The 113,796-nt window shown below is 63.0% G+C and carries 102 protein-coding genes, 1 tRNA gene and 8 pseudogenes (1 of these 111 only partly in view); 66 read left to right on the top strand and 45 right to left on the bottom strand.

Translation table 11 applies throughout. The annotated features are described in order from the left end of the window. Positions 1 to 67: 67 nt before the first annotated feature. From ACUCV3_RS20275 to ACUCV3_RS20305, 7 genes and pseudogenes are all read right to left on the bottom strand, one after another. Entirely contained in the window at positions 68 to 1,864 is a 1,797-nt protein-coding gene (locus tag ACUCV3_RS20275) for a ParB/RepB/Spo0J family partition protein (RefSeq protein ID WP_482241031.1), read from the bottom strand. 108 nt (positions 1,865 to 1,972) lie between these two features. Further along, entirely contained in the window at positions 1,973 to 2,401 is a 429-nt protein-coding gene (locus ACUCV3_RS20280; RefSeq protein ID WP_482241032.1) for a DUF2958 domain-containing protein, read from the bottom strand. Beyond that, positions 2,398 to 3,375, bottom strand: coding sequence for an ArdC family protein (locus ACUCV3_RS20285; protein WP_482241033.1), 978 nt, complete (start codon positions 3,373 to 3,375; stop codon positions 2,398 to 2,400). The genes ACUCV3_RS20280 and ACUCV3_RS20285 overlap by 4 nt, the downstream gene beginning before the upstream one ends. A gap of 522 nt (positions 3,376 to 3,897) precedes the next feature. After that, entirely contained in the window at positions 3,898 to 4,413 is a 516-nt protein-coding gene (locus ACUCV3_RS20290; protein WP_482241034.1) for a DNA -binding domain-containing protein, read from the bottom strand. Between the two features lie 37 nt (positions 4,414 to 4,450). Then, positions 4,451 to 4,645, bottom strand: a pseudogene (locus ACUCV3_RS20295) (transcriptional regulator domain-containing protein); the annotation flags it as partial. A gap of 577 nt (positions 4,646 to 5,222) precedes the next feature. Beyond that, positions 5,223 to 5,864: pseudogene (locus ACUCV3_RS20300) on the bottom strand (replication initiator protein A). 83 nt (positions 5,865 to 5,947) lie between these two features. Continuing rightward, the gene (locus tag ACUCV3_RS20305; RefSeq protein WP_482241035.1) at positions 5,948 to 6,202 is read right to left on the bottom strand and encodes a type II toxin-antitoxin system ParD family antitoxin; all 255 of its coding nucleotides are present in this window, start codon (positions 6,200 to 6,202) and stop codon (positions 5,948 to 5,950) included. A gap of 120 nt (positions 6,203 to 6,322) precedes the next feature. On the opposite strand from ACUCV3_RS20305, the gene ACUCV3_RS20310 reads away from it, so the two are divergent. Then, complete coding sequence (locus ACUCV3_RS20310) at positions 6,323 to 7,186, top strand: phosphotransferase enzyme family protein (RefSeq protein ID WP_482241036.1); 864 nt, start codon at positions 6,323 to 6,325, stop codon at positions 7,184 to 7,186. A gap of 34 nt (positions 7,187 to 7,220) precedes the next feature. On the opposite strand, the gene ACUCV3_RS20315 is transcribed toward ACUCV3_RS20310, so the two are convergent. Further along, complete coding sequence (locus tag ACUCV3_RS20315; protein ID WP_482241037.1) at positions 7,221 to 8,387, bottom strand: nucleotide sugar dehydrogenase; 1,167 nt, start codon at positions 8,385 to 8,387, stop codon at positions 7,221 to 7,223. Positions 8,388 to 8,614: 227 nt separating this feature from the next. Between ACUCV3_RS20315 and ACUCV3_RS20320 the strand changes: the two genes are divergently transcribed. From ACUCV3_RS20320 to ACUCV3_RS20330, 3 genes are all read left to right on the top strand, one after another. Then, positions 8,615 to 8,881 (top strand): hypothetical protein, encoded by a 267-nt coding sequence (locus tag ACUCV3_RS20320; RefSeq protein ID WP_482241038.1) that lies wholly within the window; start codon positions 8,615 to 8,617, stop codon positions 8,879 to 8,881. A 248-nt stretch (positions 8,882 to 9,129) separates the two neighbouring features. Continuing rightward, positions 9,130 to 10,215 (top strand): mannose-1-phosphate guanylyltransferase/mannose-6-phosphate isomerase, encoded by a 1,086-nt coding sequence (locus ACUCV3_RS20325; protein ID WP_482241039.1) that lies wholly within the window; start codon positions 9,130 to 9,132, stop codon positions 10,213 to 10,215. Positions 10,216 to 10,258: 43 nt separating this feature from the next. Then, positions 10,259 to 11,752 (top strand): phosphomannomutase, encoded by a 1,494-nt coding sequence (locus tag ACUCV3_RS20330; protein WP_482241040.1) that lies wholly within the window; start codon positions 10,259 to 10,261, stop codon positions 11,750 to 11,752. An 86-nt stretch (positions 11,753 to 11,838) separates the two neighbouring features. Here ACUCV3_RS20330 and ACUCV3_RS20335 read toward each other — a convergent pair. After that, positions 11,839 to 12,075: pseudogene (locus ACUCV3_RS20335) on the bottom strand (integrase core domain-containing protein); the annotation flags it as partial. 196 nt (positions 12,076 to 12,271) lie between these two features. On the opposite strand from ACUCV3_RS20335, the gene ACUCV3_RS20340 reads away from it, so the two are divergent. After that, a protein-coding gene (locus ACUCV3_RS20340; RefSeq protein WP_482241041.1) for an IS630 family transposase occupies positions 12,272 to 13,335 on the top strand; the annotation gives its coding sequence in 2 pieces (ribosomal slippage) (positions 12,272 to 12,763 and positions 12,766 to 13,335; 1,062 coding nt in all). Positions 13,336 to 13,476: 141 nt separating this feature from the next. Here ACUCV3_RS20340 and ACUCV3_RS20345 read toward each other — a convergent pair. From ACUCV3_RS20345 to ACUCV3_RS20370, 6 genes and pseudogenes are all read right to left on the bottom strand, one after another. Further along, positions 13,477 to 14,292, bottom strand: coding sequence for a class I mannose-6-phosphate isomerase (locus tag ACUCV3_RS20345; protein ID WP_482241042.1), 816 nt, complete (start codon positions 14,290 to 14,292; stop codon positions 13,477 to 13,479). Between the two features lie 36 nt (positions 14,293 to 14,328). Beyond that, a pseudogene (rfbA, locus tag ACUCV3_RS20350) lies at positions 14,329 to 15,213 on the bottom strand (glucose-1-phosphate thymidylyltransferase RfbA). 13 nt (positions 15,214 to 15,226) lie between these two features. Further along, a pseudogene (gene rfbD / locus ACUCV3_RS20355) lies at positions 15,227 to 16,110 on the bottom strand (dTDP-4-dehydrorhamnose reductase). Beyond that, positions 16,107 to 17,157, bottom strand: a pseudogene (gene rfbB, locus ACUCV3_RS20360) (dTDP-glucose 4,6-dehydratase). The pseudogenes rfbD and rfbB overlap by 4 nt, the downstream one beginning before the upstream one ends. 251 nt (positions 17,158 to 17,408) lie before the next feature. Beyond that, the gene (locus ACUCV3_RS20365; protein ID WP_482241043.1) at positions 17,409 to 17,666 is read right to left on the bottom strand and encodes a dTDP-4-dehydrorhamnose 3,5-epimerase family protein; all 258 of its coding nucleotides are present in this window, start codon (positions 17,664 to 17,666) and stop codon (positions 17,409 to 17,411) included. Between the two features lie 86 nt (positions 17,667 to 17,752). Then, positions 17,753 to 18,895, bottom strand: a complete 1,143-nt coding sequence (locus tag ACUCV3_RS20370; protein ID WP_482241044.1) for a polysaccharide biosynthesis/export family protein — start codon at positions 18,893 to 18,895, stop codon at positions 17,753 to 17,755. Positions 18,896 to 19,070: 175 nt separating this feature from the next. Here ACUCV3_RS20370 and ACUCV3_RS20375 point away from each other — a divergent pair, with 175 nt between their 5' ends. The 3 genes from ACUCV3_RS20375 to ACUCV3_RS20385 are packed head-to-tail and all read left to right on the top strand — an operon-like array spanning position 19,071 to position 21,681. After that, a complete protein-coding gene (locus ACUCV3_RS20375; RefSeq protein ID WP_482241045.1) occupies positions 19,071 to 20,237 on the top strand; it encodes a KpsE/RkpR family capsule polysaccharide export protein in 1,167 nt (388 codons plus the stop codon). Positions 20,238 to 20,239: 2 nt separating this feature from the next. Beyond that, positions 20,240 to 21,037 carry an ABC transporter permease gene (locus ACUCV3_RS20380; RefSeq protein WP_482241046.1) on the top strand — a complete coding sequence of 266 codons (798 nt, stop codon included), beginning with the start codon at positions 20,240 to 20,242 and terminating at the stop codon, positions 21,035 to 21,037. Then, a complete protein-coding gene (locus ACUCV3_RS20385) occupies positions 21,034 to 21,681 on the top strand; it encodes an ABC transporter ATP-binding protein (RefSeq protein WP_482241047.1) in 648 nt (215 codons plus the stop codon). Before ACUCV3_RS20380 ends, ACUCV3_RS20385 begins: the two co-directional genes overlap by 4 nt. A gap of 75 nt (positions 21,682 to 21,756) precedes the next feature. Here ACUCV3_RS20385 and ACUCV3_RS20390 read toward each other — a convergent pair. Then, positions 21,757 to 22,873: pseudogene (locus ACUCV3_RS20390) on the bottom strand (IS3 family transposase). A gap of 239 nt (positions 22,874 to 23,112) precedes the next feature. Here ACUCV3_RS20390 and ACUCV3_RS20395 point away from each other — a divergent pair. The 11 genes from ACUCV3_RS20395 (at position 23,113) to ACUCV3_RS20445 (ending at position 35,533) form a co-directional block, all read left to right on the top strand. After that, positions 23,113 to 24,327, top strand: coding sequence for a glycosyltransferase family 4 protein (locus ACUCV3_RS20395; RefSeq protein ID WP_482241048.1), 1,215 nt, complete (start codon positions 23,113 to 23,115; stop codon positions 24,325 to 24,327). Between the two features lie 19 nt (positions 24,328 to 24,346). Continuing rightward, entirely contained in the window at positions 24,347 to 25,381 is a 1,035-nt protein-coding gene (gene gmd / locus ACUCV3_RS20400) for a GDP-mannose 4,6-dehydratase (RefSeq protein ID WP_482241049.1), read from the top strand. A gap of 59 nt (positions 25,382 to 25,440) precedes the next feature. Continuing rightward, entirely contained in the window at positions 25,441 to 28,509 is a 3,069-nt protein-coding gene (locus ACUCV3_RS20405) for a glycosyltransferase (RefSeq protein WP_482241050.1), read from the top strand. Then, positions 28,509 to 29,408: an NAD-dependent epimerase/dehydratase family protein gene (locus ACUCV3_RS20410; protein ID WP_482241051.1), complete on the top strand. Its 900-nt coding sequence runs from the start codon at positions 28,509 to 28,511 to the stop codon at positions 29,406 to 29,408. Before ACUCV3_RS20405 ends, ACUCV3_RS20410 begins: the two co-directional genes overlap by 1 nt. A gap of 45 nt (positions 29,409 to 29,453) precedes the next feature. After that, positions 29,454 to 30,560 carry a glycosyltransferase family 4 protein gene (locus tag ACUCV3_RS20415; RefSeq protein ID WP_482241052.1) on the top strand — a complete coding sequence of 369 codons (1,107 nt, stop codon included), beginning with the start codon at positions 29,454 to 29,456 and terminating at the stop codon, positions 30,558 to 30,560. Between the two features lie 177 nt (positions 30,561 to 30,737). Next, a protein-coding gene (locus ACUCV3_RS20420; protein WP_482241053.1) for an IS3 family transposase occupies positions 30,738 to 31,888 on the top strand; the annotation gives its coding sequence in 2 pieces (ribosomal slippage) (positions 30,738 to 30,990 and positions 30,990 to 31,888; 1,152 coding nt in all). 35 nt (positions 31,889 to 31,923) lie between these two features. Then, on the top strand, positions 31,924 to 32,304 hold the full coding sequence (locus tag ACUCV3_RS20425; protein ID WP_482241054.1) for a hypothetical protein: 381 nt from the start codon (positions 31,924 to 31,926) through the stop codon (positions 32,302 to 32,304). After that, positions 32,301 to 32,480 (top strand): hypothetical protein, encoded by a 180-nt coding sequence (locus ACUCV3_RS20430; RefSeq protein ID WP_482241055.1) that lies wholly within the window; start codon positions 32,301 to 32,303, stop codon positions 32,478 to 32,480. The genes ACUCV3_RS20425 and ACUCV3_RS20430 overlap by 4 nt, the downstream gene beginning before the upstream one ends. 112 nt (positions 32,481 to 32,592) lie before the next feature. Continuing rightward, on the top strand, positions 32,593 to 33,234 hold the full coding sequence (locus ACUCV3_RS20435; protein ID WP_482241056.1) for a DUF1796 family putative cysteine peptidase: 642 nt from the start codon (positions 32,593 to 32,595) through the stop codon (positions 33,232 to 33,234). 712 nt (positions 33,235 to 33,946) lie between these two features. Further along, positions 33,947 to 34,882 (top strand): IS5 family transposase, encoded by a 936-nt coding sequence (locus ACUCV3_RS20440; protein ID WP_482241057.1) that lies wholly within the window; start codon positions 33,947 to 33,949, stop codon positions 34,880 to 34,882. Positions 34,883 to 35,188: 306 nt separating this feature from the next. Beyond that, positions 35,189 to 35,533, top strand: coding sequence for a hypothetical protein (locus tag ACUCV3_RS20445; protein WP_482241058.1), 345 nt, complete (start codon positions 35,189 to 35,191; stop codon positions 35,531 to 35,533). A 40-nt stretch (positions 35,534 to 35,573) separates the two neighbouring features. Here ACUCV3_RS20445 and ACUCV3_RS20450 read toward each other — a convergent pair whose 3' ends face one another. After that, the gene (locus ACUCV3_RS20450; RefSeq protein ID WP_482241059.1) at positions 35,574 to 35,855 is read right to left on the bottom strand and encodes a transposase; all 282 of its coding nucleotides are present in this window, start codon (positions 35,853 to 35,855) and stop codon (positions 35,574 to 35,576) included. 1,091 nt (positions 35,856 to 36,946) lie between these two features. Between ACUCV3_RS20450 and ACUCV3_RS20455 the strand changes: the two genes are divergently transcribed. Then, entirely contained in the window at positions 36,947 to 37,420 is a 474-nt protein-coding gene (locus ACUCV3_RS20455) for a sigma factor-like helix-turn-helix DNA-binding protein (RefSeq protein WP_482241060.1), read from the top strand. On the opposite strand, the gene ACUCV3_RS20460 is transcribed toward ACUCV3_RS20455, so the two are convergent. Next, the gene (locus tag ACUCV3_RS20460) at positions 37,407 to 37,787 is read right to left on the bottom strand and encodes a hypothetical protein (protein WP_482241061.1); all 381 of its coding nucleotides are present in this window, start codon (positions 37,785 to 37,787) and stop codon (positions 37,407 to 37,409) included. The genes ACUCV3_RS20455 and ACUCV3_RS20460 overlap by 14 nt on opposite strands. A gap of 13 nt (positions 37,788 to 37,800) precedes the next feature. On the opposite strand from ACUCV3_RS20460, the gene ACUCV3_RS20465 reads away from it, so the two are divergent. The 6 genes from ACUCV3_RS20465 to ACUCV3_RS20490 all read left to right on the top strand — a co-directional run bounded on the left by ACUCV3_RS20465 (position 37,801) and on the right by ACUCV3_RS20490 (position 42,532). Beyond that, entirely contained in the window at positions 37,801 to 38,250 is a 450-nt protein-coding gene (locus ACUCV3_RS20465; RefSeq protein ID WP_482241062.1) for a hypothetical protein, read from the top strand. A 193-nt stretch (positions 38,251 to 38,443) separates the two neighbouring features. Then, on the top strand, positions 38,444 to 38,875 hold the full coding sequence (locus ACUCV3_RS20470; protein ID WP_482241063.1) for a MarR family transcriptional regulator: 432 nt from the start codon (positions 38,444 to 38,446) through the stop codon (positions 38,873 to 38,875). Positions 38,876 to 39,091: 216 nt separating this feature from the next. After that, positions 39,092 to 39,709 carry a GntR family transcriptional regulator gene (locus ACUCV3_RS20475; protein WP_482241064.1) on the top strand — a complete coding sequence of 206 codons (618 nt, stop codon included), beginning with the start codon at positions 39,092 to 39,094 and terminating at the stop codon, positions 39,707 to 39,709. Positions 39,710 to 39,886: 177 nt separating this feature from the next. Continuing rightward, positions 39,887 to 40,021, top strand: a complete 135-nt coding sequence (locus tag ACUCV3_RS20480) for a benenodin family lasso peptide (protein ID WP_017502572.1) — start codon at positions 39,887 to 39,889, stop codon at positions 40,019 to 40,021. Positions 40,022 to 40,127: 106 nt separating this feature from the next. Next, positions 40,128 to 40,790: a lasso peptide biosynthesis B2 protein gene (locus tag ACUCV3_RS20485; protein ID WP_482241065.1), complete on the top strand. Its 663-nt coding sequence runs from the start codon at positions 40,128 to 40,130 to the stop codon at positions 40,788 to 40,790. Continuing rightward, positions 40,763 to 42,532 (top strand): asparagine synthase-related protein, encoded by a 1,770-nt coding sequence (locus ACUCV3_RS20490; RefSeq protein WP_482241066.1) that lies wholly within the window; start codon positions 40,763 to 40,765, stop codon positions 42,530 to 42,532. The genes ACUCV3_RS20485 and ACUCV3_RS20490 overlap by 28 nt, the downstream gene beginning before the upstream one ends. Positions 42,533 to 42,544: 12 nt before the next feature. On the opposite strand, the gene ACUCV3_RS20495 is transcribed toward ACUCV3_RS20490, so the two are convergent. The 5 genes from ACUCV3_RS20495 to ACUCV3_RS20515 form a co-directional block, all read right to left on the bottom strand. Continuing rightward, positions 42,545 to 44,557, bottom strand: a complete 2,013-nt coding sequence (locus ACUCV3_RS20495) for an Atxe2 family lasso peptide isopeptidase (RefSeq protein ID WP_482241105.1) — start codon at positions 44,555 to 44,557, stop codon at positions 42,545 to 42,547. Between the two features lie 129 nt (positions 44,558 to 44,686). Beyond that, complete coding sequence (locus tag ACUCV3_RS20500; protein WP_482241067.1) at positions 44,687 to 47,239, bottom strand: TonB-dependent receptor domain-containing protein; 2,553 nt, start codon at positions 47,237 to 47,239, stop codon at positions 44,687 to 44,689. A 59-nt stretch (positions 47,240 to 47,298) separates the two neighbouring features. Beyond that, positions 47,299 to 48,381: a FecR family protein gene (locus ACUCV3_RS20505; protein ID WP_482241068.1), complete on the bottom strand. Its 1,083-nt coding sequence runs from the start codon at positions 48,379 to 48,381 to the stop codon at positions 47,299 to 47,301. Further along, positions 48,378 to 48,968: an RNA polymerase sigma factor gene (locus tag ACUCV3_RS20510; protein WP_482241069.1), complete on the bottom strand. Its 591-nt coding sequence runs from the start codon at positions 48,966 to 48,968 to the stop codon at positions 48,378 to 48,380. The genes ACUCV3_RS20505 and ACUCV3_RS20510 overlap by 4 nt, the downstream gene beginning before the upstream one ends. Before the next feature lie 225 nt (positions 48,969 to 49,193). Continuing rightward, positions 49,194 to 50,120 (bottom strand): HEPN domain-containing protein, encoded by a 927-nt coding sequence (locus ACUCV3_RS20515; protein ID WP_482241070.1) that lies wholly within the window; start codon positions 50,118 to 50,120, stop codon positions 49,194 to 49,196. Between the two features lie 612 nt (positions 50,121 to 50,732). Between ACUCV3_RS20515 and ACUCV3_RS20520 the strand changes: the two genes are divergently transcribed. The 17 genes and pseudogenes from ACUCV3_RS20520 to ACUCV3_RS20600 form a co-directional block, all read left to right on the top strand. After that, a complete protein-coding gene (locus ACUCV3_RS20520) occupies positions 50,733 to 52,775 on the top strand; it encodes a conjugal transfer protein TraG (protein WP_482241071.1) in 2,043 nt (680 codons plus the stop codon). Positions 52,776 to 52,777: 2 nt separating this feature from the next. Further along, entirely contained in the window at positions 52,778 to 53,179 is a 402-nt protein-coding gene (locus ACUCV3_RS20525; RefSeq protein ID WP_278393273.1) for a ribbon-helix-helix domain-containing protein, read from the top strand. After that, complete coding sequence (gene trbB, locus ACUCV3_RS20530; protein ID WP_482241072.1) at positions 53,176 to 54,210, top strand: P-type conjugative transfer ATPase TrbB; 1,035 nt, start codon at positions 53,176 to 53,178, stop codon at positions 54,208 to 54,210. Before ACUCV3_RS20525 ends, trbB begins: the two co-directional genes overlap by 4 nt. A gap of 3 nt (positions 54,211 to 54,213) precedes the next feature. Beyond that, positions 54,214 to 54,555 (top strand): TrbC/VirB2 family type IV secretion system protein, encoded by a 342-nt coding sequence (locus tag ACUCV3_RS20535; protein WP_482241073.1) that lies wholly within the window; start codon positions 54,214 to 54,216, stop codon positions 54,553 to 54,555. Positions 54,556 to 54,563: 8 nt separating this feature from the next. Beyond that, a complete protein-coding gene (locus ACUCV3_RS20540) occupies positions 54,564 to 54,836 on the top strand; it encodes a VirB3 family type IV secretion system protein (protein WP_048939123.1) in 273 nt (90 codons plus the stop codon). Positions 54,837 to 54,846: 10 nt separating this feature from the next. Further along, positions 54,847 to 57,306 (top strand): conjugal transfer protein TrbE, encoded by a 2,460-nt coding sequence (gene trbE, locus ACUCV3_RS20545; RefSeq protein WP_482241074.1) that lies wholly within the window; start codon positions 54,847 to 54,849, stop codon positions 57,304 to 57,306. Beyond that, on the top strand, positions 57,306 to 58,061 hold the full coding sequence (gene trbJ / locus ACUCV3_RS20550) for a P-type conjugative transfer protein TrbJ (protein ID WP_482241075.1): 756 nt from the start codon (positions 57,306 to 57,308) through the stop codon (positions 58,059 to 58,061). Before trbE ends, trbJ begins: the two co-directional genes overlap by 1 nt. 137 nt (positions 58,062 to 58,198) lie before the next feature. Continuing rightward, positions 58,199 to 59,512 carry a P-type conjugative transfer protein TrbL gene (gene trbL / locus ACUCV3_RS20555; protein ID WP_482241076.1) on the top strand — a complete coding sequence of 438 codons (1,314 nt, stop codon included), beginning with the start codon at positions 58,199 to 58,201 and terminating at the stop codon, positions 59,510 to 59,512. A 3-nt stretch (positions 59,513 to 59,515) separates the two neighbouring features. Next, positions 59,516 to 60,343, top strand: coding sequence for a conjugal transfer protein TrbF (gene trbF, locus ACUCV3_RS20560; protein WP_482241077.1), 828 nt, complete (start codon positions 59,516 to 59,518; stop codon positions 60,341 to 60,343). Continuing rightward, positions 60,340 to 61,179, top strand: coding sequence for a P-type conjugative transfer protein TrbG (gene trbG / locus ACUCV3_RS20565; protein WP_482241078.1), 840 nt, complete (start codon positions 60,340 to 60,342; stop codon positions 61,177 to 61,179). The genes trbF and trbG overlap by 4 nt, the downstream gene beginning before the upstream one ends. Beyond that, positions 61,176 to 62,360: a TraB/TrbI/VirB10 family type IV secretion system protein gene (locus ACUCV3_RS20570; protein WP_482241079.1), complete on the top strand. Its 1,185-nt coding sequence runs from the start codon at positions 61,176 to 61,178 to the stop codon at positions 62,358 to 62,360. Before trbG ends, ACUCV3_RS20570 begins: the two co-directional genes overlap by 4 nt. A 1-nt stretch (position 62,361) precedes the next feature. Then, on the top strand, positions 62,362 to 62,592 hold the full coding sequence (locus tag ACUCV3_RS20575; RefSeq protein WP_099232118.1) for a DUF2274 domain-containing protein: 231 nt from the start codon (positions 62,362 to 62,364) through the stop codon (positions 62,590 to 62,592). Further along, positions 62,589 to 62,804 carry a DNA-binding protein gene (locus tag ACUCV3_RS20580; RefSeq protein ID WP_482241080.1) on the top strand — a complete coding sequence of 72 codons (216 nt, stop codon included), beginning with the start codon at positions 62,589 to 62,591 and terminating at the stop codon, positions 62,802 to 62,804. The genes ACUCV3_RS20575 and ACUCV3_RS20580 overlap by 4 nt, the downstream gene beginning before the upstream one ends. A gap of 52 nt (positions 62,805 to 62,856) precedes the next feature. Beyond that, positions 62,857 to 63,153 (top strand): hypothetical protein, encoded by a 297-nt coding sequence (locus tag ACUCV3_RS20585; RefSeq protein WP_482241106.1) that lies wholly within the window; start codon positions 62,857 to 62,859, stop codon positions 63,151 to 63,153. A gap of 45 nt (positions 63,154 to 63,198) precedes the next feature. Continuing rightward, positions 63,199 to 63,453, top strand: coding sequence for a hypothetical protein (locus ACUCV3_RS20590; RefSeq protein ID WP_482241081.1), 255 nt, complete (start codon positions 63,199 to 63,201; stop codon positions 63,451 to 63,453). Between the two features lie 246 nt (positions 63,454 to 63,699). Beyond that, positions 63,700 to 64,707: a KpsF/GutQ family sugar-phosphate isomerase gene (locus ACUCV3_RS20595; RefSeq protein ID WP_482241082.1), complete on the top strand. Its 1,008-nt coding sequence runs from the start codon at positions 63,700 to 63,702 to the stop codon at positions 64,705 to 64,707. Positions 64,708 to 64,715: 8 nt separating this feature from the next. Beyond that, positions 64,716 to 65,081: pseudogene (locus ACUCV3_RS20600) on the top strand (cytidylyltransferase domain-containing protein); the annotation flags it as partial. A gap of 123 nt (positions 65,082 to 65,204) precedes the next feature. Here the strand turns inward: ACUCV3_RS20600 and ACUCV3_RS20605 are convergent. Both ACUCV3_RS20605 and ACUCV3_RS20610 read right to left on the bottom strand, forming a co-directional pair. Next, positions 65,205 to 66,434, bottom strand: coding sequence for a tyrosine-type recombinase/integrase (locus tag ACUCV3_RS20605; RefSeq protein ID WP_482241083.1), 1,230 nt, complete (start codon positions 66,432 to 66,434; stop codon positions 65,205 to 65,207). Positions 66,435 to 66,610: 176 nt separating this feature from the next. Then, a tRNA-Leu gene (locus ACUCV3_RS20610) sits at positions 66,611 to 66,697 on the bottom strand. 158 nt (positions 66,698 to 66,855) lie between these two features. On the opposite strand from ACUCV3_RS20610, the gene ACUCV3_RS20615 reads away from it, so the two are divergent. The 3 genes from ACUCV3_RS20615 (at position 66,856) to ACUCV3_RS20625 (ending at position 68,836) form a co-directional block, all read left to right on the top strand. Beyond that, entirely contained in the window at positions 66,856 to 67,608 is a 753-nt protein-coding gene (locus ACUCV3_RS20615) for an alpha/beta fold hydrolase (protein ID WP_482241084.1), read from the top strand. Continuing rightward, positions 67,608 to 68,507 carry a tetratricopeptide repeat protein gene (locus ACUCV3_RS20620; protein WP_279728982.1) on the top strand — a complete coding sequence of 300 codons (900 nt, stop codon included), beginning with the start codon at positions 67,608 to 67,610 and terminating at the stop codon, positions 68,505 to 68,507. The genes ACUCV3_RS20615 and ACUCV3_RS20620 overlap by 1 nt, the downstream gene beginning before the upstream one ends. Before the next feature lie 86 nt (positions 68,508 to 68,593). Further along, on the top strand, positions 68,594 to 68,836 hold the full coding sequence (locus ACUCV3_RS20625; protein ID WP_010337538.1) for a YMGG-like glycine zipper-containing protein: 243 nt from the start codon (positions 68,594 to 68,596) through the stop codon (positions 68,834 to 68,836). A gap of 2 nt (positions 68,837 to 68,838) precedes the next feature. On the opposite strand, the gene ACUCV3_RS20630 is transcribed toward ACUCV3_RS20625, so the two are convergent. Next, a complete protein-coding gene (locus ACUCV3_RS20630) occupies positions 68,839 to 69,546 on the bottom strand; it encodes an SIMPL domain-containing protein (protein ID WP_279728981.1) in 708 nt (235 codons plus the stop codon). 102 nt (positions 69,547 to 69,648) lie between these two features. Here ACUCV3_RS20630 and ACUCV3_RS20635 point away from each other — a divergent pair, with 102 nt between their 5' ends. The 3 genes from ACUCV3_RS20635 (at position 69,649) to ACUCV3_RS20645 (ending at position 71,280) form a co-directional block, all read left to right on the top strand. Continuing rightward, positions 69,649 to 70,083, top strand: coding sequence for a VOC family protein (locus ACUCV3_RS20635; protein ID WP_004209278.1), 435 nt, complete (start codon positions 69,649 to 69,651; stop codon positions 70,081 to 70,083). 4 nt (positions 70,084 to 70,087) lie between these two features. Further along, positions 70,088 to 70,810 (top strand): hydroxyacylglutathione hydrolase, encoded by a 723-nt coding sequence (gene gloB, locus ACUCV3_RS20640; protein WP_279728980.1) that lies wholly within the window; start codon positions 70,088 to 70,090, stop codon positions 70,808 to 70,810. 68 nt (positions 70,811 to 70,878) lie between these two features. Continuing rightward, positions 70,879 to 71,280 (top strand): hypothetical protein, encoded by a 402-nt coding sequence (locus ACUCV3_RS20645; protein WP_037513228.1) that lies wholly within the window; start codon positions 70,879 to 70,881, stop codon positions 71,278 to 71,280. 16 nt (positions 71,281 to 71,296) lie between these two features. Here ACUCV3_RS20645 and ACUCV3_RS20650 read toward each other — a convergent pair whose 3' ends face one another. The 3 genes from ACUCV3_RS20650 to ruvA form a co-directional block, all read right to left on the bottom strand. Beyond that, positions 71,297 to 73,075 (bottom strand): AMP-dependent synthetase/ligase, encoded by a 1,779-nt coding sequence (locus ACUCV3_RS20650; protein ID WP_081331814.1) that lies wholly within the window; start codon positions 73,073 to 73,075, stop codon positions 71,297 to 71,299. Positions 73,076 to 73,220: 145 nt separating this feature from the next. Further along, positions 73,221 to 74,243, bottom strand: a complete 1,023-nt coding sequence (gene ruvB, locus ACUCV3_RS20655; protein WP_037519314.1) for a Holliday junction branch migration DNA helicase RuvB — start codon at positions 74,241 to 74,243, stop codon at positions 73,221 to 73,223. Then, entirely contained in the window at positions 74,240 to 74,845 is a 606-nt protein-coding gene (ruvA, locus tag ACUCV3_RS20660; protein ID WP_037513240.1) for a Holliday junction branch migration protein RuvA, read from the bottom strand. The genes ruvB and ruvA overlap by 4 nt, the downstream gene beginning before the upstream one ends. Before the next feature lie 141 nt (positions 74,846 to 74,986). Between ruvA and ACUCV3_RS20665 the strand changes: the two genes are divergently transcribed. Genes ACUCV3_RS20665 through ACUCV3_RS20675 form a run of 3 tightly spaced genes read left to right on the top strand, consistent with a single transcriptional unit; the run spans position 74,987 to position 77,588 of the window. Then, positions 74,987 to 75,562: a hypothetical protein gene (locus ACUCV3_RS20665; protein WP_004209285.1), complete on the top strand. Its 576-nt coding sequence runs from the start codon at positions 74,987 to 74,989 to the stop codon at positions 75,560 to 75,562. 38 nt (positions 75,563 to 75,600) lie between these two features. After that, positions 75,601 to 76,236: a DUF1345 domain-containing protein gene (locus tag ACUCV3_RS20670; RefSeq protein ID WP_097384962.1), complete on the top strand. Its 636-nt coding sequence runs from the start codon at positions 75,601 to 75,603 to the stop codon at positions 76,234 to 76,236. A 50-nt stretch (positions 76,237 to 76,286) separates the two neighbouring features. Further along, a complete protein-coding gene (locus ACUCV3_RS20675; RefSeq protein WP_279728977.1) occupies positions 76,287 to 77,588 on the top strand; it encodes a methyltransferase family protein in 1,302 nt (433 codons plus the stop codon). A gap of 18 nt (positions 77,589 to 77,606) precedes the next feature. Here ACUCV3_RS20675 and ACUCV3_RS20680 read toward each other — a convergent pair whose 3' ends face one another. Both ACUCV3_RS20680 and ACUCV3_RS20685 read right to left on the bottom strand, forming a co-directional pair. Beyond that, positions 77,607 to 78,980: a glutamate--cysteine ligase gene (locus tag ACUCV3_RS20680; RefSeq protein WP_010337529.1), complete on the bottom strand. Its 1,374-nt coding sequence runs from the start codon at positions 78,978 to 78,980 to the stop codon at positions 77,607 to 77,609. A gap of 101 nt (positions 78,981 to 79,081) precedes the next feature. Then, positions 79,082 to 79,828, bottom strand: a complete 747-nt coding sequence (locus ACUCV3_RS20685) for a 16S rRNA (uracil(1498)-N(3))-methyltransferase (protein ID WP_169862306.1) — start codon at positions 79,826 to 79,828, stop codon at positions 79,082 to 79,084. Positions 79,829 to 79,923: 95 nt separating this feature from the next. Here ACUCV3_RS20685 and ubiA point away from each other — a divergent pair, with 95 nt between their 5' ends. Together ubiA and ACUCV3_RS20695 are read left to right on the top strand one after the other, a co-directional pair. After that, a complete protein-coding gene (gene ubiA / locus ACUCV3_RS20690; protein WP_010337527.1) occupies positions 79,924 to 80,832 on the top strand; it encodes a 4-hydroxybenzoate octaprenyltransferase in 909 nt (302 codons plus the stop codon). After that, positions 80,829 to 82,295, top strand: a complete 1,467-nt coding sequence (locus tag ACUCV3_RS20695; protein WP_279728976.1) for a phospholipase D-like domain-containing protein — start codon at positions 80,829 to 80,831, stop codon at positions 82,293 to 82,295. The genes ubiA and ACUCV3_RS20695 overlap by 4 nt, the downstream gene beginning before the upstream one ends. On the opposite strand, the gene ACUCV3_RS20700 is transcribed toward ACUCV3_RS20695, so the two are convergent. From ACUCV3_RS20700 to ACUCV3_RS20730, 7 genes are all read right to left on the bottom strand, one after another. Further along, the gene (locus ACUCV3_RS20700) at positions 82,292 to 83,398 is read right to left on the bottom strand and encodes a pyridoxal phosphate-dependent aminotransferase (protein WP_482241085.1); all 1,107 of its coding nucleotides are present in this window, start codon (positions 83,396 to 83,398) and stop codon (positions 82,292 to 82,294) included. The genes ACUCV3_RS20695 and ACUCV3_RS20700 overlap by 4 nt on opposite strands. A gap of 77 nt (positions 83,399 to 83,475) precedes the next feature. Beyond that, a complete protein-coding gene (locus tag ACUCV3_RS20705; RefSeq protein WP_279728974.1) occupies positions 83,476 to 83,736 on the bottom strand; it encodes a BrnA antitoxin family protein in 261 nt (86 codons plus the stop codon). Then, a complete protein-coding gene (locus ACUCV3_RS20710) occupies positions 83,708 to 83,992 on the bottom strand; it encodes a BrnT family toxin (protein ID WP_234415691.1) in 285 nt (94 codons plus the stop codon). Before ACUCV3_RS20710 ends, ACUCV3_RS20705 begins: the two co-directional genes overlap by 29 nt. 106 nt (positions 83,993 to 84,098) lie before the next feature. Further along, complete coding sequence (gene smc, locus ACUCV3_RS20715; RefSeq protein WP_482241086.1) at positions 84,099 to 87,542, bottom strand: chromosome segregation protein SMC; 3,444 nt, start codon at positions 87,540 to 87,542, stop codon at positions 84,099 to 84,101. A gap of 77 nt (positions 87,543 to 87,619) precedes the next feature. Beyond that, positions 87,620 to 88,354: a thioredoxin domain-containing protein gene (locus ACUCV3_RS20720; RefSeq protein ID WP_017501742.1), complete on the bottom strand. Its 735-nt coding sequence runs from the start codon at positions 88,352 to 88,354 to the stop codon at positions 87,620 to 87,622. Positions 88,355 to 88,398: 44 nt separating this feature from the next. Next, positions 88,399 to 89,067: a thioredoxin domain-containing protein gene (locus ACUCV3_RS20725; protein ID WP_004209297.1), complete on the bottom strand. Its 669-nt coding sequence runs from the start codon at positions 89,065 to 89,067 to the stop codon at positions 88,399 to 88,401. A gap of 41 nt (positions 89,068 to 89,108) precedes the next feature. Further along, complete coding sequence (locus ACUCV3_RS20730; RefSeq protein ID WP_037519322.1) at positions 89,109 to 89,651, bottom strand: DUF721 domain-containing protein; 543 nt, start codon at positions 89,649 to 89,651, stop codon at positions 89,109 to 89,111. 26 nt (positions 89,652 to 89,677) lie between these two features. On the opposite strand from ACUCV3_RS20730, the gene ACUCV3_RS20735 reads away from it, so the two are divergent. From ACUCV3_RS20735 to ACUCV3_RS20750, 4 genes are read left to right on the top strand one after another with little or no spacing between them, the layout of a single operon-like run. Continuing rightward, positions 89,678 to 90,748 (top strand): A/G-specific adenine glycosylase, encoded by a 1,071-nt coding sequence (locus tag ACUCV3_RS20735; protein WP_279776273.1) that lies wholly within the window; start codon positions 89,678 to 89,680, stop codon positions 90,746 to 90,748. After that, on the top strand, positions 90,735 to 91,655 hold the full coding sequence (gene nudC, locus ACUCV3_RS20740; protein WP_482241087.1) for an NAD(+) diphosphatase: 921 nt from the start codon (positions 90,735 to 90,737) through the stop codon (positions 91,653 to 91,655). Before ACUCV3_RS20735 ends, nudC begins: the two co-directional genes overlap by 14 nt. A gap of 39 nt (positions 91,656 to 91,694) precedes the next feature. After that, positions 91,695 to 93,041 carry a TldD/PmbA family protein gene (locus tag ACUCV3_RS20745; protein ID WP_482241088.1) on the top strand — a complete coding sequence of 449 codons (1,347 nt, stop codon included), beginning with the start codon at positions 91,695 to 91,697 and terminating at the stop codon, positions 93,039 to 93,041. After that, positions 93,028 to 93,825, top strand: a complete 798-nt coding sequence (locus tag ACUCV3_RS20750) for a 3'(2'),5'-bisphosphate nucleotidase CysQ (protein WP_026109305.1) — start codon at positions 93,028 to 93,030, stop codon at positions 93,823 to 93,825. The genes ACUCV3_RS20745 and ACUCV3_RS20750 overlap by 14 nt, the downstream gene beginning before the upstream one ends. Here ACUCV3_RS20750 and ACUCV3_RS20755 read toward each other — a convergent pair whose 3' ends face one another. Next, complete coding sequence (locus tag ACUCV3_RS20755; protein WP_482241089.1) at positions 93,826 to 94,503, bottom strand: GDSL-type esterase/lipase family protein; 678 nt, start codon at positions 94,501 to 94,503, stop codon at positions 93,826 to 93,828. A 171-nt stretch (positions 94,504 to 94,674) separates the two neighbouring features. Between ACUCV3_RS20755 and ACUCV3_RS20760 the strand changes: the two genes are divergently transcribed. Then, a complete protein-coding gene (locus tag ACUCV3_RS20760; protein WP_482241090.1) occupies positions 94,675 to 95,637 on the top strand; it encodes an acyltransferase family protein in 963 nt (320 codons plus the stop codon). Here ACUCV3_RS20760 and ACUCV3_RS20765 read toward each other — a convergent pair. Beyond that, positions 95,634 to 96,197 (bottom strand): hypothetical protein, encoded by a 564-nt coding sequence (locus ACUCV3_RS20765; RefSeq protein WP_482241091.1) that lies wholly within the window; start codon positions 96,195 to 96,197, stop codon positions 95,634 to 95,636. The two genes, ACUCV3_RS20760 and ACUCV3_RS20765, sit on opposite strands and share 4 nt — an antisense overlap. 98 nt (positions 96,198 to 96,295) lie before the next feature. After that, on the bottom strand, positions 96,296 to 97,573 hold the full coding sequence (gene purD / locus ACUCV3_RS20770; RefSeq protein WP_482241092.1) for a phosphoribosylamine--glycine ligase: 1,278 nt from the start codon (positions 97,571 to 97,573) through the stop codon (positions 96,296 to 96,298). Positions 97,574 to 97,580: 7 nt separating this feature from the next. On the opposite strand from purD, the gene xseA reads away from it, so the two are divergent. From xseA to ACUCV3_RS20785, 3 genes are read left to right on the top strand one after another with little or no spacing between them, the layout of a single operon-like run. Beyond that, positions 97,581 to 99,074 carry an exodeoxyribonuclease VII large subunit gene (xseA, locus tag ACUCV3_RS20775; protein ID WP_482241093.1) on the top strand — a complete coding sequence of 498 codons (1,494 nt, stop codon included), beginning with the start codon at positions 97,581 to 97,583 and terminating at the stop codon, positions 99,072 to 99,074. 23 nt (positions 99,075 to 99,097) lie between these two features. Then, positions 99,098 to 99,310, top strand: a complete 213-nt coding sequence (locus ACUCV3_RS20780) for a DUF2093 domain-containing protein (protein WP_048936833.1) — start codon at positions 99,098 to 99,100, stop codon at positions 99,308 to 99,310. Further along, positions 99,307 to 100,161, top strand: a complete 855-nt coding sequence (locus ACUCV3_RS20785; protein WP_482241094.1) for a M23 family metallopeptidase — start codon at positions 99,307 to 99,309, stop codon at positions 100,159 to 100,161. Before ACUCV3_RS20780 ends, ACUCV3_RS20785 begins: the two co-directional genes overlap by 4 nt. Before the next feature lie 3 nt (positions 100,162 to 100,164). Here the strand turns inward: ACUCV3_RS20785 and ACUCV3_RS20790 are convergent, their stop codons facing one another. Then, entirely contained in the window at positions 100,165 to 100,710 is a 546-nt protein-coding gene (locus ACUCV3_RS20790) for a hypothetical protein (protein WP_048936832.1), read from the bottom strand. A 348-nt stretch (positions 100,711 to 101,058) separates the two neighbouring features. On the opposite strand from ACUCV3_RS20790, the gene ACUCV3_RS20795 reads away from it, so the two are divergent. Beyond that, on the top strand, positions 101,059 to 104,160 hold the full coding sequence (locus ACUCV3_RS20795) for a TonB-dependent receptor plug domain-containing protein (RefSeq protein ID WP_234893053.1): 3,102 nt from the start codon (positions 101,059 to 101,061) through the stop codon (positions 104,158 to 104,160). A gap of 164 nt (positions 104,161 to 104,324) precedes the next feature. Here the strand turns inward: ACUCV3_RS20795 and ACUCV3_RS20800 are convergent, their stop codons facing one another. Further along, positions 104,325 to 105,359 (bottom strand): hypothetical protein, encoded by a 1,035-nt coding sequence (locus ACUCV3_RS20800; RefSeq protein ID WP_048936830.1) that lies wholly within the window; start codon positions 105,357 to 105,359, stop codon positions 104,325 to 104,327. A gap of 88 nt (positions 105,360 to 105,447) precedes the next feature. Between ACUCV3_RS20800 and ACUCV3_RS20805 the strand changes: the two genes are divergently transcribed. The 3 genes from ACUCV3_RS20805 to ACUCV3_RS20815 all read left to right on the top strand — a co-directional run bounded on the left by ACUCV3_RS20805 (position 105,448) and on the right by ACUCV3_RS20815 (position 110,503). Next, complete coding sequence (locus tag ACUCV3_RS20805; RefSeq protein WP_482241095.1) at positions 105,448 to 106,731, top strand: aspartyl/asparaginyl beta-hydroxylase domain-containing protein; 1,284 nt, start codon at positions 105,448 to 105,450, stop codon at positions 106,729 to 106,731. Between the two features lie 80 nt (positions 106,732 to 106,811). Beyond that, positions 106,812 to 107,045: a hypothetical protein gene (locus tag ACUCV3_RS20810; RefSeq protein WP_080727224.1), complete on the top strand. Its 234-nt coding sequence runs from the start codon at positions 106,812 to 106,814 to the stop codon at positions 107,043 to 107,045. A 482-nt stretch (positions 107,046 to 107,527) separates the two neighbouring features. Next, positions 107,528 to 110,503 carry a TonB-dependent receptor plug domain-containing protein gene (locus tag ACUCV3_RS20815; RefSeq protein WP_037519341.1) on the top strand — a complete coding sequence of 992 codons (2,976 nt, stop codon included), beginning with the start codon at positions 107,528 to 107,530 and terminating at the stop codon, positions 110,501 to 110,503. Between the two features lie 115 nt (positions 110,504 to 110,618). Here the strand turns inward: ACUCV3_RS20815 and ACUCV3_RS20820 are convergent, their stop codons facing one another. Together ACUCV3_RS20820 and clpB are read right to left on the bottom strand one after the other, a co-directional pair. Then, on the bottom strand, positions 110,619 to 111,350 hold the full coding sequence (locus ACUCV3_RS20820) for a 2OG-Fe(II) oxygenase family protein (protein WP_107917527.1): 732 nt from the start codon (positions 111,348 to 111,350) through the stop codon (positions 110,619 to 110,621). Beyond that, positions 111,347 to 113,796: the 3' portion of an ATP-dependent chaperone ClpB gene (clpB, locus tag ACUCV3_RS20825; RefSeq protein ID WP_482241096.1), read on the bottom strand. It continues 130 nt past the right edge of the window; the window shows 2,450 of its 2,580 coding nt (coding positions 131-2,580); its start codon lies off the right edge, out of view — the gene reads right to left on this strand; its stop codon occupies positions 111,347 to 111,349. The genes ACUCV3_RS20820 and clpB overlap by 4 nt, the downstream gene beginning before the upstream one ends.

Raw genomic sequence — 113,796 nt, forward strand, 5'->3', positions numbered from 1 at the left:
GGGCGCCCGCGGGGCGCGATTTCCCCGAATGTGGCGGGGGGGCGCGATCGCGCCCGCCCGCCTTCGTTCATGCCGCCCGGGGTAACGGCGTCTCCCTCTCTTCCTCTGCTTCCGCCGGGCAATCCCCGGCGCTCATTTGGCGCGCGGCGATGACCTTGGCATGGGCGTCAACCGTGCCAACGCCACCTCTTTGCGTGTAGGCAGACGGTGGGAACTGCATCCAGCGCGGCACCCAGCGGTCGACCTTGTCCCGGCCTTCCGCGCCGTCGAGATGATCGGCGATGATCCGCTTCAAGGTCTTTGCCTTCTCGCCCGCATTGGCGCTGGCGACCGTTTCCCCCGCGACTTCCGCCGTCATCCGGCCCAGCACCTCGCGGTCGCGCAGCAAGGAAAAGAGTACTGCGTCGGCCTGCCACCAGTCGGCCATGGCGACGCCGACCTCCTCGCCGACTGCCTCCACCGCTGCCGAGCCCGCCATCAAGGTCTCGCCCATGACGACGGCAAGGACGCGCATCACTGCCTCGTCAGGCAGCGCGACAAGACGCAGGAACAGCCCGGCCACGCCATAGTCATCGCCGTTCCCGCCCGTCACGTTGGGTTCCTCGCTGCCGAAGCCGAGGCAATCCAGGACAATGCGCCGTTCCGTGTCGAAAACCGCCTCGCCCCGGCATGTCTTGATGCTCTCGCGAACCTCGTCGCTGCGCGTCACCTGCGGTTCGGGACGTACGGTCCATAGAGGCGAGCCGACGATGGCGTGCGCCACCATGAGCCGGAGGGCAAGCGCGGGATGGCCGACCAGTGCGGCGCGCACGGCTGCATGGCGGTGCAGGTCGACATAGGTCTGGAGCGTGGACGTTAGCTCGGGCCGCTGGGCCTTGGGCGGCGCGGCGGCTTCGCCGCGCTCGATCCGGCGCGCCTCGGCGCGCGTGACATAGCCTTCGTGAAACAGGACCTCGCCGGTTCCGCGCACATCGACATAGACGCGCCCGCCCTTGCGCTTTGGGGCCTTTTCATATTCCCACGCATGGAAATGCTCGGCAGGCGGGACCATGACGACATCGGCCCAGCCCTGTGCGAAATAGGCCGCGCGCGATGCGTCGATCGCTGCGTTCTGCGCCGTCCAGAAGGCGTCAGGATCGGCGAAATAGCGATCCTCGCCGAACAGGTCGGCGACGGTCGCGCCGCTATAGCCCTCGATGTCGAAGAGGGCGAAGCGGGCCGGGATCGACTGCCCTCCAAAGAGCCATGCCTTCAACTGATGGCCGGTGGGGACATAGGCGTCGGGGTCGTCGAACAGGGCCAGCCAGGCCTTTTGCTGGCTCTTGCTCGCCAGTGTCAGGTGCCGGACGGTGACACGGTCGATCCGTTCGGCGCGATAGAGTTCGCGGATGCGCGGCAGCAGGTTGCCGAGCGCAAGGACGCGCCGGATGGAGAGTTCGGGCAGGCCGAAGGTCATGGCGATCTCCTCGACCCCTCGCCCTTCCCGCACCAGCCGGGTGAAGCTCTCCCACTGGCGCACTTCGTCGGCGTCAAGCCGGGCCATGTTCTCGATCATCGAGGCTTCGATGGCGGCGGCATCGTCGCCATCCTCCATGATCGCGCAAGGCAGGAGCAGCGCGTCGGGATCGATATCGCCCGCGTCCCGCCGTTCGTCGGCGACGATGCGGCTTGCGTGGAAGCGGCGGCTTCCAGCGATGATGCCGAAGCGGCCTTCGGTATCGGGGGGACGGACGAGAAGCGACTGTATGACGCCGCGCGCGCGGATGGTCGGGAGGATGTCGGCGACGTCCGGCGCCTTGCGGCCAAAGCGCATGTTGGTCTTGTCGACATAGAGCCTGTCGAGCGGGATATGGTCGAGTTTCATGGGTCATTTGCCTTTCGTCAAAAGGTGCCGGTCGCGCTGTTTGCGATGCTCAGGACGTGACCGGCACTGAGGGTGGCGGCATGACGCGCCGCCTTGCGTCATCCGCCGTCAGGACGGTGGAAGATCAGGGTCCGCAGCCGTCTCGCCCGAAGCCGGGCCATGGCGGCGGAGCATCGCCTGCGCCCAGAGGCTCGAGCCGGACCGGCGCGACCATGTGGCCCAGACGGAAAGCGGATGAGCCGTCTCGAAAGCGAGATCGCGCTCGATGGCCATGCCATAAGGCAGCGGGATGGCAGCGATTTCCAAGAGGCTGAACGTGCCGAGTTCCGGGCAACCGAAGCCAAGATCGGCAACGCCGAACAGCGTATCGCCATCCTCGGCGAGTTCGCTCGCCAGCCATGTCGCCGCGCCCAGCGGGTTGAACAGCTTGAGAAGGGGCACGAAGTCCGGTTCGGCAAGGCCGCCGCGCAGGGCGATGCCGTGGCGAATGGCGTTCGCGCGCAGTGCCTTGCGCAGGTCATCGGGAAGCAGGATCATGCTGCGATCCTTTCCTCGGCGCGGGCGCTCTCGACCTCGCGATGGCGGGACAGCAACCAGTCGGCGGCCTTGGAGGCAGCGCTGGCGGCGCGAAAGATGGCGCGGTTGTCCTCGCGCAGGACATCGAGCCACGCGCCGAGATAATCGGCGTGACGAACGGTCGGGACGATGCCGAGCGCGGCGCACAGGAAGGCCGAGCCCATTTCCGCGATAAGTTCCTCGCGGGCATAGTCCTTGCTGCCGAAGGGATTGGTCATATCCCGGTTCAGCCGCTTCGCATGGCCGGTCGCGTGACATAATTCGTGAAAAGCCGTCCTGTGCCAGTTCACCGGATCGAAGAAGGCGGCCTGCGGCGGGACGGCGACGAAGTCGGCACCGGGCGCATAAAAGGCCTTGTCCCCGCCCACGCGAAACTCGACGCCCGAGGCAGCGATCACTTGCCGGGCGACCGGCTCGATCTCGCTCTCGTCCAATGGCACCGGATCGCCGCCAAGGTCTAAGGGCAGCCCATCACATTGGGCGACGTTGAAGAGGGTAAAGCGTTTGAGGAAGGGAACGGCGCGGGCCTCGTCACCATCGCGCGCCGCCCGCTCGGCCTCGCCCCTGGGGGTGAAGCGATCGGCATAGACCACGCTTACGCCGTGCTCGCCCTTACGGACGCATCCTCCCGCCTCGCGAGCCTGCCGAAAGGTCAGCCAGCCTTGCGAAGGCCAGCTGTTTTCGATGACGGCGCACCACAGGATCAGGATGTTGACGCCAGAGTAAGGCCGGGCCGTCACCGCGTTGCGCGGAAGGCCGGGCGCGGCGTTGACGCCCAGCCCTTCGACCTTTCCCCATGGCTGGACCCACGGGAAGCGCCCCGCCTCCAGTTCCGAGACGATGCGCGTGGTCACCTCGTCATAGAGGCTCGCACGTTCGCCGTCCCTGTCCTTTCCGACCTCACGGGCAGCACTGCGGCTTGACGATTTCGGCATGGCCTGTCCTTTCCACCACCCTAAAAAAAGGCACAAAGCCTCCCCGCAAAGGCGGGGGTGGGCGGCGACATGCGACCAAGAGGCCCGGCTCCAGCGGGCAAGGACACCGCAAGGGCGGAACGGATGTGGAGCACCCCGCAGGAGCGCAGCGGGCGGGGTTGTCCTTGGCCGCGACGGGCCTAGCCGGGAGCGCCGGCCACACCCGCCACGCCGGGAGAGGCAAACAGGAAACGCCGCCGCGCGAACCGGGCGGCGACCATCATCCTGCGCAAGCGATCGTCACCGAAGGCCGAGACCCGCAAGGGGCTCGGGGGCGAGGGCAGCGAGCCCTAGAGCGCGGTCGTGGCCCCTACGCGATGCGCCCCTCGAACCTTCCACGGAAGCCTCCGCTGCCCCGTCATCCCTCCGGGCAGGAGATTTAGGACAGAAAGGCAATGCGCCAGCGCAGAACCAGATGCAGACATGTACCCCCCGTCAATCGAAGCGGAAGATGGACAACACCCTTCGACCATTCCCGTCGGGTCAGGATTGCAGGATTGCGGCAGGTCCCTTCTGGCATAGCAGGGTGCCTGTCGCCACGAGGCGGCGGACCAGCGACTTGCGGTGCTCGCCATCCCCGGGCCAGCTGCCTGGCCCCAGGACAAGCTCGGCGACGTCCCGCAGGTTTGCCCCTGCGGCGCGTGCATCTGCGGCGAGAAGCGACAGATGCTGGCGCCGCAGCCGATTCGCCTGCCCGCCCGCCCCGGTATGGAAATAGATTCGCTGGAGCGCGGCCAACTGCGAGCCAAGCCGCTCGTCGGCGATGATTTCGAAGCTCAGCAGCACTGGTTCGGCGGGCAACCTCTCCCCGACAAGATCGATCCGCGCCACCTCCCCCAGGCAGTCGAAGGCGATATGCTCGCCGTTTGTCCCCGGGATGCTGCGCGCCCGGCGGGCCGGCGCATCGAAGCGACAGGACGCATTCGCCTCCCCGGATGCGATCCGGGCGCGCAGGACGCACGGATCGAGGACGGCAGACCAGACCGGCACCACCTGCATAGAATCCTCCCCTGGATCTTCGGCAAAAGTGCAACCCCCATTGGCGCGCCAGGGCAGCCTTGCGCGAGACCAACGGGCGGTCGTCTCGCCCGGATGAGAGATTGTCAGCGGCGACCGCGCGCTCCCAGTCGGCGCGATAGGCGGGGTCGCGCCGCGTGACCTCCCAGGCCAGGCCGGCGCGGCCGCGACGCACCATTGCCTCGATACGGCGAGCCAGCGGCCCGGCTATCATCGCCAGGCGGCGGGCGGCGGAGGCGCCAGCATGACGGGATGGGCCCGGCGCGGGCGCCGAGGCGATGAGAAAGGGAATCGCACATTCGACGAGCCGAAGCGGTGCTCACCAGACCTGTGCATATGCCCCCTTTCCGCGAGGGCAGCCGATCTCGATGCCCCAGGCGATGGCGGTGCCCGGGCCGGGCAACGACAGCGCATCCTTTGGTCATCGCGGCCTTCACGCGCGGCGGTCACCCCCCGAAGATCGTGGCGGGGATTTCCATCGGGCAAACCGGATGAGCAATGAGAGGACATCGCCTGCGCGACGGTGCGGCGTGTATGGGGGACGGAGATGATGGAAATCCAAGGCTCGAGCCGCGGAGCAGTCCCAAGCCCACAGCATGACACCGTCGGGACCAGCATAGTCGCAGCAAAAATCCTACATCGGAAGGCCTGACGGTTCGTGCTTTCGAGTAGGAATAGCGGAGTGCGGACGAATCAGCGGCCTATTGAGATGACGCGACCGAGTGGTCGCGACACTCGATCAGTGGTCGGGCAGGGGGGAGGCAGGAGCCGGGCTGGGAACGGGCGGCAGATCAGCCGACGGGCGCCGCTTCCAGTGCCGATGCAGCGCGACGGGTGATGGTCACTCGCGCCGGAGTCGGCCGACGCCCGGCCTTGCGCGGGGCATCCTCCGTTTTGGACAGGCTTGTCACTGACGAATCATCGATCGTTTGAATATCGTAATCGGGTATGGCGTTGGCCGCGGCGATCTGGCGCATCGCAATGCGGAAATTGGACAGCGGGTTCTGGAAACCGTTCTGGAGCTTCAGTAAGGACAGGTCGATGTCGAGCGGCTCGCCATCGGCGGAGGAGGAGTGGGCAACTTCGAAGATGAGCAGCTCTATCGGTCCAAGCTGGAAATAAGTTGAGGCATAATCAAGGCCTTGTCTGTCACTCAGGATGGCGCGGAACAGCCAGTCGCACAGACGCACCTTGACCGCCCTCAGCCGTTTCTCGCCGCTGCCGGAGCGCGCGAATTGCAGCCGTGCTTGCGACAACTAGGACAAGAATCCTTCCTCGCCTTCGCCGCCAGCCTCGATATTGGTGCGGATCTGCGTCCCCTGGAGCCGCTCCAGCGCGTCGGCCAGGCGGGAGTAGGAACGGCCACTGTGATTGGCGCCCGCGACGCTGAACAGGTCGTGCGCGGTGAAGGTAAAGTCCTGCGAAATGCTCATACCCCCTCCATCTTCGCCGCCATGAGGCTGTCAATATAGAGGACGACCCTGTCGACACGTCAGTCGCCATGTCATACCGCCGTTCATACCCCAGATGAGGGAGAAATGTCAGACGCTGCCGGTTGTGCACCGCCCTGTTGCACAGCCGCATCGAAGAGCAGGGGGGTGTCCGCTACCGTAGTATCGCCCATCGCACGGACGCGTTCTTCACACTCTTCCAACAGGCGTAGTCCGGAGCGCACGACGTCGCTGGTCGAGCCATAACGGCCCGATCTCACCTGTTCGCCGACGAACTGGCTGAAATGATAGCCGATAACGATCGAGGTATTGCGCGCCATGATCATCTCTGGACGGCGGATGATGGTCGGAAACTATACCAATAGATAACATAGGGTAATGGTATCTTTAGGATACCATCCAGTATCATTTGCGGAAAAGCTACTGGCCAGTGGTATATCATGCGATTTGCCGCCAAAGATGGAACCATGGATCGCCCCATTGATAAGCAGCCATCGCCCTCCGAAACGTTACCCTTCATCGCAAAAGGCGCGAGCGCGGAACTGTTCGACTTGGGTGAGGGGCAGGCGCTCAAGCTGTTCCGAGACAGCGTGTCGGACGAGATGATCGCGCGCGAGGTTGACGCGTCCGTCCATGCCGGGGCGTGCGGCGTGCCGACGGCAGCTGCGATCGGGCGGCAGAGCTGGAACGGGCGGCGAGGTATCGTCTATCCCCGGCTTGAAGGCATGACGTTGATGAACTGGATCCGTCGCAATCCGATGCGGGCGGGATGGGCATTGAACCAGATGGGAAAAATTCATGCAGCCATGCATGTGGCAGATGGAGAAAATTTGCGGTCGCTGAAACAGGTTCTGGCGACCGATATTGCCTATGGTCCCGCGCCCGATGCGCTGCAACGCGCAGCGATCGCCTATCTGGAGACGCTGCCTGATAGCGACGCCCTGACCCATGGTGATTTTCATCTGGGCAATGTCATGATGACGCCGCAGGGCATGATGGTGATCGACTGGTCGAAGGCTGCGGCCGGGCATCCGGCGGCCGATGTCGTGCGATCCGAAATGCTCATGCGTTTTGGCATTGGACCGAGCGACTGGGTGACGAACCTGTGGCGCGACTGGGCGGCGCAGCGACTGCGGAAAAGCTATATGTCAGCATCGGGTGTGACTGCTAATGACATCGATAAGTGGCGGCCCGTTGTCGCACTGGCTTGGCTGCGCGCGCGAGATGCCACCGGGCGGGCTCCGGCATTCAAGCGCTATCTAGATGGAGCACTGCGCAAGTGGGGGATCGGCCGCGTCGCCTGAACCATGCAGGCGACGCGCCATGATGTGTTTCAAATCAATCCGATCCGAACAGATCGCGTGTGAAGACCTTTTCCCGGACATCGTCAATATCCGCCGTCATCCGATTGGCGATGATGATGTCACATTCCTGCTTGAACGCCGCCAGATCGCGAACCACGGTAGAACCGAAGAACGCATCCTCTTGCATAGCGGGTTCGTAGATTACGACCTCGATACCCTTGGCCTTGATCCGCTTCATGATTCCCTGAATGGAAGACTGGCGGAAATTATCGGAATTAGCCTTCATCACCAGGCGAAAGATTCCGACTTTCTTGGGAGCTTTTGCAATAATCTGTTCGGCCAGGAAATCCTTGCGGGTATGATTGGCATCGACGATGGCGCGGATAAGATTTTGCGGCACTTCGGAATAGTTGGCTAGTAGCTGCTTGGTATCCTTAGGCAGGCAATAGCCGCCATAGCCGAAGCTGGGATTGTTATAATGTGACCCGATGCGCGGGTCGAGACCGACACCCGTGATGATCTGGCGGGAATCCATGCCATGCGCGATGGCATAGCTGTCCAGTTCGTTGAAGAAGGCGACCCGCATGGCAAGATAGGTGTTGGCGAACAGTTTGATCGCCTCCGCCTCGCTGGGGTCGGTGAAGAGGATCTCGACGTCCTTCTTGGCCGCGCCTTCCAGTAGCAGTTCCGCGAAGATGCGAGCGCGTTCCGACCTTTCACCGACAATAATGCGCGACGGGTGGAGATTGTCCTGAAGCGCTTTGCCTTCTCGCAGGAATTCGGGAGAAAAAATAACCTGATCGGTACCAAGCCGATGCCGCACATCCTCCACGAAGCCGACTGGGACCGTCGATTTGACGACGATGGTTGCGGCGGGATTGGTCGCCCTGGCTGTTTCGATTACTGCCTCAACAGAAGAGGTGTCAAACTTGTTGGTGCCGACATCATAGTTGGTCGGCGTAGCGATGATCACATAATCCGCGCCAGCAAGGGCCTGCTGTGGGTCAAGCGTGGCGGTAAGGTTAAGCGGACCGGTGGAGAGGAAGTCTTCCAGCTCGGCGTCGACGATTGGCGATTTGCGCGCATTGAGCATCTCCACGCGTGTTGCCGTGATATCGACTGCTACCACTTCATGATGTTGCGCCAGCAGGACGGCGTTGGAAAGTCCGACATAGCCCAGCCCAAAAACTGCAATCTTCATTCTTCGTCACTCCTCCCGTCATGCGATATTCGAGGGAGATCGAAAAAAGGCAATTAGCCTGATTTAAGCACTATTGCACCTTCTCAATCTATATTCACTTGCCCTGCAACGGATAGGCATGACTTACAACCATGCAACGAAAGATACTCGAGCACAATTTATTCTTCCATTATTTATATATGTGATAGAGGACATTATCACATGTAATTACATTCTGTCCGTTTTTCATGCGTCTGTCGACCATATCGCCCTCGCTCACCCTACCACCGATCATCGCGCAGGCGCCGCCGCGTGTGCACATGCACTTTCTGGAATTTTTCTCCGCCAACATCCGCAAACCCCATATGCGGCGTGCCTATGCGAAGGCGGCCCGGGATTTCCTCACATGGTGCTTTGACTATGGCGTGCGCAGGTTGGATGAGATTGTCGATGCGCAAACCGGGAGCGACGATCATCGCGAAAGCGTGATGGGTGGAGTGCGGTTGCGGTTTTAATGAAGGGATGGTCCGTCCGGTGGCCCCTTGGATAGCCTCGCATATCCCATGATAAAACAGGCGACCATGGGATATGCGGGGCTATCATTGGAAAACCGGTTTATTTGGACGAAACTTCTTCGTTCCGATAGAGAAATATAAATGCCTCTTTAAGGACTTGGCAAGCTCTCGCTTTACGCCCATGAAGCGCGAAGCGATTGCGGGGTCGCACCGCAAAAACCAATTTATTTACTAAATTCAGGCGAGACATGATTAGCGATCCCATGAATATCGTTCCCGTTATCCTGTCGGGTGGTTCCGGCACCCGACTTTGGCCCGTATCCAGACCCGAACGCCCCAAGCAGCTGTTGCCCCTTACGGCTGACGAAACCATGTTGCAGCTGACCGCTGTGCGAACCCAGGGCTTTGAAGGCGCATCGGTAGGCAGTCCGATCCTGGTATCGAACGCTGTCCATGCCGACATCATCGACGAACAGCTGCGCCAGAGCGGCATCAGCGATTATCAGGTCATCCTGGAACCAATCGGCCGCAATACAGCGCCCGCCATCGCACTGGCTGCGCTGGTAGCGCAGGCCGACGACGCGTTGCTGGTGATGCCGAGCGACCATGTCATCGCCGATCTGCCAGCTTTCCACGAAGCCATTGCCCGCGCGTTGCCGCTGGTGGCGAAAGGGTGGCTGGTAACGTTCGGCATCACGCCCGATGGGCCGGAAACCGGCTATGGTTATATCCAGACGGGCAAGCTGTGCGGCGATCGCGTGCATGAGGTCCTGCGCTTCGTCGAAAAGCCCGATGTGGCCAATGCGGAGCGGATGCTGGCGGAAGGCAGTCACGCCTGGAATGCAGGCATATTCCTGTTCCGTGCCGATGCCTATCTGAACGCGATGGAAAAGCATCAGTCCGACATGATGGCTGTGGTGCAATCGGCTATGGCTGACGCAAAGCGGGACGGCGCCCATATTTTCCCCGACGCCATGGCCTTTCATGCCTGTCCATCGGACTCCGTGGATTATGCGATCATGGAGCGGGAAACGCAGGTCGCCTGCGTGCCGGTCAGCATGGGCTGGTCCGATGTCGGCAGCTGGGATTCCCTCCATGCGGTCAGCACCCGTTGCACCGATGAGAATGCCGTACGCGGCGACGCGCTGCTCCTGGGCGCGCGCAATTGCCTGGTCCATAGCGACGGACCGCGGGTGACGTTGGTCGATGTCGACGACCTGATCGTCGTTGTGTCGCAGGGCGAGATCATGATCCTGAAGCGCGGTGAATCCCAGAAGGTGCGCAAGGTGACCGAAGCGATCAAGGCCATTGCGGCGGCGACCGCGAGCAACTGATTTTCCGGCACGGCCACGCATGTCTGCGGGCATGGAGAGATATATGACGCAATCCGTTTCCATCGCCGACCTGATGGCGCAATCCGGCGTCGCGTTCGGGACCAGTGGCGCGCGCGGGCTGGTGAGCGCGATGACGGACCGGGTCTGTTTCGCCTATACTGCTGCGTTCCTGCAACATCTGGCCAATGTCGGGCAGTTTCCGCCCGGCACCGCTGTCGCCATCGCAGGCGACCTGCGGCCGTCCAGTCCGCGTATCATGGCGGCCTGCGCGGCGGCGGTACGTCATATGGGCGGGACGGTCGATGATTGCGGGTTCGTGCCGTCGCCAGCGGTGGCGGCCTATGGGTTCGCGCGCGGCATCCCGTCGCTGATGGTGACGGGCAGCCATATCCCCGACGATCGAAACGGCATCAAGTTCAACCGCACCGACGGTGAGGTGCTGAAGCCCGACGAGATGGCTATAAGGGCGCAGAGCGTGGCGTTGCCCGACCTGTTCGACGATGCAGGGATGTTGAAGGACGCAGCCCCCGCACCGCCGGTGGTGGATGCCGCCACGCCCTATATCGCGCGTTATGTCGATGCCTTTGGCGCGCAGGCGCTTGCGGGCATGAAACTGGGCGTCTATGAACATTCGGCGGTCGGGCGCGACCTATTGGTCGCGCTGGTCGAGGCGCTGGACGGCACGGCCGTGTCGCTGGGCCGGTCCGATCGCTTCATCCCGGTGGATACCGAGGCGGTGCGGCCTGAGGATCAGGTGCTGGCGCGGCAATGGGCGGCGGAATATGGGCTGGACGCGATCCTGTCGACCGATGGGGATAGCGACCGACCGCTGCTGGCCGACGAGCATGGCGTCTGGATGCGTGGCGACGTGCTGGGCATATTGAGCGCGCGGGCGTTGGGCATATCGGCGATCGCGACGCCAGTCAGTTGCAACAGTGCGGTCGAACTGTCGGGGCTGTTTGCCGCCGTGGAGCGGACGCGGATCGGGTCGCCCTTCGTCATCGAGGCGATGAATGGGCTGGTGGCCGATGGTCAGGCGAGCGTGTGCGGCTATGAGGCCAATGGCGGTTTCCTGCTGGCGACGCCGGTGATGTTGGACGAGCGGACTCTAGGTGCGCTGCCGACACGGGACGCGGTGCTGCCAATCCTGTCGGTGCTGGTCGATGCAAAGCGGCGCGGCGTGAAGCTGTCGGCGCTTCAGGCGCAATTGCCCAGACGCTATACGTTCAGTGAGCGGTTGCAGAGTTACCCAACCGCACAGAGCCAAGCGCTGATCGCTCATCTGGAGCAGGGCGATGAGGCTGCGATACTGGTCCGACTGACCGCGATGTTCTGGGAACTGGTGGGCGAGGCGAACGGGATCGACCGGACCGACGGACTGCGTATCCACTTCGCAAACGGCGACATCATCCATCTGCGGCCGAGCGGCAATGCCCCGGAACTGCGCTGCTACACCGAAAGCGACAGCGTGGAGCGGGCGGCAGCGCTGAATGCGCAGGCGCTGGCGCTGGTGCGGGATTATAGCGTGCCGGCCTGATGGCGTGTCCGGGCCTCACTGATAATGAAACAGGGAATGATGAGATCTGGGTGCGGGTCGTGACCTGCCCCCCGGCAGTCCCTCGATCATGACGAGCGTTTTGGGGTTGAATATGATGGCCCGGACGCCTGCACAAGCGCGCCGGGCATGATGGTCTCATCCTGCAGGAAGGCTCGACGCGCTTGTGCAGGCGTCCGGTTTCCCAAAGATGAGCGGGGCCGGACATTGTTGTAGTCGTAGCGCCAGATCGCCAGCTTCTGGCGGGTATCGGTTAGGCTGTCGAACAGCTCCTCATCGAGCAGCTCATCGCGCAGCGAACCGTTCGAGCACCCATCATCAGCCTGTCTCCCAACGACAGCTCCAGTGGATCAGGACTTTACCATTACTGCAAAGCTGAGTTTTTCAACACTATCGGCCAGAAGCGGACGTAATACCGACCTCCAGTGATGCTGACTCACGAGGGGGATTCCCAAGGCGCTGAATTTCTGAATCTATGGCTTCCCGTTGGAGGGCATGGCTATGGGTGCAGCGATCGGATTGCGGGACGACTTTGACGCGGTGGGCTTGAGGCGACTGGCGCGTGCGACCAGGAGCGCGAACCAGGGACGGCGGCTGCTGGCCTTGGCGGAAATTTATGATGGTGGGAGCCGCAGCGATGCCGCGCGGATTGGCGGCGTGACGTTGCAGATCGTGCGCGACTGGGTGGTGCGCTTCAATGCCCGGGGGCCGGACGGACTCCTCGACGGGAAGGCGCCGGGCAAGTCCCTGTTGTTGAACGATGCCCAGCGTCGGGCTCTTGCGGAGATCGTTGAAAGCGGCCCGATCCCGGCGATCCATGGAGTTGTTCGCTGGCGGCTGATTGATCTGGTGCGGTGGCTCCATGGCGATTTTGGTGTGTCCCTGACGGAAACGACTGTGGGGCGGGAGCTGAAGAAGCTGGGCTATGTCAAACTGACGGCACGCCCGCGTCACCATGCCCAGAACGAATATGCGATGGAGGACTTTAAAAAGGGGGCTTTGCAGCCGAGCTGGCAAAGATCAAAGCCGCCCTCCCGGGTGGCACGCCGATAGAGGTCTGGTTCCAGGACGAGGCCCGGATCGGCCAGAAAAACAAGATCACCCGGCGCTGGGCCAGGCGTGGCACCCGGCCGTCGGCACCCAAGGACCAGAGGACGAAATCGGACTACATCTTCGGTGCCATCTGCCCCGAACTCGGCAAGGGGGCGGGCCTGATCCTCCCGTTCTGCAACACCCAGACCATGTCGCTGCACCTGACGGAGATATCGCTCGCTATCGAGCCAGGTGCCCACGGTATTGTGTTGATGGATCAAGCCGGGTGGCACATGACCGGAAAGCTGGAAGTGCCAGAGAATATCAGCATCATTCCGCTGCCCCCGAAATGCCCCGAACTCAACCCGGTCGAAAATATCTGGCAGTTCATGCGGGATAACTGGCTGTCCAACCGGATCTTCATATCCCACGACAACATCATCGACCTTTGCTGCGAAGCCTGGAACAAGCTGGTCGATCAGCCGTGGCGCATCATGACTATCGGACGCCGTAAATGGGCGCGTGGGTCGTGATCAATGCATCTTGGTATAAGAATCCAGTACATGCTCCTGCGAAAGCAGGAACACGGATTGAATGGGCATCTAATCCGTCCACTCCCACCCATCCCGGCCCCTGCATCACCCGACGTAAGGGCAGCGGGTCAGGCCTCCCGATCAGCGCGGGACGGCAAGCAGGGCCGACACCAGTCCTGCCGTCACGGTGAAGGCGCAGTCGCCCTCCAGCAGCAAGCAGTCGCCCTTTTCCCAGGATAGGCCATTAACCGTGCCCGCGCCGCTCAGGGGGGTGAACCAGAGTTGCTTGCCTGCAGGGACGGCGACATTCTGGTCGCTGTTCCAATGCACGAGGTCGAGCGAGAAGGGGGCTTCATCGTCACCGATCAGCCGGGTTTCGCTGCCAAGCGGCGCTTCGTCCGGCGCACGGTCATAGGGAGTGAGGCAGCTGACCGCGACGCCGTCGTCCAGATGCAGTTCGCGCGGGCGGCCATAATCATAGAGGCGATAGGTAACGTCAGCATTCTGCTGAATTTCAGCCAGCGTGATGCCCGCACCAATCGCATGGACGGTGCCTGCTGGGATGAAATAGCAGTCACCCGGCTTGACCGGCTTCCAATCGATCCATTGTTCCAGCGATCCGTCCTGCGCGGCGGCGCGGAACTGGTCCGGGGTCATCGGAGCGGTGAGGCCGATGCCCAGCGTCGCGCCCGGTTCGCAGTCGAGGATATACCAGATTTCCTCCTTGCCGCGCGGCAGCCCCTTTGCCTCAGCTTGCGCGTCATTGGGGTGCACCTGAATGGACAGACGGTCGCTGGTGAAGATATATTTGACCAGCAAAGGCAGGTCGCGCCCGTCGGCACTCTCGAACCAGACTTCGCCAATCTGTCGCCCCTCACCGGCGGCGAAGATCGACGGAAGATCGGTCCGGCCCCATGGCTTTTCGACATAATGAGTGGCAAGTTTCTGCATGGACATCAATTCCGAGGACAAAGATGGTGAGTTTCTCTTTATTCAAGCCATCGCTGTCAACAATATCCCGCTCAGATAGCGGCTGTAATCCGATTTGCCATGTTTCGCGGTCGTCCGATCCATTTCGGTCACGCCCATGAAACCCTGACGATAGGCAGTTTCTTCCGGGCAGGCCATTTTTGAAGCCCTGACGCTTTTCAAGGACGCGGACGAAATCAGCCGCATCCAGCATGCTGTCGGGCGTGCCGGTATCGAGCCAGGCATAGCCGCACCCCATGATTTCGACATTGAGTTCGCCGCGTTCCGGGTAGGCGCGGTTCACATCCGCGATTTCCAGTTCGCCCCGCGACGTGGGCCTGAGGCTTGCGGCGATGTCCACGATCTGGTCGTCATAGAAATAGAGGCCGATGACCGCCCAGTTTGATTGGGGCTTTTCGGGCTTTTCCTCGATTGTGACCGCCTTCATCGCTGCATCTAAGCTGACCACGCCATAGCGTTCAGGATCGGTGACATGGTAGGCGAAGACGCTGGCCCCACTGGTCTGCGTGGAGGTATGGGACAATATGTCAGGCAGGCCGTGGCCATGACAGATATTGTCGCCCAGGATCAGCGCCGACTGTTCGTTGCCGACGAAATCCGCGCCGATGATATAGGCCTGCGCCAGACCGTCGGGGCTGGGCTGCTGCGCATAGTCGATGGTCATGCCCCAGGCCGATCCATCGCCCAGCAGCGATTGGAAAGCAGGCAGGTCGCGGGGAGTAGAGATGATGAGCACTTCGCGGATGCCAGCCAGCATCAGCGTGCTGAGCGGATAATAGATCATTGGCTTGTCATAGACCGGCATGAGCTGTTTCGAGGTCGATAGCGTCATCGGATAGAGGCGCGCACCGCTGCCCCGGCAAGAATGATACCCTTCCAGAGCTTCAACTTCCCCAGATAATCAGTTGGCCGCCGGTTGTAGGCGATCCATTATATCGTCCAATGATGCGCGCCAGTCCGGCAGCGTCAAGCCATTGACGCTGGCGATGCGACCGCAGTCGAGCCGCGAATTGGCGGGCCGGGTCGCGGGGGTGGGATGGTCGGCCGTGCCGCTGAGCCGCACCGTTGTCGGGACGCCGCGCGCCGCAAAGGCCGCGAAGATCGCCTGCGCGAAATCGGCCCAGCTGGCTTCGCCCTGCGCAGTGACTTGGAATGTGCCGCGTAGCTCAGGGCTACTATCGGCTACCATATTGGTAGCCACCTGAATGATGCCATCCGCTATGGCGAGCGCAAAGGTCGGATTGCCGACTTGATCGCCGACTACGCCCAATTCGTCGCGATCGGCCGCCACGCGGAGCATGGTCTTGACGAAATCGCCGCCGGACGGGCTGTGAACCCATGCCACGCCCAGGACCGCGCTATCGTCATGGCCGTCCAGCACCGCAGGTTTGCGCGCCAGTTTCGATGCGCCATAAACGCCGGTAGGCCGGTCGAATAGCTTTCCACATAGGGGCGGTCCAGCATCCCGTCGAACACATAGTCGGTCGAGATGTGGATGAGCGGCACGCCCAATGCCTTGGCCGCCTGCGCCACGGCGCCCGCTCCTGCGCCGTTGACGGCAAAGGCGAGATCGCTCTCGCTTTCCGCCTTGTCCACCGCCTTATAGGCGGCGGCCGAGACGATCGCGTCGGGCGCAGCAGCCGTCAGCGCGCGCACGACCGACGCCGGGTCGGCTAGGTCCAGATCGGGGCGGTCGATCGCGATTATGTCATGCCCGGCGGCTGTGGCACGTTCTATGAGGCTGGTGACGACCTGCCCGGCTGTCCCGGCGACGGCGATCCTCATGCAGGCACTTTGGCATCGGCCTTGTCGAGGCCGAGGCGCTGGCCGTCATATTGTTCGCGCAGCGGCTGCCACCACCATTGATTGTCCAGATACCAGCGTACGGTCTTTTCGATGCCGCTGTCGAAATTCTCCGCCTTCCAGTCCAGTTCATCCTCCAACTTTGCCGCGTCGATCGCATAGCGGGCGTCATGACCCGGACGATCGGTGACATATTCGATCAGGTCAGCGCGCGGGCTGTCGGTCGGCACCAGTTCATCCAGCACCGCGGAGATGCGCAGCACCACTTCGATATTCTTGCGTTCGTTGCGGCCGCCTACATTATAGGTTTCGCCCTGCTCGCCCTTCTCCATGATGATGTCGAGCGCGCGGGCATGATCGCCAGTCGCGGATATTCTCCCCCTTGCCATAGACTGGCAGCTTGCGGCCCGCGAGCGCGCTGAGGATCGTCAGCGGGATCAGCTTTTCGGGGAAGTGGTACGGCCCGTAATTGTTCGAGCAGTTGGACACCACCACCGGCAGGCCATAGGTGCGCTGCCATGCCTTGGCGAGATGATCCGACGCCGCCTTCGACACCGAATAGGGCGAGGAGGGGTCAGGGCGTGGTCTCCTCGAACCGGCCCTTATCGCCCAGCGAGCCATAGACTTCGTCGGTCGAGACGTGGAGGAAGCGGAAGGCGACCTTGGCGTTGCCCTCAAGGCCGTTCCAGTAGGCGCGCGCGGCTTCGATCAAGGTGAAGCTGCCGATCACATGGGTCTGGACGAAATCGGCAGCGCCCGTGATCGAACGGTCGACATGGCTTTCGGCGGCGAGATGCATGATGCGGTCGGGTTTGAAGCCCGCAATCGCCGCGTCCATCGCCGCGCGATCGCAGATATTGGCACGCAGGAACTGGTGGCTGCTCTTGCGTTTCACTTGCCTTAGCGATGCTTCGCAGCCCGAATAAGTCAGCGCGTCGATAGCCTCGCCTTAATAGCCCTTTTCCAACACCAGATAGCGCACGAGAGCAGCACCGCTGAAGCCAGCCGCCGATATACGATTACGCGCATGCAATATGGCTCACTCTGGCGTCCGGGCAGCTGAAACAAGCCGGTAGCTCGAACAATAGCGGCTGTTCGCGATCTTTGAGTTGAAGCATATCCGATGTCGACATCGGGCCAGCGGATAGCGATCATCGGACCGTCCCTTGTAAGGCCCTTATCGCATTGCGGGCTGCAATAGCAGCAGGTCACTTTGCAGCAGATGACGCTTTCGGATTCGTGCGAGTAGAAGCTCTGCGCGAAACCTGGCGGCACCAAAGTTAATTCACATTTCCGTGGGTCAGCCCTTCGCTGACCCACAGGCCATAGGTAGCCGACCCGGTATGGATACCGACGTTCAACAGTGCTTCTGCGGTGCAGCGCACCAGCTTGCTCTGAGTATGGGTTTCGCTCTGGAAGTGCAGGCCACGTATCGTGCCGACCCGCGCGCTCCGGGATTCGTTATCCTGCACGAAATGATATTCGCCGCTATGCAGCGCGAATATATCGGCGCGGGAAAGTTTCGGCAAAATAGCCACGTTCGTCGCCTATGTGGCTGGGGATGATAAGGACCAGATCAACGATATTATAGGTCTGGATGTCCATACGCCCCCCAGCATATGCGTCAGTTCCGGGTGTTCTGCACGACCGATACCGCGCTAGTCACCGTCAAAATCGGTGAGAAAAGTTGACTAATTAGCTGAATGAGCTTGCTTGGCTGATTAGCGGCCGCGTTGCCAAAGTAGAGCACGTCCTTGTCCTGCATCATGAATTTCTGAGCAATGAGATAGGAACCTCCTTTCATCATGTTGAGGTGATAGACATGAGGCACCTCCTGCCCAGACTGGTCCCGTTCGTAGCGAAAAAGGAAAATGGCGGCGGGATCACCCAAACTCGGATTGGAGCCGCCCGCAGTAGCCACGGCCTCAGCCAAGGATACTTTAGAGCTGCTGAAAGGCGTCTGCTCAACCCGGCCAGATGCACCCAATATGGAGTAGGTGCGAGGATTGTTGATCAACATCAGTCGATCACCGGGCTGAATTTGCACATCCATTTCAGGATTATCGATGAAATCGTTGACACGCAGATCGACCCTGGAACTACCGCGCATAACCCGCAATGTGAGATCGCGCGCATTGCCGCGATACCCCCCAGCAAGTGCTATGACGTCCGAAAGGCTTTCCCGGTTGGTCCGAAGGACAAGCCGACCAGGCTTGGCAACTTCACCGCCAATGATGACTGAATTGGTGACGACCTCGCTCAGCGTCACCAAAACCTGCGGATTTTGCGACAGCCTCTTAAGCGCATCTCGGATGGCGACTTCGATTTCGCCGGTTGTCAGGCCAGCCACATGAATCGTGCCTGCGTATGGAATATTGATATTGCCGCGATCATCCACGCGCGTGGGCGGCAGCTTCTGCACTTGAACGCCCGGGGTACTGCTCAGCTGGCCGACGCCGGATCCGGCACTACTGGCGAACAGCGTAACCCCCGCTTCATAGATGTTGATGTCCAGAATGTCGCCGGCCCCAACCATGTCGGTCGGCGTCGCCGCCATAGCAGGCAATATTGCAACAGGCAGGCCGTTGGCAGCCAGTGCGGGCACATCCGCTGCCGTATGTATCTCCGTAAGTTCGATGACGGGCTGCTCACCGGCGACACTCACCGATTTTTCGATCTGTTTACCGGTCGGTCCGCTGGACGGCAATGTGGCGCAGCCTACAAGCCCCGAAGACAAGCCGATAACTACGATATTCTTGAATAACATTGATTATGGTCTCGGAAAGCTGCCCACATGATGGGCCAAGCCTTAGCATCGCGATCGAGAAATGGGCAATAGCTACTCTTGCTTTGACGCGACTCTTCGATGCGGCCTTGCGCGACGAACCATGTTGCCCTAGCGCAAGGCAGCTTAAGTCCCTCCTGAGGCACTGCGTAGATTTATGAACGTTAATCCCTCGTTTCCGGTCGAGGCTGAAACACCGAGCCGGCCCAACGCCTTGTCGCAATGGCTGCGCAAGCGGCGTTGGTTTCTGTTGTTCGTTGCTCTGCCCACCTTGCTGGCTGCACTCTATTATGGCCTGATCGCGTCCGATATCTATATTTCGGAATCGCGCTTTGTCATCAAGAGTCCGGACCAGAAGCGGTCGCAGGTATCCACCCTGGCCAATCTGGTGCAAACAACGGGCTTGTCGGGCGGGCAGGAGCAGACGAATGAGGTGTTGACCTATGTTCGTTCCCGCGATGCGCTCAAGGCTCTGGAAAAGGATGAGCGCATAAGGGACAGGTTCGCCAGCCCGCGCGCTGATTTCCTCTCCCGCTTTCCGTCGCCGTTGCTCAACGACAACAGCTTTGAAAGCCTGTTCAAATATTATGACAAGATGGTCGATGCCCGCATGGACACCGAAACAGGGACTGCGATCATCAAGGTTCGCGCCTTCGCACCGGAAGACGCCTATGCCATCAATCGCCAGTTGCTGGATCTAAGCGAGGGACTGGTCAATCGCCTAAACGGGCGCGCCCATGACAAGGCGATCATCGAAGCCCAAAAGCAGGTCGATCTTGCCACGCAGCGGGCCAAGGCCGCCCGCATAGCCTTGTCACAATATCGCAATGCGCAAGCTTTGATTGATCCTACCAAACAGGCAGGTGGCGTGCTGGAGATCGCCAACGGACTGACCGCAGAACGCGCAGCCTTGCAAACGCAGCTCGACTTGATGCAGCGGCTAACCCCGGGCAATCCATCCATCCCGGCGCTGCGCAACCGGATCAACGCCATGTCGATCCAGATCGCGTCGCAGGACAGCCGGGTGGTGGGCAGCGGCGGCGGTATCGCATCGAAACTGGGTGGCTATGAGAACCTGCTGGTCGAACAGGAATTTGCCACAGAAAGCCTCAATGCCGCCAGTGCGGCGCTGGTTCAGGCCCGCGCCGAAGCTCAGCGCCAGCAATTCTATCTGGAACGGGTGGTCGATCCCAATATCCCGGACATGCCGCTCCTGCCTAAGAGATTCCTGAATATCCTCATCGTGTTTGCTGTAGCCACATGCCTGTATTTCATCGCTTGGATGTTCATCGTCGGCATTCTTGAGCACGCACCGGAAGATTGACAATGGGCAGAGCCGGTTTACGCAAATTGCGCGAGGCATGGCGGGTTCAGCTTCGCGTGATCCACGCCCTAATGATCCGCGAACTCATCACCCGGTTTGGCCGCGAAAATATCGGCTTCCTATGGATCATGGTTGAGCCGCTGCTGTTCGCTGGTCTGGTAGCGATTTTATGGCGACTGAGCAAAGGATCGGAAGAGCACGGCATCAGCGTCGTCGCATTTGTCATATCGGGCTATATCCCAATTACACTATTTCGTCATGGCATTGCGCGAAGCCAAGCGGTATTCACAGCCAATGGAAGTCTACTTTATCACAGACAGATAAAAATAATAGACTTCCTACTTTCAAGATTCATAATTGAATTTCTTGGAAGCGCTATGGCTTATATTTTCATCGGTTCGATATTGGCAGCCTTTGATCTTTTCCCAATCCCTGATAATATCGGCCTCTTCCTAGCCGGATTTCTATTATATGCGATGTTCTCCTTCTCGGTATGCCTTGTCATCGCCCCCCTGTCTGAAATGTCGGAGATTGTTGAAAAATTCGTGCCGGTCGTCACGTATATCATGATCCCCTTTTCCGGACTATTTTACATGCTGTCCTGGATGCAGCCGCAGCTTAGAGAGTATATGCTACTTTCACCTTTTGTTAATGGCATGGAAATGATGAGAAAAGGCCTGTGGGGCGATAAAATAACTGCCTATTACGAACCTTTAAATCCTATCATTACTTCCATGGTATTTGCGACATTCGGTCTTGCCCTGTGTCGCCATGTGCGCAGGACACTCACGATCGAATGATAATTTGTCAGAACATATGCAAGAGTTACAGGCATGGCTCCAAGGAAAAACGCGTTCTCAACAATGTGAGTTTCACGGTTGAGCCAGGCGATCGCATTGCGTTGTTAGGCCGAAACGGCGCCGGCAAGAGCACACTTATCAAATTGATCGGTGGTGTCGAATTGCCTACGTCGGGCAAAGTTATTCGCAATATGTCTCTGTCGTGGCCGTTAGGTTTTGCCGGCGGATTTCAAGGCAGCCTGACCGGTTATGACAATGCACGCTTCATTGCGCGTATTTATCAGCGTGACTATCGTGATATCCGCAGTTTCGTTGAGGAATTTACCGAGCTGGGCCGCCAACTGTCCATGCCGGTCAAGACCTATTCATCAGGCATGCGGGCAAGGCTGGCATTTGCGTTATCGCTAGCCATCGAGTTCGATTGCTATCTGATCGACGAGGTCATCATGGTGGGTGATCAGAATTTTAATCGCAAATGCCATCATGAATTGCTGGAGCGGCGGCAAAGCCGTAGCATGATCCTGGCTTCGCACAGCACGGAATTAATCCAGCAAGTCTGCAATCGCGCGATATTGGTGCATGGCGGTCAAGCTGTTGAATATAACGATGTCCACCAGGCTGTGCATGATTATTCCAACCTCTGATACCGACCTGCATTGATCATTGATCATTGACCCTGTCCCGGATTTTCCCCCGGCCGGAACGAGAGATCCAGCGCTTCATCGGCCGGGGTTAACCCCGGCCGATGAAGCAAATTCGGCAGGCGTCATGAACCCTAGGGATGTGTGAGATCGGCTCTCGGTCCGTCCGCCACGCCTCGATCTTGGTCTTGGCATCGTCCAATGACAAGAACCAATGCGTGTTCAGGCACTCGTCCCTGAGCCGGCCGTTGAAGGACTCCACAAAGGCATTGTCGGTCGGCTTGCCCGGCCTGCTGAAATCCAGCGTTACCCGATTGATGTAGGCCCAGTGATCGAACCCCCGGAAGATGAACTCGGTGCCATAGCACATTGGGAAGCGCCGTTGTCCACCCTGATCTTCGAAGGGGCACTGCCTCGCTCGAAGATCAGGTGATCCATTACGTCGATCACCTGCTCGCCCTTGATGCCCTGATCGACGTGGATCGCCAGGCACTCTCGGGTGTAGGCATCCACGACCGTCAGGGCACGGAATCGCTTGCCGGTGGAACAGGGTATCCGACATGAAGTCCATTGCCCAGACATCATTGGGGCATGAAGGCAGAGACCGCTCCACACGCCGCGCAGCCATGACATGCCTTCGCGGCCGTTTTGCCCGCAAATTAAGCCCTTCCAGACGGTATGGGCGATGCACCCGCTTCACATTTACCAGTAACCCTGCCGCCGAAGCAGCACATGAATGCGGCGATAGCCATAGCGCACGCGCACCGCAGCGATCTCTTTGATCCTGTTCGCAGTGGCGCCTGGTCGCCGCGGACCGACCTGTAGCGATGGGTCTTGTGATCGAACCGGAGCAAGGCGCAGCTGCGCCGCTCACCCACCCGATAGCGATCGTGCATCCCACGGACGATTTCGCGGAGCAGGCCAGGCACTACACTTTTTTTGCCAGAACTTCCTGAAGCATGGCCTTGTCCAGCGACAGGTCCGCCACGAGCCGTTTCAGCTTCTGGTTCTCTTCTTCGAGCTGGCGCATCTTGCGCAGCTCCGATGGTCCAAAGCCGCCGTACAACTGCTTCCAGCGGTAGTAGGTCGCCTCCGACACGCCCATCTTGCGGCACACCTCAGCAACCGGTGTTCCAACCTCGGCCTGGCGCAGCGCAAACGCGATCTGCTCGTCCGTGAATTTCGACTTCTTCATGCAAAACCTCCAGCTCTTGTCAGCTTCGATTTTGCCAGATTCCTCTCATTCTTGCTGGAGGCATTTTCCGGGACAGGGTCAACCGACAATAAGACATCATCGGCATACAGGCCCCCCTCCCCGCAGGATATCTATGATTTGCATTTGCAGGCAATCCTCCCTTATGGGGGGGCGAACCACGGAGCGTAAACTTCACTCATGAATGTAAGTGTTGCGCTATTTTACAGGCCAATATTCTCATGACCGGTTCACGACGCCTTCCCCGTTTCTGGGAGCTTGTATTCAGCCGATTCACAGCCGATGCAGGCCGCAAGCCACAGTTGCTGATCGACATCTCGATCCTGTGGCGCCATGATGCGGGCACAGGCATCCAACGCGTGGTCAGAGCGATCAGCCAACAATTGCTTCAGTCCGACCTCGGCGAATATGAGCCGCGTTTCGTGGCAGCCACACGAAGGCGCCCCTATCGTCATCTGGTCAAGAATGAGTTGAACGGAAGCGCATCCCTGGAAAAGGGGGCGCGCATTTCGATCAAGCCGGGCGACATATTTCTGGGCCTGGATCTGAGCAGTCGCATTCTCCCGCGCCATCACCGCCAAGTGCGTGCATGGCGCCGAAAGGGTGCTCGCATTGCCATTGTCGTTTATGATTTGCTGCCTGCGCGCCACCCGGAATGGTTCAATGAGAAACAATCGATATATTTCGGGAAATGGCTCAGATTTATCGGCCGCCATGCCGATCAGGCGCTCTGCATTTCCCGGTCGATAGCTCAGGATCTGGAGCAGTGGCTGCAACAGGAAAAGCTTGTCCGGCCCAAACACTCCATCGACATCAAAGCTTTCCCTCTTGGAGGCGATTTGCGGCAGTCCAAACCCACGCAAGGGATAACCGAGACGGAAAAGGCCATGCTCGAACGATTGCAAAATCGGCAATTTGTTTTGATGGTAGGAACGATTGAGCCTCGTAAGGGCCATGCCCGGGCGCTAGATGCTTTCGATCAATTGTTTTTCAGTCGGCCAGAAGATGCCCCTATCCTAGCGATCGTGGGGCGGACTGGATGGAAGTCGGAAGATGTCGAAGAAAGAATACGCCGTCACCCAAGTATAAATGACAGAATATTCTGGTTCAGCAATGCCAGCGACGAATTTCTTGATATCCTATATCGCAAATGCAGAGGGGTTTTATTCCCTACCTTCGCAGAAGGATTTGGCCTTCCAATTGTAGAGGCGATGTCTCATGGCAGACCTGTTCTTGCCAGGGATCTTCCAGTTTTCAGGGAAATTTCCTCTCCACTGATCTCATATTTTCATGACGATACGGATGTCGCCTTGGCCCAATCGATAACCGAGTGGCTGGGAAACATTGAGAATAAACAAAAGCCGTGCCAACAGGATGTACCGACCTGGCAAAAATCCTGTGCGGTTCTATTGCATCATTTGAAAATTTCCACCTGACTAATTTTTAGAGGGATATATGAAAAAGGCTTTGGTTACGGGGATTTCTGGGCAGGATGGGGCATATCTCTCTGAACTGCTGCTGGAAAAGGGATACACGGTTTACGGTGCGTTCCGTCGGACAAGTTCCGTAAATTTCTGGCGTATCGAGGAACTGGGGATCGACAAGCATCCTAATTTTCATCTGGTGGAAAGCGACCTGACAGATCTTGGTAATTTCGTTACGATATTGAATCGGTATCAGCCTGACGAAGTTTACAATCTGGCGGCACAAAGCTTCGTCGGCGTCAGCTTCGAACAGCCCGTGACCACCGGCAAGATCACCGGCCTTGGCGCACTCAACCTTTTGGAAGCGATCCGCCTCGTCAATCCCAAGATTCGCTTCTATCAGGCGAGCACGTCTGAAATGTTCGGCAAGGTGCAGGCCATCCCGCAGAAGGAAGACACGCCTTTCTATCCGCGCAGCCCTTATGGCGTTGCAAAGCTCTACGCGCACTGGATGACCGTCAACTACCGCGAAAGCTATGACATGTTCACGACCAGCGGTATTCTTTTCAATCATGAAAGCCCGCTGCGAGGCCGCGAATTCGTGACGCGGAAGATCACCGACGCTGTTGCCCGTATCAAGCTTGGCAAGCTCGACGCTTTGGAACTGGGCAATATCGACGCGCAGCGCGATTGGGGCTTCGCGAAGGAGTATGTTGAGGGCATGTGGCGCATGCTTCAGGCCGATCATCCCGACACCTATGTCTTGGCGACCAACAAGATGTACACGGTACGCGATTTCGTTTCGCTGGCTTTCAAGGCTGCGGGTATCGAAGTGGAATTCCGTGGAAAGGAAGTTGAGGAAACCGCCGTCGACACTGCAACCGGCAAGACCGTGATGCGCATTAACCCGAAATTCTACCGTCCGGCGGAAGTCGATCTGCTGATCGGCGATGCAAGCAAGGCACGCGAAGAACTGGGTTGGGAACCCAAGACGTCATTGGAAGATCTCTGCGCCATGATGGTGACGACGGATCTAGAGCGTAACAAAAGAAACGCGTCCTTCTGACAGTTCGTCATCGCAACAGGCTTGCATAGATTTCTATAAGATTTTGGAAGGTTACAGTAATGAATATCGCCGCCCCGGGTACTTTGGCGTATCTCATAGAGAAAGATGGCCGCGATTTCGTGCAAGCCTGTTATCGTGACATATTGCAACGAGACGCTGATCCAGATGGCCTAAATAGCCATCTGGAGATGTTGGAGCGGGGCACTTCTAAGGTTCAAATAATAGCTTCGATCGCTAGTAGTGATGAGGCTTGTTTGAATAATATGGCGACCTCCCGCTTAGCGAAATCGGCACGACGCCAAGCTTTCATTGAGACAAGCTCTTTGGCTTGGCCATTTAAAAACATGGTCGCCAGCTTTGTTGCGGATAAAAAAATTCAAAAATTGGAAGATCGTCGAAAAACATTGTTGGAACAGATCAATGAACGCTCAATCGAAACTCCCGTGAGCGTACGGCAAGCGGTGGAAACCGTCCATATCGCCATCGCCGACTGGCAGAAGCAAATTGCAAAAGATCGCGAAAATTACGGCAGAGCGCCACGCTTGGGTCAATTCAACAATCTCTGGTTCGACCTCACCACAGCATTTCAATGGAATGGTGGCGTTGTAGGTATTGTGCGCGCCGAACTCGAAATGGCGTGCGGCCTAGCCAAGATTTTTCCAGACATTCGCTTCTCGATGCAAATTGATCAGGGTTTTGGCGAAATTCCTAAGTCAGAATTGGGTTGGCTTCTTGAAGCGGACAACGTCGCAGATGCTTATATGCATTTTTTCGCAAGATATAAAGGAGCAATGGGGGCCTCAAATACCATTCACGTCCAGGCTCCAGACATTGAAGGTTTTTTTCATCCTTACAATTCCAATGATGCAGTTATTGCAGTTGGCTGGATGGATAGTCAGAAAGAACGTTATTTTTCTCTGATTAAATCAGAAATACCCGATTTTTCCATTTTCTATCTTGTTTACGATATCATTCTCTTACTTGATGAAACGAAGCATTTTTATGATCCGGTAGGTCGTGATCGTTTTGAGCGATACGTAGAATGGATTTCGAATAATTGTGATCTTATATTCTATGGTGGACGCACGGCTCAAATTGATACGGAAGCACTCCAGAAAGCAAAAGGCTGGCCGACCCCGCCGGGCGTACCTGTGCAATTTGGTACTGATATCGTGAAATATTCAGATAATTCGAATGATAATGAATTACTCAAAGGACTCGGTATTGACGGCGACTTTGTTATTTCTGTCGGATCTCTAGAGCCGCGTAAAAACCATGACACGCTCTACCGTGCCTACCTTATGGCGTTGGAAATGGCGGGTGACAATCTGCCTCAACTTGTTTTCATTGGTAAGCCAATGTGGCGGGTCGATGATATGCTCGACACAATTAACCGACATCCGCGCTTGAAAGGCAAGCTTCTCTGTTTGACGCCAACAGATACAGAATTAGCGGCTCTGTATAGGAACTGCCGCTTCACGGCATTGCCTAGCCTCTACGAAGGGTGGAGCCTGACTCTGCCTGAAAGCCTAGGACAAGGGAAATTCTGCCTCTGCTCTGACACACCGCCTTTGCGTGAAATCGGACGCGACCTGGTGGATTACGTCGAACCTTATGATGTGCGTGGGTGGGCCGAAAAATTTACTCTTTACGCCAAAGATGACAATATTCTGCACGACTACGAAGCAAAAATAGCGCGTGGATGGCCGAGTATGAAATGGTCAGATACAGCAAAAATGCTGTATGAGGCCGTTCGTGATTTCAAACGCTCAGAGCGCACAGCATTGATCGAACCGCCGGTTATCTGGATGGATTTGACCATGTCGTTCCTTGAATGGAGTGGTGGAATTAGCGGTATCGTCCGTGCTGAACTGGAGTATGCAAAACAGTTGAAGGATATTGATCCTAGGACGAGGTTCTTTGCATTTCAGCGTGGATATGATTATTTCTTCCAGATCGATGATAGCTATCTTGATTGGCTATTCACCAGCGAAGATCTTTCAGCCAGCTACGAGCATTTCCACAATTTCTGGAGGGATCACGAAGCGAATAACACGGGTCATCGAAATCCATTCCGGCAACATGGAAGCGACGGCAAGCCTTTCCCAGGGCACTCCGCCTATCTATCGGTAATCCCAGCCAATTCGATCATTTTCTTTGCAGGGATTGATTCGGATGGTTCCGGAGTACTTTCGCGTGTGGCCAAAATCGATGACCTGATTCATCGAAACAAAGGTACGATGCGATCACAAATAATCTATGATCTGACCCCGATACTGACGCCTCAATTCCATGTGCCAACAACATGTGTGGGTTTTGAAGCATTATTTAAACATGTATCGAATCACTTCGAGCACATCACATATGGTGGTCGGACAGCCCAAAGAGATGGAATTTTGATTCAACGGCGAGACGCTCTGTCTGTTCCAGCAAGCGACTTTGTTGAATTTGGTTCTGATATTGGGATGGTTCGAAGAATGCAACCTGATCCCTATCGCGATGCCGCCGTCCTTGAGGATTTGGGCTTAACGGGCGATTTCATTATCACTGTTGGAACAATAGAGCCAAGAAAAAATCACGAAACGCTTTATAAGTCCTATTTGATAATGTTGAAAAAATCTTTGTTAAATAAGCCTGTGCAGATTGTTTTTGTTGGAAAGAAGGGGTGGAAGTCTTGGGATTTCCTCGCTTCTTTCGAGCAAGATGATCGAGTTAAGGGTAAAATTCTCATAATGAGCCCAACAGATGAAGAGCTTGACATTCTATACAGGCATTGCAAGTTCACATTATTGCCCAGTTTTTACGAAGGTTGGAGTCTCACTCTTCCCGAAAGCTTGTCTTATGGTAAGCTGTGCTTGACAGCTGACGTTGATCCTCTTCGTGAAACCGGACGCGATTTGGTTGAATATATTCATCCGTTAGATACTGCAAAATGGGCAGAGAGAATTGCCTTTTATGCCAACAATCCGACGGAAATCGCTGCTTGGGAAGCTAAGATCAAGGCTGAATGGATTTCTATGAGCTGGCGTGAATCTACAGAAATGCTGTTAGCTGCGCTTCGCGGCGCTCATTCGAGCATGCTGAGCCAAGAACAAATGTACACTGAGTTGAGCAGGGAGAAAGCGTAATGGCCCGGATACTGCTCACTGGCGCTACCGGCTTCGTGGGCGCCTACCTCTATGACATGTTGAAGCAGGACGGGCATGAACTGAAAGGCACAACCAAATCTCGGCCTCGTGACGATATCGTTCTTTGCAATATCGAGAACAAGGAGGAGGTATCAGCCCTGTTCGACGATTTTCGTCCCGAAGTCATTATTCATAGTGCCGCCATTTCCAGCGTCACTTCTGCGGAAAGTCATGAATATTATATATCTAATACGATAGGAACAGAAAATATACTGAAGTCCATTCCAAAGGATGGACCAAAGATTCGGTTCATATTCATCAGTACTGCGGGTGTTTATGGAAATCAAGATGTCGAATCTTTGTCTGAAACGCTGTGCCCGAAGCCTGTCCACCATTATGGTATGAGCAAATTCTGCTGCGAGCGAATTATACTAAATTATACCGATATTATAGATTATACGATTGTTAGGCCATTTAATATTGTCGGCCCCGAGCAAAGTGCAGACTTCATAGTCCCGAAATTATCGCGGGCATTCGCTGCAAGGGAACCGGTCATCCGATTAGGGAACTTGGACGTTTACCGGGATTATCTGGATATCAAGGAAGCCTGTGAGATCATCCGGTATATGGCCTTCTGCGATGCCGCCATCGGCGAAGTCTTCAATCTTTGTTCGGGCACGCCGGTATCGCTCAACCAACTTCTGAATCTTTTTCGGTCTCTTACCGGACATGATATCCAGGTCGAAGTGGCTCCGGAATTTGTCCGGAAGAATGAGGTCTGGCGCCTTACCGGCGACCCGACGAAATTGAAGGCACTGATCGGCGACAAGATTTCATCAATCCCTATCGCACAAAGTATCGGTCAGATCATAGCATCGCAGACCGCCAGTTCGGGCTAATTGCATCAGAAACCCCTTGATGTGTCGATTTGATCTGAGGCCGTAATGAACATCGATCTGGGCGTGGAAGCGCTGTCACCGCAATTGACCGGAATCGGTCGCTATACACTTGAACTGATGCGAGGGCTTCAGCTGCATCCTGATGTACATCAGTTCAGGGCAATCCATAATGGTATCGTCGCCAACGAACCAGAAGGCTTGGTGCACGGTGTCATGCCGCAAAGGCCAAAGCGACGCGCCAAGTTTTTACGCTGGGCAGAAAAAAAGGCGATCGCGATTATTCCGGCTCGCAAGCGGCTATATCATGGCCCGAACTTCATGCTGCCCGCCAATGTGGAAGGCGGCATCATCACCGTGCATGATCTGTCGGTCTATAAATTTCCCGAAATGCACCCGCCCGAACGCATCGCACATTTCGAGAGAGATTTCAGAAGCTCCCTTGACCGTGCATGGCACATCGTGACCGACACACATGAAGTGCGCCGTGAAGTTGCCGAATTTACTAATGTTCCAGAGGATCGGATCACAGCCGTACATTTGGGCGTAAGCCGCGATTATCACCCGGGTCGAGCAACTGATGGATCGGTGGATTATGCATCTTATGGAATTGTGCCGCAGGAGTATATTCTGCTGGTTGCCACTTTCGAACCACGCAAACGCATAGACGCGGCACTTAACGCATACCATATTCTGCCCGAAAAGGTGAAAAGGCGCTACCCGCTTGTTTTGGCAGGCGCAAGGGGGTGGCAGAACGAGGCTTTGCACGAACTCATGTCAAGAGACGAAGCAAAAGGATATGTACGTTTCTTGAATTTTGTTCCCGAGAGGGATTTGCCCGGCATATATAGCGGCGCAAGAATTTTCCTCTATCCGTCGATCTATGAGGGTTTTGGTCTGCCCCCGATTGAGGCCATGGCATGCGGTGTTCCCGTTATCGTGTCGAACCGTTCCTGCCTGCCCGAAGTGACGAACGGCGCGGCCATCATGATTGACCCGGACGATATCGACGGCCTGGCCGCAGCTATTGCCAGGTCTCTCGAAGACGATGATTTACGCGCGACAATTATCAGCCGAGGGCTGGATGTCGCTGCCGGGTATAGTTGGGAAACATGTGTCGCCAAAACCGTCAACGTTTATCGACAGTTTGCCTGACTGGGTTCGGATAGGCATACCGCCTCCATTATCGCCAAAGGGCGAGGCATGGCAGCATATGAATATCCAACACGCCCATTGCGACTTTATGATAACAAGTCTGGCACTACTTTGTGACGTGCTCCCCTGAAATGTGACCGATTTTGAGTAGAGTCCGACGAGAAGGAGTCGGACGGAATGAAGCGCAGCAGGTTCAGCGAAGAGCAGATCATCGCGATCTTGAAGGAGCAGGAGGCAGGGATGGCGACAGCGGATGTGTGCCACCGCCACGGGATCAGCTCAGCGACGTTCTACAAGTGGAAGTCGAAGTATGGCGGTCTGGAGGTGTCCGAGGCCCGGCGTCTGCGCACGCTGGAGGAAGAGAACAGCCGGCTGAAGAAGCTGCTGGCCGAGGCAATGCTCGACAACGTGGTGCTGAAGGATCTGGCATCAAAAAAATGGTGACGCCCGGCGCTAAGCGGGATGCCGTCGCCCATGCACGTGAGCATCACGGGCTGAGCGAGCGTCGGGCGTGCAACCTGGTTGGCGTGAGCCGGCGGGTGATCCGGTATCGATCGTCGCGTCCGGACGATGGTCCGCTGCGACAGCGTCTGCGCGTGTTGGCGGCCGAGCGTCGCCGCTTCGGCTATCGGCGTCTCGGGTATCTTCTGGCTCGCGATGGCATGACACCCAACCACAAAAAGCTGCTGCGGGTCTATCGCGAGGAGAACCTGCGGGTTCGTCGCCGTGGTGGCCGCAAGCGCGCCCTGGGCACGCGGGCGCCGATGGTGCTGCCGGACGGGCCGAACCAGCGTTGGTCGCTCGACTTCGTCTCCGACACCCTGACGTGCAGCCGGCGGTTCCGCATCCTGTGCGTGGTCGACGACTACACGCGGGAATGCCTGGCGCTGGTGGCCGACACGTCGCTGTCGGGTGTGCGGGTCGCGCGGGAGCTGACGCGGCTGATCGGGATGCGCGGCAAGCCGCATACAGTGGTCAGCGACAACGGCACCGAGCTGACCTCGTCGGCCATCCTGCGCTGGTCGCGGGAACGGCGGGTCGAGTGGCATTATATCGCACCCGGCAAGCCGATGCAAAACGGCTTCGTCGAGAGCTTCAACGGGCGTCTGCGCGACGAATGCCTCAACGAGACCCTGTTCACGTCGCTGTCGCATGCTCGCTTCGTGCTCGATGCCTGGCGGCACGATTACAACTACGTCAGGCCACGCTCGAAACTGGGCGGGAGAACCCCCGCCGAGAAAGCCGGCCAACCTTCCCGGGGGCATGCCCCCGGAAACGTTGCCATCACCTCAACCAACCATCATGAAGGAGCCGGACTCTACCTCTGACTGGTAACAATCAGGAGCACGTCAAGGTCTATGGGATGCCCGAATGGCTGTCCGCACTCCATGCTGGGCTACTCAGCGAGAACGCCACCCTCTTCCGCTACCGCTGTTATCTCAATGGCGCCCATGCCGGGTTCGTCTTTTATGTCAGCGAGCCGCTGGCGGACCAGAAAACCGTCGACCAGCTGGAGGATAAACTGAGATCGGCCAAGGGGGGCGGCAACTTCAAAAATGTCCTGGTCTATATCCCCAAGGGCAAGAAGGACGGTATCCACATCATGCCGATCGCGGACGTCACAGCGAAGGACGAATTTTCGAGCTTCAAAAATATCAGTCGCGACGACATGCTGGCCGCGCACCGCACCCCGTCCCAGCTGATCGGCGTCATCCCTCAGAACAACGGCGGCCTGGCAGCGTGAAGGATGCCCGCGACGCCTATTATGAGACGGAGATCGTCCCGATCGCCACGCGGATGCTGCGCGCCAATGCGTGGTTCGGGTCGGCGGTGCTGTCCTTCGCCGACTATGTGCTGACCGATGGGTCGATCATCCGGCAGAATGGGCAGTGCTTCGCGAAGCTCAGCGCGACGAGGTAAGGCGGCGACCGCACTGTCGGCGAATTGAAGGCTGCTTTGGGTTTGCATGGGTCGGCGGTATGTGCGAACCACTGAAGCCTCTACAGATGCCAGAGGAAGAGCGGCAGGCAAGATGATTAACAAGGCTTACGATCACATTGTCAGTCTCGGAAGTTTTTGTATGACGGCGGGCCAAATTCGGCGTCGCTTTAACGATACTAAATCCTACCCTTTCGACTGGCTGGTCACTCCGACAGTCGCTCTACAAGACCTGTTCGAGACCGAATTTCGGGATATGATGGTTCCCGAGAATATGAGGATAGTGACGGAGGAAGCAGGCCAAGCGGTCATGTGCAAGCGCTACGGATTGATGCATTATCACGACTTTTACGATGCCAAAGTAGACGACCGTTACGTGCCGGTGGCAGTAAGGGCTGAAGCGATCAAAAACACCGGTAAGTTCGCGCACCTGTTGAAGCGCCTATATAGCCTTGCAGGTGACGTTCTGTTTATCCGAGTGGAAACTGGTCATGTGCAGCACTTCAACGATAATCGAGACTTTGATGAGGCGCGACTGCGGAATTTCATGGCGACGCTGCGCAGCGCGCTACCTAATGCGTCTGTGGACTTGCTACTTCTGAACAGCTTCCCCGAGGCCAATGAGCCGGGCGTCTACTGTGACAAACTCGATCACTATGGCGTCACTACATGGGAGGGTAGCGATCAAGGCTGGGATGAGATGTTCGATCGAAACCAGATCCACAAAAAAATCTAATGATCATTCATGCACAGATGCCGCATTCGGGGTCAACAGCGCGCTTCCCGCATAGGTCGCACGGAGCAACGCCCCGAGGAGCCATCTGTGCATCATGAATAGCGCCGATCGCCCCGTCGAGCGCGGTAAATGCGTCTTCCAATATTTTTGTGTCGGTCGGATTGTCGGCTTGGCGAGCATGCCGAATCGAACCTTTGAGGGAGCGCATGACGGACTCAGTATCCGATCTCGACGTGCTCGCCAGCGCCCGCATTAGATCACGATACATTCAATGCCCTTTAACCATGGGGTATGACTGGCTTAAAGGCCACCTGAACGAGCGGCTAAAGCACCGCCTCCTGCAATATGATGTTGGCTGGCTTCACATGGCCCGTGGAGTTACAAGCGGCCCGGATATTCGCGCCGTTGCTGATGCGGCCCGTGAACCATGGGCGCAGGTAGCAATTGTCTCCGGCGGCAATGCCCGGCGCAGGGGACCCGCATCGCAAAGCCACCATAGGCAACGAGCGCGACTCTTAACAGTCTGGCTCATCCCCTGAGCCAGACGCTTCGGCCGATTATGGTCATTGCTATCCCCTATAGCGGCTGAGGATGCGTTTCCATTCGCGCTCGTCCGGCATGGATAGACGGATTATGAGACCTGTGCGCGGATGGGCGTAGACATGGGCGTTGATTGCTGATTCTATAGGCTTTCCCAGAAGGAGAGCGGCAGGTGGCGCGACGTTCGATCGGAGAGGGGCAGTTTGGTTTTGCCGGACGCGAGCGGGCGGCTTCATCGCTCGACGCACTGGTATCGCTGATCGACTGGAACCAAGTCGCGGAACTGCTTGATCCGCTTTATCCCGCTATCAAGGGCGAGCCGGCCTGGCCACAACTGGCGGTGTTCAGAGCCCTGCTTCTGTCGATCTGGTACGACCTGTCCGATGTGAAGCTGGCCGAAGCGCTCGACGATCGCGCCTCTTTCCGTCGCTTCTGCGGGTTCTCCGCTAATGAAGCCACGCCCGAACGGACCGCCTTTGTCAGATTTCGCAAGCTGCTCGTGGCACACCAGCTTGACCGGACTTTGTTCGAAGCCGTGACGATGCAACTCAAGTCAAAGGCGGTGACGGTCAAAACCGGAACGCTAATCGACGCGACCATCATCGCGTCCGCCAGTGAGGAGGATGACGATGCAGGTTGGGTAAAGCACAAGGGAAAACGGGCTGTGCACGGCTTCAAGGCCCATGTTGGCGCCGATGCCGATACGGCTCTGGTCGAGAAAATCTCGATCACATCCGCCAATATCAATGACGGCAAGGCAGGACCGGAAGCCTTGCCCGACAACCCCGGTGAGGTGCTCGCCGACAGCGCCTACCGTGGCAGTCACTTTCGCGATGCCGTGCGAGCGAAGGGCGGCATACCCCGCATCGTCGCCACCGGCATGTGGGGCCGTGACGAAGCCGAAACGCTGCGCAACCTTCATGAATGGAACCAGCCGATCCACCGCGTGCGTGGCCGGATCGAGAAAATCTTCGGGACATGGAAGCGCTGCTACGGCCTCAGGCGGATGCGATGGAGAGGTCTCGCCAAAGCCGCCGTTCAGGTCCACCTCACCGCCATCGCCTACAACCTCAAGCGCACTATGAACATTATCGCAGCCCAAGCATGAAGGCTGCCGCTCCTTCGATAAGAGCGGGGGTGCCACAGAACATTTTACCGCCGCAGGATCGAAAAACGTTCCATCCCAAGGGCCTACGCCCATCCGCGCACAGGTCTCCTTGATCATCTGGCCACCAATGTGGATCTGGTGGCGATCAGCACGAACGCTTGAAATATTCTACCCCATTGATCGGGGCATCTGGGGCGCGCTCGGTTCGCATGGTTTGAACGGAATGCAAGATCTTTATCGCAGGGTACTCAGATAGTATCCGATAGCTGTTCAATATTCTTTGGCTATTGAATGGGATAATCCATCTTGACGCAGCATCGGGTTGGCGCAAGCATCAGCCACATGAGTCCAATCGAAAAAGCCGCCCGCGCCCTTTGCCGCGCTTATGGGGAAGATGAAGATCAACTGTCGGATGGCGCGCCGCGATGGACGGCCTATCTGCCCCGTCTCATGACGGTGATCGACGCGCTACACGAACCGGACGATTTAATGAAGGATGCCGGTTCGGAAATCATTCGATATGTCGGCGAAGAGGAATCCGAAACAGGCTATCGCAGCGATGCCGCCAATGTGTGGCGCTTCATGATTGATGCGCTGCGCCAGGACGGTCGCCATAAGCTGGCTAAAGTCGCCGTCCGCACCAATGAGTAGCTATCGAATACCAATATATATCTGGTAGCTATCTGGTAACTTATTGTCTGCGTTGCCGGTCGAGCGCAGCCAGCGCCTGTTCCAGCACCGCGCCCAGCGGCAGATTCATCGCGTCGGCCATCCGGTAGAGTTCCTTCTTGCTGGCCAGGCGCTTGCCCGGAATGCTGTCATGCCGCCACGCATAGAGCTGCTGCGGCAGTAACCCATGCGTCCGTGCGATTTCTGCGATGTTGGCGCCGGGCTCAAAACTCGACGAGATGATCCGCGCCTTGGCCTCGGCCGACCAGCGACGACGCGCCGGTCCCGCTGGAATGACATCCATACGCGAGGGCCGCTGACCCTCCTGCCTTTCGAAACCTGTTTCGAAAGTTCTTACATCATCAGCCAATAAGATACCCCTCGGATGAGGGGCAAAACATAGATAGATCAGCAGCTACGAAAATGTGGGGAGGTTTCGGCGCTTACTTCGAACGTGCCTGCTTCCACGCTGTCGCGCAGCACTGGCGCGCCGGTCGGATGAGGGGCGCCTGAGCGCCTTTTCCGGGACCTGTCGCGCAGGCGGGCGGATTGCCCCGGTCCTGCACCATAAGTCGCCGCGGCCGTGCCGAGCGCGTCAAGCATCACCTCATTAAAGGTAAGCGTTCCCATTTGTCCCTCCACACAGGAAAACCATCACCAGACAAAAAGAGGGTGTGGCGCTAAGCGCGCATACTTGAAACGGGTTTCGATCTGGAGTAGGAAGAAAGGGTGATCACGGTTCGACGTTTGGCGACGTTGCTCCACTACTCCAAAGGATGCCCGGCCTTCGTGCCGGGCGTTCTTTTATGTGGTCACAGCCACCCTTTCATTCCATTGTCCCCACCGGCAAGGCCGGCCTCATGATCCGGACCGGCTTTGCGTCGATCCGATGTGTGATCCGTCCCCGCCTCAAGGCGGCGCGGGTCTATGAGCCGCTGCAAGAGCCAGGTGCAGGATCTCGCCCGGGAACGCGCAGAAACGCCGCGGGCTGGCGGGCGGGCGAGTCCGGGGCATCGAGCCGCAGCGCCGCAAATATGGGGGATTCCGAGGTGCCGTACACATGGGATGAACGCGGCGAAGCACTGATTCCTTGCGCACGACGCGAACCGATCAAATGGATCGGCCGCCCGCCGCGACCGTGCGTCTTCCCCCCGCGTCGGGGTGGCAAACTGAAGACTCACGATCTATCTATCCCTGTGGCCAGAATTGACCATAAACGGCAAGGGATTGGATGCGTTGGGAAAGGTGCTGCGGGCCGCTTGATCATGATGGAGCGGAGGGAGGCGCAACGCTGGTGCGAACGACAATCAAGATGATCCTCGCGGCCCCCGCCGCGTCCATAGCGCGGGCGGCGTCCTGCCCTCTCCCCCTATCGGTCCTTGAAGGACAAATGCAGTGACGGAGGAGGCTGAAGCCCTTGCCGACCGGCTTGCGCCCCGCCATCGCGAATGCCTGTGGCACGTCTTCCAGCTCCGTACATCCAAGGAGATTGCGGGTGAGCTCGGCATCGGGGTCGGCACGGTGGACTCCTACATTTCAGAGGCGGTAGCGATCTTGGGCGCACCCAACCGACGCCGGGCCGCCGAAATGCTGTTCGGCGGTAAGACCATGACGCCCCCCGGGAAATCGGGGGGTGAATTGGCGGGGGTAGCCATCGGCGCGAGCGATCCCCCAGTGCCGGGTCAAGGGTTGCAAGTCGGCGAATGGCAGGTCCTGCTTCCCTTCCGTCACAAGGGAGTAGATCGCAATGCACTCGGACCTACCCACCGCCTCTTCTGGTTCATCCTCCTCGTCCTTGCCGCCGCCGCAAGCTTCGGAATGCTGGCCGTCGGCCTCGAGGTCCTCTCCAGGTTCTTCACTGGCGAATAAAGCGAGCCCGCAAGCCTGGGGCCCAGCCGTCGCAGCGCTCGCCAGCGACCTGCACGCCTATGAGAAGCTGCTCCAGGCCCTGTTTGCGAAAGGCGGCGAGCTTTCGACCTCCGCGATCCTCGCGCAGATCGGCCGCAACCTGTCCCCCGTCGCCGGCCATCAGGTCCTGGCCGCCATCAGCAACGCGCAGTTGCTGACATCGAGCGCGCTGGGACATGTCGCCGAGGCCCACCGCATGCTTGAAATGCTTGGTCGCAAGCTCGGGATCGACGTGCAAGCGTTCGGCGACGTCCTCAAGCCGCCAGCAAGCGCGATCGGCGTGGAGCCATCCGGAGCCGACGGATGAGCCGCGGCGATGATTCTGCACGTCCGCGACATCGATGACCCCGATCGCTGCCTTCCTCCTGCTGGTCGCCGTCCTGGCGATCCATGCCGGCTGGCGTGGCGGCGCTCCCGAGCGTCTCGCGGCAGCGGCGATGCTGGTCGCCACGATTGCAACGAGCCTTACCAACATGCAGGTGGCCTTGGCTTTTCGCGATGTGCAATGGTCGATCGTCTGGATCGATGCGGCGCTCCTCGCCGCACTGCTTGCGATCGCGCTGACGGCGAATCGCTTCTGGCCGCTCTGGGTTGCGGCGATCCAGTGCCTGGCGCTCGCTGCCCATGCCGCGCGTGCTTTCGACGCCGGAATCCTGCCGCTGGCCTATTGGTGGATCGTCGGCAAGCTGTCCTATCCCATGCTGCTCCTCCTCATCATCGGCACGGAGCGGCATCATCGACGCCGACGTCAGGGCCACCGCGATCCGCCGTGGAGCCTCGCCAGCCAATGACGAGCGCCCTCACCTCGGCACGAGAGAGTACCGAGACCATGACGCGGCCCAGGCAGCGTCCAGTGGGCAACATCGCATGCCGCCTTGACGCTCTGGCTCGGAACATGACCGCTCGGCATCACGCCTGGGTGCCATATCGGAGTGAAGGGCGATTGCGCATGGTCCGGGAGGGACAGGATAGGGAGCAGGCCAGATGACAGGCTCGACGGATGGGGAACTGCGCGCCCAGGCATGCCGGATTCTCGCCAGCATGCGCGAGGCGACGAGTGATTGCCTCGGCAGTGACTTCGTATCCACCCCGCGCCTCGACATGCTCGCCCAGCTCTACCTCGCCGAGTGCGAGCATCGCACGCTGCACGCCTGGAGCTTGTGCCTGGCCTCGCAGGTGCCGGCGTCGACCGCGCATCGCAAGGTCGGTGAGCTGGAGCGCGATGGCCTCGTCCTCTGCCGCCGCGGCGCGAGTCCGGAAAGCGGAGCCGAACGAAGCCGGCGACAGCGCGATCACCGCTATGTACGCGTCAGCCTGACGCAGGAAGGCAGGGCGAAGATTGTCCGGCTACTTGACCAACTCGTCAGCATTTGGGGCGGTGCTTGCCTGGGCGACGGGATCGACAGGTCGGCATAGAGCGCAGTCCCTGCCGCGCGCCTGCATGCCTCCGGCGAGGCATCAGCGTCGATATGCCCCGATACAAGGCCGGCGCCAGGAGGCTCGGCACGAGCGGTCCCCCGTGCGGGTTGCCGGCGCGCCAAGCCGATACCCGCAAGCGGAGGCGAATCCGACAGGGGCCCAGCGAACCGGAGCGCGGGGCGCAAATGTCCCAATGCGCAGAAAGGAGGCAGGATGGCGCCCGAGCCCATCACGGCAGACTATATATATCGTCGCATCCAGCATGAAATTGTCGGGGGCGCCTTTGCGCCCGGCACGATGCTCAAGCTCACCCGACTCACCGATCAGTTCGGCGCGAGCGCTACACCCGTCCGTGATGCCCTGAACCGGCTGGTGGGCGAGCGTCTTGTCGTTCTGCTTCCGGGCGGCGGCTTTCGCGTCCGGTCGCTCGATGCCGACCGGCTCGCCGGGCTCTATCGCTGGCATGGCCATTTGATCCAGTTCGCTCTCGAGCGTCCTTTGCCAGAGAGCGCAAGGAAAGGACTCGGCGCGCTCAAGCATGAGGCCCTGGAGCCCGGACAAGTGGCCGCAGCGTCCGAAAGGCTATTCGGCATCCTGGCATCCGTCCCGCAAAATGAGGAGCTGGAGCAGGCAGTGGCAGCAGCCTCAAGCGCATTGGCACGCGCGCGGGCCTCGGAGCATCGCCTCCTCCCTGATGTTGTCGGCGAATTCTCGCTGCTCCTCGCCACGATCGACAGGGCGCCGATCGGCGCGGCACGGAGAGCCATGGCCCGCTATCACCAAGAGCGCGCACGGTCGAGTTTCGCGATCCGCACGATAATGCAGCCATGAATAGCCGCCAATGAATACAGTCATCCAGTATGATGAAGCATTCTCAATATTAATGATTATAGTCCGGCCCGCCCAATCCCAAGCACTCTCATTCCGGCATAATATAAGTTCGCACGCGGAAAATCCGGATCCTATTCTTCTTGTGCCGCAATCCAGCGGCTACAAGGAGTAGACGAAATGGAACGCAACAGCGAAGACCGCCGTGACGACGTCGTCGAACTCGGCGCGGTGAGCGTCGAAACCAAGGGCATCTCCGGTGGAACGGTCGATGCGCCTGCCGGCCAGGGCCTTGCCGGTATCCTCGACGACTGATCTACCCTGGCGCATTCCCGGCCGGGGATGCGCCAGGCTCCGTAACCCGCAAACCGCGAGGCAGGCTTTGCCTGCGACGCTCGCATGCAGGGAGCCAGAATGCACCATGGCCCGCGCGGACATAAATTGGTGCGATGTCGGAGGGCGGATCGTCGTCATCGACGTTGCGCGCGACATCTACCTCCAATTGCCTCAGCATCTGGTCGAGGCCTTCCACGCCCTGCGACATGGCGGCGCCCGTGCCGATGATCCCGCCAATCGGTTCGAGGCGCTCGCCCGGATCGGCCTTTGCGACGCGGATTTCGGCCGCCCTGCGGAGCCGAGCCATATCGCGGTACCTGCGCAGGATGCGCCGCCGGCCGCCACAGCGGACGTACAGCGCCGACCCCTTGTGACAGGGGCGACAGGGGCGGCGATCGTGCGGATCATCACCATGCGCCTTGCGGTGCGCCTCATTCCCCTGCGCCTCCTCATCCGGTGGGCCCGCCGCCTCCAGTCCCGCCCGTCGGTGCCCATGACGCCAGGCCAGGCAGCAGCCAGAACCGCGCTATTCGTGCGGGCGCGGCTGCTCGTCCCGGCGCGCGACACCTGCCTCCCCGATTCGATGGCGCTACTGCATTTCCTGCGGTCGCGAAACATGGCCTGCCGCCTCGTGCTCGGCGTGCGCCTCGACCCGTTCGAGGCGCATTGCTGGGTCCAGGATCATGACATGATCCTGGGTGACACGCATGAGCGGGTCGCGTGCTTCACGCCGATCCTGCAGCTATGATGCTTGGCGCCTATCTCGGCGTGGTGACGCTGGAGCGCGACCGGCCGGCCCCGGCCCGAACCGCGGCCGATGCGGTTGCAGAGCGGCTGGGCCTGGCGCCCTGTGCCGTCTCGAGCGCTCACGCCTTGTTCGCGACAGGTCCGACCCAGAGCATCGGCGGCGTTCCTGCAGACATTCACATAGTGGGGCCGGCCTTTCCGCGCGTACCGGGCGGATCACCGTTCATAGGGGTCGTCGATTCCAACGCCGCGCCCGCTGCCTTTCTCGAAGCGATCGAAGCGCGGTGGGGCGCTTTCGTGGCCTGGACCGGCATCGAGGGAGCGGATGCGGTGTGTATCTATCGCGATCCGTCCGCGCGCTGCCCCTGCTATTACAGGCGCGGGGGCAGCGAACTGGTGATCGCGTCCCACTTGCCGTTCATCGAGGCACTTACCGGTCGCGCCGATGCGATCCACTGGCCTGTCGTCGAAGACGAACTGCTCTATCCAGACCTGGTGGGACGGGAGAGCGCCCTTGTCGGCATCAAGGAGGTTCTGCCAGGCGAGATGCTGCATATCGGGCCCGAGGGCGTCTATCATCATGCGCTATGGAGCCCGGCCAAGTTCATCGACGCCGCAGCCCTCCCGTCTTTCGCACAGGCCCAGGACGAGGTCGCGCGGGCGGTGGACAGCGCCTGCCACCACTGGTCGCGGCAGGTCGGTCCGGTGGCGCTGACGTTGAGCGGTGGGCTTGATTCCTCGGTGCTCGCCGCGGCGCTCCCCGGCTTGCGCCATGCGATTACCCTGGTAAGCGGCACAGGGAGCGGCGATGAACGCGCATTTGCCAGCGAGGTATGCCGGCATCTCGACCTGCAGTCGCATCAACTGGACCTTTCCCCAGCCGACGTCGCCCTGTCCGCGTCGAGCGCGGCGCAGCGCCCACGGCCCTCCACGCGCGCCTTCACGCAAAGCCTCGTCAAGCATGGCAGCGCTGTCGCCCATGAGGTCGGCGCAAGGGCGATCGCCTATGGCAGCGGCGGTGACAATGTCTTCTGCTTCCTGCGCTCGGCAACGCCGGCAAGCGACAGGATGGCCGCCCACGGAGTGGGGGCGGAATATTGGCGCACGGTAATGGAGGTCGCCGCGGTAACCGAATGCTCGCCCTTCCTGATCGCGCGGCGAGCGCTGCAAAAGCATCTGCGCCGCCGTCGGGCCTGGACATGGCCCCGGGACGAGCGCCTGCTCGCCTCCGGGCTGATCGAGGCCCGCGCGTCTCATCCGCCGCATCCCTGGATCAACGAGTTCGCAGACCTTCCCGTCGGAAAGCGCGAGCATGTCGCGGCGATCATGCGCGGCCTAGCCCTTGTCGACTATCTCGATGGTGCGGACGGCCTGCCGGTTATCTATCCGCTCCTGTCGCAGCCGGTGATGGAGGCCTGCCTGCGGCAGCCGACATGGCTCTGGTCCGAGGATGGCATGAACCGGGCGATCGCGCGCCGCGCCTATGCCCCCAAGCTCCCGGCCAGGATCATCCAGCGCGCCTCTAAGGGCGGTTTCACCAGCCTCGTGCGAAGCCTTTATCTCCGCAACCTCGCTACTATCCGCGCAATGCTGCTCGAGGGCGAATTGTGCGCGCGCGGGATCGTGGACCGGCCGGCACTGGAGGCCAGTCTTGCGACGGTGCCGGACGCGGGAGATCTTCTCTATGTGCGGATCATGCGGTTCGTGGATGTCGAAGCCTGGCTCGCTGCCCGTCGCGGCTGACCCTGCTTACGCTCAGGGCGCTGCACCCTCGCTCGGCTTGAACCAGCGCTGGAACCAGGCGAGGTTGCGCTCATAGACGGCGAGCCGATGGGCCGGCTGCAGCTTGACATGGCCCTCGCCCGAAAAGACGTACATCTCGGTTGGCCAGCCGGCATTCTTGACTGCCGCGTAGGTCGGCAATGCGAAGCGGAACTCCTCCTCGCCCGCCTGGATGAGCAAGGGAACCGGCGGCAGCGCCCCAAGATTGGGCGCCAGCGACCCCTGCTTCCAGAAGTCGGGACGATCCTCGTTGAACCTTGGATAGCCCGACTTCGCATACCAGTCCTCGAATCCAGGGCCGAGACTGGCCATCATCGCCGGATCCTCGCAGCAGGTGCTGAGCGCGACGGCCTTGAACAGGCGCGAATGGATGAGCGCGAAGGTCGCTGTGGAGGCGCCGTCGCTTTGCCCGGTGATGCCGATGCGGGCGGGATCGGCGATGCCCCGCGCGATCAGGCGCTCGACGATGATTTCGAGGGAGGACTGGACGCTGCGCCGATCCAGCCCGTCCTTCTGGTTGGCCTGGAGGAAGGCGAAAAGATCGAGCGGCTTTCCCTGGAGGGCGTACCAGGGCGGCCGATTGAAGCTCAGGACGGCAAAGCCATTGGCCGCGAACAGCTGGATCGGGAATTCGTCAGCGGTCCCGCCGCGCAGGAAGCCGCGCGATTCATATTGGACGACAATGAGCGGCACAGGGTGGCCGGGGCGATAAGTGGAAGGAAGGACGAGGTCGGCGAAGGTCTCGATGCCAAATGCATTGCGCCAGACCAGGCGCTCGGGGGGACGAAGCCGGATCGCGGCAAATTCGGGATTGGGATCGTAGATCGTGCGGACCTTGGCCGTGTCCACATCGACGCCGATCACATGGCGGGGCGCAGTTCCGCCCTCCGCCGTGCAGACCAACTCCTGAGGCCCAAGCTGGCAGCCCAGCCAGGGATCATTGGTGCCAAGCAGCCGCCGAGGTGCGCCTGCGCCGAGGTCCCAGCGCATCAGGGCCAGTTCGCTGCGCGCCACGCCTTGTCGCTTGAGGAACAGGATCGTGCGATCATCGCGCTTCCACAGGCCGATCACGTCGCTGCAGACCTGCTGCGGGCAAGGCAGTTCGCGGCCGTTCACCGAGACATGGAGAATATTGGGCTTGAACAAGGCATCGGGATTGGCCGGTGCCAGCCAGGCACGATCCGCGCCGCTGCCCAGCGGCAGGGCCTGGATCGCCCCAGTCGGCCAGCCAGGCGTGCCCGCCGGCTCCAGGACGAGGCGCTGCGCATCGCTTGCCGGGCGCACGGTTCGATCCGCCAGCGTGATGACCTCGGCCCGGCTCGGGATCGGGGATGGCGGGTGCGGCCGGCCACCGGCCAGGGGCCAGAAACGCAGGTCGTAGCGCCATCCGCCTGGCGCCTCGCTGTCGATCCGCCGCTCCGCGTCGATCAGGCCGGCGCGACTGGAATAGACGATCGCCTCGCCGTCTGGCAGCCACTGGAAATCGTCGATCGACACATTCGCATGCGTCAGTTGCATCTCTTCCGTCCCATCGGCGCGAACGAGATACAGCTGCATGATACCGCCCACCGCCTTGGTGAACGCCAGAAGCTTGCCATCGGGCGCCCAGCGCAGGACCGAGGGCACGGGCGCGCCTGCCACAAGGCCGGAAAAGCCATATTTGTCGAAGGAGAGCCGGATGACCTCGCCGCCATCGGCGACGATCCGGGGCGGCGCGGCGCTCCCGGTCTCCTTCACCAGGATGCCGGTGCAGTAGCGGTTGGACGAAGGGTCGCCGCGACGAAGCTGCAATGCCACATGCCGGCCGTCAGGCGACAGCGCCGCCGGGGGGCCCGGATAGCTATCGAACTGCATGCCCCCGAAATCGCGGAGGCGAACAAGGTCGAGCGCGTTGATCTCGCGCCGGGCCTCCGCCGGTGCCGCGGCGGGCGGCAGCAGGTCGCAGGGCGGCTGGCTTGCCCGGGATGCGACCGGCACCAGCGCCATGCCAAGGGCAAGGCCGCCAAGGGCGATATGTCGCTTCCCTCCGCATGCGCGGCCAACGAAGCGACGACCCCGCCGTCGCGCCGCCACTTGCGTCGATCCAGCTGCGGGAAGATCAGGACCCGTCATCGCTCACCACTCCTTGGTCAGCGAGACGCTGATGAAGCGACCGATCGCGGACTGGTTGGTGGAATCGTAGCTGACATAATAGTTCGCCACCGCGCGCGCATAGGCAGGTTTGTCATTGAGAAGGTTGCGGACGGCCAGCGCGAAGCCGACGCCCGGGACCAGCCCTTCCTGCGATGGGCGGTAGACAAGCGCGAGATCGAAGGTCGTCTGCGATCCGACCCGGACGGCCGGGCTATTGCGGGTGTCGTCCACCCCGCCGGTATGGTTGGCAAAGGCGGATGCGCTCAGGGGGCCGCGCGTCCATGTCGCTCCGGCTCGGCCCCGCCAGTGCGGCGGGTTGAAGATCGTCCCGGCAAGCTCGGTATAAGGCAGCGACGGGTCGAGCCTCTGGCGTGACTGCAGCCAGGACGCCGAGCCTGCCAGAGACAGTTTGTCGCCACTATCGAGCTCAGCATCATAACGGGCCATGAGGTCGACGCCGCGGATCTTCTGCCGCGCGACATTGAAGAAGCTGTTGTAGACGGCGGCGACGACTGCATCCGGGTCGTAGGCCCGCCCCGAATAGTTGAAGAGCGGGACGGGCGATGCGGCGATCAGCGCCGCTTGCTGCTCGGTATCAGGATAGGGATCGACAAAATCGTCGAGGGTCAGCCGGCCGAGCGCGTTGTAGAAGTCGGTGCCCTGGAACGGCTGCGCCACCCGGTCGCGATAGGCGATCTCGAAATAGCTCGCCTCCAGCCGCAGCCCGGAAACGGCGCGGGGATGGGCGGCAAGGGTCGCCGACCAGGAGGTCGCGCGCTCGGGCTTTAGCGCCCGGTTGCCGCCATTGGTGAACAGCGCGGTCGCGCCCGCCGGGTAGCCCGAACCACCCAGGGTCGTCGCGTCATATAGAAAGGCATATTGGGGCTGGTACTGCTGGTAAAGCGTTGCCGCCTTGAAGGATTTGCCCCAGGATGCCTTGAGGTCCAGGTCCGGGCTCGGCGCATAGATCAAGCCCAGCTTGGGTGTCAGCACGTCGTCGATACCGGGATATTTCTCGTAGCGCAGCGCGCCGGTGAGCGACAGGCGATGGATCGCGGCGACCGCCTGTCCTGGCGAGACCAGCGGGACGTAGATTTCGCCGAAGCCATAATAGCTGTCCTGGTGGACGTCGATCGGCTCGGGCAGGCTGGTGGAGCGGTTGAGATAGCCATTGTCGCGATAGCCGGCGCCGCCGGCGAACCTTACCGTGCCGGCGGGCAGGTCGAACAAGTCGCCCTGCGATGTCGTTTCGAGGGACTTGACCTTATTGCAGTAGCAATAGGGATAGGCGCTGACCGCGCCGGCCGCGGTGGTGGTGAACTGCCTGGTGTCGGTATGGTCCTCGCCATAGACGCCACTGATGGCAAAGGAGAGCGAGGGCGTTGCCTGGAAAGACAGCGACGGCGCGATCGCGAAGGACTGGTTGGTCGGCTCGGTCGTGTAGCGCGACCCGCCAGGCACCTGCAGGACGGTGGGAGCGCGCCGCCAATTATAGAGGCTGTCGATACTGAAGGTGAGGTCGGGAGAGAGCGCATGGTGCAGGCTCAGCACCGCACTGTGCCGCTTCACGGCAGGCAGCAAGGTCGTGTTGCCCGGCATATATTGGGTATAGCTGCGCTGCCGGGCGGTGATCGCGGTGTCGCGCTCGAAATCATAGGTCGCCATGAGGCCGCCGCCGTTCCAGGTCGTTCCCGCGACGAGGCTGTATTGCTGCTGCGTATTGCCGCCATCGGTCGCGGAACCAAGCCGCGCAGTGGCGGAGGCGCCTTCATAGTCCTTGCGCAGAATGATGTTGGCGACGCCGCCCACCGCATCCGAGCCGTAGAGCGCCGAGGCACCGTCAGCGACGATCTCGATGCGATCGACCGCGGCAAGCGGGATGGCATTGACGTCGATGGCCTGGGTGAAGGAGCCATAGGCGAGGCGATGGCCGTTGAGCAGGGTCAATGTCGCGTCTGGCCCGAGGCCGCGCAGATTGATGCTCGAGCCCGAATTCTGGTTGTTGTTGCTGCCGGGCGCGCCTGGCGCCACGCCCGGGTTCTGGCCACCACCAAAGCTCTGCGGCAGGGTGCGCACCGCCTCGCCGAGGTCGGTCTGGCCGGCCTGGGCGATTTCGCGGCTGCTCAGGACGGTGACCGGCGAGGCCGGCGGCGCTCCGCGAATGCGCGACCCTGTCACCAGGATCGCGGCATCCTCACCATGTTGGGCCGCTGCGGCTTGCGGCGCCTGCGATCGCCCCACGACGAGGACCGTGCCATCCCGCTCGACCGTAGACAGGCCGCTGCCAGCCAGCAGCGTGTCGAGTGCCTCTTTGAACGTATAGGCGCCGTCGAGAGCAGCGGCGGACTTGCCGGCGACCGCGTCGGAGGTGAAGATGATCTCGCGCCGGGCGGCGCTGCCGAGCGCTCGCAGCGCATCGCCGAGCCCCTGGGCAGGCAGGTGCAACTCCTGGCGTGGTTCCTGCGCCCCGACCGGAACGGCCAGCGCCCACAGGCTCGCCGCCAGGAAAAATGCACTCGTTCTCTTGTTGCTCATGGATACCCCCTTGTCCCGTTGCAGGCTGTTCAGGGGCATCCATGCCGGTCAGGCGAAATTTATGAGGGCGGGCACGAATTTTTTTCGTGCGCAGCGCAGCGTCGCCCAAGTGCGATGCCTGACGGGCCTTGGACGAGGGAGAGATCGAGCAGTTCTGCAAGGTTTGCGGCGAGGCGCGCGGGCTCGCGGACGCGGAAGATGCCCGAGACGCGCAGGTCGCCGAGCCCGGGCTCGGCCAGGACCAAAGGCCTGTCGGCATAGCGGTTCGCCTCCGCCAGCAGATCGCGCAGCGGCACGTTCCTGAAATCGCGCAGGTCACTCGGCCAGTCGGCCTGGACCACCGGGATTGCCTGAAGCGCCACTCCCTTCCCCCCACCGATCGCGATGCCATGGCCGGCGGTGAGGCGCGTCACCTCTCCGCTGTTTCGGGGCGATCCTGCGGCCGTGCCCATGGCGGGCTGGCGGACATCGACCTGGCCTTCGATAAGCGCGACGGTTGCGCCCTGGGCACGAAGCGTCACATCGAAGATGGTGCCGCGCGCGAGGACAGAGCCCCCGCCGGCCGCGACGACGAACGGTCGGGGCTCATGCGCGACGACAAAGCGCGCCCGCCCACGCAGCAGCGACAGGTCGCGCCGCTCGGCCGAGAGGATGACGCGCACGCGGCTGTCGGCATCGAGGATCAGGCGGGATCCGTCGGCCAGCCGGAATGCCCGCACTTCCCCGGGCGACGTGGCGAGGCTCGCCTCGGCGACCGGTGCCCTGCCCGTTCCGTCCGCCTGGATGAGCGGATGGCCCGGGCCAATCGCGCGCATCGCAGCCACGGTCAGGCCGACCAGCATGGGAACGGACACAAGAAGGAGCAGCAGCATGAGGAGCGGGCTCCCCATCATCCGGGCAAGCAGCATGGGCTGTCTCGCGGGACGGCGTGCATCCGGGACCTCGACGGCGGGCTTGAGCCCTTTCCCGAGGCTGAACACCTCGCTGATATGGCTATAGGCCTGGCGATGCGCCGGATCGGCGGCAAGCCAGGTCTCGAACTCCATGCGCTGCGTCTCGGCTTCGGGACCGCGCATGAGAGCGAACCACATGGCAGCGTCCTCGCGCAGTTCGGGCGTTCGCGATCCATCCATCTGTGTCATTCGGTTTCAAGAGCCGTGGAGATTTGTGCCAGTGCCCGCCCGACATGATATTGGACGGTGGGAATGGAGATGCCGAGCCGCTCGGCGATCTCGCGATAGGTCAGTTCGTCGAGGCGGTGAAGCAGGAATGCCTCGCGGGTCCGGTCGGGAAGGCGCTGCACGGCATCCTCGTAGCGCGCCATGAGGTCGGCATGCGCGAGGGCTTCCTCCTGGGCAGGCGGCACTGCGATGTCGGCTTCCTCGCCGATGGCGACATGGGCGGCGGCCATGCGGCGCGCGCGGCGGCGGCTCCGTTCGAACAGGAGATTGCGTGCGATGCGCTGGAGATAGGGCGCCGGGTTGGCCAGGCCCTCGCGCGCCATGAAGGCGGCGAGCCGCGCGAAGGCTTCCTGCACGAGATCGGGCGCCTCGTCCGCCTCGCCGATGCGACGACGAAAGTAGCGGGTGAGGCGCGGCGCCTCCGCCCGGTAAAGCCCCTCGATCCTGTTGGACTTGCCGCCAATTTCGTGCGCGTCTTCACCGGGGTCTTGGTCGGCGGGTTGCACAGCGATGCGGCGTTCGCCGGCAAGCGCCCGGGCATGTCGCATTGGCATGGAAACGCACGACCTCGTCGGGCCAGCAGTCGTCGCGCCCCGGGGCGGTCCGGGGTTGGCGAGAGCTAGCGACGCGCGAGGTCTTTAGAAAAACCCCTGCCACCCGACCGCAGGGACGGATGTAGTGATGCCTGGCAGAACAGGAGGGAGGCGGGTGCCGGCGATCAACGCCTCCGGAACCCATGATAGCCAAAGGTGCGAAGGGCGCAAGACGCCGGCTCAAGCCTGGTCGGTAACGGCCCTGCGCAATTCGGCGATGCGCGACTGGCACAAGGCATGGACGCGCTGTCCAAGGACCTCGGCATGGCCGGCGAGCCATTCCAGGTCCTCGCGGCTGATCCTGTAATGGCGCGAATAGCGGCCCTTGCGATAGGCGTCCTTCAATTTCTGGTAGAGCGCGCGCTCCCGCCGCGTACCGCGCGGCCAGACGTCGAAGAGGCTGCGATCGATATCCTCGGCAAGGTCCCGCAGAAACAGAATATTGTGATCGTAAGGGGTATAGAAAGTGAAAGTAAGCAATAGGCCCTGGTAGAGATTCTCAACCGTTTGATGAAGGAGAAACGCCGCCAAATTGAAATGCTCACGGCGCATGGCGTCTTGGTAACCGCCAAAAAATTCTGCTGCGTCAGCCATATATTCGGCGAAATAATCCTCTGCAGCCGCCAAGGCCATGTCCGGCGTCTTGGGAACCGGCGTCTTCAGCGGTCGATCGTCGGATTCGTAGAGAAGGATGCCGTCGTTGAGGATATTCATGAAAAACAGTCGGCCATGCGCCAGCCCGTCGTTCACCTCCTGCAGCGAGTGGACAATGAAATTGGCGGGCGTGCCAAGGGTCTTCTCGAAATTATAGGCGGTGACGATCCGCTGGTCGGTCTCGTCCCAATAGGTTGCACGATCCGTCAGGTCCTTCTGGTTGACGACCACCAGCAGGTCATAGTCGGACTTGTACCGGTTGGCATCGAGCGGGGCATCCACCCAGTCGCCGCGTGCATAGGATCCGAACAATATGATCTTGAGGATCCGGCCGGACTTGCGCCGCCCCGTCGCCGCGACGGTGGCGTCGCGAAGCCCCTGAAACAGCATTTCAACGACAAGGTCCAGCTCGCGCTGCTTGTGTAGCGGCAGATGATCGAGATCGCTCCGCATGGCTCAGGCTTGGCGCGCTCTGCCAAGGGAGGGGACGGCGATGCGCAAAGCGTGCGAACTCCAAATGCGTGGGCGGGACCGGTTGCTATGCAGGCCAGGCAAACAAGCGGCACAAATATAGAACGGGAAAGCGTCGAAGCACAAGGTTGGAGGCGGCCGCTGCAAAAGCGATTCAAGATCCGTCCCCGATCGACAGCGACCGGCCGATTGGCGTTCAGGACATCGCGGCGAGGCCGTTCTGCCGCCGCGGGCCGGCGCCGTCCACGCGATCGATCTTCTCCGCGACGCGAGGTGATCGGCATGGACCAGACGGGATCGGCGACTGCCGCCGCGTGAAATTCCAAGCCTGCCGGTTGGCGTGCCCCTGTTCCTGCGCATCGAAGGCGGCACGGGCATTGGCCGTCAGTGGGCCGGGATGATGCCATCGATCGCCAGGCGGTAGCGAACTGCAAGTGCGATTCGCCGCCCCAACTTGGCGCCGGTCCGAAACCGGTCGCCGGGGACCGCGAGGAGATGCCTCGCGATACCAGCGACGCCCTGACGCCAGAGCCGTTCTTCAGTGAACCTATGCCCTAGCCCGCGGTCATTTCCCGGACCGGGGCGGAGGCCTGCATGACCCCGACAAAGCTACTCATAGGACAGATCCTCATAGTGCTCGCGATCATCCTCGCGGGCATCTGGACCGCCACGCAATGGGCCGCGGCGCAGCTCGCTTATCAGCCGGAGCTTGGCGCCCCCTGGTTCGCCTTGCTGGGCCAGCCGATTTATCACCCCTGGTCGATCTTTGCCTGGTGGTTTTCATTCGATGCCTATGCGCCCATCGTCTTCGACAAGGCGGGTGGCATCGCAGCCGCTGGCGGCTTCGTCGGCTGCGGCGCGGCGATCTTCGGTTCGATATGGCGCGCGCGCCAGTCCAAAAACCTGACCACCTATGGCTCGGCCCGCTGGGCGACGCACCGGGACATCAAGGGTGCCGGGCTCCTCGACCAGCACGGCGTCATGCTGGGGCGCATCGATCGCGATGACTTGCGCCACGATGGCCCCGAACATGTCATGGCATTCGCGCCCACCCGATCGGGCAAGGGAGTCGGCCTTGTCATTCCAACCCTGCTTTCCTGGACCGGCTCTTGCCTCGTACACGACATCAAGGGCGAGAACTGGCAACTGACCGCCGGCTGGCGCGCCCGCTTCTCGCACTGCCTGCTGTTCAATCCGACCGACGCTCGCTCGGCGCGCTACAATCCGCTGCTCGAGGTCCGGCGCGGGGTGAACGAAGTCCGCGACGTCCAGAATATCGCCGACATCCTGGTGGATCCCGAGGGTGCGCTGGAGCGTCGCAACCACTGGGAGAAGACCAGCCATTCGCTGCTGGTCGGCGCCATCCTCCATGTCCTCTATGCCGAGGAAGAGAAGACACTCGCCAACGTCGCTTGCCTTCTGTCGGACCCGCAACGCAGCTTCGCCGCGACCCTGCGAAGGATGATGGCCACCAACCATCTCGGTACGGCGGATGCGCCGCTGGTCCATCCCGTGGTCGCCTCTGCGGCCCGTGAACTGCTCAACAAGAGCGAGAACGAACGCTCCGGCGTGCTGTCGACCGCCATGTCGTCTCTCGGCCTTTATCGAGACCCGACCGTCGCTGCAGTAACCGCCGCCTCGGACTGGCGCATCGCCGATCTCGTCGGAGCGGCGCATCCGATCTCGCTCTACCTTGTGGTGCCGCCGTCCGACATCAGCCGCACCAAGCCGCTTGTTCGCCTTATCCTCAACCAGATCGGCCGCCGGTTGACCGAGGAATTGCACGGCGTCGGCAATGACGGCGAGGCCGCACAGGGCCGACATCGGTTGCTGATGATGCTCGACGAGTTCCCGGCGCTGGGAAGGCTCGACTTCTTCGAGACGAGCCTCGCGTTCCTGGCGGGCTACGGGGTTCGCGCCTTCCTGATCGCGCAGAGCCTGAACCAGATCGAGAAGGCTTATGGCGAACACAACGCCATCCTCGACAATTGCCATGTGCGCGTCGCCTTTGCCACCAATGACGAGCGAACTGCCAAGCGGATTTCGGACGCGCTCGGTACGGCGACCGAACAGCGCGCGATGCGCAACTATGCGGGGCACCGGCTCGCTCCCTGGCTGGCGCACGTCATGGTCAGCCGCCAGGAGACTGCGCGGGCCCTCCTGACGCCCGGCGAGGTGATGCAGCTTGCGCCCACGGATGGGCTGGTCCTGATCTCTGGACAGCCTCCGATACGCGTGAAGAAGCTGCGCTATTACGAGGATCGCCGCTTCACAGAGCGGCTCTCGCCTGCACCGATACTGGATGGTGCCGGCTATCGTGACCTTCCGGCAGCTCGCCCGGATGACTGGGCTGGACAGGTTCGCGGCGCCGACATTCGCCTCTCTGCCGGCAATGATGCCGATGAAGGAGCCGACGCCGGCGGCCTCGAGCAGGCGCGTCACCCCGCGCACGACATCGAACCAGCGGTCGTCATCGAGCCAGAGGTCGCCGACCCCCTGGGCCTTGGCGAAGGCGATGGCGATCAGGCCGCCTCTGCCCAAGCGATGGAACGGGTCCAGCAGCTCGGCACCGTGCGCACGGTCTACGGCCTCGATGCCGCCTCGGATCGCCCCGACGACCTCCAATTGGGATTTTGATCATGGAGAAGATCCGCCATCAGCTGTTCCTGCCCAAGCCGCTGTCCGATCGGCTGGAAGCGCTCGCCGCCAGGCCCGGCGCCAGCAAGTCGGCCATCCTCGTCGATGCAGTCACTGCCTGGCTCAATCGCCGGGGTGCATCGGAGCTGGAGGATCGGTTCGCGATCCGCCTCGACCGGCTCACGCAGGCGATCGGCCGGGTCGATCGCGACACCTATGTGATCCTCGAGACGCTCGCCCTCTTCATCCGGTTCGAACTCGCGATCCAGACGCCGCTCGCCGAAAACGACCAGGCGGGTCGGGCGCTCGGTGCCAAGAGGTTCGAAGCCTTCGTGACCCAGGTCGGACGGCAAGTCTCGACCGGGCGGCGCACCCTGGCCGGTTCTTTGGAGAATGGCGAATGAGCGGCCGCCCAGACACCGCAGGGCCGGCAACCTCGGCTGAGCGCCGTCGCCGGATGCTGATCACGGCGCTAGGCCGCGACATTGCCGCCGCGATGCGCGACAGCCAAGTCACCGAGATCATGGTGAACCCCGACGGGGCGCTGCGGCTCGACCGTCTCGGCGAAGGCCGTATCGATACCGAGGTTCGCATCGAACCGGACCAGGTCGAGCGGATCATCCGGCTGGTGGCGAGCCATGTCCGTGCCGAGGTCCATGCCGAGCACCCGATCCTATCGGCCGAGCTGCCGCCGCATATTGAGGGCTGCGCCGGCGAACGCTTCGAAGGCGTGCTGCCTCCAGTGTCGTCCGCACCCTGTTTCTCCATCCGCAAGCCTGCCACGAGGCTGCACACGCTCGACGACTATATCGCCGATGGGTTGATGTCGGAGGCGCAGGCAGACGCCCTGCGCACCGCTGTCACCCAGCGCTGCAACATCCTCGTCGCCGGAGGCACCAGCTCGGGCAAGACGACCCTCGCCAATGCGCTGCTCGCCGAGATGGCGCCAGAACAGTCGGGGCTCGATAGCCGCGTCATCCTCATCGAGGACACGCGCGAACTGCAATGCCCGCTGCCCGACACGGTGGCGCTCCGTACCCGACCGCCGCATGTGTCGATGACCGAACTGGTACGCTCGACCATGCGCCTGCGTCCCGATCGCATAGTGGTCGGCGAGGTGCGCGGCCCCGAAGCGCTCGACATGCTCAAGGCCTGGAACACCGGTCACCCCGGCGGGATCGCGACGGTCCACGCCAACAGCGCCGTCGCCGCGCTCTACCGCATCGAACAGTTGGTGCAGGAGGCGGTCGTCACCGTGCCGCGCCGACTGGTCGCCGAGGCGATCGACATCATCGTCTTCATCTCCGGGCGCGGCATCAACCGCCGCGTCTCGAAGATCGCGCGTGTCGCCGGGCTCGACCCCGACACCGGCGCCTACGCGCTCGCCGATCTTCCCAAGCTCAATCCCCCCAAGTCCAGCCCGAAGGAGATCTGACCCATGACCTTTGCCCCCAATCCCCGCCGCATCGCCAACCGCTCGTCGCTTGTCGGCGCCGCGATCGGCCTCGCGCTGACGCTCGCCGCTCAGGTCCAGGCGGCCGGCTCCGGCATGCCGTGGGAAGAACCACTGCAGCAGGTGCTGGAATCCGTGCAGGGCCCGGTAGCCAAGATCGTCGCCGTGATCATCATTATCGTGACCGGCCTGACACTCGCTTTCGGCGAGAGTGCGGGCGGGTTCCGGCGGCTCATACAGATCGTCTTTGGTCTCTCCATCGCCTTTGCCGCCTCGAGCTTCTTCCTGTCCTTCTTCAGCTTCGGCGGCGGAGCATTGATCTCGTGACTCGCACCATGTCCTCCGGAGCGGAGCATATCGACGGCTACGAGGTGCCGATCCACAGCGCGCTGGGTTCGCCGCTTCTGCTCGGCGGCGCACCGCGGGGCCTAGCGATCGTCAACGGCACGCTGGCGGCAGCGGTCGGCCTCGGCCTCCAGCAGTGGCTGGCCGGGGTGCTGCTCTGGGCCGTCGGCCATAGCATCGCCGTGATGGCCGCCCGCCGTGATCCCGATTTCGCGCCGGTCCTCCTGCGCCACATCCGCCAGAAGGGATATTTCGCATGCTGAGGCACCTAAAATGATGTTCCTGGGCGAATATCGCGCGTCCGCCGAGCGCCTTGCCGATCACCTGCCTTGGGCCGCGCTGGTGGCGCCCGGCGTGGTGCTCAACAAGGACGGCAGCTTTCTGCGGGTGCTTGCCTTCCGTGGTCCAGACCTCGAGTCCGCGACCGAGGCCGAGTTGGTCGCCGCCTGCGCGCGGGCGAACAATGTGCTCAAGCGATTCGGCAGCGGCTGGGCGCTATTCTTCGACGCGGAGCGGCGCGAGGCGCAGGCCTATCCCGACAGTAGCTTTGCCGATGCGGCGAGCTGGCTCGTCGATGGCGAGCGCCGAGCGGCCTTCGAGGCGGCGGGGACGCATTTCGAAAGCCGCTGTCACCTGTCCCTGACGTGGCTTCCGCCCGCAGATGCTACCGACCGTGCGGGGCGGAGCCTTGTGGAGCGGCCCGATGGCGAAAATACACGCGACTGGCGCGGCGCATTGGAAGGCTTCGTCGCCGAGACCGACCGCGTGCTCGACCTGCTCTGCGGCTTCATGCCGCAGGTGCGACCGCTCGACGATAGCGAGACGCTGACATTCCTGCATGGCGCGATCTCCGACCGTCATCATAGGGTCGCCGCGCCAGAAACGCCGATGTATCTCGACGGCATCCTCGCCGACACGCCGCTGGTCGGCGGGCTTGAACCGCGCCTTGGCGACCTGCATGTCCGTACGCTGACCATCCTCGGCTTCCCGAGCTTCAGCCGTCCCGGCATCCTCGATGCGCTCAACCACCAGGACTTTGGCTATCGCTGGGTCACGCGCTTCATTGCGCTCGACAAAAGCCAAGCGACCAAGACGCTCACCTCGCTCCGGCGCCAATGGTTCAACAAGCGCAAGTCCATCACCGCAATTCTCCGCGAGGTGCTCTATAATTCACCCGCGCAATTGCTCGACAGCGATGCCGACAACAAGGTGGCCGATGCCGACCAGGCGCTCCAGGTGCTTGGCGGCGACCATGTCGCATTCGGCTACCTGACCACGACGATCACGGTCAGGGACCGGAGCCGGACGGCGGTGGAGGACAAGGTCCGCGCCGTCGAGAGGATCGTCAACGGGCTTGGCTTCACCTGCGTCCGCGAGACCGTCAACGCGGTCGAGGCCTGGCTCTCCTCGTTGCCGGGCCAGACTTACGCCAATGTCCGGCAACCGCTGGTGCATACGCTCAATCTCGCGCACCTGATGCCGCTTTCGTCGGTGTGGGCCGGGCCGGTGCGCAATGGGCACCTCGACGGACCGCCATTGCTGGTTGCGAAGACCGCCGGCTCGACGCCGTTCCGGCTTTCCACCCATGTCGGTGATGTAGGGCACATGATGGTCGTCGGGCCGACGGGCGCCGGCAAGTCGGTGCTGCTGAGCCTCATCGCGCTGCAATTCCGCAGATACCCGCGCGCGCAGGTCTATATTTTCGACAAGGGTAACAGCGCGCGGGCGGCCGTACTGGCGATGGGCGGCGCCCATCACGCGCTCGGTTCGGCCGAGGCCGACGGCGAGACGCTCGCATTCCAGCCGCTTGCGAACATCGGGGATGCGGGCGAACGAAGCTGGGCAGCAGATTGGATCGCGGCGCTGCTCGCGCACGAGGGCTTGGTCGTAACGCCGGAAGTGAAAGACGCGATCTGGACCGCTCTCGGCAGCCTTGCTTCCGCGCCGCGCGAGGAGCGAACCCTGACCGGACTCGCGCTGCTGCTGCAGTCGAACGCGCTGCGCCTTGCGCTCCAGCCCTATACGCTCGAAGGCCCGCATGGCCGGCTGCTCGATGCCGCCGAACAGCATCTTAGCTTGGCCGACGTCCAGTGCTTCGAGACCGAGGCGCTGATGGGCCAGGCAGGCGCGGTCGCGCCCGTGCTGACCTATCTGTTTCACAGGCTGGAAGAGCGGTTCGACGGCCGCCCGACCTTGCTGATCCTCGATGAGGCCTGGATCTTCCTAGACCATCCGCTTTTCGCCGCCCGCATCCGGGAATGGCTGAAGGTGCTGCGCAAGAAGAATGTAGCTGTGCTGTTCGCGACGCAAAGCCTTGCAGACATTGCGGGCTCCGCGATCGCGCCGGCCATCATCGAAAGCTGCCCGCAGCGGATCCTGCTGCCCAACGATCGGGCGATCGAGCCGCAGGGTCATGACATCTACGCGCGCTTCGGCCTCAATGACCGGCAGGTCGAGCTGATCGCGCGGGCCACCCCCAAGCGCCACTATTACCTCCAGTCCGCACGCGGCAACCGGCTGTTCGAACTGGGGCTGGGCCCGATCGCGCTGGCCTTGTGCGGCTCGTCTGATCCCGCAGCGCAAGCCCGGATCGATGCGGTCCTCGCCGAGCATGGGCACGGCCGTTTCGCCGAAGCCTTCCTGCGCGATGCCGGCCTCAACTGGGCGGCCGATCTCGCCGCCGACTACCCCAGTCCTCCCGCTTCCCAAGCCCCCCAAGAAGGAGACAAGTAATGCGTGTCCTCACTCGAAAGCATGTGATCGCGACCGTCCTCGGCCTCGGCGCGTGCGGCGCGCTTGGCATGGGCGCGATGACGATAACGGCGAGCCCGGCACACGCCCAGTTCGGCGGCGTCGTGTTCGATCCGAGAAACTACGCGCAGAACATCCTGACCGCTGCACGCACGCTGCAGACCGTCAACCAGCAGATCCAGCAACTCCAGAACGAAGCGCAGATGCTGGTCAACATGGGCAAGAACCTGACGCGCATCGACTTCCCGCAGCTCGACGCCCTCAAGCGCAAGCTCACCGAAATCGACCGGCTGATGGGCCGCGCGCAGGCCATCGATTTCCGGGTCGAGCAGCTCGACGACAAGTTCCAGTCGCTGTTTCCCCAGGACTTTAGCTCGGTACTGCGCACCGATACCCGCGTACGCGACGCGCGGGGGCGCCTCGACGCCAGCATGGGCGCGTTCCGCCAGACGATGACCGTGCAGGCCCAGGTGGTCGAGAACATCCAGTCGGACACCGAGGCGCTGGCCGACATCGTCGTGCGCAGCCAGGGTGCCGAGGGATCGCTCCAGGTCAGCCAAGCGACGAACCAGCTTCTCGCGCTCACGGCCAAGCAGCAGTTCCAGCTCCAGCACATGATGGCCGCGCAGTTCCGCAGCGAGGCCATCGAGCAGGCGCGCCGGACAACGCAGGCGACGGAAGCACGTGCAGCGACGAAGAAGTTCCTCGGTTCCGGATCGGCCTACACGCCTGAATAGCCCCCTCGGGCTCCAGGCTGATCCGGTCCGCGGTCGGCGGCGCTCCCTCTCATGCCCTCGATCGCCGTCGTGGGGCGCGGTCCAGCTCCCCAGCCGCGCCCCGCGACACCTCTTCGCTCCATCAGGAAGGCAGTCAATTGAACGACCTCAATGTCATCGATCGCTTCCTTCAGGCGTTCATCACCTACATCGACAGTGGGTTCGGACTGCTTGGGCCTGATGTCGGGTTCCTGACCGCGACGCTGATCGGCATCGACATCACGCTTGCCGGACTGTTCTGGGCGATGGGCGGCGAGGACAATGTCATCGGCCGGTTCCTGCGCAAGATCCTGTACGTCGGCGCGTTCGCCTTCATCCTGAACAGCTTCTCTCGACTAGCCGACATCATCTTCCGCTCGTTCACGCAGGCTGGCCTTACGGCCGGTGGCGGGACGCTCTCGCCCGATGACCTGCTCAAGCCCGGGCGGCTTGCGGGGACGGGCTTCTCGGCCGCATGGCCACTGCTCGAACAGGCCAGCGAGATGGTCGGGTTCACGACCTTCTTCGACAATTTCCTGACGATCATGGTCCTGCTGTTCGCCTGGGCGCTGGTGATCGTCGCCTTCTTCATCCTTGCGGTGCAGATGTTCGTCTGCATCCTCGAGTTCAAGCTGACCACGCTGGCCGGCTTCATCCTCGTGCCTTTCGCGCTCTGGAACCGAACGAGTTTCCTTGCCGAGCGCGTGCTGGGCAACGTCGTCTCCTCCGGCATCAAGGTGATGGTGCTCGCCGTTATCGTCGGCATCGGTTCCAATTTCTTCACCGAGTTCACTGACGCGCTGCAAGGCCAGGAACCGGACATAGGGCAGGCCATGAGCCTCGTGCTCGCGAGCCTTTCCCTGTTTGGCCTGGGCATATTCGGTCCGGCGATCGCCTCGGGCCTGGTGTCGGGCGCACCCCAGCTTGGTGCCGGTGCAGCGCTCGGCACCGCCGTCGGTGCTGCCGGGGTGACGATGCTGGCCGGTGGTGCAGCCGTAGGCCGAGCGCGCGCTCTGGGTGGCGCTGCCCTGGGCGCTGTCCGCTCGGGCACGGCAATGGGGTCGGCCGCATCGACGGCCTATCAGCTTGGTCGCGAGACCGCTGCCACCCCCTCGGCCGGCGCGGGCCTCGGCGGTGTGGCACGCGCCGCGGGGAATGCCGCGCGGTCCCGCGTGAGCGGCGCCCTTGGCCTCGGCGAAGCCGCGGCCGGCGGCCGCCAGGCTGCCTGGGATGCGCTCAACCAAAGTCCACCGCCATCCAATCCAAGTGGACCGGGCGGCGGCGGGGAGGCCGGCGGGACGCCCGCCTGGGCGCGCGCAATGCGCGACCAGCAAACGAGCCGCCATCGCCAGAGCCAGGCGATCCACACGCTCCAGCAGGGCGACCGTGGCGGTGGATCCGCCACCCCGGACATCAAGGAAAGGAACGACTGAGCCATGTTCTTCAAGCGAACCGCACAGCGCTACGGGCGCACGCCACCTCCCGAGACGCCGTACCAGCGCGCCGGCCAAATCTGGGACGAGCGGATTGGCTCGGCACGGGTGCAGGCGCGAAACTGGCGGTTGATGGCATTTGGTTGCCTCGCGCTGACCGCTGGCACCTCGGCGGGTCTCGCTTGGCAATCCTTGCAGAGCCGGGTGACGCCCTATGTCGTCGAGGTGGATCGGCTGGGCGAGGCGCGCGCCGTGCTGGCGGCCGATGTCGCGTATCTTCCGACCGACGCACAGGTCGCCTGGCACCTCTCGCACTTCATCACCAACGTCCGGTCGGTGTCGCTCGACCCGGTGCTGATGCGCCGCGACTGGCTCGAGGCCTATGATTTCGTGACCAAGCGGGGCGCGCAGTTCCTCGGCGAATATGCCCGCTCAGCGTTGCCGTTCGCCAATATGGGGACACGTACGGTTTCGGTGCAGGTGACGAGCGTGGTCCGCGCCTCGGACAAGAGCTTCCAGGTGAAGTGGATCGAGACGACTTTCGAGCGCGGTTCGCAGACCGGGGTAAGCCGTTGGACCGCGATCCTCACCACCGTCACCCGCCCGCCGACCTCGGCCGATATGCTGCGCAAGAACCCGCTCGGCATCTACGTCAATGCGATCGACTGGAGCCGCGAACTCGACACGGCGCCCTCGCCGTCGCCGACACCCGCTGCGCGTCCTGCAACCGAGCCGCCGGCCAACCTCCCGCTCGCATCGCCTTTCCATCCCGCCCTCGGTGCCAACCAACCCGTACTGGTTCCCACGAACAAACAGGAGACCAACCCATGAATTATCTCATGCTGCCGGCGCTCGCCGGACTAATTGCGGCGAGCCCTGCGCTCGCCCAGGAACAAACCGTGCCATCGGTGCTGAGGAATGTGCAGGCGGCGATGCGGAGTGCGACAGTGCAACCGGCCGCGACTGGGTTCGTCAGCGGATCGCAAGTCTATACGTTCAGCGAGGGCACGATCTATCAGGTCTATGCCGCGCCGGGACTGGTGACCGACATCGCGCTCCAGCCTGGCGAAAACCTCGTCGCAGTTGCCAGCGGCGACACCGCGCGCTGGGTGATTGGTGATACGACCAGCGGTTCGGGCGCCGCCAAGCAGACCCATGTGCTGGTGAAACCCATCTCGGCCGGCCTGCTGACGAACCTGGTCATCACCACCGACAGGCGTGCCTATCATGTCGGGCTGGTCAGCACCGGAGGCACGGCCCTGCCGTCAATGCGCTGGACCTATCCGCAGGACGAGCTGATCGCGCTGCGCCGCAAGGCCGAAGCAACGCAGGCCGCGGTGCCGATTGCCAGCGGCCTCGCCATCGAACAGCTGCATTTCAACTATGCTATCCGCGGCGACCGGACGGCCTGGCGGCCGCTACGCGTGTTCGACGACGGGTCGAAGACTTATGTCGAGTTTCCAGCGTCGCTGGCGACCGGCGAGGCGCCGCCGCTGTTCGTGATCGGCACGGATGGCAAGGCCGAGTTGGTCAACTATCGTCTGCGCGAGCGATTCTATGTCGTCGATCGCATCTTCAATGCCGCCGAACTCCGGCTCGGCACGAAGAAACAGCAGGTGGTACACATTGATCGTGTGTCGCCTACCGCCAAGCGGAGGGGCACATGACCGATCTCGTCGCAGCTTCCCCGGAGTCTGCCGCGCCGCCGAAAGTCGATCCCGAAACTCTGTCGATCCGCTCGCGGCCCGCTCGCGCCATTCGGTTCAAGCGCGGCGCGATCATCGGTGCGGTGGCGCTTGGGTCGGCAAGCCTGATGGGCATCGCCTGGATGGCATTGAAGCCGCAAGTTTTCCGGCAGGTTGCCCAGGATAGCGAACTGTCGCAGCCGATGGCGAAGCCTGCCTCCGACGCGCTTTCAGGGCTGCCTAACAGCTACGGCGATGCGCCCAAGCTCGGCCCGCCACTGCCAGGCGATCTCGGGCGTCCGATCCTGCGCGCGCAGCAGCAAGCTGTGGCGACTGCGGCGCCCCAACATGTCGATACTGCAGAGGCTGCCCGGCAACAGCGCCTCGCCGATCTCAAGGCCGCGCGGGAGTCTGGTTTGATGGCGCACGTGTTGGGTGGGCCAACTGCCACTGTCTCTGCCTCGATCGATCCAACGCTGGCTGCTCCGAGCGCTCCGACGGCACCGCAGGCCGCGCCCGGCACGCGCAAGGAGCAATTCGCGTTCACGCGCGCCGATGGGCACATCAACTCTAATGGGCTGGTTGACCCCATATCGCCCAATAGCCTGCTTGCCGGCAGCGTGATTGCTGCCAGCCTCATCACTGGGCTGAACTCCGATTTGCCTGGCATGGTCACCGCTCAGGTGACACAGAACGTATTCGACACGGTCACTGGCAACATCCTGCTCGTGCCGCAAGGTGCCCGCCTGATTGGCAAGTACGACAGCGTGGTCGCGTTCGGGCAGCGACGCGCGTTCGTCATTTGGCAGCGGCTGATCCTGCCGAATGGCAGTTCTATCCAGTTCGACAATATGCCCGCCACGGATGCTGCTGGTTATGCGGGCGTTTCGGACAAAGTCGACTTCCACACATGGTCGCTGCTGAAGGGGGTGGCGATAGCGACCATGCTCGGGGTTGGCTCGGAACTGTCTATCTCAGGCGAGAGCGATCTCGTCCAGTCGATCCGCGAATCCGCGCAGTCGAACACCGCGCGCTCCGGCGACCATATCACGCAGCGCAACCTCGATATCCAGCCGACTATCACGATCCGTCCGGGTGCGCCGGTGCGCGTGCTGGTCACCCGCGATCTTGTGCTGGCACCCTGGCGGGAAAGGATAAGCTGACATGGCCGATCTCAAATTGGGCAAGCTGCCCGACCGCACCCCGGTCAAGCTCGCCATAACCATCACGCCAGACCTGCAGGCATCGCTGCAATCCTACGCAAAGTTGTACGCCTCTGCCTATGGAGTCGAGGAGCCGGTTGCCGATCTGATTCCGGCCATGCTAGCCGCGTTCCTCGAGAGCGACCGCAGCTTCACTCGCGCGCGCGATATCGCACAACGGGGGCAGAAATGATCGAGCGTGCCTGGGAAAAGAAGATCGAGCCACTGACCGTGCGTATCTCTACAGCGGTGCGTATCACGGGTCTGAGCCGCTCTCGCATCTATGAACTGATCCAGTCGGGCGATCTCGACACGGTAAAGGTGGGAAGAGCGACCCTTGTCCAGTATAGTAGCTTGAAGTTGCTGACTGGCAATGACGCTTCAGTCGCGGATGATCCGATCTGAGAGGTCAGAGCCCGGCTGGCGATCTGTCAACGTAATCTTCAAACGCATAGTCGTGGAGAAGCTGTTGCCGCCACAGGAAGGCGCGATCGACCTTGGCCAATCCGGCATCGTCGCAAATCTCCGGGCACGCGACAAAGATCATCTCGGCCTGAATATTAATGATCTCTCGCGCGTCCGCGTCGCTCAACAGGAAGGAGGGCGCGGACAGGCGTCAATTCTCGAGCAGGCTGCGCCGATCCGGTCCGATCACCGCCATCGCCTGGTTCACCTCGCGACCGTTGCGAGCTTGCGGACAGATATCATAGGCGGGGTCGGCGCCAGCGCCTTGCCGGCCCATAGCGCGGCGTGATCGTGGGCGTGATCGTCGGTGTTCCCGACAAGGATGTTGAACACCATGCGCGCTAGCAGTGTGCGCTTCTCTCAGCCGTGGCAGTATTACGCACTTCTCGACATTTTCAGCAAGTTCCGAACGGAGCACGACATCGCTGAAAAGGCTATGATCTATGCCGCATGCAGCGCGCATGAGGGCTCGGAACGCGATTTCTACCAAACCATTCAGCTGACCGGCTTGGTTACTGGTGCAACCAGGGTGCAGGGTTCTTTCAACCACCAAGCCGACAGGAGGAGAAGTTCCTCTGCTCATCTGTAATTTAATTCGTTTCATCTAAAATTTCTTTAAATTAGCTTTTTCCGCAATGCTGCGAACCTTTTTTGCACTTGCGAAACGCATTGTCATAAGTGCCTGGAATGGCGTAGACAGTTGCCGGGTGCTGATTGAGAAATCGGCTTGGGGTCGCGGAACAAGGGATGGACGTTGCGCTGGTCAAGGCGCATCGACACCGCGGGCGTCAGTCGGACATATCGGCGGCGATACGCGGAAAGAAGGAAAAGAAGCGTGTCGACAGTTTCGAAGATCGTACCGTTCCGCTCGGGTGCGCATATTGTGGAGACAGCGTGCAGCAGTCTCGCCCTGGCAGCCAGGGGGCTCAATACACTCGAAGCCAAATTTTCCGACCGGGAATTTTCCGCGGCCTTTGTGCGGCTCGTTGGAACCATCATCAATGTCCGTGGACGCGTCATCGTCACCGGCATCGGCAAGAGCGGCATCGTCGCGCGCAAGATGACGGCGACGCTGACCTCCACCGGCACGCCGGCGCTGTTCCTGCATCCGGCTGATGCCGGCCATGGCGATTTGGGCATGGTGACCCCCGACGATGTGGTGCTGATGCTGTCCCACTCAGGTGAATCGACCGAACTCGGACCGATCATCCATTATTGCAAGCGCTTCGGCATCTCGCTGCTGGCGATGACGGCGCAGGCGCGGAGCACCGTGGCCGAGGCCGCCGATATCTGCATGCTGATGCCGGCGGTGCGTGAAGCCTGCCCCAACATGCTGGCGCCCACCACATCGACTACCTTGCAGATGGCCTTTGGCGATGCGCTGGCGATATCGTTGATGGAAATGCGCGGCTTTTCGGCTGATGATTTCTATAAGTTCCACCCCAATGGCCGGCTTGGCGCGCAGCTCGTAAAGGTGCGCGAACTGATGTTGGCGGGCAACGATGTGCCGCGGGTGTGCGAAGATTCCTCGCTGCTCGACGCCACGATCGAGATGACGCGTGCGCGGTTGGGCGGCACGGCCGTCGTCAACCAGGGCGGTCAACTGATTGGTGCCTTCACCGATGGCGATCTGCGCAGGGCCGTGACCGGCAAGCAGAATCTGACCGACGCGGTCGGCCGTGTCATGACCGTGAAGCCCCAGACGATCGGTCCGAATGAACTGGCGTCGGAAGCGCTGCGCATTATGCATGACCGCAACATCACCCTGTTGTTCGTGTGCGAGGATGGCGACCTGGTCGGGGCGCTCCACATGCATGACCTGCTGCACGCCGGGGTCGCCTGACTATAGTGGTGGTCATTCCGGCGCGGGCGGGTTTGTCCCGCCTGCCGCGCAAGCCGCTGCGCCTCATTGCGGGGCGCAGTCTGCTGCATCGCACGATCGCCATGGCGCGCGCGGCGATCGGCGCGCGAGCCGGCGTCGCTCTGGTCGTCGCCACCGATGATGACGGGATCGCAGCCCATGCGCAGGCCGCCGGCTGAGACCCGGTGATGACCGACAGCGCGATCGCCACCGGCTCGTGCCGTGCGCGCGCTGCCTGTGCGCAGATCGTCCAGCCGAACTTCGTCGTCAATCTCCAGGGGGATTCGCCCTTCCAGCCCAAGGGAGCGCTGGGCTCGGTGATCGAGGCGCTGGATGCCGGAGCCCAGGTCGCGACCCGGGCGACAGGCACGGCAAGCGGAGTTGGCTTGACGTCCTTGGACATTACAAGTTCCTTGGCATGAATTCGCGCTTTTGGAGCACGCTGGCGATCCGAGGATCACCAGCGTGTCGCACCGAGTTCAAACCACGCGCCGCGCCGCTGGAAAGCTGGGGCGGAGAATCTTGCCGCCATCTCGCAACTCGTCGAGATAATCTGACCAACTCTGCATCATCTGTACGCGCTCGTCCCAATACTCGCCTCTGGCGTAAGCCCGTCGAACCTGGTTGGTATCGACATGCGCGAGTTGCCGCTCAATCGCATCGGGATTCCATTCTCCCCTCTCGTTGAGAAGGGTGGCGGCCATCGCGCGGAAGCCATGCGCCGTCATATGGTCGCTCGTGTAGCCGAGGCGTCGGAGGCCTTGGTTCACCGTATTTTCCGACATCGCCTTGCGCGGGCGACCGAGAGCCGGGAAAAGATACTTCCACCAATGGGTGTGTTCATGCAGTTCCTGCAGCATGTCAATTACCTGACGGGACAGCGGTACCCGATGCGGGCGACGCATCTTCATCCGTTCGGCAGGAATAAACCAGATGGCCTCCTCGAAGTCGATGTCGGCCCACTCCGCCTGTCTTAGTTCGCCCGGGCGGAGCAGAACGTGCGGCGACAGCCGCATCGCCATCACCGTCACCTTGTGACCGCTGTATCCGTCGATGGCCCGCAGCAGCGCACCGACTTCCGACGGCTTAGTGATGGCGGCGAAGTGCTTCACCTTTGGCGAGGCGATTGCACCACGCAAATCGGCCGCAACGTCCTTGTCGCATCGCACCGTCGCGACGCCATAGCGGAAAACGCGGCTAAGGACGCTTCGCATCCGCCGTGCGCTTTCAAAGGCACCGGTCGCCTCTACCTTGCGCAGCACCGCAAGCGCCTCGTGTGGAGTGATCTGCGCAATCGGGATACTGCCTATGATCGGATAGGCCTTAGCGAGCAGCCAGCGGATTTTGTCTACGGTCACCTGGGCGAGGCCGTCTCGCTCGCATTTGACGAGCCACTCTTTCGCCACGTCCTGGAAAGTGTTGGCAGCTGCATATTTGGCGGCAATCCTTGCGCGCTTTTTCTCCAGCGCGGGATCGAGCCCTTCCGCGATCTTCCTCTTCGCCTCGTCACGCCGCACCCGGGCATCGGCAAGGCTCACGTGCGGCCAGCCGCCGAGATGGAGAGTCTTCTGCTTGTCGAGAAAACGATATTTGAAGCGCCAGAGCTTCGAGCCGTTGGGTTGAATGACGAGAAGGAGACCTTGCGAGTCGCTCAGGCTCCAGGCCTTCTCTCTCGGCTTGGCGGCATTGATCTGTATGTAAGTCAGCATGGTCGATTTCCCAGCAAAGCCGGGTCAATCCGAGAGCACCAAAAAGAGCAACATTTGTGGCTGCTGCTGGTGGTCCTAGCCGGATTTCACCGGACGGTGTCTGGCGATTCTCTGTCAGAAAATGCTGTGAAACCAGCCGCTTACCGGACGCCTCTGGACGAATCCAGAGGCGCCAGTGGTGCCCAGAAGAGGACTCGAACCTCCACGACCTTGCGATCGCCAGCACCTGAAGCTGGTGCGTCTACCAATTCCGCCATCTGGGCACGGGGTAGGAGTGCGCCTCTAACGGCGGCCTCCAGACCTGTCAACGCGGCAATGCGTTTTTTTTGAACTTTCACGGGAAAGGGCTATTTTTGCCGTCAAAACATGGCAATCCGGGGCCATGCCGTGCCCCGGTCCACAGCGATGGAGCCTCTGAAACTTGAACGCGCCCGAATCTTCCCCTCAATTTCTCGCGCGTGCCGACGGGCTGCGCCTCGCCTATCGCCATCGTCCGGGGGAGGGGACGACCCTCATCTTTCTGCCGGGCTACATGTCCGACATGGAAGGGAGCAAGGCGATCGCGCTCGACGCCTGGGCGGGCGAACAGGGCAGGGCGATGTTGCGGCTCGACTATGCTGGTTGCGGCGCCAGCGAGGGCCGGTTCGAGGACGGCACGCTCGCCAGCTGGCGTGACGATGCGCTGGCCCTGATCGACGGGCTGACGCAGGGGCCGCTGCTGCTGGTCGGATCGTCGATGGGCGGCTGGCTGGCGCTGCTGATCGCGCTGGCCCGCCCGGATCGCATCATGGGGCTGGTCGGCATCGCCGCCGCGCCCGACTTCACGCAGTGGGGTTTTACCGATGCCGACAAGGCGCTGTTGGCGACCGAGGGGCGGATCGAGGAACCCACGCCCTATGGCGACCATCCCTATGTAACGACGCTGGATTTCTGGCAGTCCGGTCAGGCGCATAGGTTGCTGGACGATGCAATCGCGATCGACTGCCCGGTCCGGCTGCTCCAGGGCCAGTGCGATACGGATGTCCCCTGGGAAATCGCGTTGCGCACGGCCGATCGGCTGCGTTCATCCGATGTGCAGACGCTCCTCATTAAGGATGGCGACCATCGCCTTTCCCGCGACGGCGACATCGCCCTGCTGATCCGCACCGTCGCCGCTCTTCTGGACAATCGCTGATGCCCGTCATCCTCCCCCTCCTGATGTTCATGCAGGCCTATGATCCCGAGATCGAGGCGGTGATGCGCAACAGCCGCAAGAAGAAGGAGGATGCCGCAGCGGCGGCCGCCTCCGCAGCGTCAGTCCAACAGGCCGCGGCCGCCCGTTCGGCGCCCGACGCCGACGGGCGCATCCCGGTCCCGGCCAAATTTGCTGGGCCGTTCCAGGCCTGCCTCGACCAGGCGCTGGAATCGCCGGACAAGGCGATCACCTTCGCCCAGAATTGGCGGATCGACGGCGGCAGCTTCTACGCCCGCCACTGCATGGGCTTTGCCCTGTCGCGGGCGGAGCGCTGGGGGCCGGCGATCGTCGCCTTCGAACAGGCGGCGGAGGAAGCCGAGCGCGGCGGCGAGATCGTCCAGAGCGCGCGCCTCTGGGGCCAGGCCGGCAATGCCGCCCTTGCCAGCGGCGACGCGAAGAAGGCGCGGGAGGATTTCGACGCGGCGCTGGCACGCGGCCTGCCCGACGGCATGGAAAAGGGCGAACTGCATCTCGATCGCGCCCGTGCGCTGGTCGCGCTGGGCGATACGGATGGCGCGCGCGGTTCGCTCGACACCGCGCTGACCCAGGCGCCCAAGGATCCGCTTGCCTGGCTGCTGTCCGCTACCTTGGCGCGCCGCACCGGCGAACTGGCACTGGCCCAGGCGCATATCGCCCGCGCGGTGCAATTGTCGCCCGATGATGCCTCGGTCGCGCTGGAGGAGGGTAATATCGCCGTCCTCACAGATCATGCGGACATCGCCCGCTCGGCTTGGCAGCGGGCGGTGAAGCTGGCGCCGGATGCACCGGCCGGCAAGGCAGCGGCGGAAAATCTGGGACGTCTGGAACCGGAGGCAACGGCACCCAAGCCGGCGGGCTGATTGATCAGCAAGACTTTGTCACGGAACCCCCGTCCGATCCCGCCCGTTCGCCGACCGAGCGGGATAACGGAACGGATGGTGATGATATGACTGGCAAATTCTCCCGCATGATGGCGCTCGGCCTGTTGCTGGCTGGCGCGACCTCGCTCACGGCTTGTTCGCGCGGCGCAACCCGTGGCGGCCTGATCGGTGGCGCAGGCGGCGCGGTGATCGGCAGCGCGACCGGTCTCGGCACCACCGAGGGCGCTGTCATCGGTGGCACTGCCGGCGCGATCATCGGCGACAAGAGCGACTGTTCGAAGAAGGACCGCCGCCGGGGCCGCTGCTGACCCTATTTCAGGTAGAAATCGACGGTCGTGACGACGCGTACCTTCTTGTAGGGCGTGTCGCTCGATCCGTCACCACCCTCGCCATCGCGCGGGTCGATCGAGAAATAGCCCTGGGTCGCGCTCTTGATACCGCCAACGCCCGCGCCTGAGTCCTTGGCGAACTGCTCGGCCGCTGCGCGCGCATCGCGTGTCGCCGCCGCCACCATCGGGGGTTTGAGGTCATTGAGCCTGGTGAAGCTGTAGCGCATCCCCGACCCTTCCTGCAGCGTCACGCCGCGCCGGACCAGGTCGAACTGCTGGGCGACGGCGCGCTGGGCGCGGGCAATGTCGGTGGTACGCAGCAGCATCCGCTGGGTGATGGTGATATTGTTGATGCCATTGTTGAGATATTGGTTCACGCCCGCGCCGACCGGGGTCAGCGCATCGGGCTTGAACCCCAGGCTGGCGAAATAGGCCTTGAGTTCCTGGGTATTGGCGTCGATTTCCGCTCGCACCGTCGGCAGGTTGGTGCCGGTCGCCGAATAGCTGATCGACCAGGTGGCAAGATCGGCGGTCACGTCCTTCTCGGCCAGGCCTCGCACCGTGACCGACCGGTCCGCCGCCCTCGCGCGCTTGAGGCCGTCACCCAGCAGGTAGCCGCCCGCGATCACGCCGATCGCCAGTACCGCCGCCGAACCCAGCAGCACCTTGTCCCGCATTTCCAGAGCCATGATCGCTTTCCTCTTCCGCCGGGCCGGTCCCGGTCCTATCTAGGGAGCTATCTGCCAATCTACCGATGAACCGTTGCTTTATGGCGACGAACGGAGAAAGCCTTGCTCAAATATCTGCACACGATGATCCGCGTCACGGATCTCGACAAGACCATCGGCTTTTTCGAACTGCTCGGCCTCAAGGAGGTCAAGCGGTTCGACAGCGAGGCGGGCCGCTTCACCCTCGTCTATCTGGCCGCGCCGGGTGACGAGGACGCGCAGGTGGAACTGACCTACAACTGGCCGCCGCAGGATGGCAGCCCGGCGGAAGTCTATGATGGCGGCCGCAATTTCGGCCACCTCGCCTATCAGGTCGACAATATCTACGAGACCTGCCAGCGGCTGATGGACGCCGGCATCATCATCAACCGCCCGCCGCGTGATGGCCACATGGCCTTCATCCGCACCCCCGACAATATCTCGGTCGAACTGCTGCAGGACGGCCGGCTCGACCCGGCCGAACCCTGGGTGTCGATGCCCAATATCGGGGCTTGGTAAGCCGATGCTGCAGGTCGTCCGCGTCCCCGTCCTCTCGGACAATTATGTCTGGCTGCTGCATGATGATGCCAGCGGCCAGACGGTCGCGGTCGACCCGTCGGTCGCCGAGCCCGTGCTGGCGGCGGCTGCGGAACACGGCTGGACCATCGACCAGATCTGGAACACCCATTGGCACCCCGATCATGTCGGCGGCAATGCCGGCATCAAGGCCGCGACCGGCTGCCTCGTTACTGGGCCGGCGGCCGAGGCCGCCAAGATCGACACGCTCGACCGGCAGGTGGGGGAGGGGGACAGTGTCCGCATTGGCGATCATGTCGCCATGGTGATGGCCGTGCCCGCCCATACCGCCGGCCATATCGCCTATCATCTGGCCGATGACGCGATCCTCTTCGTCGGCGACACGCTCTTCGCCATGGGCTGCGGCCGCCTGTTCGAAGGGACGGCGGCGCAGATGTTCGCCAATATGCAGCGGTTCAAGGCGCTGCCGGGCGATACCATCGTCTATTGCGCCCATGAATATACGGAGAGCAATGGCCGCTTCGCGTTGACGGTGGAGCCGGACAATGCCGCGCTTCAGGCGCGCATGGCGGATGTCGTTGCTGCCCGTGCGCATGGCGAGCCGACAGTGCCCACGACGATCGCGCTGGAACGCGACACCAACATCTTCATGCGCGCGCAGGACGTCGCCCAACTGGCGGAGCGGCGCGCCGGCAAGGACGCATTTTAGGCGCGGTCCTCGACGGATTCCGCGTTATCATGGCGTCCTGTTTGCAAGGACATGGATGGAGAGAGGCGATGCGCGCATGGATATGTCTGGCCCCGCTGGCGCTGGCGGCCTGCAGCGGCACTTATGAGCCCACGCCGCTGACCGAGAAGCAGGCGGCCAAGATGGACAAGGCGCTGGCCGGACTGGTGCCGGGCGACAAGGTGACCTGCGTCAATCGCGAGCCGCAGACCAATTTCACCGTCATCAGCGGCAATACGCTGCTGTACAGGGTCAGCCGCAAGCTCATCTACAAGAATGAACTGATCGGCAGCTGCAATGGCCTGGCGCGCGGCGACACGATGATCGTGCGCACCTTCGGCTCGCAATATTGCCGGGGCGACATCACGAGCAGCGCGGACCTGACGATCGGCATCCCGACCGGCAATTGCGCGCTGGGTGATTTCATTCCCTATCGTCCGCCGGCCCCGTAAGCCCGATTGGACGCGCTTACCCCTTGTAGAGCGCGTCCAGCCGGTCCTGATAGCGTTTGCGGATGACATGGCGCCGGATCTTCATCGACGGCGTCAGCTCCTCATTCTCGATCGCGAACGGCTCATCCGCCAGGATGAAGCGGCGCACCCGCTCGATCACCGACAGATCGTCATTGACCCGGTCGACGGCCGCGCGCAGCGCCGCCAGATAGGTCGGATCATCGGTGATGCCCTTGATCGGCCGGCCATTGGCGGCCGCCCATTCCATCGTCCATTCCGAATCCGGTACCAGCAGGCCGACCAGATGCGGGCGACGATCGCCATAGACCATCGCCTGGCCGATCTCCGGCTGCAGCGTCAGCATGCCCTCGACCTTCTGCGGCGACACATTGTCGCCCTTGTCGTTGACGATCAGATCCTTCTTGCGGTCGGTGATGCGGATGCGGCCGCGATCGTCGATCTCGCCAATGTCGCCGGTGTGCAGCCAGCCATTCTTCAGCACCTTCTCGGTCTCGGCCGGGTTGCGCCAATAGCCGTGCATCACCAGCTCGCCGCGCACCAATATCTCGCCATCCTCGGCGATCTTGACCTCGACCCCGTCCAGCGGTGGGCCGACCGTATCCATCGCGATGCCGGCGGCGGGGCGGTTGCAGCTGATCACCGGTCCGGCCTCGGTCTGGCCATAGCCCTGCAGCAGCATCAGCCCCATCGCCTCGAAGAACAGGCCGACATCCGGGTTCAGCGGCGCGCCGCCCGACACCAACGCCTTCATCCGCCCGCCGAACCGCGCCCGAATCTTGGGGATCAGGGTGCGCGACAGCAGCGCCTTCATCGGCAGGTCGACGATCGACGACTTGCCCTGCTGTTCCTTGGCGGCGATGCGCAGGGCCTGGTTGAGCAGATAGGTGGGGAATTTGCCCTGCTTCTCGATCGACTTGATGATGCGGGTGCGCAGCACCTCGAACAGGCGCGGCACCACGACCATGATGGTCGGCCGGGCTTCCTCGATATTGCTGGCCAGCTTCTCCAGCCCTTCGGCATAATAGATCTGCCCGCCCAGCAGCATCGGCAGGAACTGGCCGCCGCTATGCTCATAGGCATGGCTCAGGGGCAGGAAGGACAGGAAAACCTCGTCGCCCCAGCCGAAATCCTCCAGCACCACCTGTCCCGCGCCTTCGACATTGGCCAGGATCGCGCCATGATGCTGCATCACGCCGCGCGGGGCGCCGCCGGTACCGCTGGTATAGATGATGCAAGCCTGGTCGCTGCGCGCGGCGGTCTGGGCCAGCGCACAGGCATCGACATCGGCCGGATGGGCGGCGATCAGGTCGGACCACAGGCGGCAGGTATAATTGCCCTGCGCACCGCGGATCGGTTCCATCGGAATGACCAGGCTGACCTGCGATCGCAGCACCGCCGGCATCAGCGTGGTCGCCAGCTTGGCGGTCGACACGATCACCGCGCGCGCGCCGCTGTCGGTCAGGATATGCTGATGGTCACGCGTCGTATTGGTGGTGTAGGTCGGCACCGTGATGCAGCCGGCCGCCATGATCGCCAGATCGGCGATGCAGAATTCCGGGCGATTTTCGCTGACCAGCATCACCGGGTCGCCGGGCTTGAGCCCTTCCGCCTTCAGCCCGGCCGCCATCGCCGCCACCTGGCGCGCCACTTCGGCCCAGCTCAGCGACTGCCATGTCCCCTGCGTCTTGCGCCACAGGAAGGGCGCGTCGCCCTTTTCCTTGGCACGGGCAAAGAACATGGTGACCAGATTGGGGAAACGTTCGATCGCCCTCACAGGCTCAACTCCTCTTACATCGGCGCGTCTGCCGCGCGCCTGCAGCGCCAGCTGGCTATAACGGGTTTCGGCGCATATCGCTGCGTCGAATCGGGAAAGCGCGCGCTCTAGAAAGGCTGGCCGAATGGCGCAAGCGCCAATGGGATCAGTCGAACAGCCCGTCCTGCGACCCGGCCGGGGGATTGAGGCCCAGATGCTTCCAGCCCGGCCCGTTGAGGCAACGCCCCCGCGCGGTGCGGGCGATCAGCCCCAACTGGATCAGATAGGGTTCGACCACTTCCTCGATCGTGTCGCGCGCTTCGGACAGACCGGCCGCCAGCGTCTCGACCCCCACCGGACCACCGCGATAGATGTCGGCGATCATGTGCAGATAGCGCCGGTCCATCAGGTCGAGGCCGAGATGATCGACCTCCAGCCGTTGCAGCGCCGCGTCCGCCACCTTGGCATCGACGGTCGGGGCGCCGGCGACGTTTGCAAAGTCGCGCACCCGGCGCAGCAGCCGCCCGGCGATGCGCGGCGTCCCGCGCGACCGGCGGGCGATCTCGATCGCGCCATCCGACGTGATCGCCAGGTCCAGCAGCCGCGCCGCGCGCCGGACCACCAGTTCCAGTTCGTCCACTGTGTAGAATTGCAATCGCACCGGAATGCCGAACCGATCGCGCAGCGGCGTCGTCAGCAGCCCCTGGCGCGTGGTCGCGCCGACCAGGGTGAAGCGCGGCAGGTCGATGCGCACCGACCGGGCCGACGGTCCCTCGCCGATCATCAGGTCGAGCGCCCGGTCCTCCATCGCGGGATAGAGTACTTCCTCGACCGCCGGATTGAGCCGGTGAATCTCGTCGACGAACAGGACATCGCCTTCGTCCAGATTGGTGAGCAGGGCGGCTAGGTCGCCCGACTTGGCGATCACCGGGCCGGACGTCGCGCGGAACCCCACGCCCATTTCCTTGGCGACGATCTGCGCCAGCGTCGTCTTGCCAAGACCCGGCGGGCCGAAGAACAGCACATGGTCCAGCGCCTCGCCACGGGTGCGCGCCGCCTGGATGAAGATGCGCAAATTCTCGCGCGCCGCCTGCTGCCCGACAAATTCGTCGAGCGACTTGGGCCGCAGCGCCGCATCGACGTCCTCGGCCCGGCGGGCCGGGGTGATCAGGCGATCGTCTTCGCTCACTTCGCCGCCTTCCGCAGTGCCAGGCGGACCAGCGCGTCAAGGCTGGCGCCGTCGCCCAGTTCCTCTTCGGCGGCGGCCACCGCGCCGCTTGCCTCGGCCGGCTTGAAGCCCAGATTCTGCAGCGCCGACAGCGCGTCGGCGGCAAAGCTGCCGGTCGGCAGCGCAACCACGCCCGGCATGCCCGGCGCCCCGGCCGGTGCCGCGCCGATCTTGTCCTTCAGCTCATTGACGATGCGCTGGGCCAGCTTGGGGCCGACGCCATTGGCGCGCGCGATCATCGCCTTGTCGCCCATCATGATCGCACGATGCAGCTCCAGCGGCTCCAGCGCCGACAATATCGCCAGCGCCACGCGCGATCCCACGCCCTGCACATGGGTCAGCAGCCGGTACCAGTCGCGCTCCTCGGCACGGGCAAAGCCGACCAGCCGGATCGAATCCTCGGCCACCAGCATCTCGGTATGGATGGTCACCGCCTCGCCCACCGGGCCGAGCGCCGCCAGCGTCCGCGACGACGCGCCGACCAGATAGCCGACCCCGCCGACATCGATGATGGCATGGTCGATGCCCGTGCTGTCCAGCCGTCCTTTGAGTTTCGCGATCATCGCCATTGCCCCATGGTCATGATCTGTTCTTTACAACCTCTTGCGCCCCGCGCCAGACAAAAGCGCATGGCGGGTCGGGCACCAAATGGCGGCCCGTGCGTAATGCCGGTCGATTGCCATCCGCCAGAGGACCAAGAGACGATGCTGATGACCGCGCCGATGCTGACCCCGAAGGATTTCGAATTTCCCGCGATCATGCTGTCGGGCGTGGTCGACCATGGCATGTATCTGCATTTCAAGAATTGCCTGTCCACCGCGCCGCAGCAGGGGCTGGTGGTGGTTGAAATCTCCACCCTGGGCGGCGATCCGGAGATCGCGCGGATGATGGGGGAGGATATCCGCTTCCATTCGGACCTCTATCCCGAACGGCGGCTGGTCTTCCTCGGCAAGACCGCCGTCTATTCCGCCGGCGCCACCTTCATGAGCTTCTTCGCCACCGAGAATCGCTATCTGACGCGCGGCACCCGGCTGATGATCCATGAGCGGCTCATCACCAAGAACATCCATCTCGAAGGGCCGCTCTCCACCTGCATCGCTACATTGAAGGCTTCGCTCCACGAGATCGAGGCGTCGATCGCGATCCAGAATGAGGGCTTTGCCAATCTGATCCTGGGATCGCAGGTGACGATGGAGGAGGTGCTGCAGCGTGCGCCGGAAAACTGGTATCTGGAAGCCAATGAGGCCGCCGCGCTGGGCCTGGTGGCGACCGTGCTCTAAACGCTTGCGCGGCGGCATTTTCAGGCCTTTGATGCGCCATGGCCAAGACGCAGAAGCGATCCACCCTCTTTCCCTGGCGCTATGGCATGTTCCTCATGCTGCTGCTGTCGATCGCGCCGTTGATGCTGTGGCTGCCCTGGCATGAGGCGGTGATGGGCGGGTTCGACCTTGCTGCCATCGCCTTCTGCCTCGCCGCCGTGCCGCTCATCGATTCCGATCCGGCCCAGATGCGGCGCAAGGCCGTGCTCAATGACGCGAACCGGCAATTGATGCTGCTGCTGACCGGGGTGGTGTGCATCGTCATCCTGGTCGCGGTCGGCGTCGCCGCCAGCGCGCCGGGCCATCCCGATGCGGAAAGCATCATATTGCTGCTGGCGACGCTCGTTATCGCCTGGCTCTTTTCCAACCTCGTCTATGCGATGCACTATGCCCATGCCTTCTACCTCGCCGATGACAAGGGCAAGGATGCAGGCGGCCTGGATTTCCCGGACACGGACGAGCCGGTCTATTGGGACTTCCTCTATTTCGGCTTCACGCTGGGCATGACCTTCCAGACCTCCGACGTGTCGATCACCTCGACCGGCATGCGCCGCACGGTGACGCTCCACTGCCTCGCCGCCTTCGTCTTCAACCTCGGCATCCTCGCCTTCACCATCAACGTACTGGGCGGTTGAGCCATGGGCTTCATGGCTTGCTTACCAATATCGGCTATAAGCCCGGTCCCATGAGCAAGAGCGCCGATCCCTGCCCCAAATCCGCCGTCAGCCATGGTGTCGGCATTGCCGGCCTGGTCGGCCTTGGCCTCTGGACCCTGGTGGCGCGCCATTATGGCATGAACGGTCCCAATGCGGGTCTGGCCGCGGTGGTCGCCTGTGGCATACCGATGGTGCTCTGGTCGCTGCTGGTGGACAAGGTGCATCGCAACCCCAGCACCGGCATCGACTGGAACGGGCCGGCCCGCTCGGTCCGCAGCATGCTCGACATCAGCCTGGTGAAGATTGCGGGCCTGTGGGCCACATGGCTGGCGATTGCCGTCTGCTACTGCATCGGCCGCTGGTATTGGACCGGCAGCTATCGCTTCGCCATGGATCTGCTGATGGCGGCGGCGCCCTGGCTGCTGTTGCTGTCCATTCCCTATGTCATCTGGCTCGACCGCCGGCTGGTCGAACCGCGCGATGCCTGTTTCGCCTTCGGCCAATGGGTCATTGGCGGCGCGGCCGGCAAGGCGGACATGGCGCAGGTCGCCAACCATGCCCGCGCCTGGGCGGTGAAGGGCTTTTTCACCGCCTTCATGATCAGCATCGTGCCGGGCAATTTTTCCAGCGTCATCGACTGGCGGCTCGACGACCTGCTGCACAATCCGGTCGCGCTGACCGGTTTCCTGATCGGCATCATGTTCATGATCGACGTCTGCATGGCGACGGTCGGCTATCTGCTGACGATGAAGCCGCTGGATTCCCATATCCGCACCGCCAATCCCTATCTGGGCGGCTGGCTCGCGGCTTTGCTCTGCTATCCGCCCTTCGTCATGATGGGGGCGGGCGGCCCGTTCGACTATCATGGCGGCGGCGCCGAATGGGATGTCTGGACGCGGGGCATGCCGGCGCTGCAATGGGGGCTGGGCGCCTTGCTGGTGCTGCTGACCGCCATCTATGCCTGGGCGACGGTCGCCTTCGGCATCCGTTTCTCCAACCTCACCCATCGCGGCATATTGACCCATGGGCCTTATCGCTGGACCCGCCACCCGGCCTATCTGACCAAGAATCTCTTCTGGTGGTTCTCGTCGCTGCCCTTCCTCACCACCACCGGCAGCCTGACCGACATGGTGCGCAATTGCGCGCTGCTGGGGGTCACCAACGCTGTCTATTATTGGCGGGCCAAGACGGAGGAACAGCATCTGTCCGCCGATCCCGCCTATCAGGCCTATAGCGACTGGATGGCACGCAATGCGCCGGTGCCGCGTTTCTTCGCCTGGGTCGTCGGCCGCAAGCCGGACGCGCCACGGGAAACCCAGCCCGCCGAATGACCGGCGGGCCGGGTAGGATCAGAAGCTTTCCTCGGCATAGACGCGGCTGACATCGCCGCCCCATTCGCCATGATAGCGGTCGAGCAGCCGCTCGGCCGGGGTCTTGCCGGTGGCGATCACTTCATCGAGGGCCGACAGATAGCCGGTCTCATTGTCGCCCGCGGCGTTGAACCGCTGGCGCGCGGCCAACCCTGAGCGGGCGATATCCAGCACCTGCGGCGCGATATCGCGCAGCGTGCGCCCGCCCGACACCGGCGCGTCGAGGCCCAGCTTCGGCACGGAATCGCGCAGTATCTGCCGCTCCTCCATGCTCCAGTCCTTGACCAGATCCCAGGCGGCGTCGAGCGCGCCCTGGTCATAGAGCAGGCCGACCCACAAAGCCGGCAGCGCACAGATGCGATTCCACGGTCCGCCATCGGACCCGCGCATTTCCAGGAAGCTCTTCAGGCGCACTTCGGGGAAGGCGGTGGAGAGATGATCCTCCCAATCCTTCTCGGTTGGCTTCTCGCCGGGCAGCACCGACAGCTTGCCGTCCAGGAAGTCGCGGAACGAAAGCCCCGCCGCATCGATATATTTGCCGTCGCGATAGACGAAATACATCGGCACATCGAGCGCATAGTCGGCATAGCGCTCGTAACCAAAGCCATCCTCGAACACGAAGGGCAGCATGCCGGTGCGCTGCGGGTCGGTGTCCGACCAGATATGGCTGCGATAGGACAGGAAGCCGTTCGGCTTGCCCTCGGTGAAGGGCGAATTGGCGAACAGCGCGGTGCCCAGCGGCTGCAGCGCCAGCGATACGCGGAACTTCTGCACCATGTCCGCCTCGCTGCCATAGTCGAGGTTGGTCTGGATGGTGCAGGTGCGCAGCATCATGTCCAGGCCCATCGATCCCACGCGCGGCATGTGCCGCAGCATGATGTCGTAGCGGCCCTTGGGCATGATCGGCAGCTCGGCGCGGGTCTTGTCCGGCCACATGCCAAGGCCCAGGAAGCCCAGCCCCAGCATGTCGCCGACATATTTCACCTGTTCCAGATGGCGGCCGGTCTCGGCGCAGGTCTGGTGCAGATTGTCGAGCGGCGCACCGCTCAGTTCCAGCTGGCCCGCCGGTTCCAGGCTGATCGTGCCGTCGGCGCCGGACAAAGCGATGATATTCTCGCCCTCGAACACCGGGCTCCAGCCATAGCGGGTCAGGCCGATCAGCAGCGTGTGGATGCCGCCCTTTTCCTCATAGGCCGGGGCGTGATGGTCCTTCGTCGAATAGACGAATTTCTCATGTTCGGTGCCGATCCGCCAGCGATCCTTGGGCTTGGCGCCCTTGGCAAAGGCCGCGATCAGCTGGTCGCGGCTTTCGATGACGGGATCATGTCCGCCCGAGTCTGTTCTGGTGCTCATGCCCCGCCCTTAGTCTTTCCCCTTTGCGCGTCAAATCGAGGCGCGAATGCGACAGATAAGGCAGGCCTATGCCCGCTTCAATTGGTTGCGGAAGAAAACCATTAGCCCCAGTCGCCATTCACCGTCATCCAGGCCGCCGTCGCGGCGATCGCGGCCGTCTCCGCGCGCAGGATTCGCGGGCCCAGCGACACAGGAACGGCACCCGGCGTCGCCCGGATCGCCTCGCGCTCGGCCGGATCGAATCCGCCCTCCGGCCCGACCAGGAAGGCCGCCGGGCCGGGATGGGCGCGCAAGGTTTCGTCCAGCGATGCGCCACCAGTCTCGTCGGCGAAGAACAGATGCCGCTCCGCCGACCAGCCCTTCAGCAACGCGTCGAGCTTCACCATTTCGGTCAGCTCCGGCAGGGCCGTGCGCCCGCATTGCTCGGCCGCCTCCACCAGATGGGCATGCAGCCGGTCGAGATTGAGCTTGTCGACCACCGCTCGCCGGGTCAGCACCGGCTGCAATCGCGCGACGCCCAGCTCGCACGCCTTTTCCGCGATCAGGTCGATCCGCCCCTTCTTGATCGGCGCGCAGCACAGCCAGAAATCGGGCACCACCTCCGGCGGCTTGGTTTGCTGCACGCATTCCAGCACCAGGTCGCGTTTGCGAATGTCGCGCGCCCGTGCCGCCCACTCGCCCGACTTGCCGTCGAACAGCAGCACGATATCGTCCGGCTTCACCCGCATCACGCTGATGAGGTAATGGGCGCCGTTGCCGTCGACCGGCACGGCGACCCCTTCGCCCAGCAGCGTTTCGACATGCAGGCGCGGGGCGCTCTGCGGCGGCCAGGCGGGGGTAGCGGTCATTTTGTCTCGTCCATTCCGGCCGCGCTTGTCGTCGGCCCGATCTTCCCTAAAGAGGAAAGCGCGTTCCCGACAAGCGCGGGACGAACGGAGTTGCAGTGAATCAGTCGATCGTCCCCGACAGCGAAGCGCGCGGCCTGCTTGCGCGCCTGCCGGAAACCCCGCGGATCCTGGCCTCGCTGGCCCGACTCGACCGGCCGATCGGCTGGTGGCTGCTGTTCTGGCCCGGCGCCTGGGCGGTGGCGCTGGCGGGCGGTGCCTTTGTCCGCTGGCCGCTGATCCTCTGGCTGCTGCTCGGCAGCATCGCGATGCGCGGCGCAGGCTGCGTCTTCAACGACATCGTCGATCGCGATCTCGATGCGCGGGTCGCGCGCACCGCCGCCCGCCCGCTCGCCAGCGGCGCGATGTCGGTCAAGACCGCCTGGGCCTGGCTGCTCGCGCTCTGCCTGATCGGCCTCATCGTCCTGTTCCAGCTCAGCGGCTATGCCCAGGTCGTGGCGCTCGGCTCGCTGGCGCTGGTCGCCGCCTATCCCTTCATGAAGCGGATCACCGGCTGGCCGCAGGTCTGGCTCGGCATCGTCTTTTCCTGGGCGGCGCTGGTCGGCTGGAGCGAGATTGCCGGTGCGCTGACCCTGCCGGGCCTGTGCCTCTATGCCGGCTGCATCTTCTGGGTGCTGGGCTATGACACCATCTATGCGCTGCAGGACCGGGAGGATGACGCGCTCATCGGCATCGGCTCCAGCGCCTTGTCGATGGGCCGCCATGTCCGGGGCGGGGTGACGCTCTGCTATCTCGTCGCGCTCGCGCTGTGGGCCAGTGCCATCTGGCAAGTCCGGCCGCAGCTGCTGGCGCTGGTCGCGCTGGCGCCGATGGCCGCCCATCTGCTCTGGCAGGTCGGCACGCTGAAGGAAGACGGCACCGATCCGCTCGTCAAATTCCGCTCCAACCGTTTTGCAGGATTGCTGATGTTCCTTGCCTGTCTGGTCGTCGGGAGTGCCGGCGCATGAGCATGACCGGTCTGCCCACCCCCGGCGAGGATTGCTGGCGCATCGAACAGGCGGTGCGCGCCAGCGTGATCGTCGATGCCGACGCCTATTTCCGGCATGCCCGCGCCGCGATGCTGAAGGCGAAGAAGCGGATCATGCTGATCGGCTGGGATTTCGACGCGGCGATCAGCCTGATCCGCGAGGACCAGGCCGATGATGGCGCGCCGGTGGTGATCGGCGACTTCATCAGCTGGCTGGTGGAACGCACGCCGGACCTGGAAATCTATCTGCTGCGTTGGGACATGGGCGCGATGAAGTCGATGGTCCGGCCGACCAACCTCTTCACCACGCTCAAATGGATGGCCCATCCGCGCGTCACGGTGAAGCTGGACGGCCATCATCCGCCGGCCGCCTCGCACCATCAGAAGATCGTCGTGATCGACGATTGCTTCGCCTTTTGCGGCGGCATCGACATGACCGGCGATCGCTGGGACACGCGCCATCATCGCGACGAGGATCCCGCCCGCCGCCATCCCGACGGCTCGCCCTATGGCCCTTGGCATGATGCCACCACCGCCTTGCAGGGGCCGGTGGCGATGGCGCTGGGCGACCATGCCCGCGCCCGCTGGGTCGGCGCCGGCGGCGACGAACTGGCCCCGGTCGAGGGCGAATATGATTGCTGGCCCGACGCGCTGCCGGTCCATTTCGAGCATGTCGACGTCGCCATCGCCCGCTCCGCGCCGAAGATGGACGATCAGGACGAACTGATCGAGATCGAGAAGCTCTATCTTCACCAGATCGCGGCCGCCCGGCACTGCATCTATGCCGAAAGCCAATATTTCGCCTCGCGCCGCATTGCCGAGGCGATCGCCAAGCGGCTCGGCGATCCGGATGGACCGGACATCGTCATCATCAACCCGCTCCAGGCCGATGGCTGGCTGGAGCAGCAGGCGATGGACACCGCCCGCGCCCGTCTGTTCGAGGCGCTCAAGGAGCGCGACCCGCATGGCAAGCTGCGCATCTACCACCCCTTCACCACGCGCGGCGCCCCCATCTATGTCCATGCCAAGATATTGATCGTCGACGACCGGCTGATCCGCGTCGGCTCGTCCAACATGAACAACCGCTCGATGCGGCTCGACACCGAATGCGACGTGGTGATCGACACCGCGCTGCCCGGCAATGATGGCCGGCAGGAGGCGATCCTGGCCATTCGCGACGACCTGATCGCCGAACATCTCGACTTGCCGCGCGAGCGTGTGTCGGCGGTGATCGCCCAGCGCGGCCTGATCGCCGCGATCGAGGAATTGCGCACCAAGCCCGGCCGCACCCTGCGCCCCTATGAGGTGCCGGACCTCGCCGATGTCCAGGCCTGGCTCGCCGATAATGAGGTGCTCGATCCCGAAGGGCCGGACGAGATGTTCGAGGCGGTCAGCGAGCGCGGCCTGATCCGCCGGATGAAGGGCTGGTTCGGCCGGAGCTAAATGGCGGCGAGGGCAGTCGCGATCCGCTCCACCGCGATCGCGAAGCCTTCGGCCTGCTGCGCGAAGCCCAGCCGGATATGCGCTGGTTGGCCGAAGCAGTCACCCGGCGCCAGCAGCACACCCTGCGCCGCCAGCGCCTCGCACAGCGGCCGGCTGTCGCGCCCGTCCCCCAGCCAGGGAAAGGCGGTGGTGCCACCCTGTGGCCGCACCCATTGCAGCTTGCCGTCGGCCTCGTCGATCAGCCGGTCGAGGACAGCGATGTTGACAGTCGCAACCGCCTTCAGCCGATAGGTGATGGCACCACTATGCTGTAGCGCATGGGTCGCCAGCCGCTCCAGCAGCGGCGAACTGCTGATCGTGAAATAACTGCGCGCGTCGATGATCCGGGCGCGCTGTGCATCGTCGGGCGCGATGATCCATCCCATCCGCAATCCCGGCAGCGACAGTGCCTTGGACATGTCGCTGGTGACATAGGCGTTGGGAATGCCGGCGGCCGATTGCTGCGGCGTACCGAAAAAGAGCGGATGATAGACCTCATCGACCAGCAGCGGCACGCCGCGCTCGGCCAGCGCCGCCGCCAACCGTGCGATCTCTGTGCGCGGCATCACCGATCCGCTGGGATTATGCGGCGTATTGACCACCACCCCGGCGGTGTCGCCATCGACCAGCGCCAGGATCGCATCCACATCCTGCGCAAAGCCGGTCTCACGCGTCAGCGCATAGGGCCGCGTCCCCAGCCCCCAGGCCTGCGCCACCGCCGCATAGGCCGGATAGCCGGGATCCGGCATCAGCATATGCGCGCCCGGCCGCGCGGCTAGGCAGAAGAAGATCGACAGCGCCTCCGACGATCCGGTGGTGACCACCACCCTGTCAGCTTCGCTGTCATGAAAGGCGGCGATCGCCGCGCGCAAGGCCGCGCTCCCCTCGGGCGGGGCATAGCTCAGCACAACATCGTCGATCGCCAGCGGCGCGTCGCCCAGCGCGCAAATCTCCGCCACGCTCCAGCGCGGCCCGGTGCTCGACGCCAGATTATAGGCGATCGGCGGCGTCGCGAAATCATAGGCCGACAGCCAATGGTCGAGAGCAAAGGGCGGCAGGTCCATGGCACAACTCCGTGATCAGGCCACCACAGCAGGCAATCGGCGCCGACCGGGAAGGTCCAGTCGCGGAAAGGCGGCTCCTAGAGGCCCAGCGCCTTGCGCAATTGCGCATTGATCCGGCTCTGCCAGCCCGGACCGGTCGCGCGGAAGGCGTCCAGCACCGCCTGATCGAGCCGCAGAGTCACTTGCTGCTTGGGCCGGTCCGATTTCGGCCGGCCGGGCTTGGTGAGCGTGCCGGTGCCAGGACGAACAATCTTCCCACCGACCCGAAATTCAGCATGCGTGAAGAAATGGTCGTCCAGTTCCGGCGCATCATCTGGGTCGACCCAGGGCGTTTTCAAATCTGGCTCTTTCTCGGTCATTTGCATGTCTCATTGAAATGATGCGCCGTCCGTCGTCGCGTGGTGTCCACACCAAAATCACCGCCCTGCCATGGAGATAGCCATAGGTGATGAACCGATCCTCACCATAGTCCTTGCGGTCGTCCAGAGCTGTCAGTTCCGGCCCTTCGAACAGCGTAAGCGCATCAGCAAAGTCCAGCCCACGCTCTTCCAGCGTTGCCTGCCGTTTGGCGGGATCGAAACTGATGTTCATCATTCCACCTTACCGTTGAGGATTATCCGTTTTTTATCGGCGGGGTGGAAAACGCCATTGCCAAAGTCGCACAATAGCGGTGAGTCGTCAATATTTGTAACTACAAAAACTATTGCGCCGCCAGCAGCGCCTCGGCGCCGTGCAGGTTGACCGACACCAGCCGGCTGACGCCGCGCTCCACCATGGTGACGCCGAACAGTCGGTGCATGCGCGCCATCGACACCGCATTATGGGTGACGATCAGGTAGCGGGTGCGGGTCTGGGCGACCATCGCGTCGAGCAGGTCGCAGAAACGCTCGACATTGGCATCGTCCAGCGGCGCGTCGACTTCGTCCAGCACGCAGATCGGCGCCGGATTGGTGAGGAACAGGCCGAAGATCAGCGCCACCGCGGTCAGCGCCTGTTCGCCGCCCGACAACAAAGTCAGCGCCGCCAGCTTCTTGCCCGGCGGCTGGGCCATGATCTCCAGCCCCGCCTCCAGCGGATCGTCGCTGTCGATCAGTTCCAGATGCGCCTGACCGCCGTTGAACAGCGTCGTGAACAGCCGGCGGAAATGGCCGTCCACCGCCTCGAACGCCGCGAGCAGCCGCTGCCGCCCCTCGCGGTTGAGGCTGCCGATCGATCCGCGCAGCTGGTTGATCGCCTGGGTCAGTTCCGCGCTTTCGGACCGGCTGGTCGCCTGGATCGTCTCCAGCTCCTCCAGTTCCTGCGCCGCGACCAGATTCACCGGGCCGATCCGCTCGCGCTCGGCCGACAGTCGGTCATGCTCGGCCTGCTCGCTCTGGGCGATGCGGATGTCGGCGCTGGGAAAGCCCAGTTTCTCCGGCAGCACCGGTGGCGGGCATTCGAACCGCTCGCCCGACAGGCGGTTCGTCTCGATCCGCCGCTCGTCCGCCGCCTCTGCCCGCGCCACCGCCGTCGCCCGCGCCTCACGCGCACCGGCCAGCGCCTCGCCGGCATCGGCCGCACGCTTTTCGGCTGCCTTCAGCGTCGCCTCGGCCTCGATCTCGGCGCGGCGGGCCTGTTCGGCGCGTTCGACCTGCGCCTCGCGCTCCTCGGTCAGCGTGGCGATGCTGGCGCCCAGCGCCTCGGGCTGGCCCTCGATCGCGGCACGCTCCTGCACCACCGTCTCGCCGCGTGATGCCATGGCGGCGATGCGCTTGGCGGCCTCGCCGGCGCGGGTGTTCCAACCCTTGGCCTCGGCATCGGCGGCCGCCATGCGCTCGCGATCGCTCGACAGCGCCCGGTCGGCCAGTGCCTGGTCGGCCTGCAACTGGCTGACGGCCATGCGCGCCTTCTCGCTCGCCTGCGACAGTGCCGCCACCTGCGCCCGCGTCTCGGCGCCATCGGGCAGGGCGGCCCGCGCGGCCGACGCCTTGTCATGCTCGGCCTGCGCCCTCTCCTGGTCGCGCCGGGCCTCGGCCAGCCGTTCCTCGATCGCCTCGCGCCTGCCGCTCAGCCGCTCCAGCGCCCCCGCCGCCTCGTCCGCCGCGCGCAGCGCCGTGCGCAGCCGCTGGTCCGCATCGCTCAATTTGGTGCGCCCGGCCGCCAGCGCATCCACCGCCGCCTTCTCGCGCGCGCCAGCCTCGGCCTGTTCCGCCTGCGCACCCTCGACCGCCTGCGCCGCCTCTGGGCGCGCAGCATCGATCGCCTCCAGCCGGTTGATGCGGATCAGCCGTTCGGCGGCCGCCGCGCCACCCTCGACCGCGACATAGCCGTCCCAGCGCCGCAATTGCCCATCCAGCGTTACCAGCCGCTGGCCGACCTGCAGCGCCTGGCCGTTGTCGCGCTCCACCACCGCCACCTGCGCCAGCCGCCGCGCCAGCGCCGCGGGCGCGGTCACATGCGCGGCCAGCGGGCTGGCGCCGTCGGGCAAGCCGGGATCATCCTTCAACGCGTCAGCGCCCGCCCAGCGACGCGGCCCTTCCGCCCCGATCGGTGCTTCCAGATCATCGCCCAGCGCTGCCGCCAGCGCCCGCTCATAGCCCGGTGCCGCCTTCAACTGGTCAAGCGCCCGCGCCCGGCCGCTGCCGCCGGCATCGATCGCCTTGCGCAGTGCCGTCGCCTCGCTGTCCAGCGCCGCCAGCGCGGCCCGCGCCGATGCCAGCGCCGCCTCCGCTGCCGACCGCGCCTCGCTCGCCACCTGCCGCTCCGTCTCGGCCGTCGCGATCGCCGCTTCCGCTGCCTCGCGATCGGCATTGGCGCGGACCTGCGCCGCCGCTGCCTCGTCGCGCTTCGCTTCCAGCGGCGCGGCATCGGGCAAGGCCGCCGCTTCCCCCTCCAGCCGTCGCATCGCCTGCTCCGCCCGGCCCAGCCGGTCGCGCGCCGCCGCCAGCGCCGCCTCGGCGACGCGCAATTCGGCCTGCTCGCCCGCCTGCTTGGCCATCGCCCTGGCCAGCTCCAGTTCGGCATCGCGCGCGCCATCCTCGGCGCGGGCGATACGCGCGGCGAAATCGGGGCGCATCGCCTCGGTCTCGGCAATCCGGCCCTTCAGGCTCGCAACCTCGGCGGTCAGCCGCGCGATCGCCTCGGCCGCGTCATTGGCCAGCGTGCCCTCGCGCTCGCGATCCTCGTCCAGCCGCGCCGCCTGCTGCGCCAGGTCATGCAGCCGCCGCACGACCCCGTCGCGCTCTGCCTTCAGCGTGTTGAGCTGGTGGCCGGATTCGCTGGCGGCATCGCGCGTCGCCAATGCCTCGGCCCGCCGTTCGGCCAGCGCGGTCACTGCGGCACTGCTATGGACATTGGCGGCGGTCAGCGCCTCCTGCGCCGCGCCCACGGTCGCCTCGGCCAGCTTCGCCTCGGCCCGCGCCGCCTCGGCACTGGCATTGGCTTCGCGCCAGCGGGCGAAGATCACCCGGCCCTCGGCAACGCGTATCTGTTCGGACAGGCGAATATAGCGCTCCGCCGCGCGCGCCTGGCGCCGCAAATTGCCGGCGCGACTGTCCATGTCGGCCAGTATCTCGTCCAGCCGGGCCAGATTGCCCTCGGCCGCGCGCAATTTCTGCTCGGCATCCTTGCGCCGGACATGCAGGCCGGCGATCCCTGCGGCCTCTTCCAGCATGGCGCGCCGTTCCTGCGGCCGGGCGGCGATGACGGCGGCGATCCGCCCCTGGCTGACCAGCGCCGGGCTGTGCGCGCCGGTGGCGGCATCGGCGAAGATCAGCGCCACATCCTTGGCGCGCACATCCTTGCCATTGGCGCGATAGGCGCTGCCCGCGCCGCGCTCGATCCGGCGCGTGACCTCCAGCTCGCCATCCGCGCCGACATCGACCGCGTTGAACAGCTCGCCCTGTTCCTGGATGGTCAGCAGCGACACTTCGGCAAAGTCGCGCTGCGGCCGGCTGGTGGTGCCGGCGAAGATCACATCCTCCATGCCGCCGCCGCGCATGGACTTGGCGCTGGATTCGCCCATCACCCAGCGGATCGCTTCCAAGAGGTTGGATTTGCCGCAGCCATTGGGGCCGACAATGCCGGTCAGGCCCGGCTCGATGCGCAATTCGGTCGCATCGACGAAGCTCTTGAAGCCCGAAAGCTTGAGCCGCTTTATCTGCATGGGGAAACGCCGGGGCAGGGTGCCGCCCCGGTCTCCTTGGGCCTCAGGCCTTCAGATGTCGCCCCCCCTTGCGCCAATCAGATACCCGCTTCCTTGAGCTTGTTCTTCAGCACCGGCCAGGACGAGGCATTCTCGACCACCACGCCATTCATCAGGAAGGTCGGCGTGCCGGAGATATTATATTGGGCATTGGCCGCTTCGACGCCCTTGGCCAGCTTCTCGGCAGTTGCCGTGTCGGCCAGGCACTGCTTGGCCTGATCCTCGGCAATGCCGCGCTGCTTGGCATAGTCAATGAGGCCCAGCGCGTTGGCCAGCTGGCCGAAACGCTGCGCCGGCGGGGCCGACACCATCGCCTGATAGGGGGCGTCGCCCAGGCCCTGCGCCTTTTCGAACATCGCGCTCTGGTTGGCGAAGAACTGTTCCGACAGCGGGTAATAAATGTCCTTGCCGCCGCAACGGGCCAGCAGCGCCGTCGTGATGTCGATCGGATCGCGGACATAGACGCGGAATTCGTAGCTGATCTTACCGCTATCGACCATCGCCTTCAGTTCTTCCGACGATTCATGGGCGAAGTCGCGGCAGTGGCTGCAGGTGAAGGAGCCATATTCGACCAGCTTCAACTTGGCGGCGGGATTGCCCATCACGAAATTGCCTTCGGGCGTTTCGGCGACGGTTTCCGACCAGCTGGTGCCGGCGGGCGCGGCCACGGCGGCGATCGGCGCGGCGGAGGTTGCATTACCCTCATCCTTCTTGCCGCAACCGGCAAGCGTCAGGGACAGGGCGATAAGGGCAAGGCCGGACAGGACTTTCACGACGGGCGACGCTCCGAATTATGGATAGTTGGGGACGGTTTAGATCAGCGGGCGGCTGCGGGCAATGCGGCCTTGAGCAACTCCCAGGTCGATCCCTGGACCAGCGTGCCGTTGACGACGAAGCCGGGCGTGCCGGTGATCTTGACCTTGTTCCACGCCTCGTCGGTCATCGCTAGGATCGCCTTTTCCGATGCCGGGTCGGCGATGCAGGCGTCGAGCTGCGCATTGGTGAAGCCGCGCTTGTTCATCAGCGCATAGAGGCCGGTCTTCTGGCCGATGTCGCGCAGCGCCGCCTTCTGCTCGGTCGGCTTGGCCGCGCCCTTGTCGTACGCCATGATCTGCTCCATCCAGGCATCCTGGTTGGCGAACAGCGCCTCATGATTGCCCATGAATCGCTTGGCGCCGCCGCAACGGGCCAGCAGCGCGGCGGTCAGGTCATATTTGTCGCGCACCGCGTTGCGCACTTCGGCGCTGACCTTGCCGCCCTTCACATAATCGGCCTTCAGCGATGCACTCGCGTCATTCACGAAATGGGCGCAGTGGCTGCAGGTATAGCTCACATATTCGACCAGCTTGGTCGGGGCGGCGGGGTTGCCCATGACATGGCCGCCGATCGGCGAACGCACCACCTGCGCGACCCAGTTGGGCGCGGCGGCGACGGCGATGGCGGGAACGGCGATCAGGGCAAGCAGGGAAAGGCGGAACTTGGTCATGGGGCAGTCCTAAGGCATCGCCCCGGACGGGGCGGGTTGCATCAACCGATCTTGGGCAGGCCATTCGAATTCGCAAGCCCCTGTGCCAGCGATTCGAGGACTTTGCGCAATTCCGGGTCACCGATGTCGCGCAGGGAATCCCCCAGCTCGACCGGAATGGGTTTGAGGTTGCGGGGCGGCGGGCGCCGCTCGACCGGTGCGGGACCGACCATGCCCTGCTTCATCGCCACCTTGGCGACGGCGGCATAGCCGAAGAAGCGGTTCACCCGCTCGATGATGTCGGGCAGCGCATGCTGGATCATCGGCGCATGGCCGCTCATCACGGTCAGTTGCAGCGTGCCGCCCGATTTCTGGCCGACCGGAAAGCGGATCGATTCGGGCGCGGTGATCGCGGCATAGTCGGCGCCGACGATATCGTTCCAGCGGGTGACGATGCTCGACTGGACGAAACCGAACTTGCGAAAGGCGGTGCGGCCGATTTCCGGCATCAGGTCGGCGATCGCGCGCGGCGCACCCACGCGGGGTCGCTCGGCCGGCGGCGTGGCGCGGCTCGTCTTTTTCGCGGTCGGGGGGCGTTCCGTCATGGCGCGCTACATGGCATAGGGCCGCCATGCGCGTCGAGATGTCGGGTTCAAAAATCGCACGGGATCTGCTGGCCCATTATGACGTCCATGCCCGGCGCCTGCCCTGGCGCGCGCCGCCGGGCGCCAATGCGGCCGATCCCTATCATGTCTGGCTGTCCGAAGTGATGCTGCAGCAGACGACGGTCGCGGCGGTTGGACCCTATTTCGAGAAATTTACGGTCCGCTGGCCGACGGTGGAGGATCTAGCCGCCAGCGCCGACGCCGACCTGATGGCCGCCTGGGCGGGGCTGGGCTATTATGCCCGTGCCCGCAACCTGCTGGCCTGTGCCCGCGCCGTTGTGGCCGACCATGGCGGCCGCTTCCCTGATACCGAAGATGCATTGCGTGCCCTGCCGGGCCTGGGCGCCTATACCGCCGCCGCCGTCGCCGCGATTGCCTTTGGCCGGCGCGCCGTAGTGGTCGACGCCAATGTCGAGCGGGTGGTCGCCCGCCTGTTCGCGATAGCGACGCCGCTGCCCGCCGCCCGGCCGGCCATCCGCGCCGCCGCCGACAGCATCACGCCGGATCTGCGCGCAGGCGATTTTGCCCAGGCGATGATGGATCTGGGCGCCACCATCTGCACCGTGCGCAATCCCGCCTGCGGCATCTGCCCGCTGCGTGAGGATTGCGCGGCGGTGCGCACTGCCGATCCTGCCGCCTTCCCGGTCAAGGCGCCGAAAAAGGCCAAACCCTATCGCCTCGGCCATGCCTGGTGGATCGAACGCAGCGATGGCCAGGTCTGGCTGGTGCGTCGTCCGGACAAGGGATTGCTGGGCGGCATGCGCGCGCTCCCCAGTTCCGACTGGAATGCTGCGCCCGATGCCACGCCGCCCTTCGCCGCGCCGTGGCGGACCATCGATCCGCCGGTCGCCCATGTCTTCACCCATTTCTCGCTGGCGCTCAGCGTCCACACTACCCATGTGGGGCTGGACCATGTGCCGGCGGGCGCGGGCGAATGGTGGCCGCGCGCCCGGATCGGCGAGGCGGGGCTACCCACCCTGTTTGCGCGGGCAGCCGATGCGGCGATGAAGGAGATGACGGACGATGCACGGAACTGACCCAATGGCGCACGGCCTGCCCGGTTTCGTCGGCGGCACGCTCGACCGGGTCGACCATATCCGCAGCAATCCCGCGCTTCATGCGCAGGCCTTTGCCTCGCCCAATGCCCGGCTGCTGATCCTCGAAGGGCTGGAGCCGGTGACGGACGATCATGGCCTGGCCCTCGCCCCGCTTGGCCCCGACGCGCGGATCGAGGAACATGTGCTGCTCGGCGTCGATCTGCAGGATCGCCCGATCTTCGCCCATCTGGTCGAGACGCTGGAACAGGGGCCCAATGCGACGCCGCGATCGCGTGGCCTCGCCGATCTCGTCTCCGCGTCCGATGTCGCGCTCTACGGCACCGCGCGCAGCCTCGTCTTCTGGCATGCCCGGCATCGCTTCTGCTCGGTCTGCGGTGGGCCGACCCATGCGCACAAGGCCGGCTGGGCGCGCCGCTGCGGAACCTGCGCCTCCGAACATTTCCCGCGCGTCGATCCGGTCTCGATCATGCTCGCCGAGCATGAGGGCCGTGTCCTGCTCGGTCGCCAGCATAGCTGGCCGCCCGGCCGCTATTCCGCGCTCGCCGGCTTCATCGAACCGGGCGAGACGGTCGAGGAAGCGGTCGCGCGCGAACTGAAGGAGGAAGCCGGCATCACGGTCCATTCGGTCCGCTATGTGATGAGCCAGCCCTGGCCCTTCCCCTCCTCGCTGATGATCGCCTGTGTCGCGCAATGCGATGATCCCGCGCTGACCCTGGACGAGACCGAGATTGAACATGCCTTCTGGTGCGATGCCGATGGCGTCGCCGCCGCGCTGGCGGGCGATCCCGACGCGCCCTTCCTCGCGCCGCCACGCATGGCGGTCGCCTGGCACCTGCTCGACCATTGGCTGCGCGGCGCGGTTGCCCCGTCCGACGCAAGGGCGTAAGGCCCGGCTTCGTCTTCACTACAGGATCGACCTCCCCTTATGCTCAGCCTCGAAGAAGCCCAGTCGCGCGCGCAGGATCTGGTGACGGCGGCGCGCAAGGCGGGGGCGGACGCGGCCGACGCCATCTACGCGTGCAACGCCTCGACCACGGTGGCGGTGCGGCTCGGCGCGCTGGAGGATGTCGAACGGTCCGAGGGCGAGGAGATCGGCTTGCGCGTCTTCATCGGCCAGCGTTCGGCCAGCATTTCCGCGTCGGACATGAACCCGGCGACGCTGGCCACCCTGATCGATCGCAGCATCGCCATGGCGCGCGAAGCGCCCGAAGATCCCTATGCCGGCCTGGCGCCGGAGGATCGGCTGCTCAGGAAGCGCGCGCCCTCGCTCGACCTGGTGGACGAGGAGGAGCCCGAACCCGCCGCGCTGCGCGAACGCGCGCTGATCGCGGAAGAAGCGGCGCGCAGCATTCCCGGCATCACCAACAGCGAAGGCGGCGGCGCTGCCAGCGGCCGCAGCCAGGTCGCGCTTGCCACCAGCCATGGCTTTGCGGGCGCCTATGCCGCGACCAACCATTCGACCTGGGCCAGCGTGCTTGCGGGCAGCGGCGCCGACATGCAGCGCGATCATGCCAGCCATGCCAGCCGCCATCTCAAGGATCTGGACGATGCCGAAGCAGTCGGCATGCGCGCCGGCCAGCGCGCCGTGGCCCGGCTCAATCCGGGCAAGGTCGACAGCGGCGTCATGCCGGTCATCTTCGATCCGCGCATCGGCTCCAGCCTGGTCGGTCATCTGATCGGCGGCATGGTCGGCCCGGCGATCGCCCGCCGCTCCAGCTTCCTGCTGGATTCGCTGGGCGAAACATTGTTCGACAGCAAGATCACGATCATCGACGATCCGCTGCTGCCGCGCGGCCTGCGCTCGCGCCCGTTCGACGGCGAAGGGCTGCCGGTCGAGCGTCGTGCGCTGATCGAGGATGGCGTGCTGACCGGCTGGCTGATGGACAGCGCCTCGGCCCGCCAGCTTGGCCTGGAACCCACCGGCCATGCCAGCCGTGGCGGCGCCGGTGCGCCGGGCGCGGGCATCACCAATGTCCATATGGAAGCGGGCAACCTGTCGGTCGGCGAACTGATGGCCGATGTGAAGCGCGGCATCTATGTCACCGAACTGATCGGCATGGGCGTCAACGGCGTTACCGGCGACTATAGCCGCGGCGCCGCCGGCTTCCTGATCGAAAATGGCGCGGTCGGCCCGGCCGTGTCGGAAATCACCATCGCCGGCAATCTGAAGGACATGTTCCGCACCCTGGTGCCGGCCAATGACCTGATGTTCCGCTATGCCATGAACGTGCCGACCCTGCGCGTCGACGGGATGACCGTTGCCGGCGGCTGAGCCTCTGTTGCCGGCCGTCGTCGCGGCGGTCACCGATGCGGCCGATCGCGCGCTGGCGCTATGGGCCGATGGCGAGACGCGCGTGCGCCAGTGGGAAAAGGTGCCCGGCCATCCGGTCTGCGAGGCGGACCTGGAAATCGACGTCATGCTGCGCGAACGGCTGGCGGCGATCGATCCGCAGGCCGGCTGGCTGTCGGAGGAGACGGCCGATACCGTGCATCGCCTGGGCGTATCGCGCGTCTGGGTGGTCGATCCGATCGATGGCACCCGCGACTATCTGCGCGGCCGGCCCGGCTGGGCCGTCTCGGTCGCCCTGGTCGAGGATGGCGCGGTCCGTCTGGGCATTCTGGCGGCGCCCGCGCGCAAGGAATTGTGGATTGCGCAGGCAGGGCAGGGCGCGACCCGCAATGGCGTGCCGCTCCATGCCGGCAATCGCACCATGCTGCCCGGCGCCCGCGTCCCCGCCGATCAGCTGCCGCGCGCCGACCGCGATCTCGTCACCGTCGACAAGCCCAACAGCATCGCGCTGCGCATGGCGATGGTCGCCGCCGACGAGGCCGATCTGGTCGCCACCGTACGCTGGGGCAATGAATGGGATGTCGCCGCCTCCGCCCTGATCGCGCAGGAGGCCGGCGCCATCGTCACCGATGCGCTGGGCGATCCGCTCGCCTTCAACCGGCCCCAGCCCGTCGCCTTCGGCCTGCTCTGTGCGGCGCCGGGCATCCATGCCGCCGCCGCCGCACGCCTTGCGCCGCGCGCGAAGGAGATATTGGGCAAGGCCTGATCAGCCGGCGCAGGCTTTCACCGTCTTCTCCGGCAGAATCTCTTTCAGCCGGGCCCGCACCACATCGGCCCAGATGCGATAGCCGGCCGCGTTCATATGCACCTTGTCGGGCTGATAATTGTCGCCCAGCCTGCCGTCCTTCAGCAGCGGCGTGGTGATGTCGGCATAATGGACATTCTGCATGTGCGGAATCAGTCGCTGGGTCGCATCATTATAGATTTGCTGCTGCGGAAAGATCGCCCAGCGCCCCGGACTGGGCTTCATCGACAATATGATGACCGGCACATCGCCCAGCATGTCGCTGCGCAGCTCCAGGAAGCGGGCCATATCGTGGAAGATCGGTCGCACCTGCCGCCCGCCTGCCAGGTCATTCTCGCCGGCATAGAGGATGATCGCCGCCGGTTTTGGCGTGCCCTGCTCGATATTGGCGAAACGCGGCAATATCTCGTTGAAGGTGGCGCTGTTGATGCCGCGATTATGCGCGACCCAGGGCGCCATATCCTGCTCCAGGCTGGTCCAGCGCTTGATCGACGAACTGCCCACGAACCACAGGGCACACGGCCCCTCGCGTCCCTGCCCGTCCGGCAGGGTCTGGCTGGCGTCGCGATAATGGGTGAAGGCGAACCAGCCCCCGACGATAACGCAAAAAATCGACAGGGCCAGCAGACGCTTGCCCAATGGGGAATCCAATCTCTGCAAGATGATGGCGACCCTCCTGCTAATGGCCGAAGTCTAAACGATATTTTCCTTAAGAAAAGATGGCTGCGACAGAATGATGCCATTGCGGATTTTAAGAGCTTGGCAATATTGTGACGCTATCGTTTCGATGGCAAATTTTGCGAGCATATCGTGACCAAGAACCCGTCGATCGACCTGCTGAAAGGCTTGCTGATCCTGCTCGTCATGGGCGGGCACGCGATGGAATTGACGCATCAGCAGCATGTCCTGCTGTGGATCGGTTCGGGTTTCCGCATGCCGCTGATGATCGGCATTTCCGGCTATCTGCTCAACGTCACCCGCACCCGCTCCATGCCGACTGGCGAGATGTTCAGCCGCTATGGCCGACGTATGCTGCTGCCCTGGGCGGTGGCGATGATCGTCTACTGGCTCGCCAGCGGCGGCCTGCTTTCCTGGCAGACGCCGCTCGACCTGCTGCTGCGTCCGCCCTTCCATCTCTGGTATGTGCCGGCGCTGTTCCTGTTGATCCTGGTGACCCGGTTGCTGCCGCTTTCGCCGCTCTTGCTGCTGGCGATCGGCGCGCCCGTCAGCCTGGCGACCATGTACAGCTTCGGCCTTGACCATGGCGCGGTCGGGGGCAGCCTGTTGTCGCCCGATAGCCGCTTCCTGCGCTATCCGGTCTATTTCTTCTTCGGCATGCTGATGGCCGAACGGGGCATGCCCAAACGCTATTTGTGGCCCGTGCTGCTGGTCGGGGCGCTGGGGCTGTTCTGGTGGTCGGATCTTTATGGCACCGGCAATGCGCTGGCCTTCGTGCCCGCCCGCCTGCTGATGTGTCTGGCGCTGATCGCGCTGCTGCCCAGCGTGTCGGCGGTGCGCCTCCATTTCGGCCCGATCAACCGGATCGGGCGCGAAAGCCTGTTCTTCTATCTCTGGCATCCGCTGGTGATGGGGCTGGTGGCGATGCTCGACCCGCATGGCGCCGTCATTCTCGCTGGAGCAGTGCTGCTGCTCTACATCGCCAGCGCGCTTGCGGGGCAGGGGCGATTGCCGCCCCTGTTGCTGGGCGCGGTGCCGCAACGCAGGCCGGCCCCGGTCGCCATGCAACCGGAACCGGTCACGATCACGGTTTAGATCTTGCCATATTTCGCTTCGAAGCCGGCAATGTCGCCGGCGGCGAGATATTTGGCCTGGTCGATCCACTGGTCGCGCACCGGCCGCCCCTTGAAATTGCCCAGCTTCGCGTCGATCGCGGCGATGTCGCTGTCGCTCCAGCCGGCAATCTGGGCATAGCGCGTCACGCCCAGCTTGGTCAGCAGCGCGCCGAGCTTGGGACCAACGCCCTTCAGCTTCAGCAGGTCGTCGGCGCCATCGGTTGGTGCCGCGACGGCAGGCGATGCCGGGATCGGTGCAGGGGCCGGCTCGACCACGGGGGCGGGCGTTTCCTCGACCACCGGCTCGACCGCGACCGGCTCGGCGACCACGGGTTCGGCAACCGGCACCGGATCGGGCGTCGCCACCAGCGGCGCGACGGCGGGCTCGGCAATCGGCTCGGCGGCCACGGGCGGTGCCACCGGGGCGGGGTCTTCCGCCGCAGCCGACTTGCCCTTGCCCGACAGCAGGAACACCAGGCCGATCACGACCAGCAGCGCGATCAGCAGCCACAGGCCATAGTCCATGAAGAATTCCTGCATCGCCCTTTGCCTCCCGGAATGGATATGTCGCCCTATTTAAGGACGCTTGGCGGCGCGGGACAAGGGGGACATGTCCCGATCCCGCGCCGGTTTGGCCCTTATTGCGCCTCGCGGGCGACCTCGCGCCAGCCAATGTCGCGGCGGCAGAAGCCGGTCGGGAAGTCGATCGCGTCGACCGCGGCATAGGCGGCGGCCTGCGCCGCGCCCACGGTATCGCCGGTCGCGGTGACGTTCAGCACGCGGCCGCCATTGGCGACGATCATGCCATCCTTCTCCGCCGTGCCGGCGTGGAAAACGCGGGCGCCCTGTGCTTCGGCTGCGTCGATGCCCTTGATCGCGCCGCCCTTTTCCGGCGTGCCGGGATAGCCATTGGCCGCCATCACGATGGTCAGCGCGGTGCGATCCGCCAGCGCGACTGGACCCTGCTCGGCCAGCTTGCCTTCGGCCACCGCCAGCAGCAGCTCGACCAGATCGCCGTCGAAGCGCATCATCAGCACCTGGCATTCGGGGTCGCCGAACCGGGCATTATATTCGATCAGCTTGGGACCTTCCTCGGTCAGCATCAGCCCGGCATAGAGCACACCCGAATAGGGCATGCCTTCTGCGGCCAGCGTCTCGACCGTCGGCCTGATGATCCGCTCGATCACCTGCGCTTCCAGTTCGGGCGTCAGCACGCGGGCCGGGCTGTAGGCGCCCATGCCGCCGGTGTTTGGGCCGGTGTCGCCGTCGCCGACGCGCTTGTGATCCTGGGCCGAACCGAAGGGCAGGATCGCGCTGCCGTCGGTCAGGGCAAAGAAGCTGGCTTCCTCGCCCATCATGAACTCTTCCAGCACCACTTCCTCGCCGGCCTTGCCGAACGCGCCGGAGAACATGGTGTCGAGCGCGTCGAGCGCTTCCTGCCGCGTTTCGGCGATGATCACGCCCTTGCCCGCGGCCAGGCCATCGGCCTTGATCACCACCGGCAGGGTGAAATCGTCGAGCGCGGCGATCGCGCCATCCTTGCTGGTGACACGGATGTAGCCGGCGGTCGGGATGTTCGCGCGCTGGCACAGATCCTTGGTGAAGCCCTTGGACCCTTCCAGCTGCGCCGGCTTCTTGTCGGGGCCGAACACGGCGACGCCCATGGTGCGCAGATTATCGGCCAGGCCGTCGACCAGCGGCGCTTCTGGCCCGATCACCACCAGCGCGATCGAATGGCGGGTGCAGAAATCCAGCACCGCGCGATGATCCGTCGCGTCGAGGTCGACCAGCGTGGCATGCTGGGCTATGCCGGGGTTGCCAGGCGCCGCATAGAGCGTCGAGAGGCGTGGCGATTGTGCCAGCTTCCACGCCAGCGCATGTTCGCGGCCGCCGCCGCCAAGCAGAAGGATGTTCATCTCGGCCATGTCCCCGGAATTTGATGCCTATGACAGTTCGGGCCGCCTGTTAGCCGAGGAAAGGGCGGGGGACAACGCGCCGCCGCTCAGTGTCAGCGAATTGTCGGGCCTGCTGAAGCGCACGGTCGAGGATCGCTTCGGCCATGTTCGCCTGCGCGGCGAGATTTCCGGCTTCAAGCGCGCGGCCTCGGGCCATCTCTATCTGGCGCTGAAGGACGACAATGCTGTGCTCGACGGGGTGATGTGGAAGGGCGGGGCGCAGCGGCTCGCCTTCCAGCCGCAGGACGGGGTGGAGGTGATCGCCACCGGCAAGCTCACCACCTATCCCGGTCGCTCCAAATATCAGATCGTGATCGACCGGATGGAGCTGGCGGGCGAGGGCGCGCTGATGGCGCTGCTCGAAAAGCTCAAGGCCAAGCTCGCGGCCGAAGGGCTGTTCAACCGCGATCGCAAGCGCCGCCTGCCCTTCCTGCCGCGCACCATCGGCGTCGTCACCTCGCCCACTGGTGCTGTGATCCGCGACATTCTCCACCGTCTGGCGGATCGCTGCCCGACCCAGGTGCTGCTCTGGCCGGTGCTAGTCCAGGGGCAGGGCGCAGCCGAACAGATCGCCCGCGCCGTGCGCGGCTTTTCCGCCATGGACGGCAGCGGCCCGCTGCCCCGGCCCGATCTCGTCATCGTCGCGCGCGGTGGTGGCTCGATCGAGGATCTGTGGAGCTTCAACGAGGAAATCGTCGTCCGCGCGGTCGCCGAATGCTCGATCCCGACCATTTCGGCGGTCGGGCATGAAACCGACACGACCTTGTGCGACTATGCCGCCGACATGCGTGCGCCCACGCCGACGGCCGCCGCCGAAATGGCGGTGCCGGTCCACGCCGAACTGCTGGCGATGCTGGGTGAAATGGGCCTGCGCTCGGGCCGGGCGGTGCGGCGCGGGGCGATGCAGGCGCGCGAACGGCTGGAGATGCAGGCGCGGCTGATGCCGACGCCCGACACCCTGCTCGCGCCACAGCGGCAGCGGCTCGACCTTCTGTCCGACGGCCTCAACAGTGGCCTGCGCCACCGGCTGGCCGACGCCCGCGCCCATCTGGGCCAGGTCAGTGGCGCGCTGCGGCCGGCCTTGCTGCGCCAATATGTCAGCCGCGCGGCGGAGCGGGTCGACCGGTTGCGGTTGCGCCCCGACTATCTGACCCGCGTCTATCGCGACCGGGCGACCGCCTTCGATCGCCTCTCGCGCCTCTTCACCTCGGTCAATCCCGATCTGCCGTTGCAACGCGGCTTCGCCCGCGTGATGGCGGGTGATCGGCTGGTCCGCTCGGTCACCGATGCGCAGGCCGTGGGCCAGGTCAGCCTGCACTTCGCCGATGGCGCCGTGGCCGCCGCGATCGACGCCGCCGCGCCCCTTGAGGCCGCGCCCGCGCCCGCTATATCCGCCCCATCCCGACCCGCGCGCAAGCCGCGCGACACCGTCGAAGGTGGCCAGCAGGATCTCTTCTCCTGATGCGCCGCAGAAAGGCCTGATTCATGCTGATGTCCAACCGCGACCGCCCGGCCCGGCTGCATTATATGCCCTACAGCTTTCGCGTGCTGCAGGCCGGCGACCATGTGCTGTGCGCCGTGTCCGGCCAGCGCATCCCGCTGGAGGATCTGCGCTACTGGTCGATCACCCGCCAGGAACCCTATGCCAGCGCCGCTTTGTCGGTCGAGGCGGAGCTGAAGGCACGCGCCGCCGGATGACCCGCCGGCTCGCCGCTTTGCTGGTCCTCACCGCGCTGCCGCTTGCCCCGGCGATGCTGCGCGCGGCGCCGACGAGTGTGGCTGGACCCGATTTCATCCTGTCCGGTCCGGCGATCCAGGGCGGCACTTTGCTCGGCACCGCGCCGGCCGGCACGGTCGCGCTCCATTTCGGCGATCAACTGGTTCCCGTCGATGCCGATGGCCGCTTCCTGATCGCCTTCGATCGGGATGCGCCGCCGCCGGCCAGGCTCAGTGCACGCCTGTCGGACGGCCGGGTCATCGATCGCGCCCTGACCGTCGCGCCGCGCGAATGGCGGCTGGAACGGATCAACGCGCCGCTGCGCCCGACGAAAAGCAGCGAGGCCTTCCTCGCCCTGCGCAAGCCCGAACTGGAGCAGATCGCGGCCGCGCGCGACAAGGTGACGGACGCGCAGGGCTGGCGCCAGACTTTCATCTGGCCGCGCCTGGGTCGGATTTCCGGCCTGTTCGGGTCGCAGCGCATCTATCAGGGGCAGCCGGGCGCCTATCATGGCGGCGTCGATGTCGCGGGCGCGACTGGCGAGCCGGTGGTGGCGCCGGCGGACGGGGTGGTGATCCTGGCCGCCGATCACCCCTTCACGCTGGAGGGCAATCTGCTGATGATCGACCATGGCCATGGTCTCAACAGCGCCTTCCTGCATCTGTCGCGGATCGACGTGAAGCCCGGCGACCATGTGGCACAGGGGCAACGCATCGGCGCGATCGGCGCCACAGGCCGCGCCACCGGACCCCACCTCCACTGGGGCATGAAATGGAACGACGCGCGCATCGACCCGCTGCTGCTCGCCGGGCCGATGCCGCAGGCGCGATAGGGATCAGCCGACCCGTTTCGCCCGCACCGCCCGGCCGGCGATCTTGACCATGAAGCTGCCCATGCTGGCGCGCTTGATCTCGATCGTCATACCGGGCTTGGGATCGCGATAGGTGACCGCTTCGGTGGTCATCCATTCGGCGCCATCTTCCAGCGTAATCAGCCATTTGCCGTTACCGACATTCTTGGCCGACGCGATCGTCGCCTCGATCTGCGTCATGGCATCGGCCTCGGCACCTTCCTTCTTCTCATCCTCATCACCGCCGCCCAGGAACGGCAATTTGGGGAAGGAAAAGCCGAACAGCGTGCGCCGCGTCTTGTTGAGTTCGGTCTTGTCCAGCACCACGACCTCGTCGCGCTGGGCGGCGCTATCCATCGCGCCGACCTGTCGATCATAACAGTCCAGGCGCGCCTTATCCTCGGAGATTTCACGACATTTCAGCAGGTCGGTGAATATTTCGGCGCGGGGCTGTTGCCGCTCTGCTGCACCGGTTCCGGTCGCTACCAGACACAGGGGCAGGGCCATGATCATCGCATGATGGGCCTTCATATGCTTGATTCTCCGTCGATCTGCAGCCAATGGGCGCCACCATGCACCCCGCGAGTCTGTCGTCAATAGAGCGCGCCGGCATCCATGGAATCGCGACATCTGTCACAAACTGACAGCGGACAGCTCGCGATTGCAGCATTGCGTCGCACCTTATTGCGGCGTTGAAATTATCTTGCTTTGCGACCGTACAATTCCACATGTTTCGCCTTGTTGCATTTTTGATACAGGGCTGTTCAAAAGCGGCGAGGCGCGATTTCCCGCGCTTTACAGCAGCTTTCCCACCGCGCAGGTTCCCGCAATCCATACGGGGGGATCGCTGTCGGGCACCATATCCCCTTGTAGGTGCACATGAAGGCAGGTGACTGCCCAACTCCAGAGCAAGGGACTGGAAACGTGAAGACATTTTCGAAGAGGGCACTGCTGCGTGCCAGCGCCGCTCCGGCGATTCTCGGTGCGTCGCTGATCGCGACTGCCGCATTCGCGCAGGAAGCGCCGCAGGGCGCCGAAGCCGAAGCCACCGACACCATCGTCGTTACCGGCTCGCTCATCAAGAACCCGAATCTGGAACGCTCGACCCCGGTCACCGCGACCACGTCGGACCAGATCGAACTGAAGCAGAACAACACCGCCGAAGAAATTCTGCGCGAAATTCCGGGCGTCGTCCCCAGCATCGGTTCGGCCGTTAACAACGGTAACGGCGGTGCATCGCTGGTCGACCTTCGCGGCCTCGGCTCGTTCCGTAACATCGTTCTGATCGACGGTTCGCGTCTGGCTCCCTCGGGCCTCGCTGGCCAGTTCGACCTTAACAACATTCCGCTCGCTCTCGTCGAGCGCGTCGAAGTGCTGACCGGTGGTGCATCGACCACCTACGGCGCCGACGCCATCTCGGGCGTGGTGAACTTCATCACCAAGTCGGACTTCTCGGGTCTCGAAGCCAATGTTTCGAACCAGCTGACCGAACAGGGCGACGGCAACTATTTCCGCGCCGACGTGACCCTGGGCGCCAACTTCGACGACGGCCGCGGCAATGTGGTCTTCTCGGTCGGCTATCAGCAGGCTGACCCCGTCTATCAGGGCGACCGTTCCTTCTCGCAGTCGTCGATCGACTCGTTCAGCGGTGCGAACGGTGGTTCGGGCACCTCGACCCCGTCGCGTTTCGGTGGCGTGAACGTTGGCGGTCTGGATTCGATCACCACGGGTTGCGGTGGCACTGGTCAGGTGGCCTGTACTTCGGTTCAGGGTACGCGTCAGCTGACTGCTGATGGCGGTGCATTCCGTCCGACCTCGGCTTTCGATGCTTACAACTTCAACCCTTTCAACATCTTCCAGACGCCGTTTAAGCGCTTCAACATGTACGGCGCTGGCCGCTACGAACTCAGCGACGCGGTGGAAGTCTATTCGCGTGGCGTGTTCTCGAAGAACACCGTCAGCACCATCATTGCTCCTTCGGGCGCTTTTGGTATTCCGGTGACCTTCGGTCTGGACAATCCGTTCCTGACCGATGCACAGCGCAATGCCTTCTGTGCGTTCGACGTTGATCCGCGCGCCGGCTATCGCCCCCGCTTTACCCAGGCCGAATGCGACGCGCGCACCGGTACCGTCGGTTCCGCTTCGGCTAGCGAATTCGTTGCGGCTGACATGAACGGCGATGGCGTGATCGGGGAAGGCGAAGGTTTCAACTCGAACCCCGCCGTTACCGTGAACCGTCGTGCCACCGAGCTTGGGCCGCGTATTTCGGACTTCACCACCACCTTCTTCGATTACAAGATCGGCGCTCGTGGCGGCATCACGGATTCGATCAGCTGGGATCTGTCGGGCGCCTATGGCGAAAGCGAGCAGATTCAGACCCAGAAGGGCTACTGGCTGAACTCGCGCGTGCAGCAGGCGTTGCTTGCTACCAGCACCACTGAGTGCGTCGATGATTCCAATGGCTGCGTTCCGCTCAATCTGTTCGGTCCCGACGGTTCGATCACCGATGCGATGAACAGCTTCCTGAATGCCAACAGCCAGGTGACCACCAAGACCTCGCTGGCTCAGGTCAAGGGCGTGATCAGCGGCGACTTCGGCGTGGCTGTGCCGTTCGCTTCGGACGCCGTCGCCTTCGCTGTCGGTGGCGAATATCGCAAGTACACCGCCTCGCAGGAATCGGATCTGCTGTCGCAGTCGGGTGATCTGGGTGGCGCCGGTGGTGCGGCTCCCAACATCAACGGCGGCTATGACGTCTATGAAGCCTATGGCGAACTCGTTCTGCCGCTGGTTCAGGACAAGCCTTTTTTTGAAGACCTGACCGCCGAAGCGGGTATCCGCTATTCGGACTACAGCGTTCAGGGTGGTTCGGGCTACAACACCACCACCTGGAAGGCCGGTCTGAACTGGACCCCGGTCAACGGCCTGAAGCTGCGCGGTAACTATTCGCATGCCGTGCGCGCCCCGAACATTTCGGAGCTCTTCTCGCCGCTGAACACCGTTCTGACCAACCTGGCTTCGGACCCCTGCGCCGGCGCCGCGCCGACCCAGGACGCCAACCTGGCAGCGATCTGCGTCGCGCAGGGCGCAACGCTTGCGCAGATTGGTTCGATCATCAACGATCCGGCTGGTCAGGTGAACACCACCACCGGTGGCAACCTTGCCCTGGGTCCGGAAAAGTCGAACAGCTACACCTTCGGTGTCGTGCTGCAGCCGTCGGCTGTCCCCGGTCTGGCGATCACCGTCGACTATTATAACATCAAGATCACGGGTGCGATCACCACGCCGACCCCGGACGATGTTATTGACGCTTGCTTCGGCAATGTCACGGCAGCCAGCGCTTCGAGCGAGGCTTGCACGGTCATCCGTCGCGATCCGTCGACCGGTGGCCTCTATGGTCTGGCCGCGAACGCTCCTGGTCTGTACCAGCCGCTGTCCAACCTGGGTAAGCTCAAGACCGACGGTATCGATGTCTCGATCAACTATTCGAAGGACATCGGTTTCGCCAAGTGGGCGCTGAACGCCAACGGCAACTGGACCAACAGCTCGACCTTCCAGGCAACCCCGACCTCGATCAACCGCGATTGCGTCGGCCTCTACTCGGCCAACTGTGCGTCGATCCAGCCGGAGTTCCAGTGGTCGGTGCGTAACACCCTGTCGTTCGGCATGGCCGATGTCTCGCTGCTGTGGCGCTACATCGACGGTGTGAAGTATGAGTTCGGCGATGCGTTCGTTGGCGAACTGAACGGCAAGCAGGTCGACTTCAACCGTATCCCGGCTGAACATTATTTCGATCTGACCGGTCGCTTCCACGCTTCGGACGAAATCACTTTCACGCTGACCGTTCAGAACCTGCTGAACAACAAGCCTAAGGTGGTTGGTAACACGATCGGTTCGACCAGCTACAACAGCGGTAACGTCTACCCGTCGACCTACGACGCGCTGGGCCGTCGCTACGCTGTTTCGGCCAAGTTCCGCTTCTAATCGAAGCGTAACGCCGAAGGAAAAAGGAGGGCCGGCTGCAAAGCCGGCCCTTTTTTCATGCCGTCCTCAGCGCCTGCGCCGAACATGCGATGCCGCGCCGCTGCGTGCAGCGGTCGGCTTTCCGTCGATTAGCTATTGTTCCGCCTGCGGGCGGGATGGCCGTCTCAGCCCAGTAGCGGGCGGGGCAGGTCCATGACGATGCCATTGTTGCGGGCGATCAGGTCGGCCCATTCGCCAACCTTCTCGACCTCCTCGGCATGCAGCGTCTTGCCATCCTGCGCGGCGCGTTCGCGCTGGCCCTGGCCGAAATTGGCTCCGGTCTTGGAATCCCGGCCGAATATCGGCCCGGCAACGATGGCGGCAATGTCCGCGTCGCTCAGCGCGATATCGAAATGCCTGGCCAGGACGGTCAGACTCTCGGCCGGATGCGCGATCAATGTTTCGCTGTTCAGGGTCAGGACGCGCTCGCCCAACTGCCCGGCCAACGCCTGAAACTGGGCCTGTTGCGCCAGCCAGCCCAGCGCCGCGACCTGGATATCGGTCAATCCCAGATAGTCGGACGGCGCGATGCCCAGATTGACCATGCCTTCGCGCAGCAGCTTGCCGAACAGGTCGCGCACCCACAGGCGCCCCCACATGCCCTTGCGCGCGATCGACGTCAGATAGGCATCCAGAGGTGCATGGAGTAGCAACGCACGGGCTGTGGGGCGCAGCGCCATGATGCCGGGGATCAAAGGGTTGATCAGATTGGACGGCTTCACCACCACCGCCTCGCCTGCCGTAAAGGGCCGCGCCAACAGCCGCAGACCATGGTCCAGCGCGCGGGCTGCTTCTGGCCCTTTCGCGCCGCGATGGCGCCAGCCGACAATGTCGTTCAGCAGTACCGGTTCCTTGAGGCCCATGGCGATGCCGGGCCGATCGAAGGCGGCGGCCAGCAAGGTCGAACAACAATAGGCCGAATGGAAGATGAAATGCACCGGCGCGGGTGGCGGCGCTGCGCGCACGGCATCTTCGCGCCGTACCACGATGGGTTCCACGCCCTGCGCGATATATTCGTCTGTCAGGAACGGCACATCGGCGTGACGCGCGCGCGAAACCTGCAGGAACTGAAAGGCATCATGGCCCGGATCATAGCGGTGGGCCAGCCAGCGGGCATCCGCCATTAACATGGTCAGGGGCTGGGTCGAGGAAGCGCTCATCGACCCAGCCTTCGCACGGCATGGGGCCGGGGAGCAAGGCCGCAGGCAGCCGTCTTGCTTGGGCCGTCGCATCTGATAGCAGGATGGCATGAACCAGCAGATCGGACGATTTTTTCAACAGGCGGCCGAAGCCCGCCGCACTGGCCGCAACGGTGAGGCGCAGGCCGCGCTGACGCATATTCTGGCGCTCCAGCCCGGCGAGCCTCAGGCGCTCAACATGCTCGGCATGATGGCGCTGGAAAATGGCGATTTCCATGCTGCCCGCATGCATTTTCTGGGAGCGACCCAGAGCGACACCGGCGAACCTGCCCTGTGGATGAATGTGGCAGCCGCGCAGCGGGGGTTGGGCGATGGAGAAGGCGAGCGCGCTGCTCTGCAACGCGCGATCGATATCGATCAGCGTAATTTCATGGCGCAGATGCGTCTGGCCCAGTTGCAGCAGCGTCTGGGCGAAGTCCAGGCTGCCGCCGATAGCTGGAGCAAGGTGCTGGCGATGTCGTCCGGCATGGGCGATTTGCCGCCGCAACTGGTCGATACGTTGGCCGAAGCGCGTGGCTTCGTGACCAATCATCAGGCGAGGTTGGCAAGCTTCGTGGAAGACGGTGTCGCGCCGCTGCTGGCGGACGCGGACCTGCGGAGTCAGCGCCGCTTTCAAGCCTGTCTCGATCATGAATTCGGGCGGCGTCCGCTCTACCAGAACCAATGTTCCGGGCTCCATTACCCCTTCCTGCCGGCCGATGAATATTTCGATCGCGACCATTTCCCCTGGATGGCGGAACTGGAGGCGAAGACCGACGCCATCCGGGCCGAATTTCTGGGCCTGATCGAACAGCAGGGCGGCAATATGCGCCCCTATGTTCGGCAGGATCCGGGCACGCCCGAAAATAAATGGACCGCGCTCGATGGCTCGCTCGATTGGGGCGCGGCGTTTCTATGGGAATATGGCGTGCGCAACGAAGCCGTCTGCAATGCCTGTCCCCAGACCGTCGCTGCGCTCGAAGCGCTGCCGCGAGCGGATATTCCCGGCCGCGCACCATCCGCCTTCTTCTCGCTGCTCAAGCCCCATAGCCGCATTCCGGCCCATAGCGGCGTCACCAATACACGGGCGATCATCCACCTTCCGCTCATCGTTCCACCTGGCTGTTACTTCCGCGTCGGCGGAGAAACCCGTGCCTGGGAGGAAGGACAGGCTTTCGCATTCGATGATACGATCGAACATGAAGCCTGGAATGACAGCGCTCATCTTCGTGTCGTCTTGATCTTCGACATGTGGAATCCGCATTTGTCACTTGCCGAGCAGCAGCTCTTGAAGCAATTCTATGCCACAGCTGATGCCAGCAGGGCGCAGGATGCTCTGGGGGCCGGGGTTTAAGACAAGGGATGCGATGGCCACTGTGCCGGGTTGCCTTGTCATCTGGGAGATAGAAGATGCGTATCGTCAAAGCCTTGGTCATGACTGGCCTGTTCGTGATGGCTTATCCTGCCCTCGCTCAAGACAAGCCCAAGCTCGACAAGAATGATCCCAATGCGACCCGCTGCCGGAGTTTCCCGATCACGGGATCGCTGGTGAAGAAGGAGCGCGTCTGCAAGACCAACGCGGAATGGCGCGCCATCAGCGAACAGCAGAATCGCGATGCCGATGACATGATCACCCGCAGCCGGGCGGGCATGAACCCGAACGGCTAACCCTGCCTGCCGCCCTCATGGGCGCAGGGACAATGTCTAGCTGATCGACGGGAGCGGCTGCCAGGGGCAGGCGCTCCCCTTTTCATATCTACAGCTCATCTATTCCATCTGCTCAGGCCGCTAATTTGCCCGTCTGAGATCGGTTCCATGCGTCAATATTTTTCAAATCGGGCATTGTAACATAATTACGTGTCAGGATGAAAACGGAAGACCTCCTGATGCGTTGGGTTGCACAAAAATACCTATAATTACGGGGTTTTCGGACTGTTCGCTCCGATCGGTCAAAAGAATCTCATTTGGTTTCAAAACCGTAATGGTGTTGCCAGAATGTTGCACATTTGTAAAAATCGTAACGTTTCGTAACGCAACCGGGTTTACAGCCGGTTCCATGGGGCGCACCCATGCCCCGCCTTGTGGTCTCACGGGGTCGCACTGGTCACAGCAGGTGGAAAATCCGCCGCTCCAGATAAGGGACTGGAAATTTGAAGAACGCATCGATTGCCGCATTCTTGCGGGCCGGAGTCGCGCCCGTCATTCTCGCCACCGCGCTGTTCCAGGCGCCCCTCCATGCTCAGGATGCCGCCCCCCAGGCCGATGACGGCGCCAACGACACGATCGTCGTGACCGGCTCGCTGCTGCGCCGCATCGACAAGGAAACCATTTCGCCGATCACCACCGTTTCGTCGGAAGATCTGGCGATCCGCGGCATCACCACGGTGCAGCAGGGCATCCAGAATCTGTCGGCCAATAACGGCCCGGCACTGACCAACGGCTTCTCGGCCAATGGCGCCTTTGCCGGTGGTGCGTCGGCGGTCTCGCTGCGCGGCCTGTCGACCTCTTCGACGCTGGTGCTGTTCGACGGCCTGCGTGCTGCTTATTATCCGCTGGCCGATGACGGCACGCGCAACTTCGTCGATCTCAACACCATCCCCGACGCCATCGTCGATCGGGTCGAAGTGGTGAAGGACGGCGCGTCGGCCACCTATGGCGCCGACGCGGTTGCCGGCGTGGTCAACATCATCACCAAGCGCGAAGTGAAGGGGCTGCACCTTCAGGCCGAAGCCGGCGTCGCTGAAAAGGGCTATGGCGCCAACCAGCGCCTGTCGGCCACCTATGGCTATGGCGACCTCGCCGAACAGGGCTTCAACGCTTATGTCAGCGCCCATTATCTCAAGAGCGCTGCGGTCTATAACAAGGATCTGGGCTATCCCTACAACAGCGACGACCTGTCGGGCATCTGCCATGACGGCGTCTGCGGCCCCAACAACATGGCTAATGGCGTCGATCCCAGCATCGGCTTCACCGGCCTGTCGACCGCGACCAATGTCTTCATGGCGCGCCCCTATGATGCGGCCACCGGCGCCGGCACTGGCCGTTACGCGCTGCTGAATGCCGCTGCCGGCTGCGGCAGCCTCAATCCCTATACGCTGACCGACGACGAATATGCGGCCAATGCAACGGCGCCGCGTACCGTCTGCCAGCAGGACATCACGCACGATTACAGCCAGGTTCTGCCGGAACAGCAGCGCTGGGGCATTTCGGGCCGCTTCACCAAGATCGTCGGCGACAGCGGTGAAGCCTATCTCGAACTGAACTATGAGAACAGCAAGTCCTCCTATACCGGCCTTGCCTCGATCATCCGCGCCAATGCGCCGGCCGGCATCGACTATTCGGCTTACTCGACCTCGACGGGTGCGGGCCTGCTGCGTCTGCCCGTCTATGTCTGCGCCCGTGGCACCGCCACCTGCGACGCCAGCAACGGCACGCTGAACCCGAACAACCCCTATGCCGCTCAGGGCCAGGAAGCCGCCATCATCGGCCGCCTGCCGACCAGCACCGAATATAATGAATCGGTCAGCCAGGTCTTCCGCGCTGCCGCCGGTATCAAGGGCGATTTCGGCAACGACTGGCATTATCAGGTCGATGGCACTGCCATGGTCTCGAAGCTGAAGACCACGGCCAAGGGCTATGTCTATATCCAGCATCTGCTCGATGTGATCGCGGACGGTTCGTATAATTTCATGAACCCGTCGGCGACCTCGCAGGAGACGCTCGACTATCTGACCCCGACCCAGATCAACCACAGCAAGACCCAGCTCTATCAGGGCCAGGCCAGCATTTCGAAGGAAGTGTTCGACCTGCCGGGTGGCCCGCTGCAGGTCGCGGTCGGTGTCGCCGCCCGCTATGAATCGCTCAACAATCCCAGCGGCAACCCCGACTATGATGGTCAGACGGAGCGCTATTTCCGCCTGAACGCCTTCGGCGCCAAGGGCCATCGCGACGTCGAATCCGCCTATTTCGAACTGAGCGCACCGATCGTCGAGCAGCTCGAACTGACGGCGGCGGGTCGCTACGACCATTATTCGACCGGCCAGGACAATTTCTCGCCCAAGTTCGGTGCGAAGTTCAAGCCGATCCGCGAACTGATGTTCCGGGGCACCTTCTCGAAGGGCTTCCGCATCCCCAGCTTTGCGGAAATGGGCGCTCTGCCGACCACCGGCTATGTCACCCAGTCGATCGGTTCGATGCCGCAGGAATTCATCGACCAGCATCTGAACTCGGCTGGCACCGGTCCCAACACCTATCTGACCAACTATTCGATCGGTCAGACGACGGTGGGCAACCCGAACCTGAAGGCGGAAAAGTCGCGCAACATCACGCTCGGCGCGACCTTCCAGCCGCTCAACAATGTGTCGTTCAGCGTCGACTACTATAACATCAAGAAGACCGGCGCGATCACCTCGGTGAACTTCTCGAACGCGATCGCCAACTATTATGCCACCGGGGAAACCTCCTATGATGGCGTGACGGTGATTCCGGACGAAGTCGATCAGGAACATACCGGTTCGCAGCGTCGCATCGCCTTCGTGCAAGGCAGCTTCATCAACGCCAACACGATCAAGACGTCGGGTATCGATTTCAACGCGATGGGCAAGTTCCGCCTGAGCGACAACATCACCTTCTCGACCTCGATCGATGCGACCTATGTCATCAAGCTGAACACCGAATATCCCGACGGGACGGTTGAACATTATGTCGACACGCTCGGTAACTTCAACCTGACGGCCGGTTCGGGCACGCAGCAGTGGCGTGGCAGCTGGCAGAATACGCTGGACTTCGGTAAGGCTTCGCTCAGCGCGACCGCCTATTACACCGATGGCTATAATTATTCGGCCGAGGATCAGGGCGGCGTTGCCGGCGACTGCAGCCTGGTGCCGACCAACTATGATGGTGAAGCCTATCAGGGCTGCCGCGTGAAGTCGTTCATCAGCGTCGACATGACGGGCACGATCAAGGTCAATGACCAGTTCGAGCTTTATGCCAACGTCATGAACGTCTTCAACAACAAGCCGCCGATCGATGCGACCACCTATGGCGCCTATCTCTACAACCCGGTGGTTGGAGAGTCTGCGATCCTGGGCCGCTCCTTCCGCATCGGCGCGAAGGCCAGCTTCTGACGATATAATATAAAAGGGCGGCCCTCCCTTGCGGGGCCGCCCTCCTTTCAGGACCAACTGGCGCGCGGCGCGCCCGACTTAGCCGACACTGGGTCTCCGTGCGCCGTCGCCGTCTTCACCCCATCGCCGACCGGAACCAGCCGGTCACCGACGTCCGGGCTGCGCCAGCGGAAGGCGCGACATAGCTGACGCTGTGCAATTGTGGCACGCGGAATAGGTCGAGCCTGTTGAAGGCCGGAACCCGGCCGGAAAAGCCGCCATCGGCACCATGGAACATCAGCAAGCCGCCCCATTCGGTCCGCCATCCCTTGGTCAGGCCAAAGACATAGGCGGCATGCCGATTCTTCCCCGCGACCCCATCATCATGGCCGGTCAGGAAATCGCCGCTGACATAGCGGGTCGCCTGCCCGTCGGCGAACCCGATCGCTTCGCTGCCGGTGATCGCCCGGACCAGCGCCAGCACCTCCGGCCCCGCCATGAAGCGGACGAAGGCGTCGAGCAGATGCGGCGACTGCCGGCGCGCCTGCTCCTCGTCGGGCACGCGAATACTAGCATAGCGAAACTGGAAGCCATGGCGTGCCGCCTCATGCACCGCCTGGTTCAGGGCGCCCCATTGCTGCGGCGTCATGGATTGCGCCGTCGGGCGATCGATCTCGAACAATTTCTCGTCCGAATTGAGGACGATCCGCCAATCCTCGCGCGTGTCCAGATGCGCGGCCAGCGCGCGGGCCGCCGCATCGGTCAGGAAGGGACCGATGCGGACATGCCCGTCGCGCTGATAGTCGGATCGCAGCTGGTCGATGTCGATGCCATCGGCCAACCGGAAATCCGCAACCATTGTCGTCATGCGACGCTGAGCTTCAGCGCGCCGTCGCCATCTTCCACCGTCACGGTCGATCCGTCAGGCACCTCGCCGCGCAGGATCAGGTCGGCCAGCGGATCCTGCAGATAGCGCTGTACCGCCCGCTTCAATGGTCGCGCGCCATAGACCGGATCATAGCCGACCCGGCCCAGCCAGGCGCGCGCGCCGTCGGTCAGGTTCAGCACCACCTTGCGGTCCTTCAGCAGCTTCTGCACCCGCGCCACCTGGATATCGACGATCGGCGCCATATGGCCGGCCCCCAAACGGTGGAACAGGATGATCTCGTCCAGCCGGTTGAGGAATTCGGGGCGGAAATGACTGCGCACCATCTCCATCACCTGGTCCTCGACCTTCTCGACCGGCTCGTCGTCGGGCTGGGCGGCAATATATTGGCTGCCCAGGTTCGACGTCAGCACGATGATCGTGTTGGTGAAGTCGACGGTGCGGCCCTGGCCATCGGTCAGGCGGCCATCGTCCAGCACCTGCAGCAGCACGTTGAACACGTCGCCATGCGCCTTCTCGACCTCGTCGAACAGCACGACCTGATAGGGCCGGCGCCGCACCGCCTCGGTCAGCACGCCGCCTTCCTCATAGCCGACATAGCCCGGAGGCGCGCCGATCAGCCGGGCGACCGAGTGCTTCTCCATGAACTCGCTCATGTCGATGCGCACCATCGCGCTTTCGTCGTCGAACAGGAAACCGGCCAGCGCCTTGGTCAGCTCGGTCTTGCCGACGCCCGTGGGGCCAAGGAACAGGAAGCTGCCCAGCGGCCGGTTCGGATCCTGCAGACCCGCCCGGCTGCGGCGCACGGCGGTCGCGACCGCGCGCACGGCATCGGCCTGGCCGATCACCCGCTTGCCCAGTTCGGCTTCCATCGCCAGCAGCTTCTCGCGCTCGCCTTCCATCATCCGGTCGACCGGAATGCCGGTCCAGCGCGACACGACGCTGGCAATATCCTCGGCCGTCACTTCCTCGCGCAGCATCGCGCCCTTGGACGCGCCCTGGGCTTCGGCCAGCTGCTTTTCCAGCTGCGGGATGGTGCCATATTGCAGCTCGCCGGCCTTGCCATAGTCGCCGCCGCGCTGCGCCTGCTCCAGCTGGAGCCGTGCCGCGTCGAGCTGTTCCTTCAGCTTGGCTTCGCTCGCGATCTTGTCCTTCTCCGCCTGCCAGCGCGTCGTCAGCTCGGCCGACTGCTGCTCCAGATTGGCGAGGTCGGTTTCCAGATTGGCCAGCCGGTCCTTCGACGCCTGGTCGCTTTCCTTCTTCAGCGCCTCGCGCTCGATCTGCAGCTGCATGATCCGGCGGTCGAGATTCTCGATTTCCTCGGGCTTGCTCTCCACCTCCATGCGGATGCGGCTCGCCGCCTCGTCCATCAGGTCGATCGCCTTGTCGGGCAGGAAGCGGTCGGTGATATAGCGGTTGGATAGGGTCGCCGCCGCCACGATCGCGCCATCGGCGATGCGCACGCCATGATGCGCCTCATATTTGTCCTTGATGCCGCGCAGGATCGAGATCGTGTCCTCGACCGTCGGCTCGCCGACGAACACCGGCTGGAACCGCCGCTGCAACGCCGGATCCTTCTCGACATATTTGCGATATTCGTCGAGCGTGGTCGCGCCGATGCAATGCAACTCGCCCCGCGCCAGCGCAGGCTTGAGCAGATTGCCGGCATCCATCGCGCCCTCGGATTTGCCCGCGCCGATCAGCGTGTGCATCTCGTCGATGAACAGGATGATCTGCCCGTCCGCGCCCTTCACCTCGTCGAGCACGCCCTTGAGGCGCTCCTCGAACTCGCCGCGATATTTGGCGCCCGCGATCAGGCTGCCCATGTCGAGCGCCATCAAGGTGCGGTCCTTCAGCGTATCGGGCACGTCGCCATGGGCGATGCGCAGCGCCAGCCCTTCGGCGATCGCGGTCTTGCCGACGCCCGGCTCGCCGATCAGCACCGGGTTGTTCTTGGTCCGACGCGCCAGGATCTGGATGGTGCGGCGAATTTCCTCGTCGCGGCCGATCACGGGATCGAGCTTGCCGGCCTTGGCCGCCTCGGTCAGGTCGCGGGCGAATTTCTTGAGCGCATCATAACGGTCTTCCGCCCCCGCAGTGTCGGCGGTGCGGCCGCCGCGCAGCTGGTTGATCGCGCCGTTCAGCGCCTCGGCACGCACGCCGGCGGTCGCCAACGCCTTGCCCGCCGTCGTGGTCGTCGCCAGCGTCAGCGCCAGCAGCAGCCGTTCGACGGTGACGAAGCTGTCGCCCGCCTTCTGCGCCACCTGCTCGGCGCTATCGAGCACGCGCACGGCATCATTGTCCAGGCCCGGCGTCTGCTGCGCGCCGCTGCCCGATACGGCCGGCACCCTGGCCAGCGCGGCATCGGTCTCGCGCAGCGCGGTCGCGGCATCGCCGCCCGCCGCCTTGATCAGGCCGGACGCCATGC

It is taken from the genome of Sphingobium sp. VMM (assembly GCF_056790315.1).

Bases quoted from the DNA above. Each gene is read 5' to 3' on its own strand.
- ACUCV3_RS20275 (WP_482241031.1), bottom strand. From the start codon at position 1,864: ATGAAACTCGACCATATCCCGCTCGACAGGCTCTATGTCGACAAGACC.
- ACUCV3_RS20280 (WP_482241032.1), bottom strand. From the start codon at position 2,401: ATGATCCTGCTTCCCGATGACCTGCGCAAGGCACTGCGCGCGAACGCC.
- ACUCV3_RS20285 (WP_482241033.1), bottom strand. From the start codon at position 3,375: ATGCCGAAATCGTCAAGCCGCAGTGCTGCCCGTGAGGTCGGAAAGGAC.
- ACUCV3_RS20290 (WP_482241034.1), bottom strand. From the start codon at position 4,413: ATGCAGGTGGTGCCGGTCTGGTCTGCCGTCCTCGATCCGTGCGTCCTG.
- ACUCV3_RS20305 (WP_482241035.1), bottom strand. From the start codon at position 6,202: ATGGCGCGCAATACCTCGATCGTTATCGGCTATCATTTCAGCCAGTTC.
- ACUCV3_RS20310 (WP_482241036.1), top strand. From the start codon at position 6,323: ATGCGATTTGCCGCCAAAGATGGAACCATGGATCGCCCCATTGATAAG.
- ACUCV3_RS20315 (WP_482241037.1), bottom strand. From the start codon at position 8,387: ATGAAGATTGCAGTTTTTGGGCTGGGCTATGTCGGACTTTCCAACGCC.
- ACUCV3_RS20320 (WP_482241038.1), top strand. From the start codon at position 8,615: ATGCGTCTGTCGACCATATCGCCCTCGCTCACCCTACCACCGATCATC.
- ACUCV3_RS20325 (WP_482241039.1), top strand. From the start codon at position 9,130: ATGATTAGCGATCCCATGAATATCGTTCCCGTTATCCTGTCGGGTGGT.
- ACUCV3_RS20330 (WP_482241040.1), top strand. From the start codon at position 10,259: ATGACGCAATCCGTTTCCATCGCCGACCTGATGGCGCAATCCGGCGTC.
- ACUCV3_RS20345 (WP_482241042.1), bottom strand. From the start codon at position 14,292: ATGTCCATGCAGAAACTTGCCACTCATTATGTCGAAAAGCCATGGGGC.
- ACUCV3_RS20370 (WP_482241044.1), bottom strand. From the start codon at position 18,895: ATGTTATTCAAGAATATCGTAGTTATCGGCTTGTCTTCGGGGCTTGTA.
- ACUCV3_RS20375 (WP_482241045.1), top strand. From the start codon at position 19,071: ATGAACGTTAATCCCTCGTTTCCGGTCGAGGCTGAAACACCGAGCCGG.
- ACUCV3_RS20380 (WP_482241046.1), top strand. From the start codon at position 20,240: ATGGGCAGAGCCGGTTTACGCAAATTGCGCGAGGCATGGCGGGTTCAG.
- ACUCV3_RS20385 (WP_482241047.1), top strand. From the start codon at position 21,034: ATGATAATTTGTCAGAACATATGCAAGAGTTACAGGCATGGCTCCAAG.
- ACUCV3_RS20395 (WP_482241048.1), top strand. From the start codon at position 23,113: ATGACCGGTTCACGACGCCTTCCCCGTTTCTGGGAGCTTGTATTCAGC.
- gmd (WP_482241049.1), top strand. From the start codon at position 24,347: ATGAAAAAGGCTTTGGTTACGGGGATTTCTGGGCAGGATGGGGCATAT.
- ACUCV3_RS20405 (WP_482241050.1), top strand. From the start codon at position 25,441: ATGAATATCGCCGCCCCGGGTACTTTGGCGTATCTCATAGAGAAAGAT.
- ACUCV3_RS20410 (WP_482241051.1), top strand. From the start codon at position 28,509: ATGGCCCGGATACTGCTCACTGGCGCTACCGGCTTCGTGGGCGCCTAC.
- ACUCV3_RS20415 (WP_482241052.1), top strand. From the start codon at position 29,454: ATGAACATCGATCTGGGCGTGGAAGCGCTGTCACCGCAATTGACCGGA.
- ACUCV3_RS20425 (WP_482241054.1), top strand. From the start codon at position 31,924: ATGCCCGAATGGCTGTCCGCACTCCATGCTGGGCTACTCAGCGAGAAC.
- ACUCV3_RS20435 (WP_482241056.1), top strand. From the start codon at position 32,593: ATGATTAACAAGGCTTACGATCACATTGTCAGTCTCGGAAGTTTTTGT.
- ACUCV3_RS20450 (WP_482241059.1), bottom strand. From the start codon at position 35,855: ATGGATGTCATTCCAGCGGGACCGGCGCGTCGTCGCTGGTCGGCCGAG.
- ACUCV3_RS20465 (WP_482241062.1), top strand. From the start codon at position 37,801: ATGACCCCGATCGCTGCCTTCCTCCTGCTGGTCGCCGTCCTGGCGATC.
- ACUCV3_RS20470 (WP_482241063.1), top strand. From the start codon at position 38,444: ATGACAGGCTCGACGGATGGGGAACTGCGCGCCCAGGCATGCCGGATT.
- ACUCV3_RS20475 (WP_482241064.1), top strand. From the start codon at position 39,092: ATGGCGCCCGAGCCCATCACGGCAGACTATATATATCGTCGCATCCAG.
- ACUCV3_RS20480 (WP_017502572.1), top strand. From the start codon at position 39,887: ATGGAACGCAACAGCGAAGACCGCCGTGACGACGTCGTCGAACTCGGC.
- ACUCV3_RS20485 (WP_482241065.1), top strand. From the start codon at position 40,128: ATGGCCCGCGCGGACATAAATTGGTGCGATGTCGGAGGGCGGATCGTC.
- ACUCV3_RS20495 (WP_482241105.1), bottom strand. From the start codon at position 44,557: ATGGCGCTGGTGCCGGTCGCATCCCGGGCAAGCCAGCCGCCCTGCGAC.
- ACUCV3_RS20500 (WP_482241067.1), bottom strand. From the start codon at position 47,239: ATGAGCAACAAGAGAACGAGTGCATTTTTCCTGGCGGCGAGCCTGTGG.
- ACUCV3_RS20505 (WP_482241068.1), bottom strand. From the start codon at position 48,381: ATGACACAGATGGATGGATCGCGAACGCCCGAACTGCGCGAGGACGCT.
- ACUCV3_RS20510 (WP_482241069.1), bottom strand. From the start codon at position 48,968: ATGCGACATGCCCGGGCGCTTGCCGGCGAACGCCGCATCGCTGTGCAA.
- ACUCV3_RS20515 (WP_482241070.1), bottom strand. From the start codon at position 50,120: ATGCGGAGCGATCTCGATCATCTGCCGCTACACAAGCAGCGCGAGCTG.
- ACUCV3_RS20520 (WP_482241071.1), top strand. From the start codon at position 50,733: ATGACCCCGACAAAGCTACTCATAGGACAGATCCTCATAGTGCTCGCG.
- ACUCV3_RS20525 (WP_278393273.1), top strand. From the start codon at position 52,778: ATGGAGAAGATCCGCCATCAGCTGTTCCTGCCCAAGCCGCTGTCCGAT.
- trbB (WP_482241072.1), top strand. From the start codon at position 53,176: ATGAGCGGCCGCCCAGACACCGCAGGGCCGGCAACCTCGGCTGAGCGC.
- ACUCV3_RS20535 (WP_482241073.1), top strand. From the start codon at position 54,214: ATGACCTTTGCCCCCAATCCCCGCCGCATCGCCAACCGCTCGTCGCTT.
- ACUCV3_RS20540 (WP_048939123.1), top strand. From the start codon at position 54,564: ATGTCCTCCGGAGCGGAGCATATCGACGGCTACGAGGTGCCGATCCAC.
- trbE (WP_482241074.1), top strand. From the start codon at position 54,847: ATGATGTTCCTGGGCGAATATCGCGCGTCCGCCGAGCGCCTTGCCGAT.
- trbJ (WP_482241075.1), top strand. From the start codon at position 57,306: ATGCGTGTCCTCACTCGAAAGCATGTGATCGCGACCGTCCTCGGCCTC.
- trbF (WP_482241077.1), top strand. From the start codon at position 59,516: ATGTTCTTCAAGCGAACCGCACAGCGCTACGGGCGCACGCCACCTCCC.
- trbG (WP_482241078.1), top strand. From the start codon at position 60,340: ATGAATTATCTCATGCTGCCGGCGCTCGCCGGACTAATTGCGGCGAGC.
- ACUCV3_RS20570 (WP_482241079.1), top strand. From the start codon at position 61,176: ATGACCGATCTCGTCGCAGCTTCCCCGGAGTCTGCCGCGCCGCCGAAA.
- ACUCV3_RS20575 (WP_099232118.1), top strand. From the start codon at position 62,362: ATGGCCGATCTCAAATTGGGCAAGCTGCCCGACCGCACCCCGGTCAAG.
- ACUCV3_RS20580 (WP_482241080.1), top strand. From the start codon at position 62,589: ATGATCGAGCGTGCCTGGGAAAAGAAGATCGAGCCACTGACCGTGCGT.
- ACUCV3_RS20590 (WP_482241081.1), top strand. From the start codon at position 63,199: ATGCGCGCTAGCAGTGTGCGCTTCTCTCAGCCGTGGCAGTATTACGCA.
- ACUCV3_RS20605 (WP_482241083.1), bottom strand. From the start codon at position 66,434: ATGCTGACTTACATACAGATCAATGCCGCCAAGCCGAGAGAGAAGGCC.
- ACUCV3_RS20620 (WP_279728982.1), top strand. From the start codon at position 67,608: ATGCCCGTCATCCTCCCCCTCCTGATGTTCATGCAGGCCTATGATCCC.
- ACUCV3_RS20625 (WP_010337538.1), top strand. From the start codon at position 68,594: ATGACTGGCAAATTCTCCCGCATGATGGCGCTCGGCCTGTTGCTGGCT.
- ACUCV3_RS20630 (WP_279728981.1), bottom strand. From the start codon at position 69,546: ATGGCTCTGGAAATGCGGGACAAGGTGCTGCTGGGTTCGGCGGCGGTA.
- gloB (WP_279728980.1), top strand. From the start codon at position 70,088: ATGCTGCAGGTCGTCCGCGTCCCCGTCCTCTCGGACAATTATGTCTGG.
- ACUCV3_RS20645 (WP_037513228.1), top strand. From the start codon at position 70,879: ATGCGCGCATGGATATGTCTGGCCCCGCTGGCGCTGGCGGCCTGCAGC.
- ruvA (WP_037513240.1), bottom strand. From the start codon at position 74,845: ATGATCGCGAAACTCAAAGGACGGCTGGACAGCACGGGCATCGACCAT.
- ACUCV3_RS20665 (WP_004209285.1), top strand. From the start codon at position 74,987: ATGCTGATGACCGCGCCGATGCTGACCCCGAAGGATTTCGAATTTCCC.
- ACUCV3_RS20670 (WP_097384962.1), top strand. From the start codon at position 75,601: ATGGCCAAGACGCAGAAGCGATCCACCCTCTTTCCCTGGCGCTATGGC.
- ACUCV3_RS20675 (WP_279728977.1), top strand. From the start codon at position 76,287: ATGAGCAAGAGCGCCGATCCCTGCCCCAAATCCGCCGTCAGCCATGGT.
- ACUCV3_RS20680 (WP_010337529.1), bottom strand. From the start codon at position 78,980: ATGAGCACCAGAACAGACTCGGGCGGACATGATCCCGTCATCGAAAGC.
- ACUCV3_RS20685 (WP_169862306.1), bottom strand. From the start codon at position 79,828: ATGACCGCTACCCCCGCCTGGCCGCCGCAGAGCGCCCCGCGCCTGCAT.
- ACUCV3_RS20695 (WP_279728976.1), top strand. From the start codon at position 80,829: ATGAGCATGACCGGTCTGCCCACCCCCGGCGAGGATTGCTGGCGCATC.
- ACUCV3_RS20700 (WP_482241085.1), bottom strand. From the start codon at position 83,398: ATGGACCTGCCGCCCTTTGCTCTCGACCATTGGCTGTCGGCCTATGAT.
- ACUCV3_RS20710 (WP_234415691.1), bottom strand. From the start codon at position 83,992: ATGATGAACATCAGTTTCGATCCCGCCAAACGGCAGGCAACGCTGGAA.
- smc (WP_482241086.1), bottom strand. From the start codon at position 87,542: ATGCAGATAAAGCGGCTCAAGCTTTCGGGCTTCAAGAGCTTCGTCGAT.
- ACUCV3_RS20725 (WP_004209297.1), bottom strand. From the start codon at position 89,067: ATGACCAAGTTCCGCCTTTCCCTGCTTGCCCTGATCGCCGTTCCCGCC.
- ACUCV3_RS20730 (WP_037519322.1), bottom strand. From the start codon at position 89,651: ATGACGGAACGCCCCCCGACCGCGAAAAAGACGAGCCGCGCCACGCCG.
- ACUCV3_RS20735 (WP_279776273.1), top strand. From the start codon at position 89,678: ATGCGCGTCGAGATGTCGGGTTCAAAAATCGCACGGGATCTGCTGGCC.
- nudC (WP_482241087.1), top strand. From the start codon at position 90,735: ATGCACGGAACTGACCCAATGGCGCACGGCCTGCCCGGTTTCGTCGGC.
- ACUCV3_RS20745 (WP_482241088.1), top strand. From the start codon at position 91,695: ATGCTCAGCCTCGAAGAAGCCCAGTCGCGCGCGCAGGATCTGGTGACG.
- ACUCV3_RS20765 (WP_482241091.1), bottom strand. From the start codon at position 96,197: ATGCAGGAATTCTTCATGGACTATGGCCTGTGGCTGCTGATCGCGCTG.
- purD (WP_482241092.1), bottom strand. From the start codon at position 97,573: ATGAACATCCTTCTGCTTGGCGGCGGCGGCCGCGAACATGCGCTGGCG.
- xseA (WP_482241093.1), top strand. From the start codon at position 97,581: ATGTCCCCGGAATTTGATGCCTATGACAGTTCGGGCCGCCTGTTAGCC.
- ACUCV3_RS20780 (WP_048936833.1), top strand. From the start codon at position 99,098: ATGCTGATGTCCAACCGCGACCGCCCGGCCCGGCTGCATTATATGCCC.
- ACUCV3_RS20785 (WP_482241094.1), top strand. From the start codon at position 99,307: ATGACCCGCCGGCTCGCCGCTTTGCTGGTCCTCACCGCGCTGCCGCTT.
- ACUCV3_RS20790 (WP_048936832.1), bottom strand. From the start codon at position 100,710: ATGAAGGCCCATCATGCGATGATCATGGCCCTGCCCCTGTGTCTGGTA.
- ACUCV3_RS20795 (WP_234893053.1), top strand. From the start codon at position 101,059: ATGAAGGCAGGTGACTGCCCAACTCCAGAGCAAGGGACTGGAAACGTG.
- ACUCV3_RS20800 (WP_048936830.1), bottom strand. From the start codon at position 105,359: ATGAGCGCTTCCTCGACCCAGCCCCTGACCATGTTAATGGCGGATGCC.
- ACUCV3_RS20805 (WP_482241095.1), top strand. From the start codon at position 105,448: ATGAACCAGCAGATCGGACGATTTTTTCAACAGGCGGCCGAAGCCCGC.
- ACUCV3_RS20810 (WP_080727224.1), top strand. From the start codon at position 106,812: ATGACTGGCCTGTTCGTGATGGCTTATCCTGCCCTCGCTCAAGACAAG.
- ACUCV3_RS20820 (WP_107917527.1), bottom strand. From the start codon at position 111,350: ATGACGACAATGGTTGCGGATTTCCGGTTGGCCGATGGCATCGACATC.